The sequence below is a fragment of the Caldalkalibacillus uzonensis genome (assembly GCF_030814135.1).
Taxonomy (GTDB): domain Bacteria; phylum Bacillota; class Bacilli; order Caldalkalibacillales; family Caldalkalibacillaceae; genus Caldalkalibacillus; species Caldalkalibacillus uzonensis.
This window is the reverse complement of record NZ_JAUSUQ010000007.1, coordinates 1-115,343: the sequence shown is the minus strand read 5'-3', so window position 1 is coordinate 115,343 and position 115,343 is coordinate 1. Positions and strand designations below refer to the sequence as shown.

Genomic DNA, 115,343 nt, shown 5'->3' with positions numbered 1-115,343 from the left:
TAAAGTTGAAGTAATGTTGTTGTTATGGCTCCGCACTTAGAAACTCTCATAACTCCCTTAACATTTCTCATTCTTTGCCATGAAAAAAGCTGAAATTTTCTGGCCACCGCAAGGTCGCCTTACTTCTTTCAGCTCTCCCTCATCAACCGTACGTGAAGCTTTCTCTCATACAGCTTTTCCGATGTTCATTCGTTCAGCTTGCTAGCCACTTATGGTACTTGAACATTTCATTTGTTGAGCAAATCAACAGTGTTCTAAATAACGCTCTTTCATCAACTCGAGCACTTGATCCCCGGGTGTGTTCCAAATGTCATGATTAAAAATTTCCACTTCTATTGGCCCGTCATATCCTGCTGCTTCAACCGCTTTCCGAATCTTCCGCAATTCAATGACACCATCTCCCATCATGCCACGTCCCATCAACAAATCGGGTGTAGGTACAATCCAGTCTGAAACGTGAAAGCCCAATATTCTGTCTTTGGCACGAGAAATTTGTTTGTATAAATTACGATCCCACCAAACATGAAACACATCTACTACAACACCAACTTCATCAGGTTGATATTGTTCGGCCAGAGTATTGGCCTCTTCCATTGTTACGATGACACATCGCTCTGCTGCATACATCGGATGCAACGGTTCAATACCTAACTTGACCCCGTAAGATTTGGCATAGGGTACTAATTCTCCTATGCTCTCTTCAACCATCTTTCGAGCAGCACCAATATCACGATCCGGTGCAGGCCCACACACCAATACAAGTACATCTGTTCCAAGCTCGGCAGCTTCCTCCACTGCACGTCGATTATCATCCAGCCTTTTTTGACGTTCCGTAGCTGTTGCAGCAGGAAACATTCCCCCGCGACACAAACTAGAAACCTTAAGACCTGCATCTCTTAGTAATCTTTTACTTCCAGGCAACCCCAATTCTTTAATTTTATGACGCCACAAACCAATCCATGGAATACCGGCCCTTGCACAACCATCTACAGCCTCACGAATGTTCCACTTTTCCGTTGTAATTTGATTAAGACTAAGACGCTCTATGTTTTGAAATTGATCCATTATCCATCTCCTCCTATCGTATACCGGCCAACTCTAATACGAGCCGCATTCTTTCTGTTGCTAAATCTGGATCAGATAAAAGTCCTGCACGATCTGCTAGTACAAAAAGTTCCGAAAGATGGACAATTGAACGAGCGCCTTCCTGGCCACCAATCATTCTAAAATGAGATTGATGTCCGTTAAGGTAAGCCATAAAAACTATGCCGGTTTTATAGGAATAAGTCGGTTTCTGGAATATATGCCGTGACAACGGCACCGTTTGATTCATAAGGGAATTGTATTTATGAACGTCCCCTTCATCCAGGGCATGTAGCGCAGCTGCTGCAGCTGGAGCAATCGCATCAAAGATTCCTAGTAACGCGTGACTATACCCTTGTTTATCTCCAAGAATGAGTTCCGGATAATTAAAGTCATCACCGGTATACATTTTGACTCCCTCGGGTAAGAGACGACGCATCTTAATTTCCTTTTCAGCATCAAGTAAGGAAAGTTTTATACCATCCACTTTGTCTGCATTGTCTCGTATAATACGTAAGCAGACATCCATGGCAGAATCCAAGTCTTTGTGGCCCCAATAACCAGTCAATGCAGGATCAAACATGTCGCCAAGCCAATGCAGTATGACAGGCTGGGAAACTTGGCTTAATATTTTTCCATACACTCTCTCGTATTCTTCAGGCCCTTTTGCACAAGCGGCAAGTGCACGACTTGCCATTAAAATAACCTGACCACCTACCTCTTCAACAAATGAGACTTGTTCTTCGTAAGCAGCCTCCACTTCTTCTACTGTAATGTCAGGATTGGGAGCTAAATGATCAGTACCCGCACCACAAGCAATTTGACCGCCAACAGCTTGTGCCTCGGCAACTGAACGTTTGATTAATTCCTTTGCCTGAACCCAATTAAGACCCATTCCCCGCTGAGCGGTATCCATTGCCTCCGCAACCGACATTCCCATGGACCACAAATATCTACGATATGCCAAAGTATTTTCCCAATCAATCTGTGCATTGGATAAAGGATCTGTATCAGCTAAAGGATTACATACAACATGTGCAGCAGCGAAAGCCACTCTGCTTTTAAACTTTCCTTTAGGTACTACAAACGGAGCTCCGTAACCGGGTTTATAGGTGTACAAAGTACCATCTGCACGAGGCAATTTTAATGATGTGCCAATCATACCTTAACTCCTCCGATAGAAAGCTCTGGCACGTCAACCCAACGCCGTTCTTTCCAAGAAAGCAATCCCAGTTCGGCAAGTTGTGTACCTTTTGCCCCTTCTAGCAAATCAAGTGTATATGGCTCATCGGCCACTACATGTTTCAAAAACATTTCCCATTGAACTTTAAACGCATTATCAAAGATTTGATTGTCAGGAATGACTTGCCACTGCTCTCTAAAATTTATAGGATTAGGCATATCAGGGTTCCATACTGGTTTTGGAGTGTTGACACGATGCTGTACTTTGCAATCACGTAAACCAGCAACGGCACTTCCTTCAGTACCATCTACTTGTATGGTGAACAAATCATCTCTGTTAACTCTTACAGCCCAAGAAGAATTGACTTGTGCAATAATGCCTCCTTCCAACTCAAAAGTAGCGTACGCAGCATCATCTGCTGTACATTCGTATGTGTTCCCTAGTTCATCTACCCTCTTGGGTATATGGGTGATACCAAGGCACGAAACTGCTTTAACAGTTCCAAACAAATTATCAAGCAAGTAACGCCAATGAGGAAACATGTCAATAATAATTCCTCCACCGTCCTCTTTACGATAATTCCACGATGGACGCTGTGCCGGTTGCCAGTTTCCCTCAAATACCCAATATCCAAATTCTATGCGCACAGAAAGAATTCGACCAAAAAATCCAGAATCAATCAATCTTTTTAATTTAAGTAAGCCCGGAAGGAATAATTTATCTTGCACTACTCCGTTTTTCACACCTGCATCATTAGCTAGTCTGGCCAAATGGAGTGATTCCTCCAAGCTGGTAGCAGTTGGTTTTTCACAATAAACATGTTTTCCTGCAGCAATAGCTTTTTTTAAATCTTGAGCCCGACGCACAGTTGTTTGGGAATCGAAGTAAATGAGATTATATGGGTCATTTAAGCATTGATCAAGATCTGTACTCCACCGAGAGATATTGTGTGCTTCCGCCAACGCCTGTATTTTGTTCTCATTTCTCCCGACGAGAATTGGATCAGGCATAATCACATCACCATTCGATAACGTAACACCACCTTGGTTTCGAATAGCTAAGATTGACCGAATTAAATGCTGGTTAGTTCCCATCCGACCAGTAACACCATTCATAATAATACCTATAGTATGTGTTGCCATGTCATTACCCCTTTCTCATTTCATTTAAGGTTTTTCAACAACCATTAAGAACAATTCTTTATTGCGTAAGCTCTGTTTCATTCTAACTAAACTTTACCTTCATATCTTACAGTTATGAGAAACAATTTCCTAAAGTCGGAAGTTCTATTAGCTGATAAGGAGCAATGACTTATATTATAAAAAGGACGGATATGATATATTGCACACACCTGTCAATTCTCATAAACAAATTCAGGCAAAAAAGTAGACAATTGAGGAACAAAAGTTATAACTAATAAAGCAAGTATAAGCACGATAATAAATGGTAAAGCTCCCTTAGTAACCTGAGTTAACGGTATTTTACTAACCCCTGAAGCAACAAAAAGATTCAAGCCAAACGGTGGTGTTAACATGCCTATGGCCAAATTAACAATCATAATAATCCCAAAATGTATAGGGCTAATTCCCATTTCAATCACGATAGGTAATAATAGAGGAACAAGAATTAAAACAGCGGCACTTGCGTCCATAAACATCCCAACGATAAGGAGTAAAATGTTAATGAGTATTAAAATCATTACAGGTGATGATGACAGTTGTACTAACTGAGCCGCAATCTCTGTGGGAATTCTTTCGAACGTCAAATACCAACTAAACACTTTGGCAACAGCAATGACAAACATAACCATAGAAGAAGTAACGACTGAGCGTTTTGCCACCCTAAACAACTCTTTAAAAGTCAGCTCTTTATAAATAACAAAGCCAATAAATAGACTATAAATAATAGCTATTGCAGCTGCCTCCGTTGGTGTGAATATCCCTTTGTAAATGCCTCCCAGTACAATGACAGGCATTATTATTCCCCAAAACGCATTTTTGGTAGATTCCCATACTTCCCTAAGACTTGCCCTTTGGTCTGGCTGATGTCCTTCTTTCTTTGCTATAAAGTAACTAACCACTATTAATACAATTCCAATAAATACTCCAGGGATAATACCAGCAATAAATAATTTACCTATAGAAACTTCTGCAACCACACCGTAAACCAAGAGTGTAATACTTGGCGGTATGATAATCCCTAATGATCCTGACGCACACATTAAACCTACCGCAAAAGTTGGAGAATACCTTGCTTCTTTTAAAGATGGAATCATAACACTACCAATTGCAGCTACTGTTGCAGGACTAGACCCGGATAAGGCTGCAAAAAACATCGACGACAAGACACCGGCAATGGGCAAACCGCCTGTAGTCCATCCCACCCATTTCTTGGCCATATCTATCAGTCTTTTTGAAGTTCCCCCAGCCAACATAAGATCTCCGGCAAAGATAAAAAAAGGGATAGCCATTAACGCAAATGAATCTATTCCTGAAAACATCGTCCTAGCAAGCACATCAATGGAAGCATTGCTCTTTAACATGGCTATAACACATGTCAAACCTATCGCAACTGCAATCGGAGTACTTAGTAGCAACAAAATAATGAAAATGATAAATATCATTATATTTTCGTCCCCTTTTCCATCGTGTCATCTACAGCCTTTTGTCCCGACCAAATACCCTTCATATCCTGGAAGAGGATCTGAATAAAGCGAATTAGCATTAAAGTAGCACCTACAGGTATAGCCAAATAAGGAATGTACATGGGGATCCCGAGGGAAGGAGTTACTGTCCCAAATTCCATTACATTAAAAACGTTTTTCATACCGGAATAAATAAGAATCACGCAGAATATAATAGCAAGAGTGTTAGCGATTGCAACAAAAACCGTCCTAAGTGCAATTGGCAAATACATAACGACAACGTCTACAGCAGCATGGGCTTTTTCCCTAACAGCCATACTGCTTCCAATAAAAATAAACCAAATGATTAAATATCTGACGACCTCTTCAGACCAATATAAAGAGTAATTAAATATATAACGCAAAACAACTTGTACAAAAACTAGAAAAGAAGAAAATATAAGCGAGAATACACCAATGTATTCCTCAATGTGATTCAAAAAATAATTCAGTTTACGCATCTTTATCACATCACCCTCACTTGAAAAATGGGACGGCTTTCACCGTCCTCATCTAAAATCGGTATTTAATTTCCACTTGCTTTGCGAACCGCTTCTAGAAGTTGTTCGCTACCTTCGATTTCCATAAACTCATCATATACACTTCTTGTGGCTTGAATGAATGCTTCCCGGTTTTCAGGCGTTAGTTCAGTTATTTGTATTCCCGAAGCCTTTAATTCTTCCATGTATTTTTCTTCATTTGCAGCTGCTTGCTCCCACTGCCACTCGGTCACCTCTTTAGCTACCTCTTCAAGGATTTGCTTAAGATCATCGGGGAGTTGTTGATAGAAATTTTCACTAATCAACCAAACATATCCCATATACCCATGTGCACTCAATGTCAAATAATCTTGGACTTCATAAAACTTTTGGCTAACAATATTAGATAAAGGATTTTCTTGTCCATCTACCGTTTTGTTTTGCAGAGCTGTATATAACTCAGAGAAATCAATCGATACTCCTCCGGCATCTAAAGCTCTGAATTGCGCAATAAGCAATGGACTTTGAGAAGCTCGAAACTTCAAACCCTCCATATCCTCTGGTTTTTCTATAGGTCTAACAGAGTTGGTTAAATGTTTAAATCCGCCATCCCAATATCCTAAGGCTCGTAATCCTTGTTGACTCAAATATTCGTTTAATAAAACTCCCAATTCACCGTGCATGGCTTTGTAAGCAACATCTCTGTCATTAAATAAGAAAGGCAAATCAAACACTTGGAATTGTGGTACAAAGGATGGTAGTACGCCCGTAAAAGGTGCATTCATTTGAATCGTTCCAGATTGCATCTGTTCCGTAATTTCTCTGTCATTTCCCAATTGAGAGTCAGGATAAACCTCCACTTTAATTCTGCCATCTGTTCTAGCCTCTATAAGTTCGGCGAACTTTTCCGCTGCCTGCCCCTTTGCGGTGCTGGATCTTACCACATGAGCAAAATTAATTACATATTCCTCGTTATTCCCTTCATCTACTTTCGACTCAATATCTTGTTGATTACCGTCATCGGTACTGCTTACTGAAGAATCTCCACATCCCGCTAATACTATTGCTATTAACAAGATTATTGAAAATAGAAGGTTGTTCTTAATCATCATTTTATGACCCCTCTCTTCACAAAAATAGAACAGCATTTATTTTTATTTTTAAATTACTACAACCTTCTATTCTTATTGATATAAGAAAAAATTCTTAATTATGGAACGAAACTTTATGATTACTATATACTTGAGAGGTCCGAAATTTGTTTGGTGAGATACCTGTAAGATTTCTGAAGGTTCGATAAAAAGTACTTAACGATTCATAACCCACTTCAAAACAAATCGAGATAATATCTTTATCTGTCTCGAGCAATAGTTCTTTAGCACGGTTAATTCTAACTTTTTGCAAGTATTGGAGGGGAGTTTCATTGAACTTCGCTTTAAATATATCATTCATGTAGCGGGTGGAAATACCAAAACGAGAGGCTAAATGTTGCGCGGTTATATTTTCAAAGTAGTGTGTATTGATATATTCTCGAATACGCAAAGATCTCATTTCATTGGCATCATTACATCTAGTCACAGTGTGCAATCTTGCCAAGATTAATAACGTCTCTAAAAGATAAACAGGCGTGGCAAATTGACATAAATAATCATAATCTGTTTGTTCAAATAACATTTTCCGCAGCAGTTGTCTCACTTCACTAGCAGTAAAAGGATCCAGCTCATAATGTTTTGATTTATTATTAAAAATGTTAAGAATACCTTGCTCTCCAAACAAACCTAAAGCCATTCTGGAAAAAGCAAATACCAAAACAGCTAATTTAGTATGGGCCTGGATGGAGTGAACGGAGTTAGGTACTATTAAAACAATACAATCCTTCGAAAATACATACTCTCTCCCGTCCAAAATAATTGTTCCTTCCCCATCCAACGCATATAAAATTTGATATACATTGTGATAATGTTCGGAAACATGTTCACCTTTGGAATGTATACTTTCATATAAATACACTTCGGTTTCAGGCAACTCGAGCTTTTTGTAGTACATCTTGAATGCCCTCCAGCGAATGCATATATAATTTTTCCTCATTTTACAATACTGAATTGCCCTGTATCAATATTTATAATAAAGATGAAATGGTTAATATCATAATTCCCAAAAAAATAAATACAGCACTGATTATCACCATCAGTTGAATTTTCTCTTGTTCTTTCAAAAAAATGTAAGAAAGTAGCAAAGTAAGAACTGGTTCTATAGCAGTTAAAGTGGCTGTATAAGAGACTTGTGTGAAATATGCTGAAATAAAAAAAGTTAACGAGCCTAAACAAGTTGCAAATCCGGCCAGCAAATAGTACAAATTAAATTGTTGAAACTGCAATTTAACCGTAAGCAGTAACCGACGTTTTGCAGCTAAAAAAATACAATAAGCTTTTAAGGCAACTATAGCCCCGATTAATGCTCCCAAAAATGGGTCTGGAACCTGTTCCATACCCATTTTTCTTATGGCGAAACCAGTTCCAAAAGAAAAAGCCGCAAGCACAGCAAAGGCCATTCCAATCCATATCTGTCCTTTGATAGAAAAACCGTTTTTTCGCCATTGTTCATAACCGGTTAGCCACAACCCTGTAAGTATAAACAATATTCCTAACGCATTTAACCAAGTGATGGATTCTTTCAAAAATAATAATGCAAATAAAATAGTAAAAATGGGGGACGAGTTTTTAATGGCTGCCGCTCTTGACGAGCCAATTCTGCGTATACCCGCAAATACGGATGATCTCCCCAAAAAGCTAGTAAAGAGACCAGCAATAACAAAAGCTGTGATTCCCGACAATGTTAAAGATATTGAATTTTCCCTCTTAAAAAAAACTATTAAGTAAATAAGTCCTAAAACAAGAACGTTAATCGCAATGTTTATCAACACACCGTCGTCGTTCTTACTTCTCCTCATTCCCAATTGTACTAAAATAAAATTAGAAGAAAAAAAATACTGCGCTCAATAACGCAAAGACAACACCAAGAAACATTTCTCCCACTTCTTTCTCAAAAATCATTAGATTGATTCACATTATTATTAATGTAACTAACTATCCAATCCCGTTCACATAACAGTTCTTCAATACAGGTATTTTCTGAACAGAAAACATTGAATAGTTGACCATTTATCATCACCTCCACACATGTAATATAGTCTGAAAATGCATAAATATGAATCGACAGTTCATCAGTCAGTTTAATAGTTCTATTCACTCTAATTCCCCTTCCGTTCAGAATCATGATTAGGACTTAGTTTTATATTTATGTTAAGAAAATTCAATGTTTATTTCTTACAAATACAGGCAATGAATTATTATTATTAGAAATTAAATCAAGGACATTTGCTTTTTAGAAATTGAGGGTCTAACTGATTGGCAAGGAAAAGACCTCTGTGGGATAGAATTTTAACGCTCAACTTTAACTGCCTTAAAAAAACCGGTCCTGTATGGCCAACAGCCCCGGCGCTCCTCCTGTATGCCAAAAGAGCACTTTCTCATTGGGGCTGATTTTTCCTGTTTCAATATAATCGATCAGGGCTGCCATCGCTTTGCCGGTGTAGACATGATCCAGAATAATCGCTTCCAGGCGGGCCAGATTTATAATGGCTGCCTGGGCTTCTGCCGTCAGCTTGCCATAACCGGGACCGATATAGGCATCATCAAGCAGTAACTCCTTCTCTTCCCAGGCCGGTTCACATTCATAAATGCAGCGCTTGATTCTGTCGGCGATATCGGGTGCGGGCAGCCAGGGGCTGATTCCCAAGATGCGGGTTGAGTCATACCGTCCGGCCCGTTCATTAGCCAAAAACAGACCGGCAAACGTCCCCCCGCTTCCGGCAGTTACCACAATCAAGTCAAAATCATGTTCCCCCAACTCTTGATAGGCATCTACATAACCTAAGGCACCCAAGCCGTTGGAACCGCCGATAGGAATTAAATAGGGCCTGTGTCCCTCTTGGACAAGGGACTGATAAGCCTCTTCCAGCGCAGCCTCCATCTCTTCCGCCGTACGGGCTCCGCTGAAACGAATATCTGCCCCGAGGAGATGGTTGAAAAACAAATTGGCCCGTCGCTGGCCGGGATCACGTCCAGCCAGCACCAGCACCGGTTTTAAGCCCACCTGCACGGCGACAGCAGCTGTCGCTTTGGCGTGGTTAGACTGCGGTCCCCCTGTGGTGAGCACGGTGTCGGCCTCTTGAGCTAAGGCATCAGCCATAATATACCCCAGCTTGCGGATTTTATTTCCTCCCGTCACGATGGATCCGGTCAGATCATCCCGCTTGATCCAGATTTCCACCCCCAAATCTTCACTCAAACGCTCCAGTGGGTGCAAGGGTGTTGGAGTGAGGCTTAACGCCAAAGGCTTGATCATTTCAAGGAGACCTCCTGTTTACGTGTTGGTCAGGTACTTGTTGGCTTACAGATAATAAGTTATTACCTGTTGTGCATGACCTCTTTGTCATGATACAGTGCTTGGTCGGCCTGATGCAATAACTGTTCAATTCGTAAATGGTCCATTTCAATCTTTCTCAATTATAACATTAGGCCTATTGTTTCAATAGAACATCAACACCTGCTGTTCTGACATGGACCACACTTCACATATGGGTGCGTTGCTGCTCGCTGTTCATGGTAAACTAGGATTAAGCAGCAAAAGGGGAAGGAACATGATCACAATGCCTGAACACGAGACACCCAAACGTACCGTTGATATGGACCCCCAAAAATTAAAGCGGCTGGCCAACAAACTGTCCCTCCACTTTTGGGGAAAGCCGTGCCAGATTCCTGTTGCCTGGAACGGGCGCCTGAGGAGAACCATGGGCCGCTTCTTGTTTACTGAACAAAGTGGGAAACGGACACCCCTCAAAATTGAGCTGAGCAAATACGCCGCCCAATGGATTGACAGGGACATTTTCGTCGCTGTTTTGTTGCATGAGTTATGCCATTATCATTTATTTATTCAAGGCCAGCCCTATCAAGACCATCATCCTGTCTTTGAACAGGAATTAAAACGCGTAGGGGCCATCTCCACTCAGCGCGTGCAACTTCCTCAGAAAGCCTATAAACTGTATTGCCAAGGCTGTGAACGTTACCTGGGAATACGCCGGCGCTTAAACACCTCCCGTTACCGCAGCCAGTGCTGCCAAAAAGCAATTGTAAAGAAAGAAACCTGGCTGGGTGAGTTCCGCTATGACGGACACATCTTGAAAAACAGCAAAGTTCGCCTTCCGGAGTGATATTTTGAACGGTCATCTCCAATACTATAAGATACGCATGCCTTGGAACGCCATAAAGGAGATGATCCATGTTGACCCTGCTAATCATCTTAGTGATTGTGATCGGTATAATCGGCCTGGCCGCCCTCTATGTGGCGGGACAGCATGTATACTTGCGCCGGCAATTTCAAAAAAAGGAACAGGCAGACGGGCGCTTGTTCCAGCGCGTCAGACACAATCTCAATGAACGCCTTTCGGTCAAGGAAGCTGAACAACGCTTTAAACTGGAACTCCACACTGAGGTGTTGCAGTTTATTAAAGCAAACACTGATTTTCCCCTCACCCAAAATGACCGCTTGCGCATTCTGAATAACGGAGAAGAGTTGTTTCCCGCTTTGTTTGAGGAAATAGCAAAGGCGAAACATCATGTGCACATCCTGTTCTACACGGTGCAGAACGATCATATCTCTAATAAACTGTTTGAGAAACTGGAACAAAAAGTACAGGAAGGGGTTCAGGTCCGTCTCTTGGTTGACGGCGTGGGCAGCCATTCACTGATTGGCGGGAAAAGGTTTAAGGAGTTACAAAAGCGGGGTATTCAGTGCAGCGTCTTTACCCCTCCCCGGCTGCGCTTTTTGCCGTACATGAACTTCCGCAATCACCGCAAAATTGTGGTGATTGATGGCAACGTTGCCTTTACGGGGGGTTTGAATGTAGGGGATGAATATGTACATCGTGACCCCAATACAGGCTTCTGGCGAGATGTGCACCTGTTGATTGAAGGGGAAAGTGTATTACTTATGCAGCGTATTTTTGCTACAGACTGGTACTATACCACAGGGGAATTGCTGGAGGAAAACGAGCAGTTTTTCCCCACGTTTACCACAGAAGAAACCCAGCAGCATGATCAAGGAACCATCTTGGCCCAGGTGGTGCCCAGCGGTCCGGATATGACCCGCTCCATGGCCAAGGACAGTTATCTTAAAGTGATTTGTGCGGCCAAAGAGCGGGTCTGGCTGGGCACCCCCTACTTCGTCCCCGATCAGGAAATGATCGAGGCCTTGAAACAGGCCAGAAAAAGAGGGATCGAAGTTAAGCTGATCGTACCCAAACGGACAGACAATCCTCTGGCCCACTATGCTTCCTTCCATTTTCACAAACAATTGTTGCCCGCTGGCGTGGAAATCTATTTGTACGAGAAAGGTTTTTACCATGCCAAGATTGCCTTAGTGGACAATTATATCGCCAATATCGGCAGTGTTAATTTGGACCGGCGCAGTTTTTATTACAGCTTTGAAGCCGGGTTGTTTATTTATGACCGTCATATTTGCCAACGGATGGAAACCATTTTTAAGCAGGATTTAAAGGACTGTAAGCCCCTTCTTCCTGAGCAGTTATACCGTCAGCCGTTATGGGCTAAGGCGGCGACACAGTTGTCACTCATCATGGCGCCCTGGCTGTGAGCGTCAGGGTAAAGTGGATATCACTTACGCCATTGCCATTAAGAGACAAATAATAAGCCCAATGCAGTTCCCCTTGCTGTTCTGAGATAGTGGCCAGCGGTTTAAACCGATAGGCGGTGGTATGGGTCTCCATGTGTAACGGTCCATACGGCGTATGGTAGATGCCTCGTGTGGTGGTGCCCGGCCGGTACACATGGTTCATGCTGGCCGCGCCATGACGGATCACCGTCAACCGGTCTTCCTCCAGCTTCAACGTCGTATTAATGGGGCCTTCTTCACTATGCTCTATATATTTGAGATAATAGACCTTTCCTTTGCGATACAACATTCCCGGCACTGTTTCAACCTGCTCATCCACCGGTTGACCGTGTTCAAAAGTTTGGACATGAATATTTAACATCACTGATTGTTTTTCACGCATCTCATCACCTAACTTTGAAAAGTTGGGGACGCATTTTGATCAATAAAATCATAATCACTAAACTAATGATCATTTCTGGTAATAAATAGGACAGATTGTACAAGGCAGAATAGGTGGCCACAGGCATTCCTTCAGGGGCATAAGCCCCAAACCATACCACACCAGAGATAAAATGACTGAGAAAACGCAATCCTGAAGCCAGCACAATGCCAATTGCAGCCAACCCCATCATTTTCCCGGAAGCGCGGGTCTTATGAAGGGCAAACAGACCTGCTGTTCCCAACAGGGCGTAAGCCAAAGGATAATCCAGCACCAACTGCACGGGATGCACCACATAACCACCCTGCACTACCTTTATGATACCCACAATGAGTCCAGCGATCAAACCTGCCGTCAATCCCCGGCGCAAAGCCAGTACAAAGATCGGTACCATAACCAGTGAAATTGAGCCTCCGTAGGCCCATAACGCTCCAAATTTAATAAAACTGAATACATAGGCTACAGCAGCCATAACAGCTGTTTCCACCATAATAAGCAGACGTTCTCGTTCCATCATTCTCCCCTCCATTTTAAGTGTAACTACATAAAAAACCACTCCAAAGGAGGAGTGGTCGAGACAGAAATGTATCCATACCAGATTGCCAACAGCTGACCCCATGTATGGACAACCTGAAAGGCCATTTCTGTTCCACTTTCCTCCGCTAGCATGACCCAGATCAGGTTCAAAGGGTTGGGGCAACTGCCCCTCTCAGCCCGCCTGCGGGCACCCCTAGTGGAACAGGTCAATATATGGGATTTGGCTCTATTATAGCATAGCATCAATCACTTGACACAACCCTGACGTTGAGGGACCAGTTAACCTTTTGAACTTAAATTTTGCCCAGCACAGCAGTTTTATTTGACCCAGCCCAGCAGCATCTCTCGTACCAGCTTGGAAGCGACAATCTGTGTTTTTTCTGTCGGATCATACACAGGTGCCACCTCCACCAGATCCGCACCCACGATATCAACATCAGCTTTAGCTAGCAAATGGATCGCTTCCAAGAGTTCAGTGGAACTGATTCCTCCTGCTTCAGCTGTGCCCGTTCCCGGGGCAAAAGCAGGATCCAACACATCAATGTCAATGGTCACGTAAACTTTTTTTCCGGCCATTGAGGGCAGTGCTTCTTTTAATGGTTTGACCACTTCAAAGGGGTAAAAATGCATGCCGGATTCCCGCCCATACTGAAATTCTTCCCGTGTTCCGGAACGGATACCGAACGAATAGACCCTCTCCGGCCCCAACAGCTGGCATGCTTTTCTGATGGGCGTGGCATGAGAGAGCGGCTCACCCTCATACTCTTCCCGCAAATCGGCATGGGCATCGATATGGATGAGATAAACATCCTTAAACCGGCACTGGACTTCCTGAATGATGGGCCAGGTAACCAGATGCTCTCCGCCCAGGCCCAGGGGAAATTTGCCATCCTGCAGCACCTTGCGCACAAAGTCAGCAATCATGTCTAAACTGCGGGCCGGATTGCCGAAAGGCAGCGGAATATCTCCGGCATCAAAAAAGCGGATGTCTTGAAGATGACGGTCCAAATAGGGGCTGTACTCTTCCAAACCGATAGACACTTCCCTGATGCGGGCTGGACCAAAGCGTGATCCTGGCCGGAAGCTGACTGTGAAATCCATAGGCATGCCATAGATCACCGCTTCACTTTCCTCATAATGAGGATGGCTGGCGATAAACACCTGCCCCGAATAGGCTTCATCAAAACGCATGGTCATCCTCCTTCAGGCCCTGTCTGTAAAAATCCTGATTCATCTTATCCCCGGGATGAAAATGTGGGGACCGTTCCTATACCAAGGCCTACTCGATTAAATCCTTAACAAATTTGGGCAATGCAAACGCCGCTTGATGTACCTCAGGCGTGTAGTATTTGGTTTCAAAGTCCAGTTGTCCCGGCAAGCTCGCGCTTAAAGGATCATACTTTTTGGAGCCGATGGTGAAGGTCCACATTCCGCTGGGATAGGTGGGAATGTTGCAAGTGTACAAGCGGGTAATGGGGAAAATGTCCTTCACATCGGCAAACACTTTACGGATCAAGTCCCCGTGAAACCAGGGGTTGTCTGTTTGGGCGACAAACATCCCATCCGCAGTCAAAGCCTCGTAAATTCCCTGATAAAAACCTTTTTCAAACAGCTTGGCTGCCGGTCCGACCGGCTCGGTGGAGTCGACCATAATGACGTCGTATGCGTTTTTATGCTGGTGGATATGCATAAATCCGTCATCTACCAGCACCTCTACACGAGGATTATCCAGCTCTTTGGCAATATTGGGCAGAAACTTTTTAGAGTACTCGATCACTTGGCCGTCAATTTCCACCAGGACCGCTTTCTCTACACTGGGATGTTTCAGTACTTCCCGGATCGTTCCCCCGTCACCTCCGCCAACCACCAGCACTTTTTTAGGCTGCGGATGGGTCATCAAAGGGACGTGGCTCATCATTTCATGGTAGACAAACTCATCTTTATCGGTTGTCATCACCATCCCGTCCAAAACGAGCATGGTGCCAAATTCTTCAGTCTCTATAACATCAAGTTGTTGATATTTTGTCTCTTCACTATGTAACGTTTGCTTTACTTTGGTAGTGATACCGTGTGCTTTGGTTTGCAGTTCGGTAAACCACAATTCCACTCCTTATTCACCCCTTGTGTTTTTCGTCACCAACAAAGCAATTATAGCCAACCTTTCTAAAAATGCAAGTCTCTTATTCGTATAAAACGGTTTGATCTTCCCCATACTGTTAGCAGTATCACTTAGTCGTCACATATCGCAACATATGGGGGGATTGCCAATGGAAGTCATCCATGAATCGTGGCTGGTCCGCTTTTTGAAATGGCTGACCAAAGTTCTTTTGTTTACATTTATCATGACCATCTTGCTGTCCTCTATTCTGCTCTTAAGTTTATTATATTTACGCTCACAGCCCTTGCCCCCGTTTCAAATTCAGGAGACAACGACGATTTACTCTGCTGACGGGGAAATCATTGACCAAATCTATCAAGGCCAAAACCGGACATTTGTCCCGATCGAAGAACTGCCCCCTCACTTGTTGCAAGCGTTTATTGCTGTGGAAGATCAGCGCTTTTACCAACACTTTGGCTTTGATCCCAAACGTATTGGCGGTGCCATCGTGGCCAATATCCAGAGCCGTGCCTATACAGAAGGGGCCAGTACCATCACCCAGCAGTTGGCCCGCAATTTATACCTGGACCACAGCAAAACATGGGAGCGAAAACTGAAAGAAGCACTATATACCATTCAACTTGAACTGCACCTGTCCAAAACACAAATTCTGGAGCACTATTTAAATCAAATCTATTTCGGGCATTCCGCCTATGGCGTTGAAGCGGCCGCCAATCTGTATTTCGGCAAGTCAGCCAGAGAGCTGACTCTGGCAGAAAGCGCCCTCTTGGCCGGCATCCCCAAAGGGCCGCGTTATTATTCCCCTTGGCTGAATTACGATAATGCCAAATCACGGCAGGAGCTGATCTTACGCCTGATGGAAGAACAGGGCTATATCAGGACGGCCGAACGGGAGGAAGCGGCAGCCGAGCCACTATCACTTATTTCCGCCGAAGAACACCGCCAAGATGCCAATCTGGCCCCTTATTTCCGGGATTTTGTCCGCCAGCAGGCGCTGGAGCGCTATGGCATTACAGAAGACGTTTTTGATCACGGGGGTTTGCACATTTACACCACCCTTGATGCCGATATGCAACGTCTGGCCGAAAACTTGTTTGAGAAACATATGCCCGCTGACCGGCCTTTACAAGGCGCACTTTTAGCCCTTGACCCTCGCACGGGGTATATCAAGGCCATGGTGGGGGGACGGGACTATGGGGAGTCCCAGTTTAACCGGGTGCTGGCTGAACGTCATCCGGGGTCTTCCATTAAACCTTTTTTATACTATGCTGCTCTGGAACACGGCTTTACCCCGGTAACGCTGATGAAAAGCGAGCCGACCACCTTTACCTACGATAACGGGCGGGCCACTTATACCCCCCGCAACTTCAATGACCACTATGCCAATGACTATATCACCCTGGAACAGGCCATTGCCCGTTCAGACAATATCTATGCAGTCAAGACGATCATGCATCTTGGTGAAGAGACCTTCGTGGACACCCTTCACCGCTTTGGGTTTGACCGCCCTTTTAACCCCCTGCCTGCCCTGGCCCTGGGAGCTCAAAACGTCACCTTGCTGGAAATGGTGAAGGGCTATGCAGCTTTTGCCAATCAAGGTGTGCAGGCGGAACCGCTGGCCATTACTAAAATTGAAGACCGTCACGGCAACATCCTTGTCCATGAAGAGCCCCGGCTGATGTCCATCCTGGACCCCAATAACACCTTCATCCTCAACCGCATGTTGGAGCATGTGTTTGAAGAGGGGGGGACCGGTCACCGGGTGGCTTCCATTTTAAACCGGCCCACAGCAGGTAAAACCGGTTCCACCGACACGGATGCCTGGATGATCGGCTTTACCCCCCAGCTGGTGGCCGGCGTGTGGGTGGGCTATGACCAAAACCGCCTGATCAACCATAACAATGACGGGCGGCTGGCAGCCACCCTGTGGGCCCATTTCCTGGAGAAGGCGCTGGCTGATCAGCCCCCTGCACTATTTCCTGTCCCGAACGGTGTTGTCGGTACATATATTAATCCGGAGAACGGACTTCTGGCCACCGAGCACTGTCCTGTAAAACGGTTGTTGTATTTTAAAAAGGGCACGGAACCAGTGGACGTTTGTACGGAGCACTTGCCGGATCCTGATACCATCCCCGAACCGCTGGAAGTGGATGAATCGGCTTCTTTCTGGCAACGGTTAAAACAATGGTGGCGGGAACCGCAAGCCAATGAACCTCCCCAGTCTTAATCCTCCAGACAGACCAACATCCTAGCCAGACCATCCCGTTCATACGCCAAAAGGCAGGAGTGATCCCTCCTGCCTTTTGGCTGTCCCAGTCTATTTATGTTAGCGACTTCAATTTCATTTTACTCTTTTTGAAGCCAGTCGTATCCCCTGTTGATATAATGTCACAAAACGTTCACAGTTAACCGGTCGTCATACATGGCAGAGAGCACGCAGTTCATCAATAAACTTGAGCGCCTTGTGCACCTCTTCATCGGTGTACTTTTGTTTGCTTTTCACTTTCTGCACCTTGCTGATCAATTCCTCTTGGGGCAGATGATCAAAGTAGAGGAGAGTGGAAACCAGTTCCAAGAAGCGCGAGCTCTCCTGATTCAGCCGGCGCACAAAAGGCTCTAGCCCCTTGATCTCCGTTGGATACAGGCGCAAAAATTCCTCTCCCTTTTCGCTCAACCGGTACGTATACTGGGTATAACCGCTTTTGTGCTCCTTATCCTCACTGATAAACCCCAGGTTATGTAACTCCTCCATTTTAAGACTTAACTCCTCGGAATACGGACCGTAAAAGTGGAAGTTAAACCGTTCACCAAAGTCAAACTTAAACTTTTTGGAGATATACACGATTTTCTGCAGCTTTTTGCGGCCGCTGATCTCCCCGGCCTGCTGCAGCAAACACATTAGCTTGGCATGTTCCTTTAACACTGTACGTCCCCCTTTATCTTGCTCCGCTCTTTTCCGCATCCCTCAGGGCTTGTCTGATCTTGGCCACCACATCCCGGCAACCCGCTTGCTCCCGTTCTTCCAGCAGGTCTTGGGCAAAATAAATCTTGTGATCCGTCTGCGCTTTGCCCGAAACCGCCTGCACAATATGAGACGCCCGCGACAGCTCCCTTAATTCCCCGCCAGGCATTAATAGATGGATAGGCAAGCGCTCCCCTTCTTCGCCGGGGCGGTAGTAATCATAGGGCAGGTCGGAAGAAGACTCAAATTCCAAATAATAATCGGGATTGACGCCTGCCTGTCTAAAGAGCTGCTCCAGCTCGGAATACAGACGCATATGGATGGACGGATTAAATTCCACGTACTTGAATAGTCGTCTATTTATAAATCTATCACACAAGTCGGCCAGAATGCTATCCCCTTCTTCCACCCACATCTGAAAGTAGTACAGGATTGTGCTTTCATCCAGCCTTAAATAGTCCTTTAGGTCCATTTTTTCTTCTAAAAACCCCTTCAGCAGATGAGGTTGGCAGTTAAAGTCATAACCCTCGTCATACAGATCTTTGACTCGTTTGAAAATTTTGCGCAAAATCACTTCCGCGCTGCGTGTCACCGGGTGAAAATAAACCTGCCAGTACATCTGGTACCTGGACATGATGTAATCTTCAACGGCATGCATGCCGCTGTATTTGATCACCGCATACTCCTCGTGGGGGCGCATCACCCGCAAAATACGCTCCAAATCAAAGTTGCCGTAATTGACCCCCGTATAATAAGCATCCCTCAACAGGTAGTCCATGCGGTCGGCATCGATCTGACTGGAGATGAGGCTGACCACCAATTTGTTCTCATACGTTTTGGCAATCACTTCATTCACTTTGTGGGGAAAGTCGTCCGACACCTGTTTTAAGACCTGATTGATTTCAGTCTCCCCTAGTAAAATCTTGCCTGTCCATTCTTCATGATCGGTGTTAAACACTTTTTCGAAACTATGGGAGAAAGGGCCATGGCCTACATCATGCAAAAGAGCGGCACACAAACACAACATGCGGTCCTCTTCACTCCACCCCGGCATTGCCTCTTGCCAGGCAGGGCGGGTCATAAACTTTTCCAAAATACGGCGCATTACTTCGTACACACCCAGAGAATGATTAAAACGGCTGTGTTCTGCGCCATGAAATGTCACATAGCTGGTTCCCAATTGGCGGATGCGCCGCAAGCGCTGAAACTCGGAGGTGTTGATCAGGTCCCAGATCAGTTTGTCATACACATGGACATAGCGATGGACAGGATCTTTAAACACTTTTTCTTCATCCAGCTTTTGGGTCAGAATGTGGCTCACCATGTTGCCCCTTTCCTGCACAAACATAACTTGATCTTTTTATTTTTATTTTAAACGAACCCAGACTAGATTAAAATGAATTTAATGAAAGGAGATTTTGGGCACATGCTGTTCATCGTCTTGCTCGCCATCCTCACCCTGGGGTACTGGCTGTATATCGCTTACGAAAGTATACGTGGCTTGCCCGCGCTTAAGTCCCTGCCCCGCACAAAGACGCCTGTTCGGTCGGGAGCCACTGTCTCTGTCATTATTGCCGCCAAAGATGAGGGGCACACCATTGTAGAGACCGTACAACGTCTCTTGCGTCAAGATTATCCCTGTACCGAAGTCATTGTGATTAACGACCGTTCCCGGGATGAGACAGGGGCCAAGTTGGAAAAATTAAAGGGCTGGGCAAATCAGCATAGCCGTATCCCGTTAATCGTGAGGCACGTCACAACATTGCCTGAAGGATGGTTGGGAAAAAATCATGCCCTTTACCAAGGGTATCTGTCTGTTAAGGGGGACTATCTGCTGTTTACGGATGCCGATGTCTGCTTTGAACCATCTGTGCTTAGCGACGCCGTGAACTATATGGACACTCACAAGGTTGATCATTTAACCCTGTCTCCAAAAATCATGGCCAAACCTTTGCTGCTCCGGATGTTTGTCCGCTATTTTTTCTTTTCGTTCATGCTGTTTTTTCAGCCCTGGAAAGCAAACAATGACAAGCAACTCAAAAAAGGAATGGGGATCGGTGCTTTTAACATGATGCGGAAGAGCGCCTATGAGAAAATCGGCACTCATCGCAGCCTGGCCACGCGTCCTGATGATGATCTTCAGCTGGGCCTCAAAGTGAAGCAAGCAGGTTTGAAGCAGAGGTTCTTAACCGCACTCGATCATCTGAGCGTGGAATGGTATCCGGATCTGCCTTCCGCTGTTCGGGGACTGGAGAAAAACAGTTTTGCCGGACTCGGCTACAGTTTGTGGTTGGCCGGAGCCGCTTGTGTCGCCCAGTTTGTGTGTTTCATCTTTCCTTTTGTTGCCGTATGGCTGTTCAGCGGCTGGCTTATGTGGCTGTACTTGCTCACGGTAGTAATGATCCTTGGCTTATATGCTGCCCACACTTTTAAACTGAGCGGGCACATTGGGGTTGATCTATTTTTATTTCCTGCCTCTGCTCTCCTTTTTCTGGGCATCATTGTGCGCTCAGTGCTGATCACACTGAAACAAGGCGGCATTTACTGGCGGGGTACCTTCTATTCCTTGAAGGAGCTTAAGGAGATAAAAGAGAAGTCTTAAACGACTCCCATCCCGTTTTTAGTGAGGAGAATCTGCTCAGCGTTATATTCTTACTGAGTCTACCTCTGTTTCATTGTGTGAAGAAGAAAGTGGTGCTATAATGAAGAAAAGTCTGTCTTCTCGATTTCATAGCGGAAGGAGCAGCCAACGTGAACAGCCCCTTTTGGCAGCCTCTCTTGGAGCTACAACTGTTACGGCAAATCCATCCACAAAGGGAAAGCCCTAAAGAGATAGGCGATGTTCATACCATCAATTTGCATACTCATTTTGCCCGTGTGTTTGAACAATATCTTCAAGAGCAGCCATCTTCTATACTTATGGATGCCGGCGTTGAACCAGCTTTTTATGGGTCGGCGCCAGGGTTCCCTGTGTTAAACGCTGGCCATATGGGAAGCGCTGGTGAGTGGCTTACCGCTTCCACGCACTCATTTCATTCTAATTCTAAGCCTGCTGCCCGGGCAGCGGACATGTATGCCCAGCAGGTGCCGGACAAGCCTGTTGGTTTAAATCAGCCTCTGCAATGGTTGAGAAAAGGGGCTGAAACGTTTACCACATACATTGAGCAAGCAGCTGAACGTTTTAAGGTGGACCCGTTGCTGATTGCTGCAGTGATCCATCGTGAGTCCAACTTTAACCCCCGGGCCAAAAGCCGGGCCGGGGCCATGGGCTTGATGCAGCTCATGCCTGGAACTGCCCGGGAGATGGGCGTGCAAAACCCCTATGACCCTGCCCAAAACATTGATGGTGGTGCCCGTTATCTGCGCCGGATGCTGGACCGTTATAACGGTGACATCCGCCTGGCTCTGGCGGCGTACAATGCTGGCCCAGGCAATGTGGACAAGTATGGAGGCATCCCTCCTTTCAGGGAGACTCAAAACTATGTCCACAATGTGCTTCACACTTACCAACAGTTAAAGCAGACCGTCTAAGCATAGTTAAAAAAGTGACCAGCCTTTTTATGACAGAAGGCTGGCCATTTTTTTAATGATGTTTACACAATTGATCTTTTACTGGCGAGCACAGGTTTTTTGGAAAAATCTCTGCTAACATGCAGGCGATTCCCTATTATGTTCACCTGATCCAGCTCAATGTGATCTATCTCAGCCAATGCCCCAACCATCCGCCAACCGTTTACTCTGACTGCTCCTGAGATTTTATGTACTGCAGGATAAGCCGGTCCAGTTCCTGGCTGATTTTTAACACCTCTTCATCTGTTAAAGATTTATGAGCTGCTGCTTGGTTCAATTTTTTGCGTAATTTTTCAATTTGTTCCAACAACTTCATATAACTATTCCCTTCATTCCTAATTCGTTTAAAAGCAGATCACCAGTTGCCAGTCTCGCATATGCTCTTATTAGGAACATTATACCACATGTTCAAAACAGGACCATATTTCCAGACTGCTCTGACCGTTAACGATGCTAAACTCAAAGGAAGAGTACTGAAAATCATTTATAACTACAGAGACGAAATGACTGGTGATAATCGTGAATACATTAGCTGAAAATATTCGTTACTATCGGGAAAAACTGGGCTGGACCCAGCAAGAACTGGCCGATCGGATTAACATCTCCCGCTCGGTTCTCTCCAAATGGGAAAATGGACTGCTCGTACCAGATTTGCAGGCTGTAATTAAACTGAGTGAGTTGTTTGAGATTAGTATTGATTCATTGATTGGTAAAGTCTATCACACGCAGCAATTGCTGCGTGAAGTGAAAGAACGTTATCATTTGTCGGATCAGCAAGCAGATGAAGAATTACTGGAGGTTATCCGGTATCTGGCCACCCACAAGGAGTTGAAAACACTCCTTTTCAAGCTTACGCGCTTACATGGCAGCAAACGCAAAGCGGTGGAAGACATATTAAAAGTGGTGGTGGACAAGTTTCAGCGTGTTTAGGCTGAGGAGCCCCCAAGTCGCCCATCCCGGGCTCCGGTCCCCTTAGGCCTTGCTTGCGGTTTTCCTGTGTTTAAAAACGGCTTGTCAGAGAGACTGTTTGTCAGTCTTTTTTTCATCCTTCTTTTATGGCCATTTGTGCTATACTACATGACATGGGTGCATTCTAGCCATAGCACAGTTTAACTGTAAGCCGACATTTTGGAGGAATGACCATGTCACAGCAACGTCACTCTAATATGAAATATCGCCTAGAAACTTGGTGTGATTGGTTCGTTCATCATCCCCGTTTTACTTCTGCCATTGTTGTGCTGATTGTCATTAACGCCATCGTGATCGGAATGGAGACGTACCCCGGGATCTATAAGCCTTATCGGGACTGGTTTTATCTGATTGACCGGATTATATTGTGGGTTTTTACAGTTGAGATTATCTTGAAACTGGTAGCTATAAGACCGAGGTATCAGTTTTTTAAAGACAGTTGGAATGTCTTTGATTTCCTGATCGTTGCCAGCGGGCATCTGTTTGTTGGGGCTCAATTCGTGACTGTGTTGCGTGTCCTGCGTGTGTTGCGCCTGTTGCGGGCCGTCACGGTTATTCCATCCCTGCGCAAGTTGGTCAGCGCCCTTTTGTATACCATCCCCGCTTTGGGCAACATCATGTTGTTGATGGGCTTAATCTTTTATATTTTCGCCGTCATAGGCACCTTCTTGTTCCGGGATGTGGCCCCTGAGTATTTCGGTTCGTTACACCTCTCGCTGATCACGTTGTTCCAGGTTGTTACCCTGGAGTCTTGGGCCAGCGGGGTGATGCGTCCCATTATGGCTGAAGTATTCTGGTCCTGGATCTACTTTGTTACTTTTATCCTAGTAGGAACGTTCGTTATTTTTAACCTGTTTGTCGGGGTCATTGTCAGTAATGTGGAACGGGCTGAAACGGAGGAAGCAGAAGAGGAGCAACAACCTCATCAGCGTGTCTCTGCCGACCACTCGGTTTCAGATGAAGAGATTAAGCAACTGCGCAACGAGATCAAAGAACTGCGCCAATTGCTCCGTGATTTAAAAAATCATCAATCCCATTCTTCCAGTTGAACAACATATCCACTAAAAAGACAGGGAGTCCAAGATCAGGATCACCTGTCTTTTTATTTCTCCTTATTCAAAACGATAGCTGTATTGTTGATTATAAAGGAAAATTTTATATGTGCGTATTATATTTTTAAAAATTATAAAAATAAGAAAAACAGACTAGGCCTGTGGTTCCGAACGATGCAGGCCTTTTAACGCATATGAAAAGGTGATGTGTCCTCCACTGCTTTCACCAGTACGTCATTCCCAATCATCTTCAATGCTGACATCAAAAATGTCTTGAAAGGAGAGCCATTCCTCCTCCTGATCATTGACGAGCTTCACCTGTCCGAGCGCGGGATTGATTCTCTTCACCACGCCTTTCACTTCCCGGTTTTTAAATTCTCCAAATAAACAAACCGTCACTGGCAGATGGAATTGCAATGATTGCCGTAACTTATCATTAATCTCTTCCACTTGCTGCTCATCTAGAACCGGTCTTTTTTGGCGACTTTGTTCTTGTTTTAACTTCTGCAAAGCTTCCTTATGTTCGGGAAGCATCCAGCGACTTGATTCCCACATCAGATTGGACCCTGGCGTAATTTTGTTCGGTTTCATCACTGCTTCCTCCCTTAAAGAGAAACTTTGTTCCCATTATATGCAAACATGTGTTCTTTATGCAATGAGTCATGACCTAGTAAAATATTCCTGCAACAAAAAACGGCTCTGTTCAAGAGCCGCTCACTTTACGTTATATGCATCCCATAAACTGTCCATCACCAGATCATCCAAACTTTTAAATTCATAGCCCTGTGCCCGCAAATCATCGATAACCCGGGGCAGTGCTTCCGCATTGTCCCTTGAAACAGTGTGCAGCAACACAACAGCTCCGGGATGAATCTGCTGCATAATATTGTCATAGGCATAGCGCCAGCCCCGCTGCCTGTCAATTTGCCAATCGACAAAGGCGAGGGACCAGAACACGTTGCGATAGCCCAGCTTTTGGGAAAGGGCGAGGGTGCGTTCACTAAAGATCCCCCGGGGCGGGCGGAGGTAGTTCATCCCCTTAACTCCCGTGATCCGTTCAAATTCTTGCTCCACACGGACCAGCTCTTTGATCAGCCGGTCATCGCTGACCTGGGTCATATCTGGATGGGACCAGCTGTGGTTGCCCACAATATGCCCTTCTTTCACCATGCGTTTGACTAAGTCAGGCTGATCTTTCAAATAGTGGCCAGTGACGAAAAAAGCGGCTGGGACCTGTTTCTCTTTGAGCACGTCCAAAATGCGGGCCGTATACCCGTTCTCATAACCGTTATCAAAGGTCAGATAAACCTCCCGTTTGGAGGTATCGCCCAAGTAAAAGCCACCATACTGCTCTAACAGCTGATCCCACTCTTTTTCTGCTGACGGAGGTTGGTGATCTGTACTTTTTTTAAATCCCCAGTGAATGGCTTTGTTGGACCAACTATCTGCACCGGCAGACTGAACGCAGGCCAGGTGAGAAATAAGTATAAAACAAAACAGCACCATGATAAACCTTTTGCTGTGCTTCATACTAGAACTCCTTCCTTATGTGTATCTGCCTTTTTTACTTCAATCTAAATATAGTTTGTAAAAGAGTCACACCAAGCATACCGGAAGGAATATCCTATTTTTCCCAAAAGAAAAAAGCCGTCCTGATTGGACACCCTTTAATCATTCATGGCTTCTAACGCTTGTTCCACATCAGCGATCAGCTCCTCCACCTCTTCAATTCCCACAGACAAACGGATCAAACCCATGGTGATCCCCAGCTTGTCCTGCTGCTCGGGTGTTAATGCGCGGTGAGAAGTCTTTAACGGATGGGAAAGTGAAGAATTAACACCCGCCAAAGAAGGAGCAAAGGGAATGAGGGTGAGGGCACGCATAAAGCGGTTAACGGTATCCGGATCATCATCAATAACAAACGAGAGCATCCCCCCGAATAAACCGTTTCCCTGCCGTTTGGCCAGCTGATGGTGAGGATGGGACTCCAGGCCAGGGTAGTATACCCGTTTGACCCGCGGATGACGGTCCAAATACCGGGCAATGGCCAAGGCGTTGACACTGTGCTGCTTCACACGCAAGTGCAAGGTTTTGAGGCCACGGGCGGCCAGCCAGCTTTCAAAAGGACTCAGATTAAGTCCGTAATGAACCACGATCTCCCGGGCCCGTCTGCCATCCGTCTCTGTTTGGGCCACCACTACCCCGGCCGTCACATCACTGTGTCCTGATAGATACTTGGTCGCACTGTGAATGACCATATCCGCTCCTAGTGTGAGGGGGCGGGTCAAGACAGGAGTGGCGAAGGTATTGTCCACCACCAGTTTCAGCCCCAGGCGATGGCATTCGGCAGCTAGCGTTTTAATATCCTGTACATTGAGAAAAGGATTGGTCATCGTTTCGGTTAATAGCATTTTGGATTTCGTTGTGACATAAGGAGATAAATCATCCATGGCGTCCAGTGGCACATAGGTCACAGTAATCCCCAGCCGCTTCAACTCCCGCGACAGGAGAACGCTGGATCCGCCATAAATCTCTTCGGCACAAAGCAGGTGGTCTCCGCTTTCACAGAATGTCAGCACAGCCGTCAAAATAGCGGACATGCCTGAAGACGTGACGACGGCGTCAGCACCTTGTTCCAACGCTTTGACCGCAGCGGCCAGCTCATCAGAGTTGGGATTGGCAAAACGTGTGTACATATAGGCTGTGGACGGTTGTTCAAAATAGGCTTCCAGCTCGTTCAAATCCTCAAAGGTAAACACAGACGTTTGATAGATCGGCGTTGTTTTGGGCTTAATTGTCATGGGGTTTCTCTCCTTTAGGGTCTGCTAGGTGAAATTTTCCTCCATTATAGCAGAGAGAAACAGACGGTGGTACCTTTATGTCGGCCAAGGATTAGCGCCGGACGGAAGCGGCCATGCGGATATAGGTGTGTTAGGACAACAAAGGAATCCGCTCCCGATACTTTTCTATCAAAGCTTGGTTGTGTGCCTCCGCCCCGTCCAGGTTACCGCTTAAAAAGACGGGCGGCTCGATGCCTTGTTCTAGTAAAAGGTGAATCGCCTCCGCAAAAACACTATTCAAAATGATGGCTCCCATCACAGTAGAACTGGGGCCAAAAGGTGCAGACAGTTTTTCATGTGTTAAGATGGCATCCCCTTTTACACTTAAATTGTCAATGGTGAGATCAACAACTTCATACAAACGCTGGCCACTAGGGTGACGGGACGGCTGGCTGCGAGAATACGTAAGCGAGGTGATGCCGATCACGTACGCCCTTTTCTCCTTGGCGGCAAGCGCCACATCGATCGGGACTGGATTGCGTCCGGAGGTGGAAATGACAAAAACGACATCATGCTCACGAATGTCTTGATCTTGTATAAACGTATCGGCGTAGCCACATTGTTTTTCCAGCCGGGATGAACGGACCGCCCCTTGATGAAGCATCAATCTCTCTTCAAAAATGGGCTTGACCGGCACCAGGCCTCCCGCACGGTAAAACACTTCTTCGGCTAAGAGGTGAGAATGACCAGCCCCAAAGAGCTGAATGATCCCACCCTTGGCCAAGCCCTCGGCGACTTTTTCAGCTGCCTTGCGCATGTTTACCTTTTGTCCCTGTTCCAACTCAGCAATAAGGGCTTTGATCCGCTTAATATACTGCTGCATCATTTTCAAAACCTCCCTATGATTGTGTTCTTTCCTTTTCTGCTTGGCGGATCAAATTGGCCATCTTTTCAACGGCTACCTCAATTATCCGCTTCCCCTTTTCTTTTGCGGCCAATGTGGCATCACCCAGGACAGGAACATCAGTAAACTGCTCCCACGACATAGGCGTATAATCGACTTCCTCCGGTACATTGGGTATGTTTTTAATTGCTTTGTTCATGTCAACCCGATCCTCTGCCACATACAGCATTAACGAAGTTTCAATTTCATCCGCGTGAAAGAAGGTGTGATGAACCGCTTGCGACTCCCTTAATTCTTCGATGATTTTTCCCGTCCCGGGATAAAAGAAAGCGAATGTTTTCAACTCTGGACACAAATCATACAGCTTTCTTGTCACCTCTTTTAACGCCATCTGGTTTCCTAGATGACCATTAACGATAACAAATATTTTAAATCCCTGCTCAGACAAACTTTGGCCTATGTCACACAAAAGATTAATCAACGAATCATTACTGACATTAATACTGCCCGCAAAATGGCGCAGGCTCCATACTTGTCCGTAGGGTAAAGTGGGTAAAACAAAGGCATCAACTTGCTGGGCAAGCCGGTTAGCCAAGGCTTCGGCCAGTATATTATCCGTACCTAAGGGGAGATGAGGTCCGTGTGCTTCAATGGCACCAATCGGTAAAATGGCAATCGACTTTTCCTTAATCAGTTGACGAACTATTTCCGAGTTAGTGTAAGCAAATTGCATAGGCATCATCTCCTGTGCTAAAAATGAGCCTTACTTTTTAAAAGCAAAGCACCGGGCTGGATTCGCAACAAAAAACTTTTTGACCAAGGTTTCTCCATCAAATCCCCTGCGTTCAGCCTCATCAATGAACCGCGGAACCCATTTGGAAATAATATAAGCTAAGCCAAGTCCATGCCCATAATGCTTGTAATAGCTTTTTCTAGCTGTATCTCCGCTGATGAGGATTTGATCCTCATACCCTTTTTGCACCAGTTGCAAAATAAGGTCAATTCTTGTGCTCTCTGGGGCGTATTTGATCTTGCCAATACCGTCAAAACATAAATATGCTCCTGTTTTAGCAATCTGCTCATGATAATATGGATCAGGGTTGCGATCCATATGTCCGAAACTAACGTAACTAGGCTCCACATTTTCAGATCTGAGAATCTCAATCTGCTCCAATGCCATGGTTCCCATTTCTGTATGGGAGTGAATGGGGGCCTTTGTTTCATGATGAGCACGGGCTACAGCGCGGATCGTTTTCTCTTCCAGTGGAGTAATAGAGTTATAGCCTGTGCCAAATTTGACCTGCCCCCCTTTATAAGGCGTACCCTCAAGCCCTTCTTCCACTTCACGCACCACAAACTCTGTTAATGCATTGATAGAGCTCTGATCAATCCATTCTTCAAAAGTAGAATAATCTCCGATTATCAGCTTGAGCCTATCTGGGAGACGTGCCTGCCATAAAAAGCTTTTATTAAAGCCGGCTGTGCCGATAATATAAACGCCAGTTTGGTCGGCAATTTGTTTGACAGCCTGCACATCTCTTCCATAGTCGACCGCTGTGGCATCGACAATGGCCTTTCCGCCATGCCGCTTAAAATCAAACACGTCACGCTCTGATTTTTGTTGATCATCTAATAGTAAGTCATCTTCCCCCTTTTCCAACCAGTAAGGGGGACGGCAAACGATATGTTCATGGGCATAGGTAAAACCTAACTGTTCAGGACAAATATCCCCTTGAAGTGTCCGGATGAAGCTCATTTTATTCCCCCTCTTTACCATCTTCAAACGTATTTTGTTATGTGGAGAAAGGGCAGTCACCACTGCCCTTCGCTCTGTTCCATTTAGTTTAGAAAAATAATTGAGCCAAGAAGCGAATCACAGGACCCAGAATAAACATATCGGAGTCAGCTGCCCACATAGCCGTATCAGGGATGGTGTCTCCGATCAACATTCTGACCATCACAAACTGACCCCAAGCGACAACTGTTGCTGTCATGAAGCCGCCGAGTAATGCACCTCTTACCCCGCCCGTGGCATTACCAAATACGCCGGCCGCAGCTCCATGGAAGAACAACACGATCATCGTCGGCACAAAGACGTAGGCAACAGTTTTACCTATGACCACAAGCCATAACAAAGCTCCGATAAAAGCACCCAAAAATCCGAGAATAACGGCATTGGGAGCGTAAGGATAAATGACAGGTACATCGAGGGCGGGTTTGGCTCCAGGAACAAGTTTAGTCGCAATTCCTTTAAAAGCTGGAACCAATTCACCGACAAACATACGTACTCCCATCAGTACAACGGAAATGCCGGCTGCAAACTTAACCGCCTGAATAAAAGCATAGACGAAGAAACTTTGATCACCCGCTTCAGCCATTAGCTCTTGGGCGCCTGGGGTTCCTTTTCCGGCCAGAATAAAGGCACCAACCATGAATAAAATACCCATGGTTAAGGCTGTGATCACATTGGAATCTCGCAGAAATTCCAGTCCTTTAGGGACTTTTAACTTTTCAGAATCGTTCTCCTTGTTGCCAAACAGTTTCCCTAGCAGTGCCCCCAATAAAGCAACAGAAGCAGAGGTATGACCAAGGGCGATGTTGTCATTGCCAATAATCTTACGCATAAAGGGTTGGGTTAAGGCCGGCTGAACTGTCCAGTAAATACCCATAATAACGGATAAGAAAATAACAAGTCTGATAAAAGGAACATCTCCTACGGTGTGTACAACAATACCGGCAAAAATAATAGTGGTCCAAAACATCATATGACCGGTCAAATAGATATATTTTAGCTTAGTAAACCGTGCCAAGAAAACATTAATCAAAAAGCCGATGGCCATGGCCAATGTAACGGCTCCGCCATATTTGGCACTAAATGCCTCTTGACCCATAAACTCTCCTAAGGAAGGACCTTCAAGATTGAACACTTCTTTCCACATAGGTTCAAAAATCAATAAAGCGTTTACAATAATGCTAGCACCTGCTCCAATAATCAGGAAACCAATAATTGCTTTGAATGTTCCGCTCATCAGCTGACTGATTGACTTCTTCTGCAACAATAAACCCAAAAATACGATAAAACCTAACAAGATCGCCGGTTCCCCAAATACATTAGTGGCAATCCATCTTACAATATCCATCACAAATTCTCCTCCCCTCATCAAGATAGTTTAGATCACTCGATTTTGGCTTAACACCCGCTTGATTTCTTCTATGTCAAAGTAGTTGTTAACAACCAAAATTTTGGCTTGATGTCCTTGGAGGCTTTGAGCCAGCTCATTGCTTGTTAAGATATAGTCCGCCTCAACCCCTGAAGCTGCCGAAACATCCACATGCTCCACCTCTGCGTCTACTCCTGCCTCGTTTAACACCTCTTCAATATTCATACGTAAAATTAAACTTGTGCCTTGACCCAATCCACATACTGCTAAGATTTTCATCTTTCAATCCCCCTCTATCACACTTTGTAAGTCTTCATAGTTTTTAGCTGTCATAAATTTATATCTGATTTCTTCATTCCCCAGGAGTGTAGACAATTTTTTTAAGACCAAAATATGTTCATTGTTGGATCCTGCTGCTAAAGCAAAGACGAGAGAGACCGGATCATTATTAGGGTGACCAAATGGTACAGGTTTTTTTAATTGCAGCATGGATACGGCTGCCTGTTTAGCTCCATCTTCAGGCCTGGCATGTGGCAAAGCAATGTGAGGAGCCAATACAAAATAAGGCCCGTTTTGTTCATAAGAATCGATCATGGCTTGTATATAGGACTCATTGATCAACTGTTGATCTAACAATAGTTTGCCCGCCTGTTCAATAGCTTCTTTGGCGTTGTTTACCTTGGCATCAAGCTGTATAAGTTCCTGTGTTAAAAAGTGCATGATCTAATCCTCCACTTAGACATTTAAAGTGAACTCCTTTTTTTGGAATTTCCTTCGCAAAATTAACGATACATCTCAATTACAAACTTATACCGGTCTCCCCGGTACACAGACTTGACATACTCAAACGGCGTCCCGTCACTTAAATAGGTGGTTCGTCTCATGAGTAAAACCGGTGCTTGCTCGGCAATCTCCAATAGTTGGCTCTCCTGTTTAAAAGCAACACTGGGCTCTAAACTTTGAATTGCCCGTTCAATTTTCAGCTTAAGCTCCTGTTCAATGTACTGGTATAGCGATCCTTTCACAGTCTCTTCCGTCAACCCGTGTATACGCTGTTTAGACAAATAGGCTACTTCGCAGGCCATGGGGCGCCCATCGGCCAAACGCAGACGGCTGATCTGATAGACCAAATCCCCCCTTTTAATATGCAACTCCCGGCTTACTTTAATAGGAGCCGGTACTTCTTTAAATTCAAGGAGCTTTGTTTCCGGTACCATACCCAGGCTGCGCATATCTTCCGAAAATCCCCTTAACTTTGACAAAGGCTGCTCAATTTTCCTCTCAGCCACAAAGGTACCTTTGCCCTTCTTTCTGACCAGCAAACCTTCGTTAACCAGATTGGTGATCGCTTGACGGACAGTCATGCGGCTAATGTGATATTGTTCGGCCAGTTCCCGCTCAGAAGGAATCAGGTCTCCCGGCTGTAAGGCCTCATTCTCAATCTGGGTGCGAATCAGTTCTTCGAGCTGGTAATAGATCGGAATGGGAGAGTCTTTATCAATCATGGTGCACTCGTCTCCTTTGCTGTAGATAACAAGGCCGCTGCTTCCCGGTCTAAGAATACGGTAACGCGGTCATGACGCTTTAATGCTGTGACCGGCCACTGTTCAGTCACCTTGTGACCTTCTATTAAGTGATAAACAGCCTCCGCTTTTTTAGAGCCGCTGGCCAAGAGAATGATTTCGTCCGCTTCCAAAATGGTGGCAATGCCCATGGTAATAGCCTGAGTGGGCACATCTTCAAGAGAAGGGAAAAAGCGCGCATTTGCCTGCCGGGTACTTTCCGCCAGCGTGACAACATGGGTTCTCCGGTCGAATGAGGTGCCAGGTTCGTTAAACCCAATATGCCCGTTCCGCCCCACACCTAAAATCACAAGGTCCAGACCACCGTGCCGCCTGATTTCTTCCTCATACCGCTGGCATTCTGCTTCAGGGTCCTTGGCCAAACCATCGGGAATATGGGTTTGTTCAAGGGGCAAACCCAAAGGTTCAAACAGATGCCGGTTCATGTAGGAATGATAACTTTGGGGTGACTGGGGCGGTAAGCCAAGGTATTCATCAAGGTTAAAGGTGACCATGCCGCCCAGTTGAAGTGGGTTATCCCGGTGCAAAGCAACCAGCTCGCGATAAAAGCCGATGGGAGTTTCCCCGGTAGGCAAGCCGAGGGTCACCTTAGGGCGGCTGGCCACGAACTGGTAGACATATCGCGCTGCTTGCTTGCTTAGTTGCTCATAATCACGGGCATAGATAATCTCCACCGTACTCACCTCATTTCCTGTCATAGATCAGCTGTCCGCGACAGATGGTTTGCTGTACGTTGAAATCTTGATCTAGCACAACCAAATCAGCATCTTTTCCTGGGGCTATACTTCCCTTGCGGTGGGCGATGCCTAATTTGTGGGCTGCATTAAGAGAGGACAGCTTGACAAGATCCACAAGGTCACAGCCGTTCAACCTGCTGGCATGTCTGACAGCCTCATTCATTTTAAGCATGCTGCCAGCCAGCGTGCCATCTGCCAAGAGCGCTCTGTTCTCTTTTACGGTCACCGTTTGGCCCCCCAGGTCATAGGCACCGTCCCCCAACCCCTTAGCCCGTATGGCATCCGTAATCAGGATCATCTTTTCCGGACCTTTGATGTTGTAGGCCAGCTGCACCACTTCCTGCTTGACATGCACATGATCAAAGATAATCTCTGCCGTGATGTCAGGATGCAAAAAAACGGCTCCAACAACTCCCGGTTCACGATGGTGAAGGGGACGCATGGCATTAAACAGGTGCGCAGCATGAGACAGGCCATATTGCACAGCTTGGGACACTTGCGCATAAGTGGCATGGGAGTGGCCAACTGAAATGATGACCCCCCTCCCTTTTAAATATTTGACCAGCGCAAGTCCCTCATCTTCTTCCGGAGCCAGCGTCACCAACCGGATCTTTTCTCCAGACAATTTTTCCCACTTCGCAAACGTCTCCACACAAGGGGGGACAATATGCCCTTTGGGCTGGGCCCCTGGATGGCGTTCACTGATGAACGGACCTTCCAGGTGAATGCCCAGTACCTCTGCCCCCGGTGCAGGATCGTTCATATACTGGTGAACATTTTGAACTGCTTGGGAAATGGCGTCGTCACTTTGGGTGATGGTCGTCGCTAAAAAGCTGGTTGTTCCCTCGGCAGGCAACGCTTGGGCAATGGTTTGCAAAGCCTCCCGGGTGCCATCCATCACATCGGCACCTGCAACACCATGAATATGCACATCAATAAAACCAGGGAAAAGGAAATCGCTGTCATTGAGGTGTATCACTTTTACACTGGTCTCTGCTTCCCCATAGGGCGTATCACTTACGGCTGCAATTTTGTCTCCCTCCACGATGACGTGTCCGTCATGAATCACCTTCTCCCCGGTCACGATTGTTCCTCCGCTAATCACCATGCTATTTGCCGCCATGAACATTTCACCCTTCAGTTTGATCTCTTTGTGTAACCCCTTTCAATCCAAGTATAACATCTAGTTGTTTAGTTGTCTATACCACTTTTCAAAAAATAACCACGGAGCCAAACGGCTTGTCCGTGGCCTGATTGCCTGCTTTGTTAACAGGTGTCCTGTATGTAACGTTTAAACAAGGTAGCCAAGCCCAGCCCACCGCCAATGCCTAACGTAGCCAGGCCCCAGGTGGCTTGATGCAGCGACATCTCCGTCACCAACCTTGTCACCAACCTTGTCACCAAGATGGCGCCAGAGGCCCCATACGGGTGGCCCAGGGCAATAGCGCCGCCGCCCACGTTCACCTTGTCCCAGGGAATCCCCAATTCCCGCAAGGAGGCGATTACTTGTGAGGCAAATGCTTCATTAAACTCAACCAAATCGATCTCATCCACGGTCATACCCTGCCGTTCAAGCAGCTTTTTCACAGCAGGAACGGGACCAATGCCTAACAGATTGGGATCGACGCCGGCTGAAACCGCATCCACAAACTCCAGCACCGGGACAAGTCCCAGTTCACGGGCTTTACGTTCGGACATGACCAGGAGCACTGCCGCACCATCATTAATCGGACAGGCATTCCCAGCCGTCACCGTTCCGTTTTCCCTAAACACAGGAGAAAAGCGGGTCCGGGTAAACAGACGTGGTGCCCCTTTGTAAAGAGAGGCCGGCTTTTCTATTTTCCAAGGGGCCTGACTGGTGCTTTCTACCCCTCCAGCTACATAAAACTCTCCAGCTCCGGCCTGTATGAGACGGGCAGCCAGATTGACCGCTTCCAAACCGGAACCGCACTGTCGGTCAACTGTGACTCCGGGCACCTCTACCGGAAAACCGGCAGTCAACAATGCCAGACGGGCCAGGTTGCCGCCGGGACCGGTGGCATTGCCCAAGATCACTTCATCTACTTGACCAAAAGACAGGCCGCATTCGGAAATGAGGGCTTTCATCACATGGGCAGCCAATTGTTCAGGAGAAACATCTTTTAACATCCCTCCCACCTTACCAATGGGCGTGCGCTTCGCCTCTACAATCACTGCTTTGTTGTTCATAGGACCCTTCTTACTGCCACATCCCCTGCTGACCAGGGGCTGCTCATTGTTAAGTGCGCACATTGTTGCCATGCTTTTGGGCCAGAATCATCTCCTGTAACTTGCGCCGGGCAATTTTCCCGCTAGATGTATAAGGAAAGGTGGATACTTCAATAATCTCCCGGGGGCACTTGTAGCGGGCCAGATATTGCCTGACATACTGCCTGATCTCCTCTTGCTCCAGACGCTCACCTGTTCTGAACTTAACAACAGCTGCCACCTTCTCTCCCCAATAATCGTCAGGTACACCAATCACGGCGGCTTCTTCAATGCAGGGCAGCTGTTTCAAGACCCGTTCCACTTCTTCGGGATAAACATTCAACCCGCCGCTAATGATCATGTTTTTAGCCCGTCCGACAAGATACAAATAGCCGTCTTCGTCGACAGTTCCCACATCTCCAACAGTGGCCCATTCCCCTTGTAACACTTCTTGGGTTGCCTGTTGATCGTGGACATACCCGGAAAAAAACATGTCACTTTTAACATACACTTGACCGACTTCCCCCGGGGCCACTTCCTGCCCATCTTGATTGCGAATGGAGATCTCTACCCCGTAAAAGGGGCGGCCAACGGAAGCGCCTCTAGACAGCTGATCTTGGGGAGAGAGCACACTCACAAAACTTAATTCGGAAGCACCATAAAATTCATACAAGCCCGTGTGCGGAAAAAACGTGCCCAGTTTACGTTTGTCCACTGCTTGCCATTTTGCTCCTGAAGAAATGATTTTTTGCAGATGATGGGCAGTCGGTACTTCCTCCCGATGTTCCAATTCCTGCATGATTGCTGCGGCCATGGTAGGGACAATAAACAGGACCGAAACAGGCCAGTCCGCTTTGGTTTGGAGCTGAGTACAGATGCTTCCCTGCCTTAACCAGGAGGCAATTGTCATGATATCAGCTGCCAATTGCCCATAGACCACCTCCTGGCTCCCCGTCCTTATTGCCGGTTTATTAGGATAGTGTTTAGCATGACTTAAGATCGGTGCAGTTAGCATCATTCACCATGTCACCTCTGATTTGTTGGCAGGAGGTAAAAACCGCCTAGCTGTGATTCTAGTAGCTAGAATAAAAGGTTTGCCCTTATCGGGACAAACCTTGTCACAAAAGTGAATAAGGAGCAGATTATTGAGAAGAGGAGCGATTGGCCATGCGCGGTTGTATGAATGGACGGACCTGTTTTATTTTGACAGCCACCAACGCGGCAATCAACGCCTTGAGCAGGTCGCCCGGAAGATAGGCCACAGCAGAGAGGGCTGTTGCTTGCAAAGGCAAATCTGTAACAAAAGCCTGGTAGGGAATACCTGCCGCATAAATGACGATCATGCCTCCCAAAATATTGAATACAAACACCTTCCACACATTTAAACGGCTCCAAAAACGTTCCACCAAAAAGCCAATGACAAAAGCGGCTATAGGCCAGCTTAATATGTACCCTCCGCTGGGACCCAGTATAATCGGCAGTCCCCCCCGTCCGCCGGTTAAAACAGGAGCACCGACAGCCACAAGAAACACAAATAAGAGCAAACTTAAACTACCCAGGCGGGCACCCAAAATAGCACCGGCTAACATGACTCCTAAAGTTTGTGAGGTGATAGGCACAGGGGTAAACGGCAGGGGAATGGGGGGCAATAAACCCAGCGCTGCTGTTACCGCTGCAAATAATGCCACATACATCATATCTTTCAGCTTCATTTCTCCCAACTCCCATTCAATTCAACTTAGACTTTAACATCTACTATTCTCATTATAGGGAGAGCGGGAGTTAATATCAACCTAAAAAATAAGTTGGTTAACATATATGCTTGGTTAACACATCTTAAGGCTGGGGCATTGTATCTTGGTGTGCTCCAACTGAATGGGTAGCATTGTGTAACAGCATAGTATAGTGTTTGGCCTTAGCATGGTTTTTCTGTTTTGCAAAATGATCCGCCAGCTGCTCAATTTCATCCAATATATAAGACAACATATTTTTACGGGCGAAATAGTTAATGCATTTTTCCATCAACATTTCATACATCTTGATATCCCCTGCTTGATGGAATTTTTTGGCCTCTAAAATCTGGAGCAGATACCTGTCCTTCTCATCCTTACAATTCTCCTTGGCTTCATCCATAAGCCAATTAAACTCCTCATATTCATTAAGAAGCAAAAAAGTCTCCAACACATTATAATAGCTGATGATCAGTTGTGGATTAGCAATATACTTGGATAAATACAATCCTTTTTGAAAGTAGGTCAGACTTTCCCGGTATTTTTCTTGATCGTGACATAAACTTCCCAAATTATTTAAAACATAAGTCTGGAATTCAACCATTTCATGTAATTCTGTCAACTCCAAGGCCCGCTTGTAAAATTCCTCTGCTGTTTCATAATCTTTTAATTTCCTGCTAATCATGCCGATCAAGATATACGTTTGCGTGACCAATGACCATATATGGTGTTTGAGGGCGAGCGGCAGGGCATTATAACCATAAGTGTTGGCTTGATCAAAATCATTTAAAAAATAGTAATTGCGAGCAATATTATAAAGCACCCGAGCTTGTTGGCGTTCATCAAGCGGCTGCTCCAACAGTTTGTAAAAAAAGCGGTTGCTTTCCTCATATCTGTACATATATTGAAGAATGCGGCCCTGAACAAAGTAATACAGGTTAACAATGGAAGGGGAACAGGGCCACTGCGTAGCTGTAGTGCCATCCACCAAAGGAGCAATCTGTTCATCGAAGAATTTAACCGCCAGGGAGGCCTCTTTTGTATGGATATAGAGGTAATTCTTAAGCAACAAAAAATAGAGTTCCTGTTCCACAGAGGAGATATACGGATAGGTTTGATCAATCTCCTTGAGTAACACTTCCGCTTTTTGGACTCGCCCCTCATCCAGTTCCAAATGTAATTGCCTCAGCTGTTTCATCAAAAGCGCATTTTCCTGGTCAAAACGCAGCAGATAATGAGCAGGGACATTCAATTTTCGAGCCAGGTCTTCCAAGACAGCCTGTCTTGGAAGGTGGTGGCCTGCTTCAATTAAAAACAATTCATTTTTGGACAAGTGCTCATCTGCTAGGTCAATCAACGATAACTGCTGTGCACGGCGGAGTTTGGCGATGCGCTTGCCAATATGCATGTCATGCCCTTCCTTTTTCCAAAATATATAATCTATATAATCTGTCTATCGTATATTGCCTCTCTCTCCTAAACAAAGTTTAACATGGATGTCCTTTTCTCATCAGATTTTAAAAATTAAAAATAATAACACCCAAGCTTGGCCAAGTACTTATATTAAATTCTAACATTTTCTACCATGAAAACCAAGATGACAAAAGCACCGTTTTTTCACGGTGCTTTTGTTCTATGGCCTATAGGATTGTTTACATAGTCACATCCACAGATCACAAGTTAAGCCGGACCAGGATCCATATCGATGGGTCGAGCGAGGTAGTGACTGGCTGGACCGGGATCCATATCAATAGGGGTGGCCAGCTCCTGACTTGCTGGTCCTGGATCCATGTCAATGGGTTTAGCAACAGGTTGTCCATCAAAACCTACGACCACAAATATCCCCCATAATATCAACACAACAGCAAACCCAGACGCAAACACCTTCATCATTGTTTTCATATACTTCGGTACCTCCCACAAAAGCAAATTTTTGTGTTAACAAGATTTATCTATGTGTAATTCTAGTTGTATGTAAATGATAATGGCTTGTCCAACACTGACGCAAACTTTGCTACTTCATGTCAATAAGTGACGGTTTTGTAGTGCAGTGTTTGTCAACTCACCTCCGTTCCATGTATGTTTTGGATAAATATGTCTAATAAAGTTATACCATACTTTCTAGCATATTTCAAATAATTTTAAAAAATAAAAAATAATAGTATATTGGAACCATATTCTTAGGACTTTTGGTTGATAAACCCTTTGTTTACACAGATTTATTTACCCTCGCCTATGTAGTGGCGAGGGTAGCGCTACAGACTCATTGGGTACTTTATTCTTACTCAAGAGGTTTAATCTGTTCCAAGGACTGGGGATTTTCCAAGGCTGACGTATCGCCCAACGATTGTCCCAAATATTTGGACCGGATGAGGCGCCGCTGGATTTTAGCATTGCGCGTGCGGGGCAGATCATCGACAAAACAAATTCGGTTCGGTTTAAGTGCTTTACCCAAACGGCTGGTCACTTGCTCCACTAATTCCCGTTGTAATGCTTCAGACGGTTCATGCCCTGAGCGGAGGATGACAAACAACACAGGCACTTCGCCTTTAACCTCATCCGGCACTCCGATTGCAGCAGCTGCACTGACGGCAGGGTGCTCAGAAACAGCCGATTCAATTTCGGAGGGACCCACCCGTTTACCGGCCACCTTGATCGTATCATCCGCACGGCCCAAAATGTACCAGAACCCTTCCTCATCAACAGCTGCCCAGTCGCTGTGGGCCCATACATCAGGCCATTTAGACCAATATGTGTCCACATAACGTTCATCATCCTGCCAGAACGACTGGGTCATGCCTACAAACGGTTTGCGCACAACAAGTTCGCCAACCGAGCCGACAACCGATTGCCCCTGTTCATCGACCACATCGGCCACTATGCCGGGCAAAGGACCATGGAAGCAACATGGTTTAAGCGGCAAAGTAGGATAACAACCTAAGATACCCCCAGACACTTCTGTTCCCCCAGAATAGTTAATAATCGGACAGCGTCCCCGTCCCACTTTTTCTAGGAACCATTGCCACGATTTGGCCGTCCAGGGTTCACCAGTAGAGCCCAGAAGGCGCAGGGAGGACAAGGGGTAGCGAGCCGTCCATTCGTCCCCGTGATTCATCAGGGCACGGATGACAGTCGGAGCGATGCCCAAAATGCTTACCTGATGATCCTCGATTAATTGCCACATCCGCTCTGGGTGAGGATAATCCGGCGTGCCTTCATATAAAACCATAGCAGCTCCGTGCATGGTTGTGCCCAGGAACAGCCACGGCCCCATCATCCAACCGATATCTGTCAACCAAAAGATGCGATCTGTTTCCTTGACATCAAAACTGAAATACATATCAATGCCATTTTTGATGGGAAAACCCACATGAGTATGCACGGTTCCCTTGGGCCGCCCCGTTGTTCCAGACGTATAGATAATCATAAACGGTTCATCACTGGCCATTGATGCTGTTTCTGCTGTTTCGTTAACATCAAACAGGTCATCATACCAGATATCCCGTCCCTTGACCCAGTCCACGTCTTGACCGGCGCGTTTGACCACCACTTGATGCTTCACAGAGGGGACCGCTTGAACGGCTTGATCAGCGACCGCTTTCATGTTGACGGTCCGTCCTCGCCGGTAGTAGCCATCGGCTGTAATCAACAACTTAGCGCCACAATCTTCCAGGCGTTTAGCCACTGCATCGGCCGCATAACCGGAGAAGATCGGAATGACAATAGCCCCTATTTTGGCACAGGCAAACAGAGCTACAGGGGTCTGGGGCAGCATGGGCAGAAAGATGCCGATCCTGTCTCCCTTCTTAATGCCCAGTTTCTTCAATCCTGCAGCCAGCCCGGTAACCTCCCGGCTTAATTCAGCATAGGTCCGGCGGCACACATCCCCCGGCTCCCCCTCCCAGATCAGGGCCAGGTGGTCTCCCTTTCCGTTTTCAATATGTTTTTCAAGGCAATTATCCACTAAGTTGGTTTTGCCGCCGACAAACCAGCGGGGCCACTGACTGCCTTTGGAAAGGTCGACCACTTGTTGGTAAGGTTGATGCCATTGAATTTGAAGCGCTTTCAACACAGCCTCATAAAACCATTCCAAATCTTCCGCCGACTTTTGCAGCAAATGGTTTAAATCTTTAATGCCATACTGCTGCATAAATTGAGTGAGATTAGCTTCGGTTTTGCCCTTTTCGCTTGGCTCCCATGCCACAGGAAAGTGCTTAAACTCATTCAAACGCTCATCGGTAGATGAAAAATCCCTCGCACTCATCACTGATCCCCTCCCTGCAGGACTAACTTATGAACATGACTAAATTTATATACTGAAAACCAATAAACGGGGCCGCCATCAGGGCAGCCGGCTACTGAGTCACTTGTTCTTCAACAGCACGAACAACCTCTTGGACATGCCCTTTAACCTTCACTTTGCGCCACTCTTTGACAACCTTGCCTTCCCGGTCAATGAGGAACGTAGAGCGCTCAATGCCCATATATTCCTTACCATACATTTTCTTTAAGGTCCACACTTGAAAATGTTTGGCCAGACGTTGCTCGGTATCGGCCAACAACAGAAAGGGAAGATTGTGTTTTTGAATAAATTTTTCATGGGACTGCACATCATCCGGACTCACACCAATCACCTTGACGCCCAATTCTGCTAACAATGGATGGTAATCCCTAAAGTCACATGCTTCTGTGGTACAGCCCGGAGTCATATCTTTTGGATAAAAGTACAGGACCAAGTATTGCCCGCGAAAGTCGGTCAGAGAAACCTCCCTGCCATCAGATGCTGGCAAGCTGATATCTGGCACGGAGTGACCTACCATCGTCTCAGCCATTAAGTTTCACCTCTTATTCTTCGTGTTCTAAACATAGTGTAACACAACACCGCCTCCTTTGTTCACCAAAAAAACCCCTGCTTACGGAGCTGGGAGACTAGGCTTCGTCCACAGCTTCCGTTTCGCAGGGGGGCAGTTTTTAGGACCTAACTTGTGTATAGTGGGAGCTGGTAAATTGCTCTTCCTCTGTTGAACCGGTAAGGGCTGTTGTGGAAGTGGTGCCTCCTGAGATCACCTGGGCCACATCGTCGAAATATCCGGTCCCCACTTCACGCTGGTGGCGTGTGGCGGTGTAACCGTATTTTTCGCTGGCAAATTCCGCTTGCTGCAGTTCAGAGTAGGCAGCCATGCCACGCTCTTTATACCCTCTGGCCAATTCAAACATGCTGTGATTGAGCGAATGAAAACCGGCCAGTGTAACAAATTGAAACTTGTAGCCCATTTCGGCCAACTCTTTCTGGAAGTTGACAATGGTCTCATTGTCCAGCTTTTTCTTCCAATTAAAGGAAGGGGAGCAGTTGTAAGCTAACAGTTTACCCGGGAACTTTTCATGAATGGCTGCGGCAAATTGTCTGGCTTCCTCCAGGTTAGGCTCTGATGTTTCGCACCAAATCAGATCGGCATAAGGGGCATAAGCCAATCCCCGGGCAATAGCTTGATCCAATCCGGCTCTCACATAATAGTAACCCTCAGGTGAACGCTCTCCGGTCAAGAAAGGATGATCATAGGGATCCACATCGCTGGTCAACAGCCGGGCGGCATTGGCATCCGTACGGGCAATCAGCACGGTAGGTACCCCCATCACATCGGCAGCCAGGCGGGCAGCAATCAGGTTGCGTACCGCATGCTGGGTGGGTAACAGTACTTTTCCGCCCAGGTGGCCGCATTTTTTCTCCGAGGCCAGTTGATCTTCAAAGTGAACGCCTGCTGCACCGGCCTCGATCATCGCTTTCATCAGCTCAAACACGTTAAGCGGACCACCAAATCCAGCTTCAGCATCAGCCACAATGGGGGCAAACCAATAGCGCTCCCTCTTGCCTTCAGCATGCTCAATTTGATCGGCCCTTTGCAAAGCTTGATTGATCCGTTTGACAACATGGGGCACACTGTTGGCCGGATATAAGCTTTGGTCGGGATACATGTGACCGGCTAGGTTGGCATCAGCGGCCACCTGCCAGCCGCTCAAGTAAATGGCTTTTAAGCCTGCTTTCACTTGCTGAACGGCTTGGTTACCTGTCAGGGCCCCCAAAGCATTGACATAATCTTCGGTGTTAACCAGTTCCCACAAGCGTTCTGCTCCCAACCGGGCCAGCGTGTACTCAATCTTTACGGAACCTCTCAGACGCAACACATCCTCGGCCGTATAAGGACGTTCAATCCCTTGCCAACGCTCTGCTTTCCAGCTTTCCTCCAAGGCTAAACGTTCTTGTTCGTTTATCATCAAAACCCACTCCTATCCATTATTTGTATTTCAATATAATTATAAATTTTCTCAAACAATCCGATGCTCCCTATTTTTCGAAAACATTTCTGTTATGTTAAAAATTATGTTAAAATAAGGTGTGACGCCTGACGTCATATTGAATCCCTTCTTTTTTCTCAGTGATCAACAATCCTCACAGTCAAGGGTTTGTGCTTGGCTTGCAGGAAGTTGATCACTTTTTTATTCAATGGCGCCATTGCCTAAACAAGTATGACAAATGTGGGTCCCTTCACCGTGACAATGGGGACAAGGGGTATCATGATTCATAAAACCCTGTCCGCGACAATGCCGGCACTCTACATCGCCATGACCGCCACAGCGGTGACAATCCATGTGTTATCCTCCTCTCTTGACGATTTGTTGTGTGGATGTTGCTGGCGAGCTGTACTAATACAGTATTGTATTATCTGATACTATTATATAACAACTCTTTTTGAATGAGCAACATTAATTTTCAAATTTTTCATTTGGGTTCAACATAAAAAAAGCGTACAACAGATGTACGCTTAGATGTACGCTTGGCATTGCATTTGATTTTCATTCAATGCGGAACCGTCGAACAATAGTATCCAACTGCTCCGACTGTTCAGATAACTTTTGGGCATCTTGGGCCAAAGCTTGAACGGTGTTCACCTGTTCATCCATCGCTGTTGCTGTTTGCGCAGCTGATTGGGTAAAGTCCTCAGCGATGCGGGTCAGTTCATCCATAATTTTGCTTAATTGTGTACATTCATCAATTAACTGTGTGGCCCGCTCGTGATTGTCCGCAACCTGATCCCGTGTTTGTTCAACAATCTGATGCAGTCCTGTAATAGATTGACCGGTTTCACTGATAACGCCAACACCCTCCTCAATCGCTTGCACACTGGCTTCCACTTGCCGGACAGCACAGTTCACCTGTTCATCTGTCTGACTTAAAATCTCAATGATATTTGCGGCAAAAGAAGATGTATCCTCAGCCAATTTGCGCACCTCTTGGGCCACGACAGCAAATCCCTGCCCGTGTTCTCCCGCTCTGGCCGCTTCAATGGAAGCATTTAAAGCCAGCAAGTTGGTTTGTTTGGCGATATCCGTGATTGCAGATACCTTATTCAGCACTTCGTTAGCGTCAGCTGAAACACGGTGAATCACCTGAGCTGTCTCTTGTATCGTACGGCGGATATATTGCATATGCTCTTCCGCCTTTTGAACAGCTGCGGTCCCTTCATCTGCTGTGGCAAACGCCCGTTCACTTAATGTTAAAGCGGTTCCAGCGTTGTGCTGTGAACTTTCGATCGCCTGTTGCATTTCTCGTATCATGGCATTCGCTTCTTCCAATGAAGCCAATTGCTGTTGGGTGCCAGACTGAAACTCTTGGGTCATGGCAGACAAGTCTTCAAATGTTTTGGCCAGTTGGTCCGCTTCCTTGGCCTGACTCCTGCTAATGTCCTGAGTCAACTCCGAGGCGGAAGCCAATTCAGCCATAATCGCTTTGATCTCCAACGCCATCTTGTTTAATTCAAAACCAATTTGATGAAACCGATCCCTGGAACGGTTTTCCACAGAGACAATATTTTGCGGTAAAACCCTCTTCCACTTTCATTATTTTTACCTATTATTGCGGTTTGGATGAAGTGAGAAAAATGAAGTAACTGTAGACAAAATAGAGTAAAACCAGCACAATAGATGGCACGGGATAAAACAGGGGACGAGACCGTCTGCGCCCCAGAGCGTAGAGGACAAGCCCCAGCAGAACAATGCCTGACATGGCTGTGATACGGTGGGCTGCGTCAGCTGCATAAAGAATAGGTCCGGCACGAAAAAACACATCCGTGCCACCTAGAATTAAGATGTTGAACAAATTACTGCTCAAGATCGAGCCAATGGCCAATTGATAGTTGCGCAGTTGAAAAGCCATGTAAACCGATACAGATTCAGGCAATGAAGTGGAAGCGGCAATCAAAAAGCTGCCTACAAATGTTGAGCCTAAGCCAGTCAAAACGGCGATCCGGTCTCCGGTCATGGTTAAGACTGAACCAGCCACCAGGATGATCATAGAAGCCACAATGAAGCCAATCCAAGCCCGGCGCACAGGGATCTCCCGGGAAGGATCCTTTACCGACTCCTGTCTCTTCTCTCCTCCTCCGGGAACAGACATGGGGCTTCGCTGTAAATGAGGAAGCTTTTTCTCGCCTCCGTCCTCTTTTTTTACCCGGGAAATCATAGCCATGCCTGCCCCGTAAACACTGATAAGAAATAACGTATCCCAACCCACGCCCCACACGCTATAGGGAAACTTGATAAGCAAGAATATAAAGACAGCCAAGGTGAGATAGAGGGCCAGGATAGCGGTATATATTTGCGGCCGGGTTGCCTGCAGGAAGCCTTGCCGACGACGAAAATAAAGGTCAAATCCAGCAATGATCAACAAATTAAATAAGTTACTGCCCAATAAATTACCCACGGCCAGATCGGGATTATTGATCAACACTGCGGTTACACTGGTCGTTACCTCAGGTAAGGATGTTGCCATAGCGAGCAAAACAGCACCGATTAACATACCTCCAAATGCTGTCTTATGACTGATCACATCCGCGTAGGTGGACAAACGCACAGCAACAATAATGGTCACAACAGCGGAAATAGCAAATAAAAGATAGACCATAAGGTCCCTCCTGTCAGCATGATAGCTCTTTAAAAGATTTTTCCCTTTTGACAGCCACTCATGCATGACAAGGGCTTTCTTTTTCAAAAAACCAGCCATGACAGTTATAGATAAGTCCGGATTAAAAACAAAAGGCGAGAAAACATTTGTTCTGTTTTCCCGCTGTCTACATCTCGTTATATGCTTATTGCCTGCTCAGCGTCCACATACCCTTTTCCTTGCACCTGGGGTGGCAAGTCCCAATCTTGTGCAGTCTCCAGCATCCTGCGTTTCACCTCGTCCGGACTCAGACCGGGATGTTGCTCTAGGATAAGCGCAGCCACACCGGCACAAATGGGGGTGGCCATAGATGTGCCCGACATAGTCATATAATACTCTCCCACCCACCCGGATTTAGATGCTTTATCCAAAAAGGAACCTGGTGCGCGCCAGGAAATAATATTTACACCTGGAGCCAAAAGATCGGGTTTTCCTTTTTGATCCACGGTGGGGCCCCGGCTGGAAAACGGTGCCACCTCATCATCTTCACGGGTCACTGTTCCCTTATCATCCATCGCACCCACGGTGATAATCAGCGGGCTGATTCCCGGACTGGCAATGGTACCTTCTTCCGGCCCTTCATTTCCCGCTGCCGCACAGACAACGATGCCGGCTCGCCAAGCTTTTTCTACTATTTGCACCAGTGGATCATCTTTGGCCGGCTGGGTGGCCGTGCTGCCCAGGGACATTGAAATGATATCAATACCATATTGTTCTTTATGATCGATACACCACTGTACCCCGGCCATAACCGTGGACAAGTTGCCGCTCCCCATTCCATTTAGCACTTTAACACCCACCACTTGTGCTTCCGGCGCAGGACCCGTATATGTGCCATTTGAACTGTAGCCATTGGACACAGCATCTCCGGCACAATGAGTCCCGTGGCCATGGTCATCATAAGGTTCAGTGCGCTGGTTGACAAAATCTTTAAAGGCAACAAGCCGGTTCTCTGGATTGATTAAATCAGGATGAGGATAAATCCCCGTATCAATAACGGCGATCGTCACTCCTTTTCCGGTCAATCCTTGGCGATGCACGCGATGGGCCAAGATGGCAGGAGAAGCCACATCCAGGAGCGCACGAACTTCCCGGTCAAAAAAGATTTTTTTCACTTGTGGACAGTCAGTGACCAGCTTTTCGATCGCTTCAACATTTAAGTCAGCTGAACAGCACCCTACCGCAGGATAACGGTGCTTGATCCGGCAACGCCAATATTGCCTGGTTATACCCATAACCGTATCCATGGTTTGAAAACTTTGTTCGTCAAACTGAATAATCACCGGAAGGGAAACCGTCTTCTTCAGTATCTTCTCCAGCAGAGGGTACAATAAACAAGGAATCCAGCGCAAGGTACGATAAGGTTTGAGCAGTACCTTGCGCAGGGAGCGGTCCAGCTTGTACCCAAATCCGAGAATAAAGCGAATAATGGAAAGCATTGACATGGTCCAACCTCCTTTCTCGTTGATATCTCATCTTATGAATATCAACAAATCCTGCAACGGTGGTTGTCCCATGCCAGTGAAAATAAGCTTTTGGAAGCATATCATTAAACCATATATAAAACAAAAAAGCTTGCAGCCCTTGGATCCTGATGCTTTGTCGTCTGCAAGCTAAGGTACTTTATTAACAGCTTTATGCTTATGTTCCGTTTTGCAAAAAGGGATTGCGCCATTCCATCAGAGCCGCATAGTTGTGTGACTCTTCATCCTCCAAATAATTGGGCACGACCCCCAAAGGTGTGCGTCCACAACGGAGCAGAAAGCTGATCACCGGGTCCTTCAGCTCGCCGTTCACAACTTTGTGCAGGTATTGATCAGCTGATAAGTGAGAGGCATGTTTGTGATAGCCGGGCATGCGGCCACCGCCTAACAGCCGCTCCAACCCTTTGTACACCACCACTTCATACATGGATTGCATGAGCCATTTGCCCAGATCAAGGCCACGGTATCCCGGCCGGACACAAATATCGACCACATACAGGGTGTTGCCTTGGGGGTTGTGATTGGTGATGTAGCCGTTATCCGTTATCTCTTCCCAGGTGTGGGCAGGGTGATGGCGATCAAAGTGGACAATGAGCCCTGTCATTGATCCGGCTAGTGTTCCTTCCACTTCCACACATAAGGCTCCCTCAGGAAAAATGGTCACATGATTATTTAGTTGCTGTACATTCCACCACAGCTCAGAAGGAAAAGGAGGCGGAAAACTTTCCTGTTGAATGCGGATCAGTTCCGCAAAATCCTGCTCAGTATAGTTGCGGATAACCACCCGGGCGTTTTTCCCATGATAGGGAAGATAAAGCTTTTTATACATTGCCCACATCCCCCCTTAAGTCCAATCGGGATATAAATCGGTCCGGCGGTCACGCCAGGTGCGGACCGCGCCATTGTTGCGGACTTTGTCCAGCAGTTCCAGGTCAAGATCGGCGGTAATCACCATATCTTGATTGACCTCTCCCTCCATGAGAATGCCTCTTGGCGGGAAGGGAATGTCGTTAGGCGTGATCATTGCTGCCTGACCATAATTGGCCCGCATAAAGTCCACTGTAGGCAGCGCACCCACCGTGCCGGTGTTTACCACGTAGACCTGATTTTCCACCGCGCGGGCGTGTGCGGTATAGCGCACCCGGTAAAAACCGTGCTGGTCATCAGTACAGGAGGGACAAAAGATCACATTGGCTCCCTTTGCCCTTACCATTCTGACCACTTCGGGAAATTCAATATCATAACAGATCAAGAGGGCGACAACCCCTTTCTCTGTATCGAACACCTGCACATCATCACCAGGGGTTAATTTCCAATCCTCTTCTTCTGTTGGCGTCATATGCAGCTTGGGCTGCGTGGCCACACTGCCGTCCGGATCAAACAGGTGAGCCGTATTATACAACTTACCTTCTTTTTCAACCACATGAGTGCCGCCAACAATATACAAGCCATGTTCTTTGGCCAGTGAGGTGAACAACTCCAGGTAATCGTCCGTAAACAGGGCCAGTTCTTGTATGGAATAGCCCTGCGGGTGCTCTTTATCCCGGATCGACATTAATTGGGTGGTGAAAAACTCAGGAAACAATACAAATTCGGCTTCATATTCAACTGCTGTTTTTACGTAATGGGTTACTTGTTCAGCAAACTCACGAAAATCGTGAATCGTACGCAAATGATATTGAACGGCAGAGACGCGCATTTTCATATGAAATCCCCCTTATCCGGCCCTCTCTACTATTTCTGTTTTTTCATCCAATCAAAATGGAAGCTGCCCGGTTTATCCACACGCTGGAAGGTATGAGCCCCAAAGTAATCCCGCTGGGCTTGCAGCAAGTTAGCAGGCAGACGCTCCGTGCGGTAACTGTCAAAATAGGCCAGGGCACTGGAAAAAGCCGGCACCGGAATGCCGTAACGGACCGCGGTGGAGACAACGTTCCGCCACGCCTCCTGATAGCGCTCCACTGCATCCTTAAAGTAGGGGTCCAGCAACAGGTTGGGGAGGTCCGGGTCACGGTCAAAAGCTTCCTTAATGTTATGCAAGAAACGGGCCCGGATAATGCAACCTCCTCTGAAAATCATAGCGATATCTCCGTAATCCAAGTTCCAATCATAGGCTTCGGATGCAGCTCGCATTTGAGCAAACCCCTGGGCATAGGAACAAATTTTACTGGCATACAAAGCTTGGCGGATCGATTCAATCAACGCTTCCTTATTTCCGTCATATTGTTTAGGTTGGGGGCCTCTAATCACTTGGCTTGCTTGAACCCGCTCTTCTTTCAGCGCTGACAGGAAGCGGGAGAAGACAGACTGGGTGATGATGGATAACGGAACCCCCAAATCCAGGGCGCTTTGACTGGTCCATTTCCCGGTTCCTTTTTGCCCAGCCGTATCCAAAATGACATCCACCATGGGGTTCCCGGTTTCAGGATCTTGCTTGGTAAAAATATCGGCGGTAATTTCAATCAAATAACTGTCCAACTCTCCCTTATTCCACTCGCTAAACGTCTCATGCAGCTCCTGCGTATTGAGACCCGCCACTTCCTTGAGCAGATGGTATGCTTCAGCGATCAGCTGCATATCACCGTACTCTATGCCGTTATGCACCATTTTCACATAATGTCCGGCTCCATCCGGACCAATATAGGTGGTGCACGGCTCACCATTCACTTTGGCGGCAATGGCTTCAAAAACAGGGGCAACAAGTTGGTGGGCCTCCCTGTCCCCGCCGGGCATGATGGCCGGTCCTTTTAAAGCCCCCTCTTCACCGCCGGACACACCGGCCCCGATGAAGTGAATGCCTTTCTCCCGCAAGGCCTTGTATCGCCGGATGGTATCTTCAAAAAAAGCATTTCCGCCGTCAATGAGAATATCACCTGGAGAAAGGTAAGGCAGGAGCTGTTCAATAGTCGCGTCCGTGGCTTCTCCCGCTTTGACCATTAACATGATTTTCCTCGGTTTTTCCAGTGATGCAACAAATTCCTCAATACTGTATGTACCAACGACATTTTTACCTTTGGCTTCCTCCAGAAACGCTGTGGTTTTTTCCGGTGAACGGTTATATACGGAGACGCTATAGCCTTTACTCTCCATATTGAGGGCCAAATTTTTGCCCATGACAGCTAAGCCGATCACACCCACTTGTTGTTTAGACATATATCCTGTCCACCTTTCAATTTTTTTCTGTATCTTCATCATATTGTCGGTTGCGCTGCAAAACTCATAACCAGTCTATAGTATATCACAGGTTTGAAGCAAATGAGGGGCATTGGAATTTATAACCTTGATCTTCGCCCTTGTTTTAAGTTTAAATAAAAGTAACACATCTGATGCGATGAATTTGGTAAGTTGCCGAACAGCGGAGAACAGCGGACATGATTCGTTTATTTTGTCTAAGGGGGTTGGACATGAAGGGCGCCACACCGGACCACAATCCTTTCAAAGGGATATATGGAGATCTGGAAAGCTTGGTGGATTGCATTAGTGATGTGCTGTCCTGTCCCATCACCTTAGAAGATGCCAACCACAGACTGCTTGCTTACAGCACCCATGACGACCGGACAGATCCGGCACGGACGGCCACCATTATGGGCAGACGGGTACCTGAAAAAGTGATTAACAGCTTGTGGAAAAACGGCGTTATCCCTGCGCTGATGGCTAGCAGCGAACCGCTCCGGGTGGAGAGGATCAGCAATATTGGTCTGGATAACAGAGTGGCGATTTCCATCCGCCACAATGAACAGGTCCTGGGATACATCTGGGCACTGGAGACGGACCAAACCCTTGATGATGACAAATTGGTTCTATTGAAGCAAGCAGCCGAAGCGGCCAAAAATCTGCTGCTGAAACGGCACGCCCGCAAACATAAACGGGAAGCAGGCCATCAGGAGTTGCTATGGCAGCTGCTAACCGGACATGCTGGTACAGAGAATGAGATCAAGGAAAAGTTTGCCGAGCTGGACATCACTTTTCCTTCTCTGGCCACCGTGATTGTTTTTCAGTTTGCCCAGGATGTGGATGTCAAGCTGGAGAATCAGATGAGCTATATTTTAAAAACATCTCAGGGGATCAAGCCGGTGTTAAATACCACAGACGGACAGCAGTTTATCCTGCTGGCGGCCCCTCATTCTATCCAATCACCCTATAAAGATTTCCGGCAGTTTATCCCCTCCTGTACTGCCCTTATGAAAGAGCGTTTCGGCGTGTCCTCCATGACAGGTGCCTGCGGATCCATCCAGCGCCAATTGCCAGCTGTTGAAAAAAGCTATAAAGAAGCGCTGTTTGTACTGAACATGAAAAATAAGTTTGCCGAAGAAACTCGGAACATTTATACGTATCAGGATTTAGGCATCTTTCAGTTCCTGGATGTGATTGCCGAAAAACGACGGAGAGACGGTTCAGTCAATCACGCCTTGCAAAAACTTTATGAATATGACCAACAACATAACAGTAATTTGGTAAAAACACTGAATGTTTACCTTAACAAAGATAACAATTTGAACGAAACGGCTAAAGCACTGCATATCCATGTCAATACTTTAAACTACCGGCTCAAACGCATCGCTGAAATAGGTGAGATTAATCTTAGGGACCCCAACCAAAAAATGATGTTGTATATTGATCTTAAAATCAATCGATACAATGAGAAAGGCCATTTGTAGGTTTCTACAAAAGGTCTTTTTTATTTTCTCTGTTCTACACGAAGAAAAAACAGACCAATCCCTCTATACTTTGACTTAAAGAGGACTTTTTGGTTCGGAGGCATTAAGGTTAGGTCAATCCGTCAGCTGCCCAATCAAAACTTTATCATGGAGGGATGAACATGATTATTGGGGTACCGAAAGAAATCAAGAATAATGAAAATCGCGTGGCCTTGACACCGGCTGGAGTTATGTCCTTTGTCAATGCAGGACACAATGTAATCATTCAATCAGGGGCCGGGGTTGGAAGCGGTTTCAGTGATGAGGCTTATACCCAGGCCGGCGCCACGATTATTGAAGATGCTGCTGAAGTATGGGGACGGGCTGAGATGATCATGAAGGTAAAAGAGCCGCTCCCTTCCGAATATGATTATTTCCGTGAGGGGCTGGTACTGTTCACCTATCTTCACTTGGCAGCTGAACCTTCTCTGGCCAAAGCATTAACAGAGAAAGGCGTTATTGCCGTGGCTTATGAAACAGTAGAAGTGAATCGTACCCTGCCATTGTTGACACCCATGAGTGAAGTAGCCGGACGGATGGCAGTCCAAATTGGTGCTCAGTTTCTGGAAAAACCAAAAGGCGGTAAAGGTGTTCTCTTGGGTGGTGTACCGGGCGTTAAACGGGGTAAAGTGACCATCATCGGCGGCGGTGTTGTCGGAACCAACGCGGCCAAAATTGCCGTCGGCTTGGGAGCTGACGTCACGATTATCGACTTGAACGCTGAACGTTTGCGCCAATTGGATGACATTTTTGGCTCCAGCATCAATACGCTAATGTCCAACCCCTACAACATTGCGGAAGCGGTGCAAGACTCGGATCTGGTGATTGGTGCCGTGCTGATTCCAGGGGCCAAGGCGCCAAAACTGGTGACTGAAGAAATGATCCGTTCCATGGAAGCAGGGTCGGTTGTGGTCGATGTGGCTGTAGACCAAGGTGGTATCTTTGAGACGGTGGATCGCATCACCACTCACGATGATCCCATTTTTGTCAAACACGGTGTCGTTCATTATGCTGTGGCCAACATGCCTGGAGCAGTGCCCAGAACGTCTACCATTGCCTTAACCAATGTGACTGTGCCTTATGCCTTGCAAATGGCCAACAAAGGTGTCAAGCAGGCTGTTCTGGATAATCCATCCCTGAAAAAAGGTGTCAATGTAGCTGGCGGTTCCATCACCTATGAAGCGGTGGCCCGAGACCTTGGCTACACGTACGTTCCGGTGGAAGAAGCGCTGTCTAAAATATATTCCACTCTTTCCTAATGCTAATCAACATATTGTATCGCTAGACACCTCTCCCGATACGTTTCGGAAAGAGGTGTCTTTCATTGTAAAGTAAAGGCTGCACTAGCTGTTTTTGATCCAGCCCCTTCGACCTGGGCCATGTTATGTATTATACATCAGTAATGGAGGGGTTAGGTTTGTCTTCCAGTTCAGTATATAGTATGCTATTGCTATAATCTGGTGCTTGTATGGTCATATAACAGTAAACAATCAAGAATTGAGGTGAGCATATTGAGACACCGGCCTGAGTTGTCAAAGTATTCTATCTATTGCAACGGAGACATTTCCGAACAAAAAAGAGCTGAACTGTTGTTAACGGGGCAACAACGCATATTGGACATGATGGCCAACGATGACCCCCTGAATGATATCTTAACTGAACTTGCCTTAACTGCCGAACGGATTAATCCCGGTATCATCTGTTCCATCTTGCTGCTCAAAGGCAATCAATTATTTCACGGCGCTGCCCCCAGTCTTCCTCAAGAATTTACCAAAGCAATCAATGGGATACACATCGGGTCCTGTGCAGGGTCGTGCGGGACTGCCGCCTACCATAATAAATTGGTTATCGTGGAGGATATTGCCACTGACCCGTTATGGGCAGATTTTAAACATATAGCCTTAGAGCATGGTCTTGCTTCCTGCTGGTCTATACCCATTGTGGATGCTCGAAACAAAGTATTGGGCACATTTGCCATCTATCACCGTACCCCTGCAACACCCACTCATGAGGAATTAAAACTGATTGATACCTTCTCCTCCCTGGCCAGTTTGGCCCTGGGGCACGAACGGACAAAAAGGAAACTTGAGGAGAGCGAGCAGCGCTATAAGTCTCTGTTTAAATATAATACGGACGCTGTCTTTACCCTTGATGTGAACGGGCACTTTTTAACAGCCAACAAAGCAGCTATCGCCCTGTCCGGATATTCGCGCAAAGAATTGTTGAACATGTCTTTTACACTCCTTGTTGTCATGGAGGATTTGGGCAAAACCTTAAAAGCGTTTAGGGAAACGCTTAACGGCAGCCCCCAAAACTTTGAGATGTGTTTTCAGAATAAACAAGGGGAGCGGATTCATTTAAACATCACCTCTGTCCCAATTGTTGTAAATGAAAACGTGACCGGCGTGTTTTGCATTGCTAAGGATATCACAGACCGCAAATTATATGAAGAACAAGTGCATCAACTGGCCCATTACGATGCCCTAACCCACTTACCCAACCGCCACCTGTTGCAAGAACGGCTGAACCAAACCCTATCCGCGGCCAAACGGGACAGGCATATGTCGGCCCTTTTATACCTTGATCTGGACCGCTTTAAAGTGATTAACGATTCACTGGGTCACGATATAGGAGACGAACTGCTGCGTGAAGTTGCTGGCCGTCTGCTCACTGCTGTGTCCGATACGGCTACCGTTTCCCGCCTTGGGGGCGACGAATTTATCATTTTACTGCCCAAGATTGCCAATCAGGACGAAGCCGTCACAGTGGCCAAAGATATTTTAGAGAACATGCAAACACCGTTTAACATCCGCTCATACGAACTGCGTATCACGGCCAGCATTGGCCTGGTCTTTGTTCCCCAAGACGGTGCCACAGCAGATGAATTAATCAAACGGGCAGATATGGCGATGTATGAAGCGAAACGGGCAGGGAAAAACACGTGCTGCATCTTTGCCAAAGAGATGGAGGATCACGCCCTGCAACCTGCATTGTTGGAAAATGACCTGCATCACGCCATTGAGCGGGGACAGCTTTCGCTTTACTACCAACCGATTATCGACCTGGTGTCCGGTGAGGTCAGTGGTATGGAAGCCCTGCTTCGTTGGCATCATCCTGAATACGGTTTTATTTCACCAGGCATTTTCATCCCCCTTGCTGAGGAAACAGGGTTAATCCATTCCATCGGCCGTTGGGTTTTACGGAAAGCCTGCCTGCAAAGCAAACGCTGGCAAGAAGAAGGCTTCCGTCCCATCCGCATGTCCGTAAACATTTCCATGAAACAGCTCCAGGAAAGAGATTTCCATCAGCACATTAAAAGCATTCTGGATGAAAGCGGACTGGAGCCACAATTTCTGGAATTGGAAGTGACAGAAAGCACCATCATGCAAAATGAACAAACTGTTATTGAAAATCTAACACAAATTAAAGCGCTTGGCGTGCGCATATCCATCGATGATTTCGGAACAGGCTATTCTTCCCTGAGCTATTTAAAACGGTTTGACGTCGATACGTTAAAAATTGATAAATCATTTATTCATGATTTGCCTGATCATCACTACGGCCATGTGATTACAACCGCTGTCATCTCCATTGCCCATAGTCTTAACATGAATGTTGTGGCTGAGGGGGTGGAAAAAGAGGAACAATGGAAGTGCCTGGAAAGCATCAAATGTGATGCTGCCCAAGGTTATTTATTCAGCCCGCCTTCATCAGTGGAAACGTTGCAGCCACTGCTTGAAACAGGGAGATGGAACGAGAGAGAAACGTGAATGATGGATTTGTCATTTTAGCTGGCCTTTATTTTCCATATGGGCAAAGATAATGAGTGAGCAAAAGGAGCCTTGTGTCTCAGGCTCCTTTTTGATGGTTATCCTTCATCCTGTCATTCGCCGCTCCATTTTTTAACTCTATCTAATAAAAGTCCTTCAGAACTGTTATTTTCACCCGTAATAAAGTCTTTCATATAATAAGTAAGGTATTTGCCATAGCCGGTATCGGTTTGCAGCAGCAATTCATCAACAAAATAAACACCGTTAGGAATGTCATCCAGCAGCAGTGCGGCTAGAGCGCCATAGACGCCGCAGGCAACCTGGAAATAAGTTGCGTTTGTTTTGTACTGAGCAAATATGGTTTTATTGTTCATCACGTTGTACATGTATCGTTCCTTATCTTTATAAACGAGCAGCACACCTACCAAATCTTCTCCAACCAGCTCGGCATCCGCAGGGTCCAAGACCTTGTGTTTCCAATACCAAAGATCGTCAGTATCGTCCAGATTGGCACGGATCAAATCGGTCGTATAATCACTCACCCGATAAATAAAGCCTGTTTCCATATCAAAAGCTTTTCCTAATGAAATCACCTCTTCATGAGGCATCAAACATCCGAAAAACTGTTTGTTTCCGAGCGATACTTTAAACTCCAGTTCATAAACGTCATGATATAGAAAAACAGGCATCTTTTGTTTCATGAACATAGGATAGCCCGATACAGCTTCATCCAAGAAACCTTCAGGGGACCATGAGGAATAAATCGTTTTGGGCTGAATCAGTGAACGGTCGGCATAAAATGAAGTATCATGCTCAACAATATAACACCCGAGCGGTTTTTCGCCGGGAGCTTGCTTCATCATTTCCACAGCCATCCACTGCACGATACCTGGATTCATTCCAGAGCCGATGATCGCTTTTATATTTGTGAACCGTTCTCGGTTTTTTTCGAAAATACGGAATCGTTCCAAGCACGCAAATCCTTCAAGCTCTTCGGTTTCGTCTACCATTGTATTTTCCAGTGCGGTATTGATATACTGTATCCCCAATTCATGGCAGCACTGAAGCATTTCGATCGTGTCTGCTCCAGAAACATCGATGACTAGCGTTGTATTCGTATCCAGTAAATGTTGACGGAATCTTCTCAAATTTTTCAAATCAAACTGATGTAATGTGACCGCATGTTTTAAATGAGGAATTAATGGATCATAATATTCCATGCTCTTTTGTTTCTTATCGATTAAATGAATGTTACAGCAACGGATAAACGGATGGATGGGATCATTGACATCTTGAAATGATTTATCTAATATGGCTAGGGTGGATTTAGCCACTCCTCCGGCGCTACCAAGAATACTAATGGTTAGCTTCTGTTTATCCAATATGTTCAACTTCTCTGAAAGAGAAAAGTCCTGGTCAGACTGATCAGACTCGTCGGACTCATCTTCAAAAGTAGTGAGAATGGAGTCTAATGGTTCACGTCCACTAGCAACCGCATTGACTTTGTCGACAAATTCCTCTTTAATCAAATGCTTAAGCGGTTGTTCGACTTTGTTGAAATATTTAAACGCCTCCCTGGCCATTTCATCCCATTCCTGATAATAATGCAAATAATCATCTGCTTTCACTCTTGTCCGGGACGTCCCTTCTTCAGGCACACATTCAAAATCTTCATCTTCACCAAGCATGCCATAATCACAGGTTAATTCTTCACCAGGGTTAATGTCTCTTGCAGCTAAGGCAAAGCCATATGCCGTATCGATACAATTGGGATGAAAACTGTGATTCATGTACCTTGAGTGATCCCAATTAAGGATATATTGGCCGTCGTTATTTTGATAAGAGTATTTATAGACCATTTCCCGCCGAAGTTCATCGAGAGATTCTACCTCATCCTCATCAAGGATGATGTCCAAATCATCCTCAATCCAAACGATCGTTCCTTTGGGGATAAATTTTGTAGCAAATACACCGACACCTACCTCTTCACTTACATATCGAAGTTCAGTATCAGGATGCATCATGTTTTTTTGATCACCCTCCCGTGTCAGTCTAATATACGCTATGCATCAGTTTTATGCATGGTCACCTTCAAATTCAAAAATGGGAGGCTGCTTCTTTCTAACAGAACCCGAAAGGAAAAAAGACTTAATCAGATCTTTTTTCTTTTCCTTTTTAAATCATTCGTTACCACTATCGTCTGCAATGTACCACCGGTAGCTTGTATCCAGCTGCCAATAGCTGATAATGTTAATCCTTTTTTTTCAATCCATATAATTGTTTTACTGTCCCAATTGCGTTTAATACCGCGCCAACAGATTGTAACTTACTTGCAATCACGAGGATGTGATCTTCCTCTGCAACAGAAGATAGGGCAGCTCCCAGTGCTTGCAGAGAGTTGCCGAGTATCCCCAAACGCATACCTTCCGCATTATCCCTATCTAATTGCAATGCAGCACCTACTGAAGCCGTCCCGGCCCCTACAACTTGTATCCAGTCGCCCTTTGCGCCTAGCGGGTCCGTTTCTCCCAATCCTTGTAAAGCATTGCCAACTGACTGCAATCCGTCGCCAATGACAATGAGCCCTTGATAAAAATCCTCTGAATTTGTGATCTGTTGAGTTGCGCCAACAGCTGAAGTGATCTGTCCAATTGCATCTACCCAGCTGCCAGTTTCAATGAGATTGTGGTTTATCAATTGCTAACCCTCCACAACCACCCTTGAAGTATCATATTTATGTATATTCACTTTTTGTCCATCAGGTGTGGGGGGCATCGCCAAACAAATATTTGTTGCTGTCATTGTTCATCACTTGTGATAGGGTTCACCCTTCATAATTTTAAACGCCCGGTAGATCTGCTCCATTAGGATCAGCTTCATCAGCTGATGGGGAAAGGTCATCTTGGAAAAGGACAGCTGCACATTGGCCCGCTTCAGCACATCATCTGCCAAACCGTTGGATCCACCGATGACAAAGACAATTTGGCTTCTGCCATAGATGGCCAGCTGCTCCAGTTCCCTGGCTAATTGCTCTGAGGACCACTGCACACCTGTTATGGCCAGGGCAATCACATAGTGATCCGGTTTAATATGGTTTAACAACCGCTCTCCTTCCTTCTCTTTCACCTGGCACAGCTGTTCCTCACTGAGATGTTCCGGCGCTTGTTCATCGTTCACCTCAATCAGTTTCAACTTGCAATACGCTTGTAAACGTTTTTCAAATTCGGCAATCCCTTGTTTTAAATATTTTTCCTTGATCTTGCCCACACTGAGCACCGTGATGTGCATGGCGAACATCCTTTCTCACAACATATTGAGCTTTTAAATAGTATAGTTATCCACATGTTGACCACAGTCTGTGTATAACTTTTTAGGCAATTATGATGATTGAAAGAGGCAACCAGAGAGCTGGTTGCCTCAAAGACGAGTCTATTATGGTTATTGTTCCCAAACATGCAGCCTGGTTACTGTTCGATTGCCTCCGCTTGTTCCAGGGTTAAATCAACTGTCATAGGCAGGCCATCTCGGTAAAACTTCACTTCAATCGTCTGGCCAATTTTGGTCTTGTTATACAGATACTTGCGCAACTCAATCCCGTTGGCGATCTCTTCCCCGTTGATGGCCACAATCACGTCGCGCTCCTTTAATCCTGCCTTGTCAGCGGCAGACATGGGGCGCACGGCTCTGATCACAACACCTTGCGTCACGTCACGGGGCAGCTTCAGGGTTTCATGCCAATGATAGCTGTCAATGCTGGCCAAGTCAATAAGCTCAATCCCCATTTGCGGGCGCAACACTTTCCCGTGGGCCATCAGGTCTTCAATCACCGGAATCGCGTCATTGACGGGGATGGCAAAGCCCATGCCTTCCACCGGTGTACCCGAAGCACCAAGCATACCGGACTGCATGCCATACTCGGCAATTTTCAAGCTGTTGATGCCAATGACCTGCCCGGCAATGTTAACCAGTGCGCCACCGCTGTTACCAGGATTGATGGCTGCATCCGTTTGGATAACATTTAACTCCCAGCCGTTTTGCACCTCAATGGAGCGCTCTTTGGCACTGATGATGCCCATCGTCACCGTCCGGGAAAAATCAAGACCGAGCGGGTTGCCGATGGCAATGGCCGGCTCTCCGGTACGGATGGCATCTGAATCACCAAACTCAGCGACCGTATCCACATGCTGGCCGTCAATGGACAAAACAGCCAGATCGGTTAATGGGTCGGCTCCCACCAGTTCAGCTGGTACACGTTCACCATTGGCCAGGGAAATCTCGACTTCTTTGGCACCCTGGATCACATGGAAGTTGGTGACGATATAAGCTTGACCATCTTTCTTTTCAAAGATCACGCCAGAACCGGTGCCTCGTTCTACATTTCTAATATCCTGCTGGAAAAAGTCAGCGGTTTGCTGAATATTGACCACGCCCACGATCGCATCGGATACTTTTTCCACGACCTCAGTAATGTCTGAAGTCACCTCCACAGACGTGCGTTGATACTGCGCCGGTGTTGAGTCCACCGCTGTTTCAGGGGAGCCCGCCACTTCATTGTCCAGGCTGCCGGGAACTAATCCTACATTCGCTAAAAACGGAAGCATAATCAGTACGATCAGCCCGCCAACCACCGCAGAAACCAGTGATATCAGCCATACTTTTGGCTGACGGTTTTGCGGGGTACGGTTAAAACCTTCATCGTAAAAACCCATGATAAGCACCTGCCTTCACTGAGTGATAGATCGGGAATATATCTCCCCTACTATATAATTATAACGATTTTGGGTAAAGGCTCAATTTCCTAACGATGAAGATTCTTTAACAATTGTTTTGTGCGGATGCTGTTTTTTTGCCTATGCCTTGTGTTAAATAGATCATGGCCCCGGCACGAACGCCCTGCACCTCAGCGGTTTAAACAGCCACCAGTTTCGTAGGGCGATCAGGATATGTATCATGCAATGTCACCTGTTGATTAACGGGCACATCTTCCTCCCTCAGTATTTGCTCTACGGTCATCCGGGCCAAGTCCCGCAAGTTGTTATCTTGACTAAGATGAGCCAGATACACTTTTTGTGTAGCGTCGGTGATTATGTCAGCCAAGGCTTCCCCGCTGGCCTCATTGGACAGGTGACCCACATCACTTAAAATTCTCCGTTTGATGTTCCATGGATAACGGCTCATCCTCAGCATCTCGACATCATGATTGGCTTCAAAAATAAGCACCTGTGAATCTCGCAAAGTACCTTTAATTTTTTCGCTGACATAACCAAGATCAGTGGCAATACTGAGCTTTTTTCCCCCGTGGAAAAAACAGAAGGCCATGGGTTCCACGGCATCATGGGAAATGCCATACGATTCAATGTCAATATCTCCTAACGTTAAAGTTTGTCCCCGTTCAAAGTGAAATTTTTGCTCCACATCTATTTTTCCACACAACCTATCCAATTCAAACCACGTTTTAGCGTTGGCATAAACCGGTACAGCATAACGGCGGGCCATGACCCCCAAACCCTTGATATGGTCGGAATGCTCATGCGTGATCAAAATGGCATTCAGCCCTCCAGGGTTTTCTCCGATTTCTGCAAACAGTTGCTCCAATTTCTTGCCCGATAATCCTGCGTCAACCAGCAGGCGCGTTTTTTCCGTTTTGATATAAATGGCATTACCTGAACTCCCGCTGGCTAAGACAGAATAGTGTAGTGTCACTTTGCTCACCTCATCCCACTTTGTTTGGATCTAACTCGACGGCACCGGTATAAGCATTGACATATGTTATTTTAAGCTGGTCCCTGTCTTCAAACACAATCTGCCAGGTTGGGGTTAATATTTGATTTTCCGCATCATAGACTTGGCCGTAATAACCTAAAGTGACATCACGTATCACGGCCAGAGGAGGAAGAATTTGCTGGTCAAGCAACGTTCTTATACTGGTATAGGACGAAATAATCGGTTGTTTTTCCCCTTCACTGACCACTTGGAAATAGACTTGCCTGTAGCCGGTTACCGCCTCATGCTCATCTATAAAAATGGTGAGGCTGCCGATAAACAAGGGAAATTGGCCGTAATATTGAATATAGCTGATTTCGTCATCGGTCTTATTACTAAAGTGGTAATCTTCCCCTTGATAAACATACGTCTTAAGAAACAACTCTTTAAACACATCAGGGTCAAATCCCCCCTCTAATGTATAAGGGGAAGAAAGGGTAGAAATAATGACATGGTCTTTAATGTGAATATTTTGTTCCTGTTTAGCAGGCACATCGAGCGGCTTGCCGGCAAATGAGCGGACTTCCAGTTGGGCCATGTGCGGCTGTTCCATATCCAGTTCCGTGTCTAACGTGATCTGGTGCAGGATCAACAGCTCATCTAGAGAGCTTTCATAAATATAAGCCAGTTCAGGATGGTGGGTATGTTTCTGCCATAATTGCCAGCCTAAAAAAAGATTAAGACATAGAAATACCACGATTAAAATGGACTTGGTATTGGCCCAATTCATTCCAAATGCCTCCTGACATCCTGCACGTTCTGGATAAACCAGCGCTTCCCCTGTTTAAAATCAACCACCCAGTAAGGCTCATAAGTTAAAAACATCGTATCTTGTTCACTCTTGTATCCAATGCGAATCGTGCTGATCTCGGCAAGGTCAATACCTTGTGCTTCCAAAGCCGTCAGTAATTCAACGCCAGACGGCAACTGCAACTGCCGCTGGTTGGCCGCTTCTCCCCGCTCCAGCAGGGAACGGACATAACCCACGACCCGGTCCATTTGGATATCGACCCGAAGCGTATACAACGTGTCCTCCTGTTCAAGGCCAAAGACAGGATAGTGCTCAACATATTCCCGGAAGTAAACTTGTACAAGCCGCTCAGAATGCATCTCAGTGATACTGTCAAACACATAAGGTTTATCCCAGCCTTTATGCTGATTGACAAACTGAATTCCCCGACCCACATCCACCACACTGCTGCTTACGCCTCTTGTTTCAGCCTCCAAAGGGGGATGGAAATAGGTCATCTGCGTATAGGCTTTGTTCACTTGCAGCCCCCGGGGCCCGTGAATATAGAGAATACTGTCCCCTCTTTCTTCTATGCGGCGCACCAGGGTCGGATCCACAAACAAATAAGAGACCATATGGTAAACAGGGATGCGCTGATAATGGTAAACCCGTTCCGCAACAGAGACTGGATCAGCACTGAGATAATGCACCGTATGAACGGGTTGATCCTCTTCTTTGACCACATAAGCTTCATGAACAGGGCCTGTCTTTCCCAAGGCAATATAATCCCCCAGATCCCGGATACTGATGTTAGATGTCCGGCTCCGAAGTAGCAATTGGTCCTCTTCTGAGAAAAATAAAACAGAGACCTCGTTTTCCAAATGAGGATCGTGATGGAGCCATACCCGGTTGATCCGGGGCAACTGGTTCTGATCCATGTGGTCAAGCCACTCTTCAAGGTTCACCTTAAACATGCCACCCAGTACTTGCAAAGGGATACCATTCCAAAACACAAGCTCAATGCCCTGTTCCTGATAAAAGAGCTCCTGCCAGTCGGCATACCGCTCACGCTCAAGGAGACGGATGGGTTGAAGTTCCCATTCTTTCATTTTTCTCTGTATGACGTTATAAGAGAAGGTATCGGGATATGAGACGGTATATTGTTCTTCCCCCAGATGATGAACAATCATATGGGGTTTGATCAGTTCATGAAACTCCCTCCTGTCCGCCAAACCCTCAGGCTCGTCAAACTTGGCCGGGGGAAGATAATCATAGCGGGGCTGGTAGGTCCATAATTGCCAGGATAAAAATAAGCTGAGTAAAACAAGCAGGGCCAGCAGCACATTTTTTACCTGTTCGCTTACCCGTACGGTCATGATGTCCCCTCCCGCACGCTTAATTGAAGTGGCAAGCGGATGGTGACCGCCGTCCCTTCCCCCACATCACTGTCAATCTCGATGCTGCCTTGATGAGCGAGAACCATTTCCCTGGTAATAGACAACCCTAATCCTACACCACCTTTGTCCCGGGAGCGGGCCTTGTCTACCCGGTAAAAGCGTTTGAAGATATGCTTTAACTCCTGCTTGGGAATACCCACACCCTGGTCTTTAATCACCAGTTTCACCTGTTCCCCTTCCTGCCGGGCTAAAACGGCAATCTCGCCGCCAGCCAAAGAGTATTTAATGGCATTGGACAAGATATTATCCAGCACCTGTGTCAGCATATCTTGATCCCCTTCTATGGAAGGCAAATCAGGATCAATGTCCAGGCGTACTGTTAAAGAACGCTCTTTGAGCTGAAAAGAAAAGCGTTGGATCACCTCTTCGACCAGGATGCCCAGATCCAGCTTTTTCAAACGCAGGCGAAAGCGCTTGCTATCCAGTTTGGATAGTTGCAAAAGATCATTCACCAGCCGGATCATCCGCTCTGTCTCATTGGCAATGACGTTTAAGAAGCGCTTGGCTACATCAGGATCATCCACTGCACCGCTGGTTAAGGTTTCTACATAGCTTTTCATGGTTGTCAGCGGTGTGCGCAATTCGTGGGAGACATTGGCCACGAACGCTTTGCGGTCCCGCTCCAGTTGCTCCCGTTCCGTCACATCCTGCAAGACTGCAATCAATCCCTGCCCTGCACCATCTTGATGCAACGGACTGACCGTGATCTCTATGATCAGCGGTTGTCCGTCGGCCCCCATATCCACCTGGAAGCGCCCCTCCTTGAATAATAGTGTATCTTGCTTGACCTCATCCGGAAAATCAAGCACCTCACTCAACTTTTTGCCCAGTACCTCTCTTTCCCGCTTGTTCAGCATCATCTCTGCCTGTTGGTTCAAGAGGATAATACGCCCCTGCCTGTCAGTGGCAATAAGCCCGTCGCTCATATAAAACAAAATAGAGGCCAGCTTGTTTTTCTCCTCCTCAATCTCCCCCAATGCCTGGCTGAGGCGCTGGGAGAGATGGTTAATGCCTTGGGCCAACTGGCCGATTTCATCTTCACTGTATACTTTCACCTGCTTGGAAAAATCACCAGCCGCCATCGCCTGTGTCTGTCTGGTCATTTCCTTAATGGGAGACGTGATCGTCCTGGCCACAACCACCCCTATCACTGCGGTCAGGCTGAGGGCAATCAATGTCCCCCTCAAGAGCAGTCCGTTAATGTCTTGGATGCTTTGATATGTCTCTTCCATGGAGGCCATCAGATAAATAGCCCCCACCACCTCATTGTTCACTTTGATGGGAATGGACATCATTTTCATACGGTGACCTGTTTGGGGATGGAGACGAATCGCTTCATCCCGTGTACCCAGCAAAGCCCGTTTAACCTCAATCTGTGTGTTGCGCTGGCCGACAATAGCCTGATTGTCTGAATTGGTACTGACCACAACCCCGTTGCGGTCCAGGACTTGGATTTCAGCATGGGGAATGGAGGCAAACATTTTATCAATGAGAGATTGCATATGTTCATAGTTTTCCGGCCCATCCGTCTCATCAAAAGGTGTTTCCAGTTCATGTTGGATGCTGTAAGCCAAAAGATGGGCCTGCTGGTCGAGCATGCGGGTAAAATTGTTAACCAAATGGGTTTCCAGGGCCCGGTTGAAATAAGCGCCAAACACCTGGACGGCCAGCATAATCACCAAGAGCAAAATAATAATAAATTTTAAATGGATTCCTTTAAAAAACCTTAACGGCTTCATAGTCTACTTCCTTTAGGGTGGGGCTCTTGTAACAGATAACCGACCCCCCGCTTGGTGACAATATACTCCGGTCGGCTGGGGTCTGTTTCTACTTTTTCCCGCAGACGACGCACGGTGACATCCACTGTGCGTACATCCCCATAGTAATCATAACCCCATACGGTTCCTAGCAAATGTTCCCTTGTTAACACTTGTCCCTTGTTTTTGGCCAAAAAGAGGAGCAGCTCAAATTCCCGGTGGGTTAACTCCAGCAGTTGGTCACCCTTATATACAGAATAAGCTTCCGGATAGATGCGCAACTCCCCAATCTCCAAACAGGACTGGGCAGAAGAGCGGTTGTCCTGCTCCTTCCTGCGGCGCAAATTGGCTTTAACCCTGGCCAAGAGCTCCCGGGTACTGAACGGCTTTGTCACGTAATCATCGGCCCCCAGCTCTAATCCCAGAACCTTATCCACTTCTTCGTCCTTGGCCGTCAACATAATAATAGGCACTTGGCTTTTGTGACGAATCTCCTGGCACACTTGAAAGCCATCTTTTTTAGGCAGCATAATATCTAAGAGTATCAAATCCGGCTCTTCCAGCAACGCTTTTTTTACCGCTTCTTCCCCGTCAAAAGCGGTTAAAACCTGATAGCCTTCCTTTTCTAAGTTAAACTGCAAAATATCTGTAATCGGCTTTTCATCATCCACTACAAGAATTTTATAAACCATAGGTACCCCCTCAATTTCTATCTGTTTCAACCATTAGGATATAAGTCATTTTACAACTTAGCTTTTTCTATTATTTTAATCTATTCTAATAGAAAAAGCTGCCCCCAAAGTGCTGATTGCACTTTGGGAAACAGCCTCTCACAGCCACTTTTTATCTCACATATGAAGCTGGATTGACCGGCGCACCGTTCCGGTGAACTTCAAAATGGAGATGCACTCCGGTGGAGTTGCCGGTTGAACCCATGACACCAATGGCTTCGCCCCTTTGAACCGTTTGTCCCGGCCGTACATTAACAGAGGCCAGGTGGGCATACAAGGTACGGTAACCATTATTGTGGTTAATAATCACCGTATTGCCGTAGCCGCCACTATGCCAGCCAGCCTTGACCACTGTACCGTTGTCTGCGGCGACAATGGTGCGGTCACTGACACCGGCAATATCAATACCGTTATGGGGGCGGCCCCAGCGCATGCCAAATCCGCTAGTGATGCGGCCACCGCGGGCCGGCCACGTAAATTGGCCACTGCCCCTGGATGGTTTTACTTTTTCGCCGCGAACCACTATTTTGTTCACTGGTTCTTCCAGCACGGTTTCATCGATCACTTCACGGGAGACAACTTGTCCATTCTCTTTGACAACTTCAAACTCTACCAGTTTTTTGCCTTCTTTTCCTTCACGTTCCACACGGGTTTGGCCCCGGTACAGATCGGGGTCTTTCTTCGTTTCTACTTGATAGGGAATAGTTTGCTCCTCCGTCATCCGCTCCACGGTTACCACAGTGAGCACAGGCTCTTCTCCCTGCACCGTCAGCTCTTGTCCGATCTGGAGCAGTGTGTCTTCATCTACACCGGGATTTAGTGCCAATAATTGGGCCAGGCTCATGTTAAACTTTTCGGCAATGCTGCCCAGCACATCTCCTTCCTGAACAGTATACGTTTTTTGCTCTGTGCGGGGCTCAGCCAAGCGTTTGGCCAGATTTTCCTTATCCAGCACCAAGTCAGGGTTCACTGTTGCTTGTTCATATTGGACATGTTCCTTGATGCACACATCAAGTGTGGTCTGTTCTGATTCCTCTGGTTTTTGAGCAGAAGCATCAACAGCAGCCACGGTGACCCGGGCTTTATTATTTTTGTTTTCCTCTAGAGCCAAGAGCACGTCTTTGTCCACATAGTTCAGTTTAAACGTTTCTATGACTTCTTCGGCCAGATCCTCACTTGAGGCATAACCGACCAGTTCCCCCTCCACCAGTATTTTGACGGCCCTAGCCTGAATATTCACCATTTCATCCAGCTTGTCCAAGACAGCTTTCCGGTTCACAACCGGTTTATAACGCTCTTCTTCTTGGAGGTTGATTTCGTTATTTATGTACAGGTCCACATGCGGGTACTTTTCAGATGCACGGACCAATTTTTCGTCCAGCCACTCTTCAATTTGGCTGGGATCACTCACCGGACCAATATGATGGCCGTCAACATACACATGATAAATCGTGGCTAAATTGTGCTGGTAGTAGGCATAACCCGCTCCCACACCTGTTAATAACAAAGCCAGCGCGATGCAGATCATGGTTAAGCGCCGCCATTTTGAACAGAATACCATGTTATCTCCCGCCCCATATTCATCTCAGATTCATTTAACAATAGCAGATAGGCAAAACTTGAATAAAGGTATAATCTATCAACAAGGCACTTTGGCCTGCTAGATTTCAAATCACTTTTTTAATGTACCACAAATAGAGCAGGGGGACAAGGAAAATAATATCAAAATCATAATAAATAAAATATTCTAAATACTTAAGTTTAGCTGTACTTCCTTCTCTATCCCAAAAAAATAAAAATTAGGACTTGCAATTGGATAATTTTTCTGTATAATTGTTAGCAGCAAAACTTAGTGAGTGCTAACAAAAATACGAAAATGGTTCGAGTTTCAGCAACCTGGAAAGTGCCTCTGATGAGATAAGCAGATCTGTATTCAGGTAATGCTTGGGGAGTGTATCTTTCCTGCTGAAAACATGCTAACCCGGCAGCTCACCATGCTGCCTTAAACACTCCCGCCTACAGCGGGATTTTTTTTTGAGCAAAAATGCTAAACGCAAGGAGGGTGGTGCCGCAACCTGCAACACAATTCCAATCATTAAAATATGTCAGGAGGGATTATTGATGGGCAAAATTAACATCGCCATTGCAGGTGTAGGTAACTGTGCCAGCGCGTTGCTGCAGGGAATCGAAATGTACAAAAATGTTCCCGACAATACCATCGGGCTGATGAACCATGACCTGGGCGGTTACAAACCAGGAGATATTAATGTTGTCGCCGCCTTTGACGTGGACAAGCGCAAAGTAGGCCAACCGTTGAAAGAAGCCATTTTTGCCGAGCCAAACTGCACCACTGTTTTTTATGAGAACTTGCCCGATTATCCAGTAAAGGTGCACATGGGTCCTGTGCTGGATGGCGTATCTGAACTGATGGCGGAAGATGATGAGGATAAAGCCTTTATCGTCGCTGATGAGGAACCTTGCGACGTGACCAAGGTGTTAAAAGAAAGCGGCGCAGACATGCTGATTTGTTACCTGCCCGTCGGTTCTGAAGAAGCAGCCAAGCATTACGCCCAAGCTTGCCTGGAAGCGAATGTGGGCTTCATTAACGCCATTCCTGTCTTTATCGCTTCCGATGAAACATGGGCTAAAAAATTTGAGGAAAAAAATCTGCCGATCATTGGCGATGACATCAAAAGCCAGGTGGGAGCCACCATTGTCCACCGCACCCTGACTAAACTGTTTGAAAACCGGGGCGTTGTGCTCGACCGTACTTACCAGCTCAACTTCGGCGGAAACACCGACTTCTTGAACATGCTGAACCGCAGCAGATTGAAGTCGAAGAAAAAATCAAAAACACAATCGGTACAATCTGAGCTGGAGACACCCCTGGACAAACATAACATTCATATTGGACCCAGTGATTACATTCCTTGGCTGAACGACAATAAAATCGCCTATATCCGCATGGAAGGCCGCGGCTTCGGCAACGTGCCTTTAACTTTGGAAGTCAAACTGTCTGTGGAAGACTCCCCTAACAGCGCAGGTTCGATGATTGACGCCATCCGCTGCATGAAACTGGCCTTGGACCGCAAGATTGGCGGTGTGTTGACATCCATCTCCTCTTACACCATGAAATCACCACCGGTTCAATATACTGATACGGAAAGCAAAAAAATGGTGCAGGAATTTATCGCCGGCCGGAGGGGACGTTAATGCGGGCTGCGATCCTGGCAGCCGGTGAAGGGAGGAGGTTAAGGCCCCATTTTAGCGGGCCTAAACCTCTCATTCATTTATTAGGCCTGTCTTTAATTGAACGCAACATGCTCACTTTACGGGAAGGCGGCATTCAGGAGTTCGTGATTGTGACCGGTTGCCACAAAACGGAAATCGAGGAGGCACTCGGTGACGGGAGCAAGTGGGGGATCAAGATCACTTATGTGCACAATCCGGATTGGCAGAGAGGCAATGGGGTATCCGCCTATGCCTTGCACACCGTTTTTCGTCCGGAAGAAAAATTTGTGCTCATGATGGCAGACCATATCTTTGAGCCACAGGCCGTCCGGGCATTTGTGGCGGCGGCTGAGGAGATCCGTGACGGTGAAGTGCTGCTTGCTGCTGACCGGAACCTGGACCGCGTCCATGATGTAGAGGAGTGCACCAAAATACAGGCTGAACATGACCGGGCCCACAAGCTGGGTAAAGATTTGGATGATTTTAATGCTGTGGACTGCGGCCTGTTTATGTGCAGCGGAGCACTATTCCCGGCCCTTTCTCAAGCCATTGCCAAAGGCCGGCATGCCCTGACGGACGGTATCAATATCCTGGCCAAACAGGGCAAGGTTAAATTACATTTCGTGGACCAGGCCTGGGTGGACGTTGACAACCGGGACAGTTATGACCACGCTGAACACATGCTATTAAAGTCCCTCGTCCCGGATAAAGACGGTTTGATTTCCCGCCACTTAAACCGCAAAGTCTCTCTACGGATAACCAAGCGTCTCGCTTCAACCACTATCACACCAAATCAGGTCACTGTTGCTTCGTTTATTGTTTCCCTCGCTTCAGCATTGAGCTTTGCTGCAGGGTTCCCTCTTGTGGGAGGTCTCTTGGCTCAGTTCAGTTCCATTCTTGACGGCGTCGACGGGGAATTGGCCCGCCTCAAATTTCTGCAAAGCTGGTTCGGGGGACTGGTTGATGCCATCCTGGACCGCTATGCAGACTTTTTTATTGTGGCCGGCATGGCCTATTGGTGGTGTCTCCAGACAGACCAACCCATCGTGGCACTCTTAGTGAGTGCTACCGCCTTAAGCGGCATCCCCATGTCCATGCTGGTGAAGGAAAAATATAAAGCCCTGACTGGCAGAACGTATATCCCTGAAACAGATGATGGCCTGTGGCGTTATCTCCCGGCCAACCGCGACGGGCGCCTGTTTATGGTCATGTTGGGGGGGATTTTCAATCTGATTCCGGCCACCTTGATCCTGCTGGCGGTCACCACACATCTCGCGGCCATTGTCCGTCTGGTTCAATTGCGCCAGCTGATGTAAACAGGTTTGAAGTGCCTAATCAACAGGTTGGCAATGTCTAAAAAAACGAGTTGGCCAGGCTTGTTGTGCCTGGCCTTTTGTTTCACCGATTTGCTTTTAACCAAATCAAATATCTAGGCATATATGCCACGGACCAAATTGGTTTGTTCCCGGCTGGGGCCAACGGAAAAAATAGTCAAGGGGATACCGGTCAGTTGGGAAATGCGTTCCACATAATGGCGGGCATTTTCAGGCAATTCATCAAGGGAACGGACCCCCGTAATATCTTCCTTCCAGCCGGGCAATTCTTCATAAATGGGTTTACATTCACTCAACACTTTTAAGCTGGCTGGAAACTCTTCAATCACTTGGCCTTGATATTCATAAGCCGTGCAAATTTTAAGCGTATCAATCCCTGTCAGCACATCAATCGAGTTGACGGATAGGTCTGTAATGCCGCTGACCCGCCGGGCATGGCGGACAACGACGCTGTCAAACCAGCCCACCCGGCGCGGACGCCCGGTTGTTGTGCCGTACTCATTGCCCACTTCGCGGATACGGTCTCCAATTTCATTATGGATTTCCGTCGGAAACGGACCATCTCCCACACGCGTGGTGTAAGCTTTGGCCACTCCAACCACATGATGGATTTTGGTCGGACCCACTCCCGCACCAATGCATACGCCGCCTGCAATGGGATTGGAAGAAGTGACAAAAGGATAGGTCCCTTGATCAATATCCAGCATCACCCCTTGGGCCCCTTCAAACAGCACCCGTTTGCCCCCATCCAGTGCTTCGTTTAAAACCACCGATGTATCAGTGACATAGGGGCGGATGACCTGCACATATTCCATATACTCATTGTAAATTTCTGCAAAGCTAAAGCCTTGGGTATCATATACCTTTTCCAACAGCCGGTTTTTTTCCGCCAAATTATGTTCCAACTTGCGCTTAAATTCTTCCGGATCAAGGAGATCGGCGATGCGGATCCCAATTCTTGCTGCTTTATCCATATACGCCGGCCCGATTCCTTTACGGGTCGTGCCAATTTTGTTGGCCCCTTTGCGCTCTTCTTCCACGGCATCCAGTTTCAAATGATAGGGCAAAATAACGTGAGCCCGGTTGCTGACCCGCAAATTGGCCGTAGACACGCCATGCTCGTGCAGATATTGAATTTCTTGCACCAAAGCCTTAGGGTCAATTACCATGCCGTTACCTATGACACACACTTTATCTTGATAAAAAATCCCGGACGGAATCAGATGCAATTTATATTTCTTACCGCCAAACACAATGGTGTGTCCGGCATTATTACCACCTTGATAACGGGCGATCACTTCCGCTTTCTCAGATAAATAATCGGTGATCTTTCCTTTTCCTTCATCTCCCCACTGCGTTCCAACCACAACAACACTTGGCAAGGGAAACACCTCCGCTTCAAAACATCAGGCTATCTGTTGGCCAGGACGGGACACACTTATCGGTTGCCGGCCAAGCGATAACCCCTTCAGTAATCCTTCTCTAGTGTAGCATTGTATACTGTCATATTCAATAAATTAACGAACATTTTTATTTCTAGCACACATTTTGTTCGGAATACTAACGTTTACCCTACGATAGAAAGAACGATAAAGGGACGCCGAACAGGCGTCCTCCCCTCTCAGTTTTTCATACTTTAACACTTATTTATTCCCTCTGAACAGTTAGGCTCCCGGTGCCATTGATTCATCATGGTGACTCAAATTGACAAACTTGTTGTATTCCTTGAGAAAGGCCAGTTCCACTTTGCCCACCGGACCGTTACGCTGCTTGGCAATAATAATCTCAATAATGTTCTTGTTTTCCGTCTCCTGATCGTAGTAATCTTCCCGGTATAAAAAGGCAACTATATCGGCGTCCTGTTCAATAGAGCCTGATTCACGCAGGTCTGACAACATAGGCCGCTTGTCTTGACGCTGTTCCACAGCCCGGCTGAGCTGGGATAAAGCAATGACGGTGCAGTCCAATTCCCGGGCAATAGCTTTCAGGGAGCGGGAAATCGCTGAAATCTCCTGCTGGCGGCTTTCCCGGTTGTTTCCTTGAATCAGTTGCAAATAGTCAATAAGAATGATGCCCAGGCCTTGCTCAGCCTTCAAACGGCGGCATTTGGCCCGGATTTGATTCACATTGATACCGGGCGTGTCATCAATGTAAATGTTGGCTTTGGATAAGCTGGCGATGGCCATGGTCAGCTTTTCCCAGTCTTCCTCCTTGAACGCTCCGGTGCGCATGCGGTTGGCATCAATGTTTCCTTCTGCACACAACATGCGCTGCACGAGCTGGGAGGCTGACATTTCCAAGGAAAAGATGGCCACTGTTTCCCCTGCCCGGGCAGCTACATTTTGGGCCACGTTCAGGGCGAATGCTGTTTTACCGACGGAGGGACGGGCGGCCACAATGACCAGATCCGAACGCTGGAAACCGGATGTTAAGCGGTCCAGATCCCGGTAGCCGGACGGAATGCCGGTAATATCACTGGTGCTGTTGTGCAGCATTTCAATGCGGTCGTATGTCTCCATCAGCACATCTTTGATATGCACAAAACCATCTGAAGTGCGCTCATCCCGGATCTGGAGAATGCTGCGTTCGGCCTGGCTTAAAATCTCCTCGACCTCATCCTGGGAGGTATAACCGTTGGTAACGATCTGGGTGGCCGTTTTGATCAGGCGGCGCAGGATCGCCTTTTCCTTAATAATTTGGGCGTAATATTCCACATTGGCCGCAGTAGGAACGGCATTGGCCAAGTCACTCAGATAACTGACCCCGCCTACTTCTTCCAGCCACTTGCGGTCGTTCAGTTCGGCTGTGACGGTGACTAAATCAACCGGCTGCGATGCTTCCGACAAATCAAGCATCACTTGAAAGATACGCTGGTGACTGGTTTTGTAAAAGTCACCCGGACGAATCAGTTCCAAGGCCCGGTACAAAGCGTCTTTATCCAGAAAAACAGCCCCCAAGACTGCCTGCTCAGCTTCCAAGTTATGAGGGGGCGTACGATCCAAAAAGAGATCGCTCATGACTGCTCAACCACGTGTACTTTCAACGTGGCCGTCACCTCAGGATGGAGCTTAACGGGAACATGGGTAACTCCTAAAGAGCGAATGGGTTCATCCAGTACAATTTTGCGCTTCTCAATTTTATAATTCATTTTCTTCAGCTGCTCAGCAATCTGTTTATTCGTAATGGAACCGAACAGCTTGCCGCCTTCCCCTGCTTTGGCCGTTAAAGTGACAGTTTCTTTTTCCAGCTTGGCTGCCAGCTCTTGGGCCTGGCGCAGCTCTTCCTCTGCTTTCTTTTGTTCACTTTGTTTCTTTTTCTTCAGCGCTTTCATGTTCCCCGGTGTGGCTTCAACGGCCAGGTTCTGTTTGAGCAGGAAGTTGCGGGCGTAACCGTCGGAAACCTCCTTGACTTCCCCTTTCTTGCCTACCCCTTTGACATCCTGTTGTAAAATCACTTTCATGTTCCTCTTCCCCCTTCCAAATAGTCATCGATGACCTCTTTTAACCATTTTACCGCATCCTCCACCGTGATGTCTTCCAGCTGGGTGGCCGCATTGGTCAAGTGACCGCCGCCATGCATTTTTTCCATGATGACCTGCACATTGATTTCCCCTAATGAGCGGGCGCTGATTACCACTTGGCCATCTTCCCGTTCACACAGGACAAAAGAAGCAACCACATCATCCAGGGTCAGCAGAGTATCGGCCGCCTGGGCCAACAACACTTGGCCATAGCGCTCATCGGCTTCACCGATGGCAATTGCGATTTTGCCACGGTAGATTTCAGCCCGTTCCACAATGCGGCTGCGCTTAATAAACTGTTCTTTTTCTTCCTTGAGGATTTTTTGCACCAAAACCGGGTCAGCACCATGCCGCCTGAGATAAGCGGCAGCATCAAACGTACGGGAACCGGTGCGCATGGCAAAATTGTTGGTGTCCACCACGATGCCGGCCAGCATGGCGGTCGCCTCCAAACGGCTCATCTCCATCTCGTCACTTTGATATTCCAGCAGTTCAGCCACTAACTCACTGGTGGAGGAGGCATAAGGCTCAATATAGACCAACAGCGGGTCTTCGATAAAAGCTTCACCCCGCCGGTGATGATCAATGACCACTTTGCGGTGGAAACGGTCCAGCAGGCGTGGTTCGAGCACCAGTGCAGGCTTATGCACATCAACAATGATCAGCAAGCTTTTCTCTGAAATTAATTCTAGCGCCTCTTGGGGAGAAAGAAAATGTTCTTGCAAATCCTTTTCCTTGTTAATTTCCTCCATCAGACGGTTGACACCAGGATAATCTTCCTCCTGATCCAGCACAATATAGCCTTCCCGCTCATTGACCTGTACCGCTTTCAACACGCCAATGGCTGAACCAACTGCATCCATATCCGGGTCACGATGTCCCATGATAAACACTTTGTCACTCTCTTTGATCATATCGCGCAAAGCATGGGAGATCACCCGGGCCCTGACCCTGGTCCGCTTTTCTACGGCGTTGGACTTGCCTCCATAGAACGTTACCTTGTCCGGAAAACGCTTCACAGCCGCCTGATCCCCTCCCCGCCCTAAAGCCAGATCCAAACTGGATTGGGCCAGATTGCCTAACTCAATCAGCGAGGAAGTGCCAGCCCCCACCCCGATACTTAAGGTAACGGGAATTTTGTTGTGACTGGTCAGTTCCCGAACATGATCAAGAATATCAAATTTCGTTTCCTCAATCGCTTTTAGGGTTCGTTCATCCATCACCCCAAAAAATTTATCCGAGGCCGTCCGTCTAATGAAAATACCGTGTTCCGCTGCCCAGCGGCTGATTGTGTTCGTCACACGGCTCACCAGTAACGAGCGGCGCTGTTCGTCTAAACCCTGGGTGACTTCATCCAGATTGTCCAAATGGATATTTATAAAGACAACTTGCTCCTGACGGTGCTTTTTCTTTAATTCATGATAGTCGGTGTTATCGACCACATACAACAGGCGTTCCTCAGGATAACTGAGAATATCCAGTGTCTTCTCTCCAAAACGGATGGTTCCCTCCCGCTCCTCATTGTGCAGCCATTCGGCCAAAGCGGGAGAAAGCTCCTCCAGGGTCGTCCCCACCAATGAATCTGCATCAGACAGCAAGTTTAGTATATACCGATTATGCCACTGAATCGTTTGCTCTTCGTCATACAGCAAGATGCCAATAGGCAAATCGGAAATCACATCTTCGCCTGCCTTTTTGACCCGGTGGCGCAGCGTGCTGATATAGGCTTCGAAATCTTCGGCAAAAGCCTGCTCTTTTTTATACATGAGATAATAAATAAGCCCCAGCGCCACGAATCCCACCATGGCCCAATACCAGGCATACCAGGCCAAAATCACCAACACCAGTACCGTTAAAACGGGAAGGGCGTAGCGGTGATACCCTCTTAAATAGTGATAGAGGAACCTCGGCATTTTCTCAGCTCCCTAGTCTGCTTTTTTGAGGCGCTCCTTTAAACCAAAGCCCAAATCAATAATCCCTATAATGCGAATCAGGCTGGAAAAGAGAGGGATCAAAGACAACACCACAGCCAGTATGACTAAAAAACGGCCGATGTTTTTCACATAGGCAAAGTGAGCGACAAAGGAAAACCCTTGCAGCAAAATCAGCAGCTCCAAAATCAGATGCAGGTTGACAACCAGCATCAATAGCGTGCTGCCCTCTTCCACAACCTGCAGCAATATCAAGATAAGCACAACCAGATAATAAAATAAGATCGATTTGGGCAAGTTCCACTGCCGGAAGGGAGGCAAGGGTTGGGGATCAAGACCAATCCGGGTTAAAATTGGCCTGGCCACGGCATGGTTAATCCAAGCCATCAGCATGGAAGACAGGATAAGTAATCCCGGAAAAATGTACACGATAAAACTGACCATTTCTTCATAAACGGCTAGCGCATCCTCATCAACAGGAATCGGCATAAAAGAAGCGGTACTCTCCGTTATGGCCAGCGTATCCTCCATCATCTGCTGCAAAACGTCTATCATGTTCAAATTAAAGACAAAATAGGTAACCAGAAAAGCGAGCACGTAATTGGCAAGGTAAGTTAACATGCCGGCCAACAGCGGCAAAAAAGGAGACTTTTTCTCACCATAATAATACCCCATTACCAGCCCTGCCGAAACAGCCACCAGCGTGAGAAACAGAGCCGGTAAAGGAGCTAAAAGCGGAGACAGGAACAGGCAGACACCGCCCACCAAAGCACCACTTTTTAAGCCAAAGCGCAAGTGATGCACAATAAACGGCAAAGGCAAAAAGAATAAACTGATAAATCCCAAAAACGGGACATAAACGGTAATGAGAAATAAAACCATATATAAGGCTGCCATTAAGGCCCCTTGAACTAAACGCTGTGTACTTGATGCTGATTTCATCCCATTCACTCCTAATGCATGACAACTTCCGAGGAAGATTCATAAGCGATGCCGGAAAAACAGATCATAGCTTTATCAATTATAATGGAAACGGCCGGTGAAGGCAAAAAAGAGAGGAACCCCGAGCCTATACAAGGCGGGGTTCCCGTTTATTTAACAGCCACTAATCGATCGTATATGGCAAGAGTGCCATTTGACGGGCACGTTTGATTGCTCTGGTTAATTGCCGCTGATACTTAGCGGATGTGCCAGTCACACGGCGAGGTAAAATTTTACCGCGCTCACTGATAAACTTTTTCAACAGGTCAACGTCTTTATAATCGATCTTTTCAATTTTATTGACAGTAAAGTAACATACTTTACGGCGTTTAGCGCGACCTTTGCGAGCCATCGTACTCCCTCCTTCAATGTTGAATTTTAGAATGGCAGATCGTCTTCTGAGATGTCAATGGGTTCTGCGTCATTGGCGAAGGGGTCGTTATCAAATCGGGTCTCATTCTGGCCGCCGGTCCCCATATCTGAACGGGATCCCTCACGGGGCGATTCCAGGAAGCGCACATTGTCTGCCACCACTTCAGCAACGTAGACACGTCGGCCCTCATTATTTTCATAATTGCGGATTTGTAAACGCCCTTCAACAGCGGTTAAGCGCCCTTTCTTTAAATAATTGGCACATGTTTCGGCTAACCCGCGCCAGGTGACAATATTAATAAAATCCGCTTCCCGTTCCCCCTGCTGGTTGGTAAACGGCCGGTCCACAGCCAGGGTAAACGTGGTCACCGCAACCCCGTTGGGCGTGTAGCGCAATTCAGGATCCCGCGTCAGACGTCCAATGAGAATAATCCGATTTAACATAACATCCCCTCCCCCAAAAATACGGATTACTCGTCTTCCTTGACGACAAGGTGACGAATCACGTTATCGTTCAAACGCAATTGACGTTCCAGCTCAGAGACGAGATTAACGTCGGACTTAAAGTTAACGACAACATAGTAGCCATCATTGTAGCCGTTAATTTCATAAGCCAGGCGACGTTTGCCCATTTCGTCCACCTTTTCCACTTCACCGCCGTTATCTTTAATCACGTTTTGAAAACGTTCAATCACGGCTTTTGTGGATTCCTCATCAATGTCAGGACGTACGATGTACATTAATTCGTAGGCACGCATCCACATTCACCTCCTTTTGGACTAACGGTCCCCATATGGGAACAAGGAGCGAGAAAGAACATTAATACCCTTTGCTCGCATAACGTCATTTTAACAAAAAGCACAGGCGAACACAAGTGCCACTTTATGCATTCAGTTTAGACATTAAAGCGGAAATGCATTACATCACCGTCTTGAACCACATACTCTTTTCCTTCCAGACGCAACAGCCCTTTTTCTTTGGCTTCTGTCATGGAACCCGCTGTCACCAAATCGTCATAATGGATCACTTCGGCACGAATAAACCCTTTTTCAAAATCTGAATGGATCTTTCCGGCTGCTTGTGGTGCTTTTGTCCCCTGCTTAATCGTCCAGGCCCGCACCTCTTTTTCCCCAGCCGTAAAGTAGGTGATCAGACCCAACAGTTTATACGTCGCTTTAATCAATTGATCCAGGCCGGATTCTTCAATGCCAAGCTCCTCTAAAAATAATGCCCTGTCTTCCCCTTCCAGCTCAGCGATTTCCGCTTCTACCTTAGCGCAAATCGTCACCACTTCGGCCAAATCATGAGCAGCAAATTTCTTGACCCGCTGCACATGGGTATTGTCTGCTGTACGGCCGATCTCCCCTTCACTGACGTTAGCCACGTACAGCACAGGTTTTAGCGTGAGCAAGTGCAAGTCCCTAATCAAAGCCTGTTCCTCTGCGGACAGGTTCAGGCTGCGTGCCGTTTGTCCTGCTTCAAAAGCTTGCTTGAGCCGCTCTAACACCTCTAATTCTTGTTTAGCCGTCTTGTCGCCAGCTTTAGCCATCTTTTGCACACGGGTGATCCGTTTTTCCACTGACTCCAAATCGGCAAAAATGAGCTCCAGGTTGATCGTTTCAATATCAGCAATGGGATCCACCTGACCAGCCACATGGGTAATATTCTCATCTTCAAAACAACGAACCACATGGGCAATGGCATCCACTTCGCGAATATTGGCCAAAAACTTGTTGCCCAATCCCTCTCCGCGGCTGGCCCCCTTCACCAAGCCAGCAATATCCACAAATTCATAGGCAGTGGGAATGATGCGCTCTGTATGCACAATCTCGGCCAGCTTGTCCAGACGCTGATCAGGCACCTGGACAATCCCTACGTTTGGGTCTATGGTACAAAAGGGGTAATTGGCTGACTCTGCCCCAGCCTGCGTAATGGCATTAAACAGTGTAGACTTGCCCACATTGGGCAACCCGACGATTCCTGCTTTTAACAATGTCTCCCTACTCCTTTACATGGTTTAACCTCATTGATCATAAGACATAATGAGTGCAGCGTCAATGCAGGAAAGAGCGAAGTTCATTTTTATGCACTTGCCCAGCAGTTTAATGGACAAGCAGACTTTAGCTTCACTTATTTTTTCTCTTTCTCAGCGGATTCCAGCACCCGTTTCAACTTCCGTTCAAACTTGCGCCGGGGCATCAGTACACTGTGCTCACACCCCTGACATTTAATACGGATGTCCATCCCCATGCGAATAATTTTCCAGCGGTTTGCCCCACAGGGATGGGGCTTTTTCATCTCAACAATGTCATCGAGGTGAAACACTTTCCGCTCCATTGCTTTTCCCTCCTTTGGTGCAGCATACGTTTCTGTAAACAGTTCACATTTTTTCTTATTATAGTACACGTGTTCACTGTTTGTCATAGTAGAGGGCCAACTGTTTTAAGGGATAAAGCAAAATCATAGCCAAGATAAACAAATTAAGTACACCATACAACGGATAAAGAAACTGAATCAGCTTGGTAAAACCAAAGGTGGTTAATGGCATCACCAAGAGGATAAATCCTCCAGCCACAGCCCATTGGGGCATATAGACCTGATCTTTAAACCTGGAAACCAGCCCAAAAATATTGCTGACAGCTGTGGTATAGATGGCTAGCCACAACACAACAGAAACCCCTACCATCCATTCCGGAGGAAAATTTTGCAAAATAGCAAACAGGGGAACATCATACAACATCACCTCCTGACTGACAAAAAGTAATGACTGGTTATACAACAGGGAGATCAAAGCCAAGCAGATCCCGCTGCCGACACAGGACACGGCAATCTCTTCCTTATTCACTTTGGAACCTATGGCCGACAGGACTGCGATCAGAGGTAATATATTTAGTGCCGTAAAGGCAATTCCCGATGAAAGCACATTGCCCTGCCCCTCTTCCATTTCTATGTCTGCCATACTGTTTTGCCCCAAAAACAACCCACAGGCCAGTAAGAGCATGGCGATCAAAACAGGAATAAGCAGACTGTTTAGAGACATTACACCCTCTACATCACGCAAAAAAACAAACAAAACAAAAATCCCGATTAAGACCACTCCAACCCAATACGACAGCTCCCAATAAACTAAAGTAGCCCCGCTACCGGCAAACATCACCACCGTTGTGGAAAGAAGATAGAAAAAGATGAGCACATCATAAGCTTTGGCCAGCCTCAAGCCGATAATCTCCTCCAGCACCAAGCGGTAATGGGGTGCCTTTAACCGGTGGCTGACCATCATAATCACATAACAGCTTAAAGAGAATAATATCATAGAAACTAAGACAGCCTTTTGGCTTTGAGGGCCATACGACCCGAAAAACTCCCACAGCTCCCTCCCTGATGCATAGCCGGCTCCTATCGTTGTACCAATGATTAAAAAAGCAATTTTGGCCCCTTTCCAAACGGTAGACAACGTCACTTAAATATGCCTCCCAGCCTGTTTTCTTTCCATGTATAAAAGCCTTACACCTATCCCATAATGCTAATAAATTGAGCGAGTTTAATCTCATAGAGAAAGAAGGCGTTTGTATGAAACAGTTCAGTCACTCTGCCCCTCCCCCTATTTTTCGTGAAGCGTTTGACACGGAGCAGTTCGCCGAAAAGCTTGCCCATTCTTTATATAACACCTTATTACCTAAGGTGAGTGATTATGACTTGGTCATCCTCTGCATCGGGACCGACCGCTCTACTGGGGATGCCCTTGGACCGCTCCTGGGCAGCCATTTAAATGTGGCGGGTGTGGAAAAGTTTCATGTTTACGGCACTTTAGACCAGCCGGTCCATGCCGTCAATTTGGCGCAAACCGTATCTACCATCAACCTCAATCATCCCCGGCCGTTCATCATCGCAGTGGACGCCTGCCTGGGGCATTACCATCATGTCAGGCTGGTCACCTTGGGAGAAGGACCGTTAAAGCCTGGAGCAGGAGTCAACAAGAAGCTGCCAGAGGTGGGAGATTTGCATTTAACCGGCATTGTTAACGTAGGTGGATTTATGGAGTATTTTGTTTTACAAAATACACGCTTGTCCCTTGTGATGAACATGGCTGCACAAATAGCCCAGGGCATTTGGCTCGCTGATCAACGATTAAGACAAGAAAAAAGAAGTGTGCCCTACACACCACAGCCCACTTCTCTGTTCAGTCGCCTGTTTTCCTCATCACTATCCAGTAAATAAAGGATGATTTCTTTCCCAGTTCGTTGATGCCAAGTCTGCTTGCGCATCTCCCGCCAAATTCAGTTTACTTAAGTAAACAGGCTGGTTGACTGGCCTCTTGTCTATACTCGTCAGATATATTTTGTTGTTTCTCTCAACCTGTTTGGGCTGGCCTACATTGATGGACACAACTTTATACTTTTGCTTCATCATCCGCACTCCTTTATCATATTTTCAGAGCTTTATTACATATCATCGCTTTTTCCTGCCATCTGCTATGTATTTTCTGCTACAATAAACTTAAAAAGTGGATGCATACCCATTACTTGGTCAAAGTGTCTGAAGAAATGACCCAACTTAACGTGAGCACAAAGATGACAGCAACTGCCGCAAAAACAAGGACTGGTGCGATAAAAGTTTTCCCATTCCCTCCCAGCTTGTGCCGTTCATACACCAACAGTTCCTTCAGCCTTGGAAACAGGTGTCTGGCCAAAAGATAGCGTGGATCTTGTGCGGTACTGAACTGGTGGATGATAAATAAAAGGCCGGATATACAGGCAGCGACCAAAAAGGCAAGATAAAATGGCGCTTCAAAAACGGCTAGCAGGCAAACAAGAGGAATGATTAATAGCAGCCTGCTTATCTCGGTGAAATATTGCAGCCGGCGCAAACGTCGTAAACGTATCTGATCCATTTTGTCCTCTCCTTTCAAATGATCAACATCGATCTTATAATGAAAAACTCCACGACACACATTCTTTTGAAGTCCCTCTTGTCGTGGAGCGATCTTGGTCAGTATCTATTCCTATTTTCATACTTCCATTATAATTCCATTTACAAACACATGACAATATAATTTTGACCAACATTAACCCATCAGACCTTGCACCATATAGACCCCAATGCCGACCAGCACGGCCACAACCAAGGCAGGCAGAAGGTTGCCCACCTTTAATTTGGTCACTTCCAGCAAATTAAGTCCAATACCAATAATCAGAATCCCACCTGTGGCTGTAATATCATTAACCAAGCGCTCTAATAATTCAGGTGTCAGCCATTGATCAATGGTGGTGGCAAACAAAGCCAATGCCCCCTGATACACAAACACCGGAATAGCGGAAAAAATCACACCAATCCCTAATGTTGAAGCAAAAATAATAGAAACAAAGCCGTCCAAGAATGCTTTGGTGTACAAGACATCATGATCCAGGTTTAGTCCGCTGTTTAAGGAACCAATCACTGACATGGCACCAATGGTAAAAATGAGCGTCGTCGTCACAAACGCTTTGGCTACATTGCCGCGATGTTTCCCTGCTTTGTGTTCAATCCATTGACCCAGTCTCTCCAAATGATCCTCTACTTTGAGCCACTCCCCGAGAATGGCGCCGAAGACAACACTAAACAAAACGTTCAGAAAATATTCCGCTTCAAAGGCCATCCCCATCCCCAAGACCACAACGGCAATACCGAGCACTTTGAGTACAGTTGACTTCATGCCCTCCGGTATATTGGCAAAACACAATCCAATAAGCGTTCCCACAATAATTGCTAATGTGTTGACAATAACCCCTAGTAAGACCACAGCTTATCCCTCAACTTTCTGTTACGAAGAACCTAACAACCCTTCCTGTATTTCAAGTAAAGCCTGAACCAACTGGTCAATCTCTTCTTTCCGGTTAAAGAAGCCGAAACTGGCTCGAACCGTGCCCACAGGGTCTGTTTTTAACATCTGGTGCGCAAGGGGTGTGCAATGTAGTCCTGCCCTGGTGGCGATCCCGTAATGTTGATCCAAAATCATGGCTACTTCATGGGGATCAATGCCCGCCAGATTAAAAGCCACCACCGGCCCCCGTTTGACTTCCATTTCCGGTCCATACAATTGCAAGGCATCAATCTGGCTCAGTTGTTGCAATGCATATTGGGTCAGCTGCCATTCATGTTCCCAAATCTGCTCCACCCCTTGTTCCAAAACGAAGCTCACACCAACATTCAAACCGGCAATGCCCGGTGTATTTAACGTTCCTGACTCGTATCGTGCCGGCCGGCTGTCCGGTTGCTGCTCCAGTTCAGAGTGACTGCCTGTTCCCCCATGAAAGAGAGGAATCAAATCAAGCTGGGGAGATAGGTATAAACCTCCCGTCCCTTGAGGCCCGTACAGCCCCTTATGTCCAGGAAAAGCGAGTAAATCAATGCAGTCTTCTTCCACATCAATAGGTAAAATCCCGGCAGACTGAGAGGCATCTACAAGAAAGGGAATCTGTTTCTCCCGAGCCAGCTGCCCAATTTCCCGAATAGGAAGGATAGCGCCGGTCACGTTAGACATATGGGTTGCTACAATCAGTTTTGTGTACGGAGTAAGCGCACCGGCCACTTGATCCAGATTAACTCGTCCATTATGATCCGGCTGAATATAGGTAACCTTGACGCCATGCCGCTCCCGTATATAGGCCAGCGGCCGGCGCACAGCATTATGCTCAAAAGCTGTGGCCAGGACATGATCCCCCTTGGCCCACTCAAATCCTTTGATCGCTTGGTTTAAAGCTGCCGTGGCATTATGAAAAAAAATAATATGTTGCGGATCTTTAATACCAAACAGTTTGGCCAGCCTGGACCGGGTCTGGCTTATGGTGTGGGCTGCCCGCACAGCCAACTGGTGTCCGCCCCGTCCCGGGTTGGCCCCGTAATGCTGAACAGCTTCCAGCATCGCTTCAGCAACTCCGTCTGGTTTTGGCCACGATGAAGCTGCCTGGTCTAAATAGATCACAATATCCCCTCCCTTCCACAGCTAGCTGTCCCGAAGACATTTAGCCCATAATGTCCACAAGACGTTCCAGATCCTCGTCTGAAAAGAACTCAATCTCAATTTTTCCTTTTTTGTCACCCCGTTTGATCTTTACCGAAGTGCCCAATTTACTTTTCAACTGTTCCTCATATTGCAGAATAACCCGGTTGGTTTCTTGTTTCACTTTCTTTTTCTTTGTTTCACGTGAAACATCGTTCAACTGCTTGATCAGTTGTTCCAACTGGCGGACACTTAGCTGCTCATCAATACATTTTTTGGCCAATTTAACGATGCTTTTTTTATCCTTGCATCCCAGCAGTGCCCGGGCATGCCCCATTGATAATGTTCCACGTGAAACATAGGTTTGCACATTGTCAGGGAGCTGCAAAAGGCGCAAAAAGTTGGCCACATGGGGGCGGCTCTTACCCACTTTGAGTGCCAATTCGTCTTGGGTCAGATTAAACTTGTCCATCAACTTTTTATAAGCATAAGCCACTTCCATGGCATTCAGATTTTCCCGTTGTAAATTTTCTATGAGGGCAATCTCCATCACTTGTGATTCGGTAAAATTTTTCACGACAGCAGGAATAGTTTCAAGTCCTGCTTCTTTTGAAGCGCGGAAACGCCGCTCTCCGGCCACAATCTCATAGCCTTTTAAACTTTTGCGGACAATGATGGGCTGAATCACACCATGTTCTTTAATCGACTGGGTTAATTCAGCGATGGCCTCGGCATTAAAATCTTTACGAGGCTGATATGGATTGGGTCGCAGCTCGCTCAGTTTAATTTGGATCACTTTGTCATTATCATCAATTTCTAATGCAGGGAACAGGGCATCCAATCCTTTTCCTAACCTTTTAGACATGGGCTTAGCACCTCCTTGGCCAACTCCATGTACACTTCCGCCCCTTTTGATTTAGGGTCATAATCAATAATTGACTTGCCGTGGCTGGGGGCCTCACTTAAGCGAACATTGCGCGGGATCACCGTTTGATACACTTTCTCCCGAAAATATTTTTTCACTTCTTCAATCACTTGGATGCCCAGGTTGGTGCGGGCATCCAACATGGTCAGCAAGACACCCTCAATGGTTAACTGTTTATTGAGATGCTTTTGTACCAGACGGATCGTGTTGAGCAGCTGGCTTAATCCTTCCAGTGCATAATATTCACACTGGATGGGAATCAAGACAGAATCAGCAGCGGTTAAGGAGTTAATGGTTAAAATGCCCAATGAGGGAGGACAGTCTATTAAAATAAAGTCGTAATCCTCTTTAACCAATTGTAAGGCCTTTTTTAGACGGATCTCCCGGGAAATGGTGGGCACCAGTTCAATCTCTGCCCCCGCCAGCTGAATGGTGGCCGGAATGATGTGCAGATTATCTATGGAAGTGGGTTGAATGACCTCTTGTGGATTGACATCGTTAATCAAAACATCATAAATACAATATTGAATATCAGCTTTATCTATGCCAATCCCACTGGTGGTGTTCCCCTGTGGGTCAATATCAATCAACAGTACCCGTTGGCCTAGCGTAGCCAAACAAGCTCCCAAGTTAATGGAGGATGTGGTTTTCCCAACGCCACCCTTCTGATTGGCAATCGCGATAATTTTACCCATGCCTATTTCACCTCATTATGATTAGTCGGGGAAAGCGGTACTAAAAAGCTTCGCTCGCAGCCTCCTCGAAGAGGTTACAATCCTTTGTTTGATGAAGCTTTTTACCCATGTTTAAGAAAGTATAAAAAGTGATACTTTCTTAAACTGTAAGAAAGCGGCTAAAATGGCCGCTTATTGCTTGGGTATGCGAATGGTAAATTCAATATAGTCGTCATGTTCTTTTTCATCCGTTTCAATCGTGAGTCCGCTTTTTAGAACCATATCAACCGATTGGCGGATGGTATTCATCGCCAGGCGCATGTCCTTTGAGTAAGCTTTTCGCAAAGGTTTTTTCTTTTTCGTGGGTGTTTTGTTTAGATATTTTTCGATCAGCTCTTCTGTTTGCTTGACATTGAGCTGCTTGTTAATAATCTCAGCTAAAAATTTCTTTTGCAATTCAGGGTCCTTTAACGTAAGCAGGGCACGAGCATGGCGTTCAGAGATTTGGCGTTCCCTTAAAGCATGATGACATTCCTCAGGCAGGTGAAGCAAGCGTAATTTATTGGCAATGGTCGATTGTCCTTTGCCTAAACGCTGAGCCAAACTCTCCTGGGTTAAGCCATGCAACTCTATTAACTTCTGATAAGCTAAAGCTTCTTCAATTGGTGTTAATCCTTCCCGCTGCAAGTTCTCAATTAATGCAACGGAAGCAGCCTGAGTATCATTAAAATCTTTAATAATAGCTGGAATCGTTTCCATGCCTAACTTGGTACAGGCCCGCCAACGTCTTTCCCCGGCAATCAGTTCATATTGATCTTCCCCATATTTACGTACCACAATGGGTTGAATCACACCGTGCGTTTTGATTGTTTGGCACAATTCATCAATTTTTCCTTCATCAAACACTGTCCGGGGTTGATAGCGATTGGGAACAATGTTGTGAATTGGAATTGACTTAATTTCTTCGGCTTCAGTTTTTTCAGTCATGCCGAAAAAACGAGACAGTTGTTCTCTCATCGTCCTGACACCACCTAAACCATCCTATAATATACAACAAAAGTTATGTAAATCAGTTATTTTTTAGCCATCAAACAAACCTATCTCCTATAAACATTCTCTATTCTATCACTACTTTCCTGCTAAAAAAATATGTTTCACGTGAAATTTGTTCCACGTGAAACATAATCAGACGGCTTACTTTAATGGCTTTTTGGCCGGGATACCTGGCTGGCGGGGATACTTCCCAGGGGTGGAGCGCACTTTGTGCAAGAGAATGATCTGTCGCTCTCCTTCAGCAGCGGGTAAGTGAAAACGGTGAACTGTATCTGTCTTCCCTCCCAGCTTATCAATTGCCCCTTGTGCTTCTTGTAGTTCTTCTGTTCCTTTAGCCCCCTTCATGGCCATAAATGTACCTCCCACTCTAGCCAAAGGAAGACAAAGTTCACTTAAGACATTTAATCTGGCGACTGCCCGGGCCAGAACCAGATCATACTGTTCCCGGTGTTCTGGTAACTGGGCAAAATGTTCAGCACGGTCATGATACAGGTAAACTTGGTCCAGAGTTAAGGCTTGGACAAGATGCTCTAGAAATGTAATCCTCTTTTGCAGGGAATCAACGATTGTTACCCGAAGATGTGGAAAGCAAATCTTGAGGGGCAGACTGGGAAAGCCCGCCCCGGCACCCACATCCACCAAATTGACCGTTCCCCGAAAGTTAAAGTAAAAAGCAGCTGTCACCGAGTCGTAAAAGTGTTTGAGATACACCTCTTCCCGTTCAGTTAAGGCCGTTAAATTCATTCTTTGATTCCACTCCACCAGCAGGTGATAATATAAATCAAACTGTTCCAGTTGAGCAGCAGAGAGGGTGATGCCCTGTTCAGCTAATTGTTGGCTAAATTGTTCCTGATTCATCATGGATACTCCCTGTTAAGCATTCTTCTTCGTTTTGTTCATTTGCTCCAAATAGATGAGCAATATGGAGATATCAGCCGGGTTGACCCCTGAAATACGGGAAGCTTGGGCAATATTCAACGGACGGATTGTGGCCAATTTTTCCCTGGCCTCTTTGGACAAGCCATGAATTTGCTCATAATCCAGATCAGGGGATAAGCGTTTGTTTTGCATGCTTTTAAGCCGTTCCACTTGCTGCAGTTGTTTTTCAATATATCCGGCATATTTCACCTGGATCTCCACCTGCTCCGTAACCTCTTTGGGCAGTTCTTTAGGAGGGGGAGAGATGCGGACAATATGTTCGTAAGACAATTCCGGCCTGCGCAACAAAACTGCAAGGGAAACTGCATTGTTTAATTCTTTGGTTCCAGCCTCTTTTAAGATGGCTTGTGTGTGTTCATCCGGCCGAGCTTTTTCCTGGTTCAACCGTTCCAATTCTTCTTCTATTAAAGCTTTCTTCTGTTTAAAACGCTGGTAGCGCTCTGCGGAAATAAGACCGATTTCATAGCCCAGTTCTGTCAAGCGCAAATCAGCATTGTCATGGCGGAGCAAGAGGCGGTATTCCGCCCGGGAAGTGAGCAGGCGGTATGGCTCATTGGTCCCTTTGGTCACCAGGTCATCGATCAATACACCAATATAGGCTTGGGAACGATCCAAAATAATAGGTTCCTTGCCCTGTACCTTGCGGGCCGCATTGATGCCAGCCATCAATCCTTGACCGGCTGCCTCTTCATAGCCACTGGTTCCGTTAATTTGTCCGGCCGTAAACAAGTTTTCCACCCGTTTTGTTTCGAGTGAAGGCCACAGCTGGGTGGGCACGATGGCATCATACTCGATCGCGTAACCGGCTCTCATCATGCGCACCTTTTCCAAGCCGGGAATAGAACGGAGCATATCCAGCTGAATCTCTTCAGGCATACTGGTGGATAACCCTTGCACATACACCTCATTGGTGTAGCGCCCTTCTGGTTCCAAAAAAATTTGGTGACGCGGCTTATCATAGAAACGGACAATTTTATCCTCGATGGATGGACAATAGCGGGGGCCAGTTCCTTTAATTGCGCCCGAATACATGGGGGAACGATGCAAGTTGTCATTAATAATTTGATGCGTTTTTTCACTGGTATAGGTCAGCCAGCAGGGCAGTTGATCGGTTATCATCTCTGTCGTTTCATAAGAGAAAGCCCGGAATTCCTCATCACCCGGCTGGATCTCCGTCTTGCTATAATCAATGGTGTCCCCATGAACACGGGGGGGTGTTCCTGTTTTGAAACGGACCATGTCAAAGCCCAGCTCCTGTAAATGTTCAGACAAGCGCACAGCCGGCTGCTGGTTGTTAGGTCCGCTCTCATACTCCAGCTCTCCCAAAATAATTTTGCCGCGCAAATAGGTTCCGGTGGTCAAAACGACCGTTTTAGCTTTATACGCTTGGCCGGTTTTGGTGACAACTCCTTTGCACACCCCATCTTCAACGATCAATTCTTCCACCAATGATTGTCTCAAAACCAGATTGGGTGTATTCTCCATGGTTTGTTTCATCATATGCTGGTACAAGAATTTATCCGCTTGAGCCCGCAAGGCTTGAACGGCCGGACCCTTGCCGGTATTGAGCATGCGAATTTGGATATAAGTCTTATCAATATTGCGCCCCATTTCACCGCCCAGGGCATCAATTTCACGCACCACATGCCCTTTGGCCGGACCGCCAATAGACGGATTGCAGGGCATATAGGCCACCATATCCAGACTGATGGTTAAACATAGCGTTGAACAGCCCAGCCGTGCTGCAGCCAAAGCGGCTTCCACCCCGGCATGGCCCGCACCAACCACAATCACATCATACTCTTCTCTGTGATAACGCATCATTTCTTCCTCCTTCCTGGGATTATGACCCATTCACAACATAGAGATTGGCCAACACATATTACTTACCCAAACAAAATTGGGAAAACAATTGGTCAATCAAACTTTCACTCACATTGTCACCAATAATTTCGCCCAGCTTCTCCCAGGCCTTCTGAATGTCAATCTGCACCACATCCACCGGCACACCCATTTCTAAGCCTGCCAACGCATCATCTATGGCCTGTTTGGCTTCATTCAACAGGGCAATATGACGGCTGTTGCTGACATAGGTCATATCACCAGCCGCAATCGCTCCGCTGAAATACAGGTCGGCAATGGCCTGCTCCAACTCATCCAAGCCCTGTTCCTCTTTTATCGAGGTCTTGATCAATGGAATATCAGGATAGCGTGCCTGTAGTGCTTCCGTGTCCAGCCTTGGCTCAAGGTCTGTTTTATTGGCGATCATGATTGTTTTCATTCCTTTGGCTAGTTGAAGCAGGGCTTCATCCTCCTCTGTCAAAGGTTCAGCAATGTTCAGCACCAAAAGAATCAGGTCAGCTTCTTCTAACACCTGCCGTGAGCGCTCAACCCCGATCCGTTCCACTACATCTTCCGTTTCCCGAATCCCAGCCGTATCTATCAATTGCAAAGGCACGCCACGTACATTCACATACTCCTCAATGACGTCCCGTGTAGTACCGGGGATATCGGTCACAATCGCCTTATTTTCATGCACCAGAGCGTTCAAAAGTGAGGATTTACCCACGTTAGGACGGCCAATAATCGCCGTCTTTAATCCTTCCCTTAATATTTTCCCTTGCTCAGCTGTGGTGAGCAAGCGGTTAATCTCTGCTTTTACTTTTTCGCACTTTTCCTGTAAAAATTGCTGGGTCACTTCTTCCACATCATGTTCCGGATAATCAATCGTGACCTCTATATGGGCCAATGTTTCAATCAGATCTTGCCTCAAGCGCTTAATCAATTTGGACAAACGGCCTTCCACCTGTTGCATGGCAATGGTCATGGCCCGATCCGTTTTAGCCCGGATCAAATCAATCACAGCTTCTGCTTGGGATAAATCAAGCCGTCCATTTAAAAAGGCCCGTTTGGTAAATTCCCCAGGTTCAGCCAGGCGGGCGCCATACTTCAAGATATACTGCAACACCCGCTTCACGGAGACCAGTCCTCCATGACAATTGACCTCCACTACATCCTCCCTGGTATATGTACGCGGAGCCCTCATCACTGATACCATGACTTCTTCAATACGTTCACCTGTCTGTGGATCAATCAAATGACCATAATTGATCGTATGGCTGTCCACAGTGGATAATTTTTTTTTACCTCTATATAATTTATCAACAACCGCAATCGCCTCCGGACCGCTGACGCGGATGATGGCTATGCCTCCCTCCCCCATCGGCGTGGCAATAGCGGCAATCGTATCAAACTCCATCTCCGGCACCTTCCTTTATCCACAAAAACACACAAATCCGTTAACTTTAGTTTTTCCTAAATAAATAGAATAACACATTATTATCCAAAAAGAAAAGGACAAGAACGAAGTCGACGTCCTTGTCCACATGTGGATATCTCTCATTTTTAACCCCAATCATTAACCAGCCATTGATTTGCTTAACCAGTTCAACTACTTCGGAAGAAGCACAACGCGCCGGCTCGGTTCTTCTCCCTCACTTTTAGTCATTACGCCAGCGTAGTTTTGCAGCTTAGTGTGAATGATTTTCCGCTCAGCAGCACTCATCGGCTCCAACACAATTTTCTCTCGGGTGCGAATGACTTTTTTTGCTAAGCGGTCAGCCAACTGCTCCAGGGCCTGTTTGCGCCGCTCCCGGTAATTTTCGGCGTCCAAAACAAAACGGACATACTGTTCCCTGCGGCGATTAGCTACCACATTGGTCAAGTATTGCAAAGCATCCAGCGTCTGCCCTCTGCGGCCAATCACAATCCCCAGCCGTTCGCCGGAAATCTTCAACCATACCTGACCTTCCCGCAACTCTGCTTCAATCTCTACCTGGGCCACACCCATTTGGGGGAGTACCTCTTTTAAAAACTGAACAGCCTTATCTTGGGCAGTCTGTCTACCTTCAAGCTCCCCATCTTGTCTCAAAGTCACCTCTACCAGAGCCGGTTTGGCACCAAATCCCAGAAATCCCCGGGAAGGCTGTTGCAATACCTGGATCTCGACTTGATCTTCTGTGGCCCCCAACTGTTCCAGGGCTCTCCGGACCGCTTCTTCCACTGATTGCCCCTTAACGGTCACTTTGCTCACTTACTGGCAACCTCCTGGTTTAATTTATACATATTCCGCATAAAGTACGTCTGCACAATGGTGAACAGGTTTCCTATCACCCAATATAATGACAGGGCGGAAGGGAAATAAATGGCAAAGATCGCGATCATGATGGGTAAGATCACCATCATGATCTGTACTTGCGGATTGTTTTGCATCCCCATCATCTTTTGTTGTAAATAAGTGGTAATCCCAGCGAGTACAGGAAGCACATAAAACGGATCAGGTTGGCCCAGATCAGGCAACCATAAAAATGAATGAGTTGCAATATGATCATTGCGCATAATAGCATGATAAAAGGCAATTAAGATCGGCATTTGCACCAATACTGGCAAACACCCAGCCAAGGGGTTGATATTATGTTTCTGAAACAGTTTCATCATTTCCTGCTGCAAACGCTGTTGATCTTTCTGGTATTTTTCACGCAGCTTGACCATTTCCGGTTGCAGCGCCTGCATCACTTTGGAGGTTTTCAGCTGCTTAATCATCAAGGGCAGCGTCAGTAAACGGATTAAAATGGTGACAATGATAATGGCCCAGCCGTAACGGTCAAAGGCAGGATTATTACTTGGGTTAAGCACTTGGGCAAAGTAATCGAGAGACCAGGATAATGGGAAAACGAAATATTTATCCCAAATCCCATTGGCCGGATCGATGGGTTCCTCAAAGTTACACCCTGTCAATGTTAAAACCAAAACAACAAACAGCGCCGTCAGGTAAAGTTTTGAAGACAATGTTACTCCTCCTAACCTCACAAATCATACTGCAGCAAGATGGCTTAAGGTACCGGGTCATAACCTCCCCGATGAAAGGGATGGCATTTTAAAATACGCTTCAGTGTGAGCATGCTGCCCTTAAAAAATCCATGCTTTTGAAATGCCTGATAAGCATACTGCGAACAAGTCGGTATAAAGCGGCAACTTGGTGGCCGCAGCGGTGATATCCACTTTTGATAAGAACGGATCAAGGCCAATATCAGCTTGACCCCCACGACCGTCCCTCCTCTGATCAGCCAACCAGCAACCTGGTTGGGAAATTTACAGCATCTATTTCACATATAGTTTTCCCTTTTTTAGCAGGTGAGTAAAACTTTTAGACAATCGTTTAAAATCAGCATCAAGGGCACCCTTGCGGACAATAATCACCAGATCATAACCCTGTTTAATATGAACGGCTTGGTGTCTTACTGCTTCTTTCACCAGGCGTTTCATCCGGTTGCGAACAACAGCCCGTCCAAGTTTTTTACTCACTGATACACCCAACCTAAAATGGCGAACGCTTTCATTAGGTAAGTAAAACAGGACCAGCTGGCGGTTAGCCACCGATTTCCCATCGCGGTAAACCCGTGCAAACTCCTGATTCTTCCGCAAGCGGTATTGTTTGTGCATGTCCAATCCCTTACCCTTCAGCCTACATTTTACATGTTTTTTAAGTAAGCTTGCAACAACAAGGAGCCCTCCAGTTAAAGGCACCAGCAGCATGACAAATAATAGTTAAATGAGAAAAAAGACCACTGAGGTCCAGTGGCCTAAGTTTAAGCAGATAATACTTTTCTACCTTTACGACGGCGTCGAGCTAACACTTTACGCCCGTTTTTAGTGCTCATCCGGGCACGAAAACCATGCACCTTTTTACGCTTGCGTCTATTAGGTTGATATGTGCGTTTCATCAACTACACCTCCTCTTTGGAGTCAAAACCGATCCTGATCATAACCGACCCACAATCTAAGATAAACAGTCTCATGTATTATAAGGATATTTGCCGGAAAAGTCAACAAAGCCCCTTGTGTATAACTTTTCCACACTGTTTGACATTTTCCCACATTCTCTTCGACAACTTATACACAAATTCAGCTCTTGTTTATAACAAAAAACCACAAGTTGTACACTTGTGGATAAGTTAAAATAAACCATTGAATTCCAAAGCATTATTTGATATGATAACTTTGCCCCAACATTGTGGATAACTGATTCTACTTTCTTTTTATCCACAAGGTGTGGATAACAATGTGGACATTTATACCCGCTGTGTATAATTAGCCATTTTACTTTCCCACATTATTCTACATATGCCCTATCATTTCGACAAGTACCGCTACTCTCCTTCCACATTACATTGTGGATGATTTTTATGCATTTTTTGAGTAAAGGAGCTTTTTTTATGAAAAATGTTCAGGATCTGTGGGCTAAGGTCTTACAAGAAATCGAAAAAAAGGTCAGTAAGCCTAGTTTTGAGACCTGGTTAGGGTCAACTCAGGCTCACTCTCTTGAAAATGATACGCTAGTCGTTGTGGCTCCCAACGAATTTATTCAGGATTGGTTGGATAACCACTACAGGCCCTTAATAAGCGAGACCATTTTTCATATCACCGGTGCTGAACTGGAGATCAAATTTATCCTGCCCAAGCATGAGCCGGTAGAAGAGCTCGACATCAGCATGGCCTTTAAACAAACTAAACAAGAACCTAAGGCGCCGCCAAACATTGAAGAACAGTCCCAAGGCATGCTTAACCCCAAGTATACATTTGATTCCTTTGTGGTTGGTGCAGGCAATCGCTTCGCCCACGCTGCTTCACTGGCTGTCGCTGAAGCTCCGGCTCAAGCGTACAACCCTTTTTTCATTTATGGGGGCGTTGGTTTGGGCAAAACTCATTTGATGCAGGCCATCGGCCATTACGTCTTGGAAAACAACCCCAACGCTCGTGTGGTTTACACCACTTCCGAAAAGTTTACTAATGAATTTATCAATGCCATCCTAGACAACAAAACAACTGAATTCCGCAATAAATACCGCAATGTTGATGTGCTCTTGGTAGATGATATTCAATTTTTAGCCGGAAAAGAACAAACTCAAGAAGAATTTTTTCATACCTTTAATACTTTGCATGAGGAAGCGAAACAGATCGTGATTTCAAGTGACAGACCCCCCAAAGAGATACCGACACTGGAGGACCGGTTACGCTCCAGATTTGAATGGGGCTTAATTACCGACATCACCCCACCGGATCTGGAGACCCGGATTGCCATATTGCGTAAAAAAGCAAAGGCAGAAAACCTGGATATTCCCAATGACGTCCTGGTTTATATCGCCAACCTGATCAATACTAATATCCGTGAGTTGGAAGGGGCCTTGACCAGGGTGGTGGCCTATAGCACCATGACCAACCAAGACATCAGCGCGGAGCTGGCCCAGGAAGCCCTGAAAGATATTGTGCCCAGTAACAAACCACACCTCATTACCATTGCGCATATCCAGCAGGTGGTGGCAGAGCATTTCGGGCTGCAGGTGGAAGATCTCAAAGCGAAAAAAAGAACCAAATCTATTGCTTATCCGCGTCAAATCGCCATGTATTTATCCCGTGAACTAACCGACGCCTCGTTGCCCAAAATCGGCCAGGAGTTTGGCGGCCGAGACCATACCACGGTGATTCATGCCCATGAAAAAATCAAAAACGACCTGCAAAAAGACACATCGTTCCAAAAAACAATGGCACACCTGATTAAAGTCATTAAAAATGAGATGTAATATCAACATGTGTATAACAAAACAAGCCTATACACACACCGTCCACATGTGTATAGGCTTTGTTGTGCCACTCTGATCTGTTATCCACAAATTCACAGCCATTAATGATTAATATGATCTAAATTAATATAAATATGCTAAAATAAAAAGCATATGCAAAAAAATTTTGGAGGTAGACAACAATGCATATTGTGGTGGATCGAGATGCTTTAAGAGAAGCGGTTAATCAGGTGGCCAAGGCCGTGTCATCACGTACCACCATTCCCATCCTAACTGGAATCAAACTAACCGCCACTCATGAGGAATGCATACTAACCGGCAGCGACTCCGACATTTCCATCCAAGTCTCCATTCCACAGCAAGTGGATGATAAAGAATTAATAAAAGTGGTTAAACTAGGTAGTATCGTCCTCCCTGCCAAATATTTTACGGAAATCGTCAAGAAGCTGCCGGCTGAACAAATTGAAATAGAAGTACTGGACAACGAAGTTACCAATATTCGTTCCGGTTCAGCTGAATTTAACCTTAACGGCTTAAATGCTGAAGAATATCCCCGTTTGCCGCAGTTGGAAGAAGACCAAGTTTTCAGTATTTCCGCTCAGCTGCTGAAAGGTTTGATTCGCCAAACCTCGTTTGCTGTCTCTACACAGGAGTCCCGGCCTATCTTAACAGGTGTCCTGATCAAACTGGAAGATGGCCAGCTGACGCTGGTAGCCACTGACAGCCACCGTTTGGCCCGCCGTTCGGCTCAAGTAGAAGCAAATCAGGATACCCGTTTTGATAATATTGTGGTTCCTGGCCGCAGTTTAAACGAACTGCAGCGTATTCTGGAAGACCAAGAAGAACCAGTCCAGATTGTAATGACTAATAATCAGATGCTGGTGAAAGCAGGTCGGTTATTATTCCTTTCCCGTTTGCTGGAAGGCACGTATCCAGATACAGACCGCATCATTCCCACTTCCAGCAAAACAACATTGCAGATTGGGACCAAAGCCTTGCTTTCTGCAATAGAGCGCGCCTCCCTTTTAGCACGGGATGGCAAACATGTGGTAAAATTAAGTACACAGGAAGACCGTATTCAAATTACATCCAATACCCCGGAAGTAGGACAGGTTTTTGAACATGTCCAGGTTCACCATATTACAGGGGAAGAAGTTCAGATTGCCTTTAATGCCAAATTTATGCTGGATGCGCTCCGTGTCATTGACTCAGGGGAGGTCACTATCCAGTTTACAGGTGCGTTAAGCCCTTTTGTCATTAAGCCCACAGATCACGAGCATTTGCTGCACTTAATTTTGCCGGTCAGAACCTATTAGCCTGAAAGCTCAGTCTGGTGATCAGCATGGAAGAGAGGACAAGGTGATGTGTTTTGGTCAATGTGGTTCATATCCATACCCCATATATTACATTAGGGCAACTGTTAAAGCTGGTGGGCGCAATTGATACAGGCGGACAAGCTAAATGGTTTTTAGCTGAATATCCGGTTCTGGTTAACGGTGAAGCTGAACAACGCCGGGGACGTAAATTGTATCCGGACGATGTTGTCCACATTGACGGTGCAGGCCAGTTTAAAATTGTTCAGGATAGCTAGGGGGATTCCCTTTGTATGTCAAATGCTTAGCCTTAAAGCACTATCGTAACTATCACGCCCTGGAGCTTCAGTTTCAACCGGGCATCTATCTCTTTATTGGGGATAATGCACAAGGGAAAACCAACCTGCTGGAATCACTGTATGTCTTGTCACTGACCAAATCACACCGTACCTCCAAGGATAAGGAACTGATTCAGTGGCAACAGCCATATACTACCCTGGCCGCCGACATAGAAAAAAAATATGGCTCCGTCTCGTTGGAGCTCCTGATTTCCCACAAAGGAAAAAAGGCCAAATTGAACCACTTGGAACAGAAAAGGTTAAGCGATTATATCGGTACCTTAAATGTGGTGATGTTTGCACCTGAGGATCTCGAACTCGTCAAAGGGAGTCCTCAGGTGCGCCGTCGTTTTATTGATATGGAACTGGGCCAAGTGAGCCCCACTTATCTGCATGATTTGGGGCGGTATCAAAAACTGTTGATGCAGCGCAATGCCCTGTTAAAAGAGTGGTCTGAACGGAACAAACACCGGCCCATGGTTGATGTGTTTACCCACCAGCTGATTGGGAAGGCCGTTAAACTTTATCAGAAGCGTTTTCAGTTCCTGCGCAAACTGGAACAGTGGGCCCGGGAGATCCATGGACATATTTCCAACGGTAAAGAAAAGTTAGCCATATGCTACCATTCACTGGCAGAGATTGATCAAGCCATGAGTGAGCAAGAAATGACCGCTGTGCTCACCCGTCAATTTGCTGAGATTAGGGATAGGGAAGAGCGGCGGGGCAGCACCCTGATCGGGCCTCACCGGGATGATCTTATTTTTACCGTTAACGGCCGCAACGTCCACACCTATGGCTCACAGGGCCAGCAGCGCACCACCGCTTTATCCCTTAAGCTGGCCGAAATAGAGCTCATCAAGGAAGAAATCGGGGAATATCCTGTACTCTTGTTAGATGATGTATTATCAGAGCTGGACGATCACAGACGTACTGACCTCCTGGAAGCCATTCAAGATAAAGTACAAACCTTTGTGACCAACACCAGTACAGAGGGTATAGACCGCCGCTTGCTGAATCAAGCGACTGTCTATCATGTACGGGAAGGTCAAATCTCGGGCTGAAAGAGGGATCGACATGTTAATTCACCTCGGTGGTGATGTGGTGATTCAAAATAAAGATGTGGTCGCTATCCTGGATTACAGCAAACGCTCCCTGGACAAAAGCATCGCCGCATTTCTAGACCATTACGAACAACAGGGAAAAGTCGTCTGGATTACAGAAAACGTATCTAAGTCCATCATCATTACGGACCATCTGGTCTATGTCTCACCTATCTCATCATTTACCCTGAACCGCCGCCGATTGTCTGAGGACCAAGAAAGAGGTGAACACTGATGACAACACAAGAACACGCTTATGATGAGAATCAGATACAGGTCTTGGAAGGATTAGAAGCTGTACGTAAGCGGCCAGGCATGTATATTGGCTCTACCAGCAGTAAAGGTCTTCACCACATGGTGTGGGAAATTGTGGACAACAGCGTAGACGAGGCACTAGCCGGTTTTTGCACCGAAATCCAAGTGACTGTCCATGAAGATAATTCCATCACGGTTAGTGATAATGGACGAGGCATTCCGGTGGGAATTCACGAAAAGATGGGCCGTCCAGCTGTTGAAGTGATTATGACTGTGCTCCATGCTGGTGGTAAATTCGGTGGTGAGGGGTATAAAGTGTCCGGAGGACTGCATGGTGTCGGGGCTTCAGTGGTCAATGCTTTGTCCGAGTGGCTGGAGGTCAAAGTTCACCGTGAGGGCCATATCTATTATCAACGCTATCAAAGGGGGGTACCCGACTTTGATCTGAAAGTGATTGGCCAGACTGACCGGACAGGAACTACGACCACGTTTAAGCCCGACCCGGAAATCTTCCAGGAAACAATTGAATTTGATTATGAAACCTTACGCAATCGTCTTCGGGAGATGGCCTTTTTGAACAAGGGCCTGAAAATTGTGTTTACAGATGAACGTGAGGAGCAGCCCAAAACAGAAGCGTTCCACTATGAAGGCGGTATCGCCTCCTTCGTAGAATATATCAATCGGGCCCGCGAAGTGTTGCATGAGCCCATTTATATTGAGGATGAAAAGGAAAGCATCTATGTGGAGATTGCCCTCCAGTATAACGACAGTTTTACCAGCAACCTGTTCTCTTTTGCCAACAATATACACACTTATGAGGGGGGCACACATGAATCAGGCTTTAAAAGCTCTTTGACCAGGGTGCTGAATGATTACGGACGTAAACACGGCTTGATCAAAGAGACGGACACCAAGCTGACCGGGGATGACGTGCGCGAAGGATTAACGGCGGTGATCTCAGTTAAAATACCAGATCCCCAGTTTGAAGGACAAACCAAAACCAAACTGGGTAACAGTGAAGTGCGCGGGATTACTGAACACCTGTTTTCCAGGCATTTCTTTACTTTTTTAAATGAAAACCCCAGCGTAGCCAAAAAAATTCTGGAAAAATCGCTGATGGCCCAACGGGCACGGGAAGCAGCCAAAAAGGCGAGAGAACTGACCCGCCGTAAAAACGCTTTGGAAGTCTCTTCCCTCCCCGGAAAACTGGCCGACTGCTCCAGCCGCGATGCTTCCATCAGCGAACTGTATATTGTGGAGGGGGATTCAGCGGGAGGTTCAGCCAAACAGGGGCGCGACCGTCATTTTCAGGCCATTCTTCCTCTGCGTGGTAAAATTATCAATGTGGAGAAGGCCCGGCTGGATAAAATATTGTCCAACAATGAAATCAGGGCCATTATCACGGCACTGGGAACCGGGATCGGGGATGAGTTTGACATTGACAAAGCGCGATATCATAAAGTGATTATCATGACGGATGCTGATGTGGACGGAGCCCATATCCGCACCTTATTGCTCACCTTTTTCTACCGTTATATGAAACCGTTGATCGAACGGGGATATGTGTATATTGCCCAACCTCCTTTGTACAAAATTGCCCAGGGTAAAAAAGTATTATACGCCTATTCTGACCGTGAGTTGGAGCAAAAACTAAAGGAACTGCCCGACAATCCCAAACCCTCCATTCAGCGTTACAAAGGACTGGGTGAAATGAATCCCACCCAGTTGTGGGAAACAACCATGGATCCTGAAAGCCGCACGTTGTTGCAGGTTAGTCTAACCGATGCCATGGAGGCGGATGCCATCTTTGAAACCCTGATGGGAGACAAAGTGGAGCCTCGCCGCGATTTTATCCAGGAGCATGCCAAATACGTGCGTAATCTGGACATTTAAGCATATATCGCTGCACTTTCCTGTCAAGGGAGTGCAGCTTTTTTGTCATTAATTGTACGTTTGTCTAATTGTGCTTTTTTCGTTTGAGCAGGAGACGGGTCCCTTTATCTGGCCGGTTTTCCCGAGCGCAGATAATATATTGCACCACCGGCCCCTGCTTTTCCCTATCCTTGATATTATCGGCTAATGCACGCTCTAGATTGCCAATTCGTTTTTCAAAACGAAACAACAGATACATCGCAACGGCGGCTGGAAAGCCAACATTGGCCAACAGCTGAACCACTGCAGACCATTCGCTTAAAGCAGTCATATTCCCTCACACCCTCCGGGGATCATCAGCTTTCGCCAAAACCAGTTGACCTTATACTTAATTAAAAATATCCTTAAAACAATTCAGTGTATGTCCCAGCCAGGATTTGTTCACACTAGTTAACAATGGGTTTACTACACTTTATTCGGTTCAGGGAATGTCCAATAACCAAAAAATGCATTAACTTCGAACCTTGATTCGGCTTGCCGAACTCCAAACAAGAGAAAGGAGACTTCAGGCGGAAGTCTCCCGGTACAGAATATCATCCAATGGCGGGCAGTCCAAGGCGACGTAAAGGCGCAGAAACGTATCCAAAGAAGGCTGGTGTTTGTTGTTCAGGATATCCGATAACGTTCCTTTGCTGATCCCTGCCTTGTCAGCCAGAGATGAAGCACTGATGCCTTTTTGTTTGATGTAGGCTTTGATCTTGTTTTTTAATGGAAAGCTAGTGCCCAGGGAACACTGAACCTTGCTGATGGTTTGTTCCCGATAAAATTGTTCAATGTAGCGCAGCGTGCCGATTTTAATGACATCTTCCGGAGAGATGCGTTTCCCATTGTGTTTCAAGTGATAATTGGTCACATGAACAATGTTCCAAATGCGTTCAGCTGTATCCAGCGAGACTTCAATGGTAAAACGGACTCTTTGATGGGGTTGCAGTGTAAATCCCTCCCTTAACGGCAACTACATGTATCGTCATTATTATGTGTATCATGGTGGAGATTCGAATATTCGAACGAAAGGAGTATGTATGCATATGGCTTATGATCATGACGTACCCAACATTAACGAGGAGGAGGCCAAAAAAATAGCGGAAGAAGCGGAAAATGCGAGAGGAAAATAAGGATAAAAGGTGAGTATATGAGTTACGATTGTATTATTATCGGTGGTGGGATCGCCGGTTTGCAAGCGGCCATCCAACTGGGGCGTTATCAGCGTCATGTGCTGGTGATTGATACTGGTTACGGGCGTTCAACATTGTGCCGCTCCTATCACAACCTGCTGGGCTGGCCAGATGGGGTAAGCGGAGAGACGCTGCGTCAGCTTGGCCAGCAGCATGCCCAAGCATTGGGAATTTCCTTTGTGCAGGATGAAGCCGTACACGTGGAAAAAGTAGGCGGCCAATTTGTGGTAAGTGTAAAAAACGGAGACGTGTACCGGGGTAAACGCCTGTTGTTGGCTACAGGTGTGCTGGATCGTTTTCCTCCCCTTCCCGGATTGATTCCCTGTTTGGGATTAACGGTCTACATTTGTCCTGACTGTGACGGGTATGAGGTGCGCAATAAAAAAACGGTTGTTCTGGGCTCAGGCAAGAGCGGAGCGCATATGGCTTTAACTTTAACGTATTGGACAAAAGACGTCACCTATATTAATCATGAGCAGCAGCCGCTTCCCGAAGAACTTAGCCTGCAGCTGGCCTCCAAGTCCATTCCCCATCTTCAGGAGCCTGCAGAACACATCGTGACAGGTGATGAAGAATGGCGTATATGCGGAGTCCGTTTACGAAGCGGCCAAATGGTGGAAGCAGAACGGGGCTTTTTAGCCTTTGGAGGCAATGAGGTTAAATCGGACCTGGCTGCCCAGCTTGGGGTAGAACGGCTGGAAAACAAACATATTGTGACCGATCCCCGCACCAAGATGACCAATGTGAAACATGTCTGGGCCGCTGGTGATGTGACTGTTCATTCAGAACAAGTGACCATTGCCATGGGAGAAGGCAGTCAGGCGGCGATCTGGATTCACAAAAGTTTACTGGGAGAACACTAACAGTCTGCTTCATATGCTGTCCACTACAGATGATGAAGAAAAGAGAGCTGTTTTCCGAGGGGTATACTCTTAGAAAAACAGCTCTCATTTTATGCAAAGAGAAGAGAAGATTAAGTATACGCAAGGCAACTTAGTTTTCATTCAAAATGCGGTTAACCCGTTTGGTTAACAGCTGCATGCCACTGTCACCCGCTTGAAAGTGACGCAGTTTTCCTTCTTTGTCAAAAACGTAGTAAGCGGGTACATATTGGTTTTCAAAGGCATCAGTCAGCTTGTGTTCATTATCCACGAAAATAGGTTGGGTGATGTTGTGCTCGAGGGCAACGGCTTTCACCTTGTCAATGTCCAGATCAGCTTCCGAACGGGGCATATGCACAGCCACTACGTTCAGCTGGTCCTTGTACTCATCCCGGAACTGATTCACCTGGGGCATTGCCTCTTTGCACAATTGACAACTGACAGACCAGAAGTGGATCAAAGTTGGTTTTTCCCCGATGAGGTCCTCCCGGCTTACCTTTCCGTTCAGCCATTCGGTGGCCCCATCCAGCTCAGGCATGGGGGTGCGTAGTTTCATGGTTAGCCCTTCTTTCCTTTGGAAGGATAAAAAGAAGAGAAGGCTTGACTAGCCGTCTCTCCCATTGATCCTAAACCTTCAGTGTTTCTTGCCCAGGTTTCCAGTTAGCCGGACATAAACCCCCAGTTTGCAAAGCTTGCAGGACACGGAGTACTTCGTCCACATCGCGTCCGATGTTGTTATGATGTACAACAGAGTACATTAATTCGCCCTCTGGATTAATGATGAACAGTCCCCTTAGAGCGATCCCTTGCTCTTCGATTAACACTCCATATTCTTTGGAAACTTGATGGTTGGTATCAGCAGCAAGGGGATAGTTAAGTTCACCCAATCCGTTTAGGTCACGGGGAGTGTTAATCCAAGCCTTGTGAGTATGGATGGTGTCGGTGGAAACACCGATCACTTCCGCATCCAAATCTGCAAATTCGTCATAGCGGTCACTGAGAGCAATAATCTCAGTGGGGCAAACAAAAGTGAAATCCATGGGGTAGAAGAAAAGGACAGTCCACTTGCCTTGCTTCATGATTTCTTCCAAGCTGACCTTTCCAAATTCTTTGTTGGGCATGACAGCATCCATTTCAAACCGGGGTGCCGGTTTGCCGACTAATCTTTCCACTGGCATCCTTTTCAACCTCCTGTGTTTCATGTTTTGTTCCGTTTGGCTATACTGGAGATAAAGCTTGTCTTAAATCCTATAACCAAACGGAATTACATCACTATTTTAACCTTATTAATCAATAACAAACAATTATAATGCTCATAACAAAAAGTTATGGTGAGGAAATATGAACTTAAAACGGATCAGAACATTTATTATGGCGGTCGAACACAGAAATTTTTCAACGGTGGCTCAAATATTGAATATGAGCCAGCCGGCTGTCAGCAAGCAAATTAAAACCCTGGAGAAGGAGCTGGGTGTTCCCCTTTTGCACCGGGATACACTGGAGCCAACTGAAGGGGGGCGCATTTTGTTGCGCTATGGTCCGGCTCTGCTTGAAAACTGGCAAAAAGTAGTTGAACAATGCGCTTCCCTGCGTGGGGATGTGCAGGGATTGATTAAAATTGGAGCCAGCAGCATCCCAGGTACCTATTTAATCCCCTCTATTTTGCAAAAGTTTTGGGACTGTTACCCCCAGGTGGAAGTACAAGTGGCTATCCATGAGTCTGAACGGGTAGTGGAGCTGGTGGCCACTGAGCAAATCGATATTGGCTTTGTGGGTATCTCCCCTCTTGAGAAGACACTTGAATCTCAACTGATTGCCAAGGATAACCTGGTCATTATTGGATCACAACATACAGAAAACATTGTCGGTTTTGAAGATATTAAAGATCAGCCATTCATCTTTAGAAGTGAACATTCAGGAACATGGAGAGCCGCAGAAAAAGGGTTGAATCAGTGGGGATATTCTGTCAGGGATTTAAAATGTGTGGCCAAGGTGGAACATACTGAGTCGGTCATTTCTATGGTGGCAGCTGGTTTGGGGTACTCCATTGTCTCCGATATTGCCGCCCGGCGTGCTGTACAAGCCAATCAGATCAAAATTTTGGCTGAACTACCCATAGAGCGGGAGTTTTTTGCCGTTTATTTACCTGCACGTGGGACTCAGCTTGCAATCAGAGAGCTTATTCATCTAGCATCTACAAATTCGTTAACATCCTTTTACGAACAATGGGAAGGAAAAGACAGTTGCAATTTTGGTTCAAAGCATTATAATGGGACTTAAACCACATACCACGCTCGTATAATCCTGGGAATATGGCTCGGGAGTCTCTACCGGCCCACCGTAAATGGGCCGACTACGAGTGAAACGCATCACAAGGGTACACCTGATACCTGTCCCAGATCCTGTACACTTTGTTTGCTCTGCCTTTTTGAGAGGGCTTTTATTTTTTGCTAACAGGGTTAGGGGAGAGGTTATATTTGTCGTGCCTTTTTGAGAGGGCTAATTCTCCGCTGCTTCAATTATGGACCCGGTGCGATGTCTTTCACTTGTAGGAAGACATTGTGCCGGGTTTTTTATTGATCGAATGTGTTTGCGAACAGGCTCTATAGTAGCTTTTCTTATGGAGGGAGCGTTGATGGAAAGATTAAAGGAAAAAATTCGTCAGGAAGGGCTTGCTTTGTCCGATCAGGTGCTAAAAGTGGATTCGTTTTTGAACCACCAATTGGATCCACAACTGATGGTCGACATTGGACGAACCTTTGCAGCAGCTTTTAGTCAAGGACGTCCTGTTACCAAAATCGTGACCGTGGAGTCATCGGGCATTGCTGTTGCTCTAACCACTGGTATTGAGCTGGGTGCAAAAAAGAGGATACTGACGCGTTTTTTGCGCTGTTTCAAAATAACCTGGCCAATTTTGTGGTGATTGCAGTCACCATGCTGGGCATGGGTTTTCCAGCCAGTCTGGTCTTTGGACAAGTGATTCCCGGTGCTGCCGTGGCAGTGATCATTGGCAATCTGTATTATGCCCATCTGGCTAAACGTTTGGCTGTTAAAGAAGGACGTAGCGATGTGACTGCTCTGTCTTACGGGATTAGCACACCGGTTATGTTTGTCTTTCTATTTGGGGTGTTGCTTCCGGCTAAAACAGTGACTGGTGATCCGCACTTAGCCTGGAAAATAACAGTGGCAGCCTGTTTCATCAGTGGCTTGATCGAGGTTTTGTTCAGTTTAATTGGCAAATGGGTGCATCAGCACTTACCCAGACCTGCTATATTAGGCGCTTTGGCAGGGGTGGCCTTAACCTTTATTGCCGGTGAAATGCTGTTCCGCAGTTTTGAAATGCCAGTGGTGGGCCTTTTAGTGTTGGCTATTATTTTACTGGGCCTTGTGGGCAGAGTGCCAATGCCGTTCAAAATCCCGGCCTCTCTGTTTGCGGTGTTAGCAGGAACCGCTGTGGCTTATTTTTCAGGGGGCGTCAGTGCAGAGAAAATCGGAGAGGGCTTGTCTAATATTGGCTTTTATCCACTGTTGCCCACATTAGCGGCTTTTGAGGGGTTGGCTTATCTGTTTACGGCGCTGGTGGCCTTGTTTGCCGTGATTTTGCCTATTACGATTTATAACGCCATCGAAACCATGAACAACGTGGACGCCATGGCGGCCAATGGAGATAAGTATGATGTGCGCGAGTGCCAGGCTGTTGACGGGATAGGGACAATGGCTGGCGCCTTATTTGGCGGTCCGTTTCCCACCACCGTCTACATTGCTTCTGTCGGTTCCAAATGGATGGGAGCGGGAAGAGGATACAGCCTGTTAAATGCACTTGTTTTTGCTGTGGCAGCCTCGTTTGGCTTGATTGCCGCTTTGTCGGCGATTATTCCTGTCGCCGTAGTGGCGCCGCTTTTGGTCTTTGTCGGTTTGTCCATGATCGGCACGGCGTTTAAAGCCAATGAAGCAAAATATTATCCCGCTGTGGCCATTGCAATGTTACCTTATTTGGCCAACTACGTCATGACCCGATTTAATAATCAGGCTGGCGAAGTGGTGGAAGGTGTTTCCACCGGCATCGTGCCTTTGGGTCAAGGGGCCATGTTTACCGGTATTATCTTGGGGGCGATTACGGTGTGGATCATTGACCGTCAACTGTTAAAAGGGGCTGTTTTTGCCTTTATTGGCGCCCTGTTCTCCTTTGCCGGGCTGATGCATGCCCCAGAGTTAGGCTTTAACTCAGATCTGCAATTTGCCATCGGCTATATCGTCATGGGCCTCTTTTTCCTGACCTACTCGTATGCCTCTCTAGCCCATCAGGCAGAAACTGAGCAAGCTAAGGAGCATACGCCTTCGTTAGAACAAGAATCTTAGTGATCTTTCCTTCAAGTTAACCAAAGAGTGCTGTATGGAAAGTGTGATGAGATTCATGACCAGCAGAAAGGGCAGCCTTAACAAACCCATTGACACGGCCTGTTAATTCATGTATGGTATCTAAAGACAGCAGCATACGCCTTCGTTAGGTGAGGCTCCTGTACGGAGACACGCTACTGCCCAGAAATGTCCAAAGACGCCAATGGGTCAACAGGAACGATCGACATAAGGTCGTTTCTAATGTAGCTGGAGCCCGGCTCCTATGCCGTACAGTGCCAAAGCTCAACGAATGAAGGGACCAGGGATTTAAGCGATAAATCTTACTTTGCTTAAATCTCCTGCTTCAACTTGCCTTATTTGCAATTGATAGCACCTTCATTCGTTGAAGGTGCTTTTTAGTGTGGTCTGAAAGGGGTGATGAAAATGGATAGCGATTCGAGGAGTTACAGGTGTAAGACTTTTTATGGTTCAAAGTGTACTCCTTTTGTCATATTCAGGCATACCTTGGTTCACTCTAAAACCAGGCAGTCCATTTTCATCACGTCTTGCGGTGAGATGGACTCCTGAACAAGGAGGTTGTCTCAATGGTTAAACTGGATGAAAAAAATAAAGAAGAATACACCCGTTCTGTAATCAACGCTTTAAAAGCAGAAAATATAAAGGCGTTCCGCAACCTGTTTTTGGAACTCCATCCGACTGACCAAGTCGAATTATTTGTTTCATTTGATCAAAGCCAGCGGCAGCGTGTGTACGAATGTTTATCTCCAGCTGAATTTGCCGATATTTTCCAAGGTCTTGAGCTGGAGCAGCAAAAAGAATACATTACGGAGCTGGACCAAACTTTTGCTATTGCTATGTTTAACAGTATGTCGGCCGATGATTTGGCTGATTTTTTAGGCGAACTGCCTGACATTATGGCTGAAACGTACCTGAACAACATGGGGCAAAAAGATGCCCAGGACATTAAAAACCTGCTTGCTTATCCGGATGAAACAGCCGGGGCGATTATGACTACGGAATTTATTGCCCTGGCTACCAAGGATAAAGTAAGTCATGTCCTCCAGCGCTTAAAAGAACAGGCGCCTGATGCAGAAACGATCTATTACTTGTATGTGGTAAATGAACAGCGCAAACTGGTCGGTGTTGTGTCCTTGCGCGATTTGATTGTGGCCCGGGATGACCAGCTGGTAGAGGAAATCATGAGTACCCGTGTCGTCTCCGTGTCGGTTCTGGATGACCAGGAAGAAGTGGCCGACGTGATTAAAAAATATGACTTTTTAGCGGTTCCGGTCATCAGCAAGCAGGGCAAGCTGGTCGGCATTGTCACCGTGGATGACGTCATGGATGTTGTGGAAGAAGAGGTGACTGAAGATATAGGGGAGATCTCGGCAGCAAGAGGGGCGGTAGATCTGCAACTGTCCTCGTTCGATGCAGCCAAGAAGCGGGCACCCTGGATCTTAATGCTGGCTTTTCTGGGTCTGATTTCAGCCGGGGTGATAGGTCAATTTGAAGAGACACTAGAGGCTGTGGCACGGCTTGCTGTGTTTATTCCCTTAATAATGGGCTCTGCTGGGAATACTGGTACTCAAACTTTAGCAGTTGTTGTGCGCAGTCTGGCCTTGGGGACCCTTGACCGGGTTGGCGTGGGCAAATTGTTAAAACGGGAGCTGGGCACTGGTGTCATGCTGGGACTCATCTGTTCCCTGGTGTTGGTTTTAACAGTCCCTGTCATTTATGACGGCGATTTGGTCTTAGGGGTGATTGTAGCGTCTTCCCTGTTGGCTGCCTTAAGTGTTGCTACTGTTATCGGAGCCATTATTCCCTTGATCATTAACAAATTGCGCATTGACCCGGCCGTTGCTTCCGGCCCGTTCATTACTACCCTGAACGATATCATCGCGCTGTTAATTTACTTCTCCATTGCCACAGCGTTGCTGCAGTATTTATAGTGAGGAATGTACGCCATTTGTTATTTTTGTGAATATCAATGCTGACAAGATGTTCATCGTAACGGTAAAGTGCAGTTTTCACCTCCATGGGAAGCTGCACTTTTTTAAATGATTCAAGACCAAAAAGGCCAAAGCCTTTTGCCTCAACAGGTGGCAAATGATAAGATCGACATATAAACAGCGATGTGGAGGATGAGGCGTATGCAGGTAAAAATGGCTGATTTGCCCGGAATCGGGAAGAAGCTTTCGTTTCTGACAGCTGAAGGTAAGATGCTGGTGCTGATTATTCATCATTCCGGTAAACGGGAACTGTATTTTTTTGAGGATCCTGACGGAGATGAGGCTGATTACAGTCTTGAATTGACAGCGAATGAGACACGGGAACTGGGGGCCCAGTTTTTGGGTGCTACCTATCAGCCTATTGATGCGGATACGATGAAAATGTTTAAAAATAAGCTGGTGATGGAATGGGTAGAACTGGCGCCCCAATCTCCGGTGGCCAATCAAACCATCAAAGAGGCCCGGATTAGAACCAAAACAGGTGCATCGATTATGGCCATTGTACGGGGGGATGAGGTCATTGTCAGTCCGGAAGTTGATGAAGTATTAAAACCCGGAGACACCCTGATGGCGGCAGGAAAGAGTGATCAGATCAGTTCCTTTAAGGCTTTATGCCGCGGGGAGGAGGTATAATCGGTGGAAGGGCAATTCCCTGTGCTGTTGGGGGCGGGTCTCATCCTGCTGTTACTTTTTTTAGCGGGGTATATTGGCCTGAAAATCAGGATCCCCGGGGTCGTTGTGTTTATCTTGGTAGGAGTTGTGTTGGGGGGAATCTTGTCCGATCATAAATTGTTACATATTGCTGGGGAAGTCGGGATTATATTATTGTTCTTTCTGCTGGGGCTGGAGTTTCCCATCAAACGTCTGGCCGACATTGCTAAAAGGGTGTTGCCGGCAGGAATGCTGGATGTGGTACTCAGTTTAGGTGTGACGATGGGCATTGCTTACCTGTTTGGCTTGGATTGGGTCACCGCGTTTATGATTGGTGGCGTGGTTTATGCGACAAGCTCATCCATCACCGTCAAATTGTTGGAAAGTTCCAAGCGGATGGCCAACCCGGAATCGGAATTTATGCTGGCCGTTCTGATCTTTGAAGATATTGTCGCACCGATTGTGGTGACGCTATTGGTTGCTTTAACAGCAGGGAATGGGCTGACGGGCCTGGATTTTATTTGGATACTGATCAAAGTCATCTTGCTGATGGCAGGTGCCATTGTATTGGGCCGCTTGTTATTTGCCAAGCTGGGTCCCTTTTTTGAACGTTATGTTAACCAAGATCTGTTTATCTTATTCTTGGTCGGCATCGCCCTCAGTTACGGCGGATTGGCTTTATATATGGAATTATCAGAGGTATTGGGGGCATTTTTGGCTGGCATTATGCTGGCTGAAGCCAGACGCACAGAGGTTTTGGAACCGTTGATCTTGCCTGTACGTGATCTTTTTCTCCCTTTGTTCTTTGTTTATTTCGGCACAACCATTGCTTTGGGTGAAAAGATTCCCTATCTGGGATTGTTGCTCATCTTGTTAGCCTGGTCGATTATCGCTAAAATTCTCGTTTGCGTGATTGGTGGGCGCTGGTATGGCTTGTCCAAAAAAGTGGCTTTGCGGGCTGGTTTTTCCTTTACCCAACGGGGTGAATTTTCAGTGATCATTGCCAGCTTGGCTTCCGGACCCTTTGTCCTGTTCAGCGGTCTGTTTATTTTGTTTTCCGCTTTGATCGGCATTGTCCTATTCCAATTTGCACCAAAAATCACCCGTTATGTTTACGGCCAACGGTAATCAAGTAAGGACCAGTCCAATCAATCCCCCATCTAAGCCATGTTGTGGTACAATAAGAATATTGAGACTTCATGCCATAAAAAAACGACTTGTCTTCATGGGAAAGTAAACAGAAAGAGGAGGCCCGGCAGTTTAGTGACTTTATCTTGTCCGTCAAGGGGCAAGAGATTCTCAGAGAATATGGAGTCCAATCACCATAATGTCACAGTTAGGAGCTATGATGACGACCATTTTTTTTCCGCTTTATTTGTCGTTAAAAGTTGCGACAATAGCTACGCTGCTTGGGTTGCTTTTTGGTTTGATGTGTGCCTGGATGTTTACTCAGTGGCAGAACCGCTGGACCCAAGTGCTGTCCTTGTTGACCACCATTCCCCTTGTCCTGCCGCCAACGGTCGTGGGTTATTACCTGTTGCTGCTGATCGGCCGGGAAGGCATAGTGGGGCGCGCAATAGAACAATGGACAGGCTCACCCATTGTTTTCACCTGGAAAGCGGCTGTCATTGCTGCTGCTATTGCCTCATTGCCTTTAATCATCCGGCCCGTTCAAACGGCATTTGAAGGAATAGAAACTGAAATTTTAAAGGCAGCCCAGCTGGATGGAGCCAACAGATGGCAATTATTTGTGTACATCATGTTGCCTCTCAGCTACAGAGGGATTTTAGCCGGATTGGTGCTTGGTTTTGCCAGAGCAATGGGGGAATTTGGAGCCACTCTGATGGTAGCTGGTAACATTCCCGGCCAAACGCAAACACTGGCCATCGCCATCTATGATGCAGTACAAGCCAACCGGATGACTGATGCCCACCTGATGGCTGTCGTGTTAAGTGGTACCACCTTGTTGATGCTGCTGGTGATTTCTCGTCTGTTAAAGCGACCTTAGCAAGCGTCTCGTTCATGTCCATAGATTTAGCTTTATTAAAATATGGCAAAACTAGAATTGAGGCTTGGATCTAGAAGGATCCCGGTAAACGGAGGTATGCAGTTAATGGCTGAACAACGAATTAAAGAGGTTAATATAGGCCAGGAGATGCGCAATTCGTTCATGGATTATGCCATGAGCGTCATTGTCAGCCGTGCTTTGCCCGATGTACGCGACGGTTTGAAGCCCGTTCACCGGCGCATTTTGTTTGCCATGAATGAACTGGGCATGACACCGGATAAACCTTATAAAAAATCAGCCAGAATCGTCGGTGAAGTGATCGGTAAATATCACCCCCATGGTGATATGGCCGTTTATGATACGCTGGTGCGCATGGCTCAAGACTTTTCCTACCGCTATCCGTTGATTGACGGCCATGGCAACTTTGGGTCTATCGATGGGGATGCCGCGGCGGCCATGCGTTACACGGAAGCCAAAATGGCCAAAATCGCCACGGAACTGTTACGTGATATCCATAAAGAAACGATTGATTATCAAGATAACTACGATGGTCAGGAGAAAGAACCTGTTGTCCTTCCATCACGCTTTCCCAACTTTTTGGTCAATGGTGCCGCTGGCATAGCTGTGGGCATGGCCACCAACGTGCCGCCCCACCAATTGGGTGAAGTGATCGATGCTTTGCATCATCTCATTGACCATCCCGATGCCACAGTGGCAGATTTGATGGAATTTATTCCCGGTCCGGACTTTCCGACAGGTGCCCAGATCTTAGGAACCTCAGGGATCAGAAGGGCGTATAACACTGGCCGGGGCACGATTACTTTACGTGCCAAGACCAATATTGAAGTAGATGATAAAGGTAAGCAGCGCATCATTGTCGATGAATTGCCTTATCAGGTCAATAAAGCAAAATTAATAGAAAAAATCGCCGAACTGGTCCGGGAGAAAAAAATTGACGGCATTACAGACCTTCGTGATGAATCGGACCGCAACGGCATGCGTGTCGTCATTGAATTGCGCCGTGATGTGAACGCCAATGTGGTTTTGAATAACTTGTATAAACAGACAGCTTTACAAACCACTTTTGGCATCAATATGCTGGCTCTGGTCGACGGCGAACCTAAAGTGCTGAATCTGAAGCAAGTATTAAAGTTTTATCTGGACCATCAAAAAGAAGTCATTCGCCGCCGTACCGAGTACGACCTGCGCAAGGCGGAAGCGCGCGCCCATATTTTGGAAGGTTTGCGCGTCGCCCTTGATCATCTTGATGCGGTGATTGATCTCATTCGTTCATCCCGGACAACGGAAGAAGCGAAAAGCGGTTTGATGAGCAATTTCAACCTGACGGCAGAACAGGCTCAAGCGATTTTGGACATGCGCTTGCAGCGCCTGACCGGCTTGGAACGGGAAAAGATTGAAAATGAATACCAAGAGCTGCTGGCTAAAATTGCAGATTTAAAGGCTATCTTAGCTGATGAACGTAAAATTTTAAATGTGATCAAAGAAGAATTAAATGAAATCAAGGAGAAATACAATGATGAACGGCGGACTGAAATTACTGTTGCCGTTGATCTCATTGAAGATGAAGACCTCATTCCCCAAGAAGAAGTTGTTATTTCCCTTACCCATAAGGGGTACATTAAACGTTTGCCTGTGACCACCTATCGCAGTCAAAAACGTGGGGGGCGAGGCATTACAGGTTTGGGGACCAAAGATGATGATTTTGTTGAACATCTGTTTGTAGCTAACACTCATGATTTCATCTTACTGTTTACAAACAAAGGGCGTGTTTATCGTTTAAAAGCCTACGAAATTCCGGAATTGGGGCGGACAGCCCGCGGGTTGCCAATTATTAACCTGATTCAAATTGAAAAAGATGAATATATCACGGCGCTGATCCAGGTTGAGAATTATCAGCCTAGTCGCTATTTGTTTTTTGCTACCCGTTGCGGGATTGTCAAGCGGACCGCACTTGATGCTTTTGAACATGTGCGCCGCGCCGGTCTGTTTGCCATCAACTTACGGGATGATGATGAGCTTATCTCTGTCCGCCTGACAGATGGCCAGCAAGAGATCATCATGGGCACGAAAAAAGGAATGGCTATTCGGTTCTCGGAACAAGATGTCAGAGTGATGGGACGTGCCGCGACAGGGGTGAAGGGAATCACCCTGCGTGATGATGATGAAGTGATTGGTATGGATGTTGTTAAAGAAGATCACGATGTGATGATCGTCTCCAGAAAAGGATATGGTAAGCGCACCCCGATTGATGAATATCGAGCCCAAACACGTGGCGGTATAGGGATTAAAACGTTTAATGTGACTGATGAGCAATACGAAGTGGTTGGCTTGAAGACTGTTGCTCCCCATGATGACTTTATGCTAGTAACTTCCAGCGGGTTAATCATCCGCATCCATGTGAATGATGTGTCACAGCTTAGCCGGTATGCTCGTGGCGTTCGTCTGATCCGCTTGCAGGATGAAGAAGAAGTAGCCACTGTGGCCAAGGTACAGGTGACAGAGGAGGCTCAGCAAAAACTGGACGAGGAAAATGAATCGTGATCAATCCACGATAAATTTTAAACAGCGGCACCGCATGCTTTTGTTGCGGATGTCGCTGTAGCTGTTTGGGATGTGTCCCAATTTACATCACCTTCTGCACCATCGGGGTTAACCAGCTTCTGCTGTCCCTGGTGTCCAAAGTAATGAAATGACCAATGCGAAAGCCAACAGAAAAACCCCTTCTCCGACTATCATCCCCTAATATGTAAAACCAAAGAAATTATAAAAAAGGGGGTTGTGTTTTGGGATTTGCTATGGTATATTATTTTTCATCGCCTTGAAAGGCGGATTCAAACTAATGAAAATGAAAATTGAGTGTTGACACAAAAGTTTATCTGTGTTATATTGAGTAACGTCGCTTCAAAAACAACTGACTAAAGACGTCACATCCTGTGACGGTGTCAGCACTAGCGCATCCAGCGCGTCGGAACCTTGAAAACTGAACAAAGCACAAGCGTGCGAGGCTCATTCCTTTGGGGATGAAGTTAATCATTTACATGGACGGCGGAAGGCCGGCTAAAAGCGTCGCGTCCTGCGACAACGCCGGCACTAGCACGTCCGTGTGCGTCGGAGAGTTTGATCCTGGCTCAGGACGAACGCTGGCGGCACGCCTAATACATGCAAGTCGAGCGCGTGAAGCTTTCCGAAGCCTTCGGGTGGACGAAAGTGGATCGAGCGGCGGACGGGTGAGTAACACGTAGGCAACCTGCCTGTAAGACCGGGATAACTCCGGGAAACCGGGGCTAATACCGGATGGGATCTCTTTTCGCATGGGAAGGGATTGAAAGGATGGCCGCAAGGCTATCGCTTACAGATGGGCCTGCGGCGCATTAGCTGGTTGGTGAGGTAACGGCTCACCAAG

At 46.5% G+C, this 115,343-nt stretch carries 112 protein-coding genes, 1 rRNA gene, 2 pseudogenes and 3 riboswitches (1 of these 118 running past the window's edge); of the genes and pseudogenes, 31 read left to right on the top strand and 84 right to left on the bottom strand.

Translation table 11 applies throughout. From position 1 onward, the window contains the following. Nucleotides 1-14, top strand: the end of a protein-coding gene (locus J2S00_RS10590; protein ID WP_307339232.1) for a hypothetical protein. It extends 217 nt beyond the left edge of the window; the window shows 14 of its 231 coding nt (coding positions 218-231); its start codon lies off the left edge, out of view; the stop codon is at nt 12-14. Between the two features lie 229 nt (nt 15-243). Here the strand turns inward: J2S00_RS10590 and J2S00_RS10585 are convergent, their stop codons facing one another. The 9 genes from J2S00_RS10585 to J2S00_RS10540 all read right to left on the bottom strand — a co-directional run bounded on the left by J2S00_RS10585 (nt 244) and on the right by J2S00_RS10540 (nt 9,835). Then, on the bottom strand, nt 244-1,065 hold the full coding sequence (locus tag J2S00_RS10585; RefSeq protein ID WP_307339229.1) for a sugar phosphate isomerase/epimerase family protein: 822 nt from the start codon (nt 1,063-1,065) through the stop codon (nt 244-246). A gap of 13 nt (nt 1,066-1,078) precedes the next feature. After that, complete coding sequence (locus J2S00_RS10580; protein WP_370875864.1) at nt 1,079-2,245, bottom strand: dihydrodipicolinate synthase family protein; 1,167 nt, start codon at nt 2,243-2,245, stop codon at nt 1,079-1,081. Continuing rightward, nucleotides 2,242-3,408 (bottom strand): Gfo/Idh/MocA family protein, encoded by a 1,167-nt coding sequence (locus J2S00_RS10575; protein WP_307339226.1) that lies wholly within the window; start codon nt 3,406-3,408, stop codon nt 2,242-2,244. The genes J2S00_RS10580 and J2S00_RS10575 overlap by 4 nt, the downstream gene beginning before the upstream one ends. Before the next feature lie 212 nt (nt 3,409-3,620). After that, nucleotides 3,621-4,889 (bottom strand): TRAP transporter large permease, encoded by a 1,269-nt coding sequence (locus J2S00_RS10570; protein ID WP_307339223.1) that lies wholly within the window; start codon nt 4,887-4,889, stop codon nt 3,621-3,623. Beyond that, nucleotides 4,889-5,410: a TRAP transporter small permease gene (locus J2S00_RS10565; protein WP_307339220.1), complete on the bottom strand. Its 522-nt coding sequence runs from the start codon at nt 5,408-5,410 to the stop codon at nt 4,889-4,891. Before J2S00_RS10565 ends, J2S00_RS10570 begins: the two co-directional genes overlap by 1 nt. Before the next feature lie 65 nt (nt 5,411-5,475). Next, a complete protein-coding gene (locus J2S00_RS10560) occupies nt 5,476-6,537 on the bottom strand; it encodes a TRAP transporter substrate-binding protein (protein WP_307339219.1) in 1,062 nt (353 codons plus the stop codon). Nucleotides 6,538-6,634: 97 nt separating this feature from the next. After that, nucleotides 6,635-7,474, bottom strand: coding sequence for an AraC family transcriptional regulator (locus J2S00_RS10555; RefSeq protein ID WP_307339217.1), 840 nt, complete (start codon nt 7,472-7,474; stop codon nt 6,635-6,637). Between the two features lie 73 nt (nt 7,475-7,547). Further along, a complete protein-coding gene (locus J2S00_RS19905; RefSeq protein WP_442319989.1) occupies nt 7,548-8,348 on the bottom strand; it encodes a DMT family transporter in 801 nt (266 codons plus the stop codon). Between the two features lie 542 nt (nt 8,349-8,890). Further along, nucleotides 8,891-9,835 carry a 1-aminocyclopropane-1-carboxylate deaminase/D-cysteine desulfhydrase gene (locus J2S00_RS10540; protein ID WP_307339215.1) on the bottom strand — a complete coding sequence of 315 codons (945 nt, stop codon included), beginning with the start codon at nt 9,833-9,835 and terminating at the stop codon, nt 8,891-8,893. 295 nt (nt 9,836-10,130) lie between these two features. Here J2S00_RS10540 and J2S00_RS10535 point away from each other — a divergent pair, with 295 nt between their 5' ends. Both J2S00_RS10535 and cls read left to right on the top strand, forming a co-directional pair. Continuing rightward, on the top strand, nt 10,131-10,700 hold the full coding sequence (locus J2S00_RS10535; protein ID WP_307339213.1) for a SprT-like domain-containing protein: 570 nt from the start codon (nt 10,131-10,133) through the stop codon (nt 10,698-10,700). A 71-nt stretch (nt 10,701-10,771) separates the two neighbouring features. Beyond that, nucleotides 10,772-12,142 carry a cardiolipin synthase gene (gene cls, locus J2S00_RS10530; protein ID WP_307339211.1) on the top strand — a complete coding sequence of 457 codons (1,371 nt, stop codon included), beginning with the start codon at nt 10,772-10,774 and terminating at the stop codon, nt 12,140-12,142. Here the strand turns inward: cls and J2S00_RS10525 are convergent. The 4 genes from J2S00_RS10525 to speE form a co-directional block, all read right to left on the bottom strand. Next, nucleotides 12,123-12,563 carry a YwiB family protein gene (locus J2S00_RS10525; RefSeq protein WP_307339210.1) on the bottom strand — a complete coding sequence of 147 codons (441 nt, stop codon included), beginning with the start codon at nt 12,561-12,563 and terminating at the stop codon, nt 12,123-12,125. The two genes, cls and J2S00_RS10525, sit on opposite strands and share 20 nt — an antisense overlap. Before the next feature lie 4 nt (nt 12,564-12,567). Beyond that, the gene (gene thiT, locus J2S00_RS10520; protein ID WP_307339208.1) at nt 12,568-13,116 is read right to left on the bottom strand and encodes an energy-coupled thiamine transporter ThiT; all 549 of its coding nucleotides are present in this window, start codon (nt 13,114-13,116) and stop codon (nt 12,568-12,570) included. A 123-nt stretch (nt 13,117-13,239) separates the two neighbouring features. Then, a riboswitch (TPP riboswitch) is annotated at nt 13,240-13,344 on the bottom strand. A gap of 113 nt (nt 13,345-13,457) precedes the next feature. Next, a complete protein-coding gene (gene speB, locus J2S00_RS10515) occupies nt 13,458-14,330 on the bottom strand; it encodes an agmatinase (RefSeq protein WP_307339206.1) in 873 nt (290 codons plus the stop codon). An 88-nt stretch (nt 14,331-14,418) separates the two neighbouring features. Further along, the gene (gene speE, locus J2S00_RS10510; RefSeq protein ID WP_307339205.1) at nt 14,419-15,246 is read right to left on the bottom strand and encodes a polyamine aminopropyltransferase; all 828 of its coding nucleotides are present in this window, start codon (nt 15,244-15,246) and stop codon (nt 14,419-14,421) included. Nucleotides 15,247-15,406: 160 nt separating this feature from the next. Between speE and J2S00_RS10505 the strand changes: the two genes are divergently transcribed. Continuing rightward, nucleotides 15,407-17,485 carry a transglycosylase domain-containing protein gene (locus J2S00_RS10505; protein ID WP_307339203.1) on the top strand — a complete coding sequence of 693 codons (2,079 nt, stop codon included), beginning with the start codon at nt 15,407-15,409 and terminating at the stop codon, nt 17,483-17,485. A gap of 189 nt (nt 17,486-17,674) precedes the next feature. Here J2S00_RS10505 and J2S00_RS10500 read toward each other — a convergent pair whose 3' ends face one another. Further along, nucleotides 17,675-18,181, bottom strand: coding sequence for a YwgA family protein (locus J2S00_RS10500; RefSeq protein ID WP_307339201.1), 507 nt, complete (start codon nt 18,179-18,181; stop codon nt 17,675-17,677). A gap of 13 nt (nt 18,182-18,194) precedes the next feature. Beyond that, the gene (locus J2S00_RS10495; protein WP_307339199.1) at nt 18,195-19,544 is read right to left on the bottom strand and encodes an HD domain-containing protein; all 1,350 of its coding nucleotides are present in this window, start codon (nt 19,542-19,544) and stop codon (nt 18,195-18,197) included. Nucleotides 19,545-19,646: 102 nt separating this feature from the next. Between J2S00_RS10495 and J2S00_RS10490 the strand changes: the two genes are divergently transcribed. Beyond that, nucleotides 19,647-20,822 carry a glycosyltransferase family 2 protein gene (locus J2S00_RS10490; RefSeq protein ID WP_307339197.1) on the top strand — a complete coding sequence of 392 codons (1,176 nt, stop codon included), beginning with the start codon at nt 19,647-19,649 and terminating at the stop codon, nt 20,820-20,822. A gap of 149 nt (nt 20,823-20,971) precedes the next feature. After that, on the top strand, nt 20,972-21,751 hold the full coding sequence (locus tag J2S00_RS10485) for a lytic transglycosylase domain-containing protein (protein ID WP_307339195.1): 780 nt from the start codon (nt 20,972-20,974) through the stop codon (nt 21,749-21,751). Nucleotides 21,752-21,953: 202 nt separating this feature from the next. On the opposite strand, the gene J2S00_RS10480 is transcribed toward J2S00_RS10485, so the two are convergent. Beyond that, nucleotides 21,954-22,106, bottom strand: a complete 153-nt coding sequence (locus J2S00_RS10480; protein WP_307339193.1) for an aspartyl-phosphate phosphatase Spo0E family protein — start codon at nt 22,104-22,106, stop codon at nt 21,954-21,956. A 203-nt stretch (nt 22,107-22,309) separates the two neighbouring features. Here J2S00_RS10480 and J2S00_RS10475 point away from each other — a divergent pair, with 203 nt between their 5' ends. Beyond that, nucleotides 22,310-22,720: a helix-turn-helix domain-containing protein gene (locus tag J2S00_RS10475; RefSeq protein WP_307339191.1), complete on the top strand. Its 411-nt coding sequence runs from the start codon at nt 22,310-22,312 to the stop codon at nt 22,718-22,720. Between the two features lie 212 nt (nt 22,721-22,932). Further along, nucleotides 22,933-23,808, top strand: coding sequence for an ion transporter (locus J2S00_RS10470; RefSeq protein ID WP_370875863.1), 876 nt, complete (start codon nt 22,933-22,935; stop codon nt 23,806-23,808). Nucleotides 23,809-24,045: 237 nt separating this feature from the next. Here the strand turns inward: J2S00_RS10470 and J2S00_RS10465 are convergent, their stop codons facing one another. The 27 genes from J2S00_RS10465 to gnd form a co-directional block, all read right to left on the bottom strand. Next, entirely contained in the window at nt 24,046-24,402 is a 357-nt protein-coding gene (locus tag J2S00_RS10465; protein ID WP_307339188.1) for a YolD-like family protein, read from the bottom strand. A 123-nt stretch (nt 24,403-24,525) separates the two neighbouring features. Continuing rightward, complete coding sequence (pdaA, locus tag J2S00_RS10460; protein ID WP_370875867.1) at nt 24,526-25,317, bottom strand: delta-lactam-biosynthetic de-N-acetylase; 792 nt, start codon at nt 25,315-25,317, stop codon at nt 24,526-24,528. A gap of 161 nt (nt 25,318-25,478) precedes the next feature. After that, a complete protein-coding gene (locus J2S00_RS10455; protein WP_307339184.1) occupies nt 25,479-26,612 on the bottom strand; it encodes a trans-sulfuration enzyme family protein in 1,134 nt (377 codons plus the stop codon). Between the two features lie 130 nt (nt 26,613-26,742). Continuing rightward, nucleotides 26,743-27,477, bottom strand: coding sequence for an SIS domain-containing protein (locus tag J2S00_RS10450; RefSeq protein WP_307339182.1), 735 nt, complete (start codon nt 27,475-27,477; stop codon nt 26,743-26,745). Between the two features lie 13 nt (nt 27,478-27,490). After that, nucleotides 27,491-28,228 (bottom strand): creatininase family protein, encoded by a 738-nt coding sequence (locus tag J2S00_RS10445; RefSeq protein WP_307339179.1) that lies wholly within the window; start codon nt 28,226-28,228, stop codon nt 27,491-27,493. Between the two features lie 30 nt (nt 28,229-28,258). Continuing rightward, entirely contained in the window at nt 28,259-29,251 is a 993-nt protein-coding gene (locus tag J2S00_RS10440) for a phosphotriesterase family protein (protein WP_307339177.1), read from the bottom strand. 88 nt (nt 29,252-29,339) lie between these two features. After that, nucleotides 29,340-30,635 (bottom strand): PTS ascorbate transporter subunit IIC, encoded by a 1,296-nt coding sequence (gene ulaA, locus J2S00_RS10435; RefSeq protein ID WP_307339176.1) that lies wholly within the window; start codon nt 30,633-30,635, stop codon nt 29,340-29,342. Between the two features lie 30 nt (nt 30,636-30,665). Further along, nucleotides 30,666-30,935, bottom strand: coding sequence for a PTS sugar transporter subunit IIB (locus J2S00_RS10430; protein ID WP_307339174.1), 270 nt, complete (start codon nt 30,933-30,935; stop codon nt 30,666-30,668). Nucleotides 30,936-30,938: 3 nt separating this feature from the next. Then, nucleotides 30,939-31,376, bottom strand: coding sequence for a PTS sugar transporter subunit IIA (locus J2S00_RS10425; protein ID WP_307339173.1), 438 nt, complete (start codon nt 31,374-31,376; stop codon nt 30,939-30,941). Nucleotides 31,377-31,438: 62 nt separating this feature from the next. Further along, on the bottom strand, nt 31,439-32,161 hold the full coding sequence (locus J2S00_RS10420) for a GntR family transcriptional regulator (protein WP_307339171.1): 723 nt from the start codon (nt 32,159-32,161) through the stop codon (nt 31,439-31,441). Further along, entirely contained in the window at nt 32,158-32,937 is a 780-nt protein-coding gene (gene nagB, locus J2S00_RS10415) for a glucosamine-6-phosphate deaminase (protein ID WP_307339169.1), read from the bottom strand. The genes J2S00_RS10420 and nagB overlap by 4 nt, the downstream gene beginning before the upstream one ends. After that, nucleotides 32,924-34,099, bottom strand: a complete 1,176-nt coding sequence (nagA, locus tag J2S00_RS10410) for an N-acetylglucosamine-6-phosphate deacetylase (RefSeq protein ID WP_370875862.1) — start codon at nt 34,097-34,099, stop codon at nt 32,924-32,926. The genes nagB and nagA overlap by 14 nt, the downstream gene beginning before the upstream one ends. A 143-nt stretch (nt 34,100-34,242) precedes the next feature. Continuing rightward, on the bottom strand, nt 34,243-35,184 hold the full coding sequence (locus tag J2S00_RS10405) for a thiolase family protein (protein ID WP_307339165.1): 942 nt from the start codon (nt 35,182-35,184) through the stop codon (nt 34,243-34,245). A 49-nt stretch (nt 35,185-35,233) separates the two neighbouring features. Further along, on the bottom strand, nt 35,234-36,220 hold the full coding sequence (locus J2S00_RS10400; protein WP_307339164.1) for an AMP-binding protein: 987 nt from the start codon (nt 36,218-36,220) through the stop codon (nt 35,234-35,236). 124 nt (nt 36,221-36,344) lie between these two features. Beyond that, on the bottom strand, nt 36,345-36,914 hold the full coding sequence (locus tag J2S00_RS10395; protein ID WP_307339163.1) for a biotin transporter BioY: 570 nt from the start codon (nt 36,912-36,914) through the stop codon (nt 36,345-36,347). Between the two features lie 124 nt (nt 36,915-37,038). After that, nucleotides 37,039-38,340, bottom strand: a complete 1,302-nt coding sequence (locus J2S00_RS10390) for a helix-turn-helix transcriptional regulator (protein ID WP_307339162.1) — start codon at nt 38,338-38,340, stop codon at nt 37,039-37,041. Between the two features lie 272 nt (nt 38,341-38,612). Continuing rightward, a complete protein-coding gene (locus J2S00_RS10385) occupies nt 38,613-38,834 on the bottom strand; it encodes a hypothetical protein (RefSeq protein WP_307339161.1) in 222 nt (73 codons plus the stop codon). A 379-nt stretch (nt 38,835-39,213) separates the two neighbouring features. Then, nucleotides 39,214-41,196 (bottom strand): AMP-binding protein, encoded by a 1,983-nt coding sequence (locus tag J2S00_RS10380; RefSeq protein ID WP_307339159.1) that lies wholly within the window; start codon nt 41,194-41,196, stop codon nt 39,214-39,216. Between the two features lie 91 nt (nt 41,197-41,287). Beyond that, nucleotides 41,288-41,764 (bottom strand): thioredoxin-dependent thiol peroxidase, encoded by a 477-nt coding sequence (gene bcp / locus J2S00_RS10375; protein ID WP_307339157.1) that lies wholly within the window; start codon nt 41,762-41,764, stop codon nt 41,288-41,290. Nucleotides 41,765-41,903: 139 nt separating this feature from the next. Next, on the bottom strand, nt 41,904-43,205 hold the full coding sequence (gene aceA / locus J2S00_RS10370; RefSeq protein ID WP_307339155.1) for an isocitrate lyase: 1,302 nt from the start codon (nt 43,203-43,205) through the stop codon (nt 41,904-41,906). A gap of 222 nt (nt 43,206-43,427) precedes the next feature. Then, nucleotides 43,428-43,580 carry a hypothetical protein gene (locus J2S00_RS10365; RefSeq protein WP_307339153.1) on the bottom strand — a complete coding sequence of 51 codons (153 nt, stop codon included), beginning with the start codon at nt 43,578-43,580 and terminating at the stop codon, nt 43,428-43,430. 204 nt (nt 43,581-43,784) lie between these two features. Further along, nucleotides 43,785-44,789, bottom strand: coding sequence for a methyl-accepting chemotaxis protein (locus J2S00_RS10360; protein ID WP_307339152.1), 1,005 nt, complete (start codon nt 44,787-44,789; stop codon nt 43,785-43,787). A 52-nt stretch (nt 44,790-44,841) separates the two neighbouring features. Continuing rightward, nucleotides 44,842-45,891 carry a sodium:calcium antiporter gene (locus tag J2S00_RS10355; protein WP_307339150.1) on the bottom strand — a complete coding sequence of 350 codons (1,050 nt, stop codon included), beginning with the start codon at nt 45,889-45,891 and terminating at the stop codon, nt 44,842-44,844. 176 nt (nt 45,892-46,067) lie between these two features. Next, nucleotides 46,068-47,375, bottom strand: coding sequence for a S8 family peptidase (locus tag J2S00_RS10350; RefSeq protein ID WP_307339148.1), 1,308 nt, complete (start codon nt 47,373-47,375; stop codon nt 46,068-46,070). A 196-nt stretch (nt 47,376-47,571) separates the two neighbouring features. Beyond that, nucleotides 47,572-48,243 (bottom strand): GNAT family N-acetyltransferase, encoded by a 672-nt coding sequence (locus J2S00_RS10345; protein ID WP_307339146.1) that lies wholly within the window; start codon nt 48,241-48,243, stop codon nt 47,572-47,574. A gap of 15 nt (nt 48,244-48,258) precedes the next feature. Beyond that, nucleotides 48,259-49,119, bottom strand: coding sequence for a carbon-nitrogen hydrolase family protein (locus J2S00_RS10340; RefSeq protein WP_307339144.1), 861 nt, complete (start codon nt 49,117-49,119; stop codon nt 48,259-48,261). Between the two features lie 29 nt (nt 49,120-49,148). Next, nucleotides 49,149-50,567, bottom strand: a complete 1,419-nt coding sequence (gene gnd / locus J2S00_RS10335; protein ID WP_307339142.1) for an NADP-dependent phosphogluconate dehydrogenase — start codon at nt 50,565-50,567, stop codon at nt 49,149-49,151. Nucleotides 50,568-50,818: 251 nt separating this feature from the next. Here gnd and J2S00_RS10330 point away from each other — a divergent pair, with 251 nt between their 5' ends. The 3 genes from J2S00_RS10330 to J2S00_RS10320 all read left to right on the top strand — a co-directional run bounded on the left by J2S00_RS10330 (nt 50,819) and on the right by J2S00_RS10320 (nt 55,881). Beyond that, nucleotides 50,819-52,072: a PucR family transcriptional regulator gene (locus tag J2S00_RS10330; RefSeq protein ID WP_307339140.1), complete on the top strand. Its 1,254-nt coding sequence runs from the start codon at nt 50,819-50,821 to the stop codon at nt 52,070-52,072. A 161-nt stretch (nt 52,073-52,233) separates the two neighbouring features. Next, nucleotides 52,234-53,370 carry an alanine dehydrogenase gene (gene ald, locus J2S00_RS10325; protein WP_307339138.1) on the top strand — a complete coding sequence of 379 codons (1,137 nt, stop codon included), beginning with the start codon at nt 52,234-52,236 and terminating at the stop codon, nt 53,368-53,370. 270 nt (nt 53,371-53,640) lie between these two features. Beyond that, complete coding sequence (locus J2S00_RS10320) at nt 53,641-55,881, top strand: putative bifunctional diguanylate cyclase/phosphodiesterase (protein WP_307339136.1); 2,241 nt, start codon at nt 53,641-53,643, stop codon at nt 55,879-55,881. 113 nt (nt 55,882-55,994) lie between these two features. Here the strand turns inward: J2S00_RS10320 and J2S00_RS10315 are convergent, their stop codons facing one another. The 11 genes and pseudogenes from J2S00_RS10315 to J2S00_RS10265 all read right to left on the bottom strand — a co-directional run bounded on the left by J2S00_RS10315 (nt 55,995) and on the right by J2S00_RS10265 (nt 67,880). Then, nucleotides 55,995-57,263: a saccharopine dehydrogenase NADP-binding domain-containing protein gene (locus J2S00_RS10315; RefSeq protein WP_307339469.1), complete on the bottom strand. Its 1,269-nt coding sequence runs from the start codon at nt 57,261-57,263 to the stop codon at nt 55,995-55,997. A 66-nt stretch (nt 57,264-57,329) separates the two neighbouring features. After that, nucleotides 57,330-57,905, bottom strand: a pseudogene (locus J2S00_RS10310) (SET domain-containing protein); the annotation flags it as partial. A 226-nt stretch (nt 57,906-58,131) separates the two neighbouring features. Further along, nucleotides 58,132-58,578 (bottom strand): DUF6944 family repetitive protein, encoded by a 447-nt coding sequence (locus J2S00_RS10305; protein ID WP_307339134.1) that lies wholly within the window; start codon nt 58,576-58,578, stop codon nt 58,132-58,134. Nucleotides 58,579-58,689: 111 nt separating this feature from the next. Beyond that, nucleotides 58,690-59,169, bottom strand: a complete 480-nt coding sequence (gene rlmH / locus J2S00_RS10300) for a 23S rRNA (pseudouridine(1915)-N(3))-methyltransferase RlmH (RefSeq protein ID WP_307339132.1) — start codon at nt 59,167-59,169, stop codon at nt 58,690-58,692. A gap of 176 nt (nt 59,170-59,345) precedes the next feature. Then, a complete protein-coding gene (locus tag J2S00_RS10295; protein WP_307339130.1) occupies nt 59,346-60,590 on the bottom strand; it encodes a S1C family serine protease in 1,245 nt (414 codons plus the stop codon). A 199-nt stretch (nt 60,591-60,789) separates the two neighbouring features. Then, complete coding sequence (locus tag J2S00_RS10290) at nt 60,790-61,584, bottom strand: MBL fold metallo-hydrolase (protein WP_307339128.1); 795 nt, start codon at nt 61,582-61,584, stop codon at nt 60,790-60,792. 10 nt (nt 61,585-61,594) lie between these two features. Beyond that, nucleotides 61,595-62,374 (bottom strand): two-component system regulatory protein YycI, encoded by a 780-nt coding sequence (locus J2S00_RS10285; protein WP_307339126.1) that lies wholly within the window; start codon nt 62,372-62,374, stop codon nt 61,595-61,597. Next, nucleotides 62,371-63,750: a two-component system activity regulator YycH gene (yycH, locus tag J2S00_RS10280; protein WP_307339124.1), complete on the bottom strand. Its 1,380-nt coding sequence runs from the start codon at nt 63,748-63,750 to the stop codon at nt 62,371-62,373. Before yycH ends, J2S00_RS10285 begins: the two co-directional genes overlap by 4 nt. After that, nucleotides 63,747-65,570: a cell wall metabolism sensor histidine kinase WalK gene (walK, locus tag J2S00_RS10275; protein ID WP_307339122.1), complete on the bottom strand. Its 1,824-nt coding sequence runs from the start codon at nt 65,568-65,570 to the stop codon at nt 63,747-63,749. The genes yycH and walK overlap by 4 nt, the downstream gene beginning before the upstream one ends. Next, a complete protein-coding gene (gene yycF / locus J2S00_RS10270; protein ID WP_307339119.1) occupies nt 65,567-66,280 on the bottom strand; it encodes a response regulator YycF in 714 nt (237 codons plus the stop codon). Before yycF ends, walK begins: the two co-directional genes overlap by 4 nt. Nucleotides 66,281-66,431: 151 nt before the next feature. Then, nucleotides 66,432-67,880: a peptidoglycan DD-metalloendopeptidase family protein gene (locus tag J2S00_RS10265; RefSeq protein WP_307339118.1), complete on the bottom strand. Its 1,449-nt coding sequence runs from the start codon at nt 67,878-67,880 to the stop codon at nt 66,432-66,434. 560 nt (nt 67,881-68,440) lie between these two features. Between J2S00_RS10265 and J2S00_RS10260 the strand changes: the two genes are divergently transcribed. Then, nucleotides 68,441-69,532 (top strand): inositol-3-phosphate synthase, encoded by a 1,092-nt coding sequence (locus J2S00_RS10260; protein ID WP_307339116.1) that lies wholly within the window; start codon nt 68,441-68,443, stop codon nt 69,530-69,532. Continuing rightward, complete coding sequence (locus tag J2S00_RS10255) at nt 69,532-70,866, top strand: sugar phosphate nucleotidyltransferase (RefSeq protein ID WP_307339114.1); 1,335 nt, start codon at nt 69,532-69,534, stop codon at nt 70,864-70,866. Before J2S00_RS10260 ends, J2S00_RS10255 begins: the two co-directional genes overlap by 1 nt. 113 nt (nt 70,867-70,979) lie before the next feature. Here the strand turns inward: J2S00_RS10255 and J2S00_RS10250 are convergent, their stop codons facing one another. From J2S00_RS10250 to J2S00_RS10200, 11 genes are all read right to left on the bottom strand, one after another. After that, entirely contained in the window at nt 70,980-72,266 is a 1,287-nt protein-coding gene (locus tag J2S00_RS10250; protein ID WP_307339111.1) for an adenylosuccinate synthase, read from the bottom strand. A gap of 282 nt (nt 72,267-72,548) precedes the next feature. Continuing rightward, complete coding sequence (dnaB, locus tag J2S00_RS10245; protein ID WP_307339108.1) at nt 72,549-73,901, bottom strand: replicative DNA helicase; 1,353 nt, start codon at nt 73,899-73,901, stop codon at nt 72,549-72,551. Next, a complete protein-coding gene (rplI, locus tag J2S00_RS10240) occupies nt 73,898-74,344 on the bottom strand; it encodes a 50S ribosomal protein L9 (protein WP_307339105.1) in 447 nt (148 codons plus the stop codon). Before rplI ends, dnaB begins: the two co-directional genes overlap by 4 nt. Further along, nucleotides 74,341-76,317: a DHH family phosphoesterase gene (locus J2S00_RS10235; protein WP_307339102.1), complete on the bottom strand. Its 1,977-nt coding sequence runs from the start codon at nt 76,315-76,317 to the stop codon at nt 74,341-74,343. Before J2S00_RS10235 ends, rplI begins: the two co-directional genes overlap by 4 nt. 12 nt (nt 76,318-76,329) lie before the next feature. Beyond that, on the bottom strand, nt 76,330-77,277 hold the full coding sequence (locus J2S00_RS10230; RefSeq protein WP_307339100.1) for a YybS family protein: 948 nt from the start codon (nt 77,275-77,277) through the stop codon (nt 76,330-76,332). Between the two features lie 163 nt (nt 77,278-77,440). Continuing rightward, nucleotides 77,441-77,668, bottom strand: coding sequence for a 30S ribosomal protein S18 (gene rpsR / locus J2S00_RS10225; protein WP_307339098.1), 228 nt, complete (start codon nt 77,666-77,668; stop codon nt 77,441-77,443). Between the two features lie 26 nt (nt 77,669-77,694). Further along, on the bottom strand, nt 77,695-78,132 hold the full coding sequence (gene ssb / locus J2S00_RS10220) for a single-stranded DNA-binding protein (RefSeq protein ID WP_307339096.1): 438 nt from the start codon (nt 78,130-78,132) through the stop codon (nt 77,695-77,697). Nucleotides 78,133-78,158: 26 nt separating this feature from the next. Then, nucleotides 78,159-78,446, bottom strand: coding sequence for a 30S ribosomal protein S6 (gene rpsF, locus J2S00_RS10215; protein ID WP_307339092.1), 288 nt, complete (start codon nt 78,444-78,446; stop codon nt 78,159-78,161). Between the two features lie 137 nt (nt 78,447-78,583). After that, nucleotides 78,584-79,681 (bottom strand): redox-regulated ATPase YchF, encoded by a 1,098-nt coding sequence (gene ychF / locus J2S00_RS10210; RefSeq protein WP_307339088.1) that lies wholly within the window; start codon nt 79,679-79,681, stop codon nt 78,584-78,586. A 137-nt stretch (nt 79,682-79,818) separates the two neighbouring features. Next, nucleotides 79,819-80,025, bottom strand: coding sequence for a DUF951 domain-containing protein (locus J2S00_RS10205; protein ID WP_307339085.1), 207 nt, complete (start codon nt 80,023-80,025; stop codon nt 79,819-79,821). A gap of 73 nt (nt 80,026-80,098) precedes the next feature. After that, entirely contained in the window at nt 80,099-81,148 is a 1,050-nt protein-coding gene (locus J2S00_RS10200) for a YkvI family membrane protein (RefSeq protein ID WP_307339082.1), read from the bottom strand. Nucleotides 81,149-81,258: 110 nt separating this feature from the next. Here J2S00_RS10200 and yyaC point away from each other — a divergent pair, with 110 nt between their 5' ends. Beyond that, a complete protein-coding gene (gene yyaC / locus J2S00_RS10195; protein ID WP_307339079.1) occupies nt 81,259-81,906 on the top strand; it encodes a spore protease YyaC in 648 nt (215 codons plus the stop codon). On the opposite strand, the gene J2S00_RS10190 is transcribed toward yyaC, so the two are convergent. From J2S00_RS10190 to rpmH, 15 genes are all read right to left on the bottom strand, one after another. Next, nucleotides 81,892-82,095, bottom strand: coding sequence for an MOSC domain-containing protein (locus tag J2S00_RS10190; RefSeq protein ID WP_307339076.1), 204 nt, complete (start codon nt 82,093-82,095; stop codon nt 81,892-81,894). The two genes, yyaC and J2S00_RS10190, sit on opposite strands and share 15 nt — an antisense overlap. Nucleotides 82,096-82,207: 112 nt before the next feature. Further along, nucleotides 82,208-82,579, bottom strand: a complete 372-nt coding sequence (locus tag J2S00_RS10185) for a hypothetical protein (RefSeq protein WP_307339073.1) — start codon at nt 82,577-82,579, stop codon at nt 82,208-82,210. Between the two features lie 174 nt (nt 82,580-82,753). After that, a complete protein-coding gene (locus J2S00_RS10180; protein ID WP_307339071.1) occupies nt 82,754-83,467 on the bottom strand; it encodes a DUF554 domain-containing protein in 714 nt (237 codons plus the stop codon). A 21-nt stretch (nt 83,468-83,488) separates the two neighbouring features. Beyond that, nucleotides 83,489-84,649 carry an aminotransferase class V-fold PLP-dependent enzyme gene (locus tag J2S00_RS10175; RefSeq protein WP_307339067.1) on the bottom strand — a complete coding sequence of 387 codons (1,161 nt, stop codon included), beginning with the start codon at nt 84,647-84,649 and terminating at the stop codon, nt 83,489-83,491. A 40-nt stretch (nt 84,650-84,689) separates the two neighbouring features. Beyond that, nucleotides 84,690-85,532, bottom strand: a complete 843-nt coding sequence (locus J2S00_RS10170) for a ParB/RepB/Spo0J family partition protein (RefSeq protein WP_307339064.1) — start codon at nt 85,530-85,532, stop codon at nt 84,690-84,692. Further along, entirely contained in the window at nt 85,517-86,287 is a 771-nt protein-coding gene (locus J2S00_RS10165; RefSeq protein WP_307339061.1) for a ParA family protein, read from the bottom strand. The genes J2S00_RS10170 and J2S00_RS10165 overlap by 16 nt, the downstream gene beginning before the upstream one ends. Before the next feature lie 171 nt (nt 86,288-86,458). Continuing rightward, the gene (noc, locus tag J2S00_RS10160) at nt 86,459-87,283 is read right to left on the bottom strand and encodes a nucleoid occlusion protein (protein ID WP_307339058.1); all 825 of its coding nucleotides are present in this window, start codon (nt 87,281-87,283) and stop codon (nt 86,459-86,461) included. A 177-nt stretch (nt 87,284-87,460) separates the two neighbouring features. Further along, nucleotides 87,461-88,177, bottom strand: coding sequence for a 16S rRNA (guanine(527)-N(7))-methyltransferase RsmG (rsmG, locus tag J2S00_RS10155; protein WP_307339055.1), 717 nt, complete (start codon nt 88,175-88,177; stop codon nt 87,461-87,463). Nucleotides 88,178-88,192: 15 nt separating this feature from the next. After that, entirely contained in the window at nt 88,193-90,079 is a 1,887-nt protein-coding gene (mnmG, locus tag J2S00_RS10150; protein ID WP_370875861.1) for a tRNA uridine-5-carboxymethylaminomethyl(34) synthesis enzyme MnmG, read from the bottom strand. A gap of 61 nt (nt 90,080-90,140) precedes the next feature. Beyond that, the gene (gene mnmE, locus J2S00_RS10145) at nt 90,141-91,517 is read right to left on the bottom strand and encodes a tRNA uridine-5-carboxymethylaminomethyl(34) synthesis GTPase MnmE (protein ID WP_307339050.1); all 1,377 of its coding nucleotides are present in this window, start codon (nt 91,515-91,517) and stop codon (nt 90,141-90,143) included. 192 nt (nt 91,518-91,709) lie between these two features. After that, on the bottom strand, nt 91,710-92,351 hold the full coding sequence (gene jag, locus J2S00_RS10140; protein ID WP_307339047.1) for an RNA-binding cell elongation regulator Jag/EloR: 642 nt from the start codon (nt 92,349-92,351) through the stop codon (nt 91,710-91,712). Then, nucleotides 92,348-93,106 carry a membrane protein insertase YidC gene (gene yidC / locus J2S00_RS10135; RefSeq protein ID WP_307339044.1) on the bottom strand — a complete coding sequence of 253 codons (759 nt, stop codon included), beginning with the start codon at nt 93,104-93,106 and terminating at the stop codon, nt 92,348-92,350. The genes jag and yidC overlap by 4 nt, the downstream gene beginning before the upstream one ends. Before the next feature lie 44 nt (nt 93,107-93,150). Next, nucleotides 93,151-93,351: a membrane protein insertion efficiency factor YidD gene (gene yidD / locus J2S00_RS10130; protein ID WP_370875866.1), complete on the bottom strand. Its 201-nt coding sequence runs from the start codon at nt 93,349-93,351 to the stop codon at nt 93,151-93,153. A 67-nt stretch (nt 93,352-93,418) separates the two neighbouring features. Further along, nucleotides 93,419-93,760: a ribonuclease P protein component gene (gene rnpA / locus J2S00_RS10125; protein WP_307339037.1), complete on the bottom strand. Its 342-nt coding sequence runs from the start codon at nt 93,758-93,760 to the stop codon at nt 93,419-93,421. Nucleotides 93,761-93,906: 146 nt separating this feature from the next. Further along, nucleotides 93,907-94,041, bottom strand: a complete 135-nt coding sequence (gene rpmH / locus J2S00_RS10120; protein ID WP_307339035.1) for a 50S ribosomal protein L34 — start codon at nt 94,039-94,041, stop codon at nt 93,907-93,909. Nucleotides 94,042-94,533: 492 nt separating this feature from the next. Here rpmH and dnaA point away from each other — a divergent pair, with 492 nt between their 5' ends. From dnaA to gyrB, 6 genes are all read left to right on the top strand, one after another. Beyond that, a complete protein-coding gene (gene dnaA, locus J2S00_RS10115; RefSeq protein ID WP_307339032.1) occupies nt 94,534-95,898 on the top strand; it encodes a chromosomal replication initiator protein DnaA in 1,365 nt (454 codons plus the stop codon). A gap of 182 nt (nt 95,899-96,080) precedes the next feature. Beyond that, nucleotides 96,081-97,214: a DNA polymerase III subunit beta gene (dnaN, locus tag J2S00_RS10110; RefSeq protein WP_307339029.1), complete on the top strand. Its 1,134-nt coding sequence runs from the start codon at nt 96,081-96,083 to the stop codon at nt 97,212-97,214. A gap of 53 nt (nt 97,215-97,267) precedes the next feature. Beyond that, nucleotides 97,268-97,489: a S4 domain-containing protein YaaA gene (gene yaaA / locus J2S00_RS10105; protein ID WP_307339026.1), complete on the top strand. Its 222-nt coding sequence runs from the start codon at nt 97,268-97,270 to the stop codon at nt 97,487-97,489. Between the two features lie 11 nt (nt 97,490-97,500). Then, on the top strand, nt 97,501-98,610 hold the full coding sequence (recF, locus tag J2S00_RS10100) for a DNA replication/repair protein RecF (protein ID WP_307339023.1): 1,110 nt from the start codon (nt 97,501-97,503) through the stop codon (nt 98,608-98,610). 13 nt (nt 98,611-98,623) lie between these two features. Next, complete coding sequence (remB, locus tag J2S00_RS10095; RefSeq protein WP_307339020.1) at nt 98,624-98,884, top strand: extracellular matrix regulator RemB; 261 nt, start codon at nt 98,624-98,626, stop codon at nt 98,882-98,884. After that, nucleotides 98,884-100,797: a DNA topoisomerase (ATP-hydrolyzing) subunit B gene (gyrB, locus tag J2S00_RS10090; RefSeq protein WP_307339017.1), complete on the top strand. Its 1,914-nt coding sequence runs from the start codon at nt 98,884-98,886 to the stop codon at nt 100,795-100,797. The genes remB and gyrB overlap by 1 nt, the downstream gene beginning before the upstream one ends. Before the next feature lie 64 nt (nt 100,798-100,861). On the opposite strand, the gene J2S00_RS10085 is transcribed toward gyrB, so the two are convergent. Both J2S00_RS10085 and J2S00_RS10080 read right to left on the bottom strand, forming a co-directional pair. After that, nucleotides 100,862-101,107: a YvrJ family protein gene (locus J2S00_RS10085; RefSeq protein ID WP_307339015.1), complete on the bottom strand. Its 246-nt coding sequence runs from the start codon at nt 101,105-101,107 to the stop codon at nt 100,862-100,864. A 234-nt stretch (nt 101,108-101,341) separates the two neighbouring features. After that, nucleotides 101,342-101,791 (bottom strand): helix-turn-helix transcriptional regulator, encoded by a 450-nt coding sequence (locus tag J2S00_RS10080; protein ID WP_307339012.1) that lies wholly within the window; start codon nt 101,789-101,791, stop codon nt 101,342-101,344. Nucleotides 101,792-101,795: 4 nt separating this feature from the next. On the opposite strand from J2S00_RS10080, the gene J2S00_RS10075 reads away from it, so the two are divergent. Further along, nucleotides 101,796-101,951: a hypothetical protein gene (locus tag J2S00_RS10075; RefSeq protein ID WP_307339009.1), complete on the top strand. Its 156-nt coding sequence runs from the start codon at nt 101,796-101,798 to the stop codon at nt 101,949-101,951. A gap of 17 nt (nt 101,952-101,968) precedes the next feature. Beyond that, nucleotides 101,969-102,874, top strand: coding sequence for an NAD(P)/FAD-dependent oxidoreductase (locus J2S00_RS10070; RefSeq protein WP_307339006.1), 906 nt, complete (start codon nt 101,969-101,971; stop codon nt 102,872-102,874). A gap of 130 nt (nt 102,875-103,004) precedes the next feature. Here J2S00_RS10070 and J2S00_RS10065 read toward each other — a convergent pair whose 3' ends face one another. Further along, a complete protein-coding gene (locus J2S00_RS10065; protein WP_307339003.1) occupies nt 103,005-103,448 on the bottom strand; it encodes a TlpA disulfide reductase family protein in 444 nt (147 codons plus the stop codon). Between the two features lie 70 nt (nt 103,449-103,518). Then, nucleotides 103,519-104,070, bottom strand: a complete 552-nt coding sequence (locus J2S00_RS10060) for a peroxiredoxin (protein ID WP_307339000.1) — start codon at nt 104,068-104,070, stop codon at nt 103,519-103,521. A gap of 163 nt (nt 104,071-104,233) precedes the next feature. Between J2S00_RS10060 and J2S00_RS10055 the strand changes: the two genes are divergently transcribed. The 9 genes and pseudogenes from J2S00_RS10055 to J2S00_RS10015 all read left to right on the top strand — a co-directional run. After that, a complete protein-coding gene (locus tag J2S00_RS10055; RefSeq protein WP_307338997.1) occupies nt 104,234-105,172 on the top strand; it encodes a selenium metabolism-associated LysR family transcriptional regulator in 939 nt (312 codons plus the stop codon). Continuing rightward, a riboswitch (purine riboswitch) is annotated at nt 105,167-105,268 on the top strand. Its footprint overlaps the gene before it by 6 nt. Before the next feature lie 259 nt (nt 105,269-105,527). Then, nucleotides 105,528-105,749: pseudogene (locus J2S00_RS10050) on the top strand (type I phosphoribosyltransferase); the annotation flags it as partial. 62 nt (nt 105,750-105,811) lie between these two features. Then, entirely contained in the window at nt 105,812-107,251 is a 1,440-nt protein-coding gene (locus J2S00_RS10045; protein ID WP_307338995.1) for an NCS2 family permease, read from the top strand. A 134-nt stretch (nt 107,252-107,385) separates the two neighbouring features. Continuing rightward, nucleotides 107,386-107,552, top strand: a riboswitch (M-box (ykoK) riboswitch). Nucleotides 107,553-107,835: 283 nt separating this feature from the next. After that, nucleotides 107,836-109,200: a magnesium transporter gene (mgtE, locus tag J2S00_RS10040; protein ID WP_307338992.1), complete on the top strand. Its 1,365-nt coding sequence runs from the start codon at nt 107,836-107,838 to the stop codon at nt 109,198-109,200. A 201-nt stretch (nt 109,201-109,401) separates the two neighbouring features. Further along, entirely contained in the window at nt 109,402-109,893 is a 492-nt protein-coding gene (locus tag J2S00_RS10035; protein ID WP_307338990.1) for a cation:proton antiporter regulatory subunit, read from the top strand. A 3-nt stretch (nt 109,894-109,896) separates the two neighbouring features. Then, entirely contained in the window at nt 109,897-111,039 is a 1,143-nt protein-coding gene (locus J2S00_RS10030) for a cation:proton antiporter (protein ID WP_307338987.1), read from the top strand. Between the two features lie 199 nt (nt 111,040-111,238). Then, nucleotides 111,239-111,919, top strand: coding sequence for a molybdate ABC transporter permease subunit (gene modB, locus J2S00_RS10025; RefSeq protein ID WP_307338983.1), 681 nt, complete (start codon nt 111,239-111,241; stop codon nt 111,917-111,919). Between the two features lie 105 nt (nt 111,920-112,024). Further along, nucleotides 112,025-114,481 (top strand): DNA gyrase subunit A, encoded by a 2,457-nt coding sequence (gene gyrA / locus J2S00_RS10020; RefSeq protein ID WP_307338980.1) that lies wholly within the window; start codon nt 112,025-112,027, stop codon nt 114,479-114,481. 564 nt (nt 114,482-115,045) lie between these two features. Continuing rightward, a 16S ribosomal RNA gene (locus J2S00_RS10015) occupies nt 115,046-115,343 on the top strand; the annotation flags it as partial.

Coding starts and splice junctions, on each gene's coding strand:
- J2S00_RS10585 (WP_307339229.1), bottom strand. CDS start 1,065: ATGGATCAATTTCAAAACATAGAGCGTCTTAGTCTTAATCAAATTACA.
- J2S00_RS10580 (WP_370875864.1), bottom strand. CDS start 2,245: ATGATTGGCACATCATTAAAATTGCCTCGTGCAGATGGTACTTTGTAC.
- J2S00_RS10575 (WP_307339226.1), bottom strand. CDS start 3,408: ATGGCAACACATACTATAGGTATTATTATGAATGGTGTTACTGGTCGG.
- J2S00_RS10570 (WP_307339223.1), bottom strand. CDS start 4,889: ATGATATTTATCATTTTCATTATTTTGTTGCTACTAAGTACTCCGATT.
- J2S00_RS10565 (WP_307339220.1), bottom strand. CDS start 5,410: ATGCGTAAACTGAATTATTTTTTGAATCACATTGAGGAATACATTGGT.
- J2S00_RS10560 (WP_307339219.1), bottom strand. CDS start 6,537: ATGATTAAGAACAACCTTCTATTTTCAATAATCTTGTTAATAGCAATA.
- J2S00_RS10555 (WP_307339217.1), bottom strand. CDS start 7,474: ATGTACTACAAAAAGCTCGAGTTGCCTGAAACCGAAGTGTATTTATAT.
- J2S00_RS10540 (WP_307339215.1), bottom strand. CDS start 9,835: ATGATCAAGCCTTTGGCGTTAAGCCTCACTCCAACACCCTTGCACCCA.
- J2S00_RS10535 (WP_307339213.1), top strand. CDS start 10,131: ATGATCACAATGCCTGAACACGAGACACCCAAACGTACCGTTGATATG.
- J2S00_RS10525 (WP_307339210.1), bottom strand. CDS start 12,563: ATGCGTGAAAAACAATCAGTGATGTTAAATATTCATGTCCAAACTTTT.
- thiT (WP_307339208.1), bottom strand. CDS start 13,116: ATGGAACGAGAACGTCTGCTTATTATGGTGGAAACAGCTGTTATGGCT.
- speB (WP_307339206.1), bottom strand. CDS start 14,330: ATGCGTTTTGATGAAGCCTATTCGGGGCAGGTGTTTATCGCCAGCCAT.
- J2S00_RS10505 (WP_307339203.1), top strand. CDS start 15,407: ATGGAAGTCATCCATGAATCGTGGCTGGTCCGCTTTTTGAAATGGCTG.
- J2S00_RS10495 (WP_307339199.1), bottom strand. CDS start 19,544: ATGGTGAGCCACATTCTGACCCAAAAGCTGGATGAAGAAAAAGTGTTT.
- J2S00_RS10490 (WP_307339197.1), top strand. CDS start 19,647: ATGCTGTTCATCGTCTTGCTCGCCATCCTCACCCTGGGGTACTGGCTG.
- J2S00_RS10480 (WP_307339193.1), bottom strand. CDS start 22,106: ATGAAGTTGTTGGAACAAATTGAAAAATTACGCAAAAAATTGAACCAA.
- J2S00_RS10470 (WP_370875863.1), top strand. CDS start 22,933: ATGTCACAGCAACGTCACTCTAATATGAAATATCGCCTAGAAACTTGG.
- J2S00_RS10465 (WP_307339188.1), bottom strand. CDS start 24,402: ATGAAACCGAACAAAATTACGCCAGGGTCCAATCTGATGTGGGAATCA.
- pdaA (WP_370875867.1), bottom strand. CDS start 25,317: ATGGTGCTGTTTTGTTTTATACTTATTTCTCACCTGGCCTGCGTTCAG.
- J2S00_RS10455 (WP_307339184.1), bottom strand. CDS start 26,612: ATGACAATTAAGCCCAAAACAACGCCGATCTATCAAACGTCTGTGTTT.
- J2S00_RS10450 (WP_307339182.1), bottom strand. CDS start 27,477: ATGATGCAGCAGTATATTAAGCGGATCAAAGCCCTTATTGCTGAGTTG.
- J2S00_RS10445 (WP_307339179.1), bottom strand. CDS start 28,228: ATGCAATTTGCTTACACTAACTCGGAAATAGTTCGTCAACTGATTAAG.
- J2S00_RS10440 (WP_307339177.1), bottom strand. CDS start 29,251: ATGAGCTTCATCCGGACACTTCAAGGGGATATTTGTCCTGAACAGTTA.
- ulaA (WP_307339176.1), bottom strand. CDS start 30,635: ATGGATATTGTAAGATGGATTGCCACTAATGTATTTGGGGAACCGGCG.
- J2S00_RS10430 (WP_307339174.1), bottom strand. CDS start 30,935: ATGAAAATCTTAGCAGTATGTGGATTGGGTCAAGGCACAAGTTTAATT.
- J2S00_RS10425 (WP_307339173.1), bottom strand. CDS start 31,376: ATGCACTTTTTAACACAGGAACTTATACAGCTTGATGCCAAGGTAAAC.
- J2S00_RS10420 (WP_307339171.1), bottom strand. CDS start 32,161: ATGATTGATAAAGACTCTCCCATTCCGATCTATTACCAGCTCGAAGAA.
- nagB (WP_307339169.1), bottom strand. CDS start 32,937: ATGACAGGAAATGAGGTGAGTACGGTGGAGATTATCTATGCCCGTGAT.
- nagA (WP_370875862.1), bottom strand. CDS start 34,099: ATGGCGGCAAATAGCATGGTGATTAGCGGAGGAACAATCGTGACCGGG.
- J2S00_RS10405 (WP_307339165.1), bottom strand. CDS start 35,184: ATGAACAACAAAGCAGTGATTGTAGAGGCGAAGCGCACGCCCATTGGT.
- J2S00_RS10400 (WP_307339164.1), bottom strand. CDS start 36,220: ATGATGCTAACTGCACCGATCTTAAGTCATGCTAAACACTATCCTAAT.
- J2S00_RS10395 (WP_307339163.1), bottom strand. CDS start 36,914: ATGAAGCTGAAAGATATGATGTATGTGGCATTATTTGCAGCGGTAACA.
- J2S00_RS10390 (WP_307339162.1), bottom strand. CDS start 38,340: ATGCATATTGGCAAGCGCATCGCCAAACTCCGCCGTGCACAGCAGTTA.
- J2S00_RS10385 (WP_307339161.1), bottom strand. CDS start 38,834: ATGAAAACAATGATGAAGGTGTTTGCGTCTGGGTTTGCTGTTGTGTTG.
- J2S00_RS10380 (WP_307339159.1), bottom strand. CDS start 41,196: ATGAGTGCGAGGGATTTTTCATCTACCGATGAGCGTTTGAATGAGTTT.
- bcp (WP_307339157.1), bottom strand. CDS start 41,764: ATGGCTGAGACGATGGTAGGTCACTCCGTGCCAGATATCAGCTTGCCA.
- aceA (WP_307339155.1), bottom strand. CDS start 43,205: ATGATAAACGAACAAGAACGTTTAGCCTTGGAGGAAAGCTGGAAAGCA.
- J2S00_RS10365 (WP_307339153.1), bottom strand. CDS start 43,580: ATGGATTGTCACCGCTGTGGCGGTCATGGCGATGTAGAGTGCCGGCAT.
- J2S00_RS10355 (WP_307339150.1), bottom strand. CDS start 45,891: ATGGTCTATCTTTTATTTGCTATTTCCGCTGTTGTGACCATTATTGTT.
- J2S00_RS10350 (WP_307339148.1), bottom strand. CDS start 47,375: ATGTCAATGCTTTCCATTATTCGCTTTATTCTCGGATTTGGGTACAAG.
- J2S00_RS10345 (WP_307339146.1), bottom strand. CDS start 48,243: ATGTATAAAAAGCTTTATCTTCCCTATCATGGGAAAAACGCCCGGGTG.
- J2S00_RS10340 (WP_307339144.1), bottom strand. CDS start 49,119: ATGAAAATGCGCGTCTCTGCCGTTCAATATCATTTGCGTACGATTCAC.
- gnd (WP_307339142.1), bottom strand. CDS start 50,567: ATGTCTAAACAACAAGTGGGTGTGATCGGCTTAGCTGTCATGGGCAAA.
- J2S00_RS10330 (WP_307339140.1), top strand. CDS start 50,819: ATGAAGGGCGCCACACCGGACCACAATCCTTTCAAAGGGATATATGGA.
- ald (WP_307339138.1), top strand. CDS start 52,234: ATGATTATTGGGGTACCGAAAGAAATCAAGAATAATGAAAATCGCGTG.
- rlmH (WP_307339132.1), bottom strand. CDS start 59,169: ATGCACATCACGGTGCTCAGTGTGGGCAAGATCAAGGAAAAATATTTA.
- J2S00_RS10295 (WP_307339130.1), bottom strand. CDS start 60,590: ATGGGTTTTTACGATGAAGGTTTTAACCGTACCCCGCAAAACCGTCAG.
- J2S00_RS10285 (WP_307339126.1), bottom strand. CDS start 62,374: ATGAATTGGGCCAATACCAAGTCCATTTTAATCGTGGTATTTCTATGT.
- yycH (WP_307339124.1), bottom strand. CDS start 63,750: ATGACCGTACGGGTAAGCGAACAGGTAAAAAATGTGCTGCTGGCCCTG.
- walK (WP_307339122.1), bottom strand. CDS start 65,570: ATGAAGCCGTTAAGGTTTTTTAAAGGAATCCATTTAAAATTTATTATT.
- yycF (WP_307339119.1), bottom strand. CDS start 66,280: ATGGTTTATAAAATTCTTGTAGTGGATGATGAAAAGCCGATTACAGAT.
- J2S00_RS10265 (WP_307339118.1), bottom strand. CDS start 67,880: ATGGTATTCTGTTCAAAATGGCGGCGCTTAACCATGATCTGCATCGCG.
- J2S00_RS10260 (WP_307339116.1), top strand. CDS start 68,441: ATGGGCAAAATTAACATCGCCATTGCAGGTGTAGGTAACTGTGCCAGC.
- J2S00_RS10255 (WP_307339114.1), top strand. CDS start 69,532: ATGCGGGCTGCGATCCTGGCAGCCGGTGAAGGGAGGAGGTTAAGGCCC.
- dnaB (WP_307339108.1), bottom strand. CDS start 73,901: ATGAGCGATCTCTTTTTGGATCGTACGCCCCCTCATAACTTGGAAGCT.
- rplI (WP_307339105.1), bottom strand. CDS start 74,344: ATGAAAGTGATTTTACAACAGGATGTCAAAGGGGTAGGCAAGAAAGGG.
- J2S00_RS10235 (WP_307339102.1), bottom strand. CDS start 76,317: ATGCCGAGGTTCCTCTATCACTATTTAAGAGGGTATCACCGCTACGCC.
- J2S00_RS10230 (WP_307339100.1), bottom strand. CDS start 77,277: ATGAAATCAGCATCAAGTACACAGCGTTTAGTTCAAGGGGCCTTAATG.
- rpsR (WP_307339098.1), bottom strand. CDS start 77,668: ATGGCTCGCAAAGGTCGCGCTAAACGCCGTAAAGTATGTTACTTTACT.
- ssb (WP_307339096.1), bottom strand. CDS start 78,132: ATGTTAAATCGGATTATTCTCATTGGACGTCTGACGCGGGATCCTGAA.
- rpsF (WP_307339092.1), bottom strand. CDS start 78,446: ATGCGTGCCTACGAATTAATGTACATCGTACGTCCTGACATTGATGAG.
- J2S00_RS10205 (WP_307339085.1), bottom strand. CDS start 80,025: ATGGAGCGGAAAGTGTTTCACCTCGATGACATTGTTGAGATGAAAAAG.
- yyaC (WP_307339079.1), top strand. CDS start 81,259: ATGAAACAGTTCAGTCACTCTGCCCCTCCCCCTATTTTTCGTGAAGCG.
- J2S00_RS10190 (WP_307339076.1), bottom strand. CDS start 82,095: ATGAAGCAAAAGTATAAAGTTGTGTCCATCAATGTAGGCCAGCCCAAA.
- J2S00_RS10185 (WP_307339073.1), bottom strand. CDS start 82,579: ATGGATCAGATACGTTTACGACGTTTGCGCCGGCTGCAATATTTCACC.
- J2S00_RS10170 (WP_307339064.1), bottom strand. CDS start 85,532: ATGTCTAAAAGGTTAGGAAAAGGATTGGATGCCCTGTTCCCTGCATTA.
- J2S00_RS10165 (WP_307339061.1), bottom strand. CDS start 86,287: ATGGGTAAAATTATCGCGATTGCCAATCAGAAGGGTGGCGTTGGGAAA.
- noc (WP_307339058.1), bottom strand. CDS start 87,283: ATGAGAGAACAACTGTCTCGTTTTTTCGGCATGACTGAAAAAACTGAA.
- rsmG (WP_307339055.1), bottom strand. CDS start 88,177: ATGAATCAGGAACAATTTAGCCAACAATTAGCTGAACAGGGCATCACC.
- mnmG (WP_370875861.1), bottom strand. CDS start 90,079: ATGCGTTATCACAGAGAAGAGTATGATGTGATTGTGGTTGGTGCGGGC.
- mnmE (WP_307339050.1), bottom strand. CDS start 91,517: ATGGAGTTTGATACGATTGCCGCTATTGCCACGCCGATGGGGGAGGGA.
- rnpA (WP_307339037.1), bottom strand. CDS start 93,760: ATGCACAAACAATACCGCTTGCGGAAGAATCAGGAGTTTGCACGGGTT.
- rpmH (WP_307339035.1), bottom strand. CDS start 94,041: ATGAAACGCACATATCAACCTAATAGACGCAAGCGTAAAAAGGTGCAT.
- dnaA (WP_307339032.1), top strand. CDS start 94,534: ATGAAAAATGTTCAGGATCTGTGGGCTAAGGTCTTACAAGAAATCGAA.
- dnaN (WP_307339029.1), top strand. CDS start 96,081: ATGCATATTGTGGTGGATCGAGATGCTTTAAGAGAAGCGGTTAATCAG.
- remB (WP_307339020.1), top strand. CDS start 98,624: ATGTTAATTCACCTCGGTGGTGATGTGGTGATTCAAAATAAAGATGTG.
- gyrB (WP_307339017.1), top strand. CDS start 98,884: ATGACAACACAAGAACACGCTTATGATGAGAATCAGATACAGGTCTTG.
- J2S00_RS10085 (WP_307339015.1), bottom strand. CDS start 101,107: ATGACTGCTTTAAGCGAATGGTCTGCAGTGGTTCAGCTGTTGGCCAAT.
- J2S00_RS10075 (WP_307339009.1), top strand. CDS start 101,796: ATGTATCGTCATTATTATGTGTATCATGGTGGAGATTCGAATATTCGA.
- J2S00_RS10070 (WP_307339006.1), top strand. CDS start 101,969: ATGAGTTACGATTGTATTATTATCGGTGGTGGGATCGCCGGTTTGCAA.
- J2S00_RS10065 (WP_307339003.1), bottom strand. CDS start 103,448: ATGAAACTACGCACCCCCATGCCTGAGCTGGATGGGGCCACCGAATGG.
- J2S00_RS10060 (WP_307339000.1), bottom strand. CDS start 104,070: ATGCCAGTGGAAAGATTAGTCGGCAAACCGGCACCCCGGTTTGAAATG.
- J2S00_RS10055 (WP_307338997.1), top strand. CDS start 104,234: ATGAACTTAAAACGGATCAGAACATTTATTATGGCGGTCGAACACAGA.
- mgtE (WP_307338992.1), top strand. CDS start 107,836: ATGGTTAAACTGGATGAAAAAAATAAAGAAGAATACACCCGTTCTGTA.
- J2S00_RS10035 (WP_307338990.1), top strand. CDS start 109,402: ATGCAGGTAAAAATGGCTGATTTGCCCGGAATCGGGAAGAAGCTTTCG.
- modB (WP_307338983.1), top strand. CDS start 111,239: ATGTCACAGTTAGGAGCTATGATGACGACCATTTTTTTTCCGCTTTAT.
- gyrA (WP_307338980.1), top strand. CDS start 112,025: ATGGCTGAACAACGAATTAAAGAGGTTAATATAGGCCAGGAGATGCGC.